The organism is Pedobacter sp. N36a, from assembly GCF_014472395.1.
Taxonomy (GTDB): Bacteria; Bacteroidota; Bacteroidia; order Sphingobacteriales; family Sphingobacteriaceae; genus Pedobacter.
Genome location: NZ_JACSZW010000004.1, coordinates 230686 through 346028, shown reverse-complemented (window position 1 = coordinate 346028; position 115343 = coordinate 230686). Strand labels below are relative to the sequence as shown.

The 115343-nt window shown below is 41.7% G+C and carries 88 protein-coding genes, 1 tRNA gene, 1 pseudogene and 1 riboswitch (1 of these 91 running past the window's edge); of the genes and pseudogenes, 53 read left to right on the top strand and 37 right to left on the bottom strand.

Annotation, left to right across the window (positions count from 1 at the left end):
* The 5 genes from rfbD to H9X96_RS10285 all read left to right on the top strand — a co-directional run.
* A protein-coding gene (rfbD, locus tag H9X96_RS10305; RefSeq protein ID WP_187666188.1) for a dTDP-4-dehydrorhamnose reductase crosses the window boundary here: on the top strand, positions 1-495 show its 3' portion. 378 nt of this gene lie to the left of the window's left edge; the window shows 495 of its 873 coding nt (coding positions 379-873); its start codon lies off the left edge, out of view; it ends in the stop codon at positions 493-495.
* The gene (rfbA, locus tag H9X96_RS10300; protein ID WP_187666187.1) at positions 495-1355 is read left to right on the top strand and encodes a glucose-1-phosphate thymidylyltransferase RfbA; all 861 of its coding nucleotides are present in this window, start codon (positions 495-497) and stop codon (positions 1353-1355) included. Before rfbD ends, rfbA begins: the two co-directional genes overlap by 1 nt.
* Before the next feature lie 38 nt (positions 1356-1393).
* Positions 1394-2302, top strand: coding sequence for a glycosyltransferase family 4 protein (locus tag H9X96_RS10295; protein ID WP_255431079.1), 909 nt, complete (start codon positions 1394-1396; stop codon positions 2300-2302).
* A gap of 74 nt (positions 2303-2376) precedes the next feature.
* On the top strand, positions 2377-4338 hold the full coding sequence (locus H9X96_RS10290) for a nucleoside-diphosphate sugar epimerase/dehydratase (protein ID WP_187666185.1): 1962 nt from the start codon (positions 2377-2379) through the stop codon (positions 4336-4338).
* Between the two features lie 9 nt (positions 4339-4347).
* Entirely contained in the window at positions 4348-5967 is a 1620-nt protein-coding gene (locus H9X96_RS10285) for a gliding motility protein RemB (RefSeq protein WP_187666184.1), read from the top strand.
* Positions 5968-6064: 97 nt separating this feature from the next.
* Here H9X96_RS10285 and H9X96_RS23085 read toward each other — a convergent pair.
* The 3 genes and pseudogenes from H9X96_RS23085 to H9X96_RS10275 all read right to left on the bottom strand — a co-directional run.
* Positions 6065-6415 (bottom strand): annotated as a pseudogene (locus tag H9X96_RS23085) (mobile mystery protein B); the annotation flags it as partial.
* Positions 6416-6427: 12 nt separating this feature from the next.
* Positions 6428-6667: a hypothetical protein gene (locus tag H9X96_RS22685; protein WP_222943876.1), complete on the bottom strand. Its 240-nt coding sequence runs from the start codon at positions 6665-6667 to the stop codon at positions 6428-6430.
* Positions 6658-7125 (bottom strand): mobile mystery protein A, encoded by a 468-nt coding sequence (locus H9X96_RS10275; protein ID WP_187666183.1) that lies wholly within the window; start codon positions 7123-7125, stop codon positions 6658-6660. The genes H9X96_RS22685 and H9X96_RS10275 overlap by 10 nt, the downstream gene beginning before the upstream one ends.
* Positions 7126-7483: 358 nt before the next feature.
* On the opposite strand from H9X96_RS10275, the gene H9X96_RS10270 reads away from it, so the two are divergent.
* The 7 genes from H9X96_RS10270 (at position 7484) to H9X96_RS10240 (ending at position 19608) form a co-directional block, all read left to right on the top strand.
* Positions 7484-10057 carry a TonB-dependent siderophore receptor gene (locus H9X96_RS10270; protein WP_187666182.1) on the top strand — a complete coding sequence of 858 codons (2574 nt, stop codon included), beginning with the start codon at positions 7484-7486 and terminating at the stop codon, positions 10055-10057.
* A gap of 7 nt (positions 10058-10064) precedes the next feature.
* Entirely contained in the window at positions 10065-11273 is a 1209-nt protein-coding gene (locus H9X96_RS10265; protein WP_222943875.1) for a DUF4876 domain-containing protein, read from the top strand.
* A 6-nt stretch (positions 11274-11279) separates the two neighbouring features.
* Positions 11280-12833 (top strand): DUF6850 family outer membrane beta-barrel protein, encoded by a 1554-nt coding sequence (locus H9X96_RS10260; RefSeq protein ID WP_187666181.1) that lies wholly within the window; start codon positions 11280-11282, stop codon positions 12831-12833.
* A gap of 9 nt (positions 12834-12842) precedes the next feature.
* Positions 12843-13964 carry a cytochrome-c peroxidase gene (locus H9X96_RS10255; protein WP_187666180.1) on the top strand — a complete coding sequence of 374 codons (1122 nt, stop codon included), beginning with the start codon at positions 12843-12845 and terminating at the stop codon, positions 13962-13964.
* A gap of 212 nt (positions 13965-14176) precedes the next feature.
* Entirely contained in the window at positions 14177-15649 is a 1473-nt protein-coding gene (locus H9X96_RS10250) for a DUF3375 domain-containing protein (protein WP_222943874.1), read from the top strand.
* Positions 15642-16214, top strand: coding sequence for a DUF4194 domain-containing protein (locus tag H9X96_RS10245; RefSeq protein ID WP_187666179.1), 573 nt, complete (start codon positions 15642-15644; stop codon positions 16212-16214). Before H9X96_RS10250 ends, H9X96_RS10245 begins: the two co-directional genes overlap by 8 nt.
* The gene (locus H9X96_RS10240; protein ID WP_187666178.1) at positions 16207-19608 is read left to right on the top strand and encodes an ATP-binding protein; all 3402 of its coding nucleotides are present in this window, start codon (positions 16207-16209) and stop codon (positions 19606-19608) included. The genes H9X96_RS10245 and H9X96_RS10240 overlap by 8 nt, the downstream gene beginning before the upstream one ends.
* 214 nt (positions 19609-19822) lie before the next feature.
* Here H9X96_RS10240 and H9X96_RS10235 read toward each other — a convergent pair.
* A tRNA-Thr gene (locus H9X96_RS10235) sits at positions 19823-19895 on the bottom strand.
* 197 nt (positions 19896-20092) lie between these two features.
* Positions 20093-20902, bottom strand: coding sequence for an endonuclease/exonuclease/phosphatase family protein (locus H9X96_RS10230; protein WP_187666177.1), 810 nt, complete (start codon positions 20900-20902; stop codon positions 20093-20095).
* A gap of 146 nt (positions 20903-21048) precedes the next feature.
* Here H9X96_RS10230 and H9X96_RS10225 point away from each other — a divergent pair, with 146 nt between their 5' ends.
* From H9X96_RS10225 to H9X96_RS10205, 5 genes are all read left to right on the top strand, one after another.
* A complete protein-coding gene (locus H9X96_RS10225) occupies positions 21049-22308 on the top strand; it encodes a DUF2264 domain-containing protein (RefSeq protein WP_187666176.1) in 1260 nt (419 codons plus the stop codon).
* A gap of 50 nt (positions 22309-22358) precedes the next feature.
* The gene (locus H9X96_RS10220) at positions 22359-24719 is read left to right on the top strand and encodes a patatin-like phospholipase family protein (protein ID WP_187666175.1); all 2361 of its coding nucleotides are present in this window, start codon (positions 22359-22361) and stop codon (positions 24717-24719) included.
* A 114-nt stretch (positions 24720-24833) separates the two neighbouring features.
* Positions 24834-26273: a glycoside hydrolase family 125 protein gene (locus tag H9X96_RS10215; protein WP_187666174.1), complete on the top strand. Its 1440-nt coding sequence runs from the start codon at positions 24834-24836 to the stop codon at positions 26271-26273.
* A 212-nt stretch (positions 26274-26485) separates the two neighbouring features.
* Positions 26486-28810, top strand: coding sequence for a family 20 glycosylhydrolase (locus H9X96_RS10210; RefSeq protein ID WP_187666173.1), 2325 nt, complete (start codon positions 26486-26488; stop codon positions 28808-28810).
* 107 nt (positions 28811-28917) lie between these two features.
* Positions 28918-32097: a PAS domain S-box protein gene (locus H9X96_RS10205; protein WP_187666172.1), complete on the top strand. Its 3180-nt coding sequence runs from the start codon at positions 28918-28920 to the stop codon at positions 32095-32097.
* Between the two features lie 78 nt (positions 32098-32175).
* Here the strand turns inward: H9X96_RS10205 and H9X96_RS10200 are convergent, their stop codons facing one another.
* Positions 32176-32880 carry a hypothetical protein gene (locus H9X96_RS10200; protein WP_187666171.1) on the bottom strand — a complete coding sequence of 235 codons (705 nt, stop codon included), beginning with the start codon at positions 32878-32880 and terminating at the stop codon, positions 32176-32178.
* A 694-nt stretch (positions 32881-33574) separates the two neighbouring features.
* Between H9X96_RS10200 and H9X96_RS10195 the strand changes: the two genes are divergently transcribed.
* Together H9X96_RS10195 and H9X96_RS10190 are read left to right on the top strand one after the other, a co-directional pair.
* Positions 33575-36760 carry a TonB-dependent receptor gene (locus H9X96_RS10195; protein WP_187666170.1) on the top strand — a complete coding sequence of 1062 codons (3186 nt, stop codon included), beginning with the start codon at positions 33575-33577 and terminating at the stop codon, positions 36758-36760.
* Positions 36761-36783: 23 nt separating this feature from the next.
* Entirely contained in the window at positions 36784-38436 is a 1653-nt protein-coding gene (locus H9X96_RS10190) for a RagB/SusD family nutrient uptake outer membrane protein (RefSeq protein WP_187666169.1), read from the top strand.
* A 96-nt stretch (positions 38437-38532) separates the two neighbouring features.
* Here H9X96_RS10190 and H9X96_RS10185 read toward each other — a convergent pair whose 3' ends face one another.
* Complete coding sequence (locus tag H9X96_RS10185; RefSeq protein ID WP_187666168.1) at positions 38533-38985, bottom strand: Lrp/AsnC family transcriptional regulator; 453 nt, start codon at positions 38983-38985, stop codon at positions 38533-38535.
* Between the two features lie 156 nt (positions 38986-39141).
* On the opposite strand from H9X96_RS10185, the gene rocD reads away from it, so the two are divergent.
* On the top strand, positions 39142-40413 hold the full coding sequence (gene rocD, locus H9X96_RS10180) for an ornithine--oxo-acid transaminase (RefSeq protein ID WP_222943873.1): 1272 nt from the start codon (positions 39142-39144) through the stop codon (positions 40411-40413).
* 90 nt (positions 40414-40503) lie between these two features.
* Here rocD and dxs read toward each other — a convergent pair whose 3' ends face one another.
* On the bottom strand, positions 40504-42432 hold the full coding sequence (gene dxs, locus H9X96_RS10175) for a 1-deoxy-D-xylulose-5-phosphate synthase (RefSeq protein ID WP_187666167.1): 1929 nt from the start codon (positions 42430-42432) through the stop codon (positions 40504-40506).
* A gap of 93 nt (positions 42433-42525) precedes the next feature.
* On the opposite strand from dxs, the gene glyA reads away from it, so the two are divergent.
* On the top strand, positions 42526-43797 hold the full coding sequence (gene glyA / locus H9X96_RS10170) for a serine hydroxymethyltransferase (RefSeq protein ID WP_187666166.1): 1272 nt from the start codon (positions 42526-42528) through the stop codon (positions 43795-43797).
* Between the two features lie 19 nt (positions 43798-43816).
* On the top strand, positions 43817-46579 hold the full coding sequence (locus tag H9X96_RS10165) for a PAS domain S-box protein (protein WP_187666165.1): 2763 nt from the start codon (positions 43817-43819) through the stop codon (positions 46577-46579).
* 304 nt (positions 46580-46883) lie between these two features.
* On the opposite strand, the gene H9X96_RS10160 is transcribed toward H9X96_RS10165, so the two are convergent.
* The 4 genes from H9X96_RS10160 to H9X96_RS10145 all read right to left on the bottom strand — a co-directional run bounded on the left by H9X96_RS10160 (position 46884) and on the right by H9X96_RS10145 (position 50426).
* Entirely contained in the window at positions 46884-47582 is a 699-nt protein-coding gene (locus tag H9X96_RS10160; protein WP_187666164.1) for a ComF family protein, read from the bottom strand.
* A gap of 46 nt (positions 47583-47628) precedes the next feature.
* On the bottom strand, positions 47629-48678 hold the full coding sequence (gene rlmN / locus H9X96_RS10155; RefSeq protein ID WP_187666163.1) for a 23S rRNA (adenine(2503)-C(2))-methyltransferase RlmN: 1050 nt from the start codon (positions 48676-48678) through the stop codon (positions 47629-47631).
* A 101-nt stretch (positions 48679-48779) separates the two neighbouring features.
* Positions 48780-49844 (bottom strand): 23S rRNA pseudouridine(2604) synthase RluF, encoded by a 1065-nt coding sequence (gene rluF / locus H9X96_RS10150; protein WP_187666162.1) that lies wholly within the window; start codon positions 49842-49844, stop codon positions 48780-48782.
* Between the two features lie 84 nt (positions 49845-49928).
* Entirely contained in the window at positions 49929-50426 is a 498-nt protein-coding gene (locus H9X96_RS10145; RefSeq protein WP_187666161.1) for a DinB family protein, read from the bottom strand.
* Between the two features lie 167 nt (positions 50427-50593).
* Here H9X96_RS10145 and H9X96_RS10140 point away from each other — a divergent pair, with 167 nt between their 5' ends.
* The 20 genes from H9X96_RS10140 (at position 50594) to H9X96_RS10045 (ending at position 76482) form a co-directional block, all read left to right on the top strand.
* Positions 50594-51772, top strand: a complete 1179-nt coding sequence (locus tag H9X96_RS10140; RefSeq protein WP_187666160.1) for an amidohydrolase family protein — start codon at positions 50594-50596, stop codon at positions 51770-51772.
* On the top strand, positions 51773-52729 hold the full coding sequence (locus tag H9X96_RS10135) for a nitronate monooxygenase family protein (RefSeq protein ID WP_187666159.1): 957 nt from the start codon (positions 51773-51775) through the stop codon (positions 52727-52729).
* A 2-nt stretch (positions 52730-52731) separates the two neighbouring features.
* Positions 52732-53004, top strand: a complete 273-nt coding sequence (locus H9X96_RS10130) for an acylphosphatase (protein WP_062546696.1) — start codon at positions 52732-52734, stop codon at positions 53002-53004.
* 3 nt (positions 53005-53007) lie between these two features.
* Entirely contained in the window at positions 53008-54492 is a 1485-nt protein-coding gene (locus H9X96_RS10125) for an oligosaccharide flippase family protein (protein ID WP_187666158.1), read from the top strand.
* A 16-nt stretch (positions 54493-54508) separates the two neighbouring features.
* Entirely contained in the window at positions 54509-54940 is a 432-nt protein-coding gene (dut, locus tag H9X96_RS10120; protein ID WP_187666157.1) for a dUTP diphosphatase, read from the top strand.
* Between the two features lie 14 nt (positions 54941-54954).
* Positions 54955-56649 (top strand): tetratricopeptide repeat protein, encoded by a 1695-nt coding sequence (locus H9X96_RS10115; RefSeq protein WP_187666156.1) that lies wholly within the window; start codon positions 54955-54957, stop codon positions 56647-56649.
* The gene (locus H9X96_RS10110) at positions 56627-57418 is read left to right on the top strand and encodes a DUF4292 domain-containing protein (protein WP_187666155.1); all 792 of its coding nucleotides are present in this window, start codon (positions 56627-56629) and stop codon (positions 57416-57418) included. Before H9X96_RS10115 ends, H9X96_RS10110 begins: the two co-directional genes overlap by 23 nt.
* A gap of 22 nt (positions 57419-57440) precedes the next feature.
* The gene (locus H9X96_RS10105; protein ID WP_187666154.1) at positions 57441-58784 is read left to right on the top strand and encodes a murein hydrolase activator EnvC; all 1344 of its coding nucleotides are present in this window, start codon (positions 57441-57443) and stop codon (positions 58782-58784) included.
* 56 nt (positions 58785-58840) lie between these two features.
* Complete coding sequence (gene tatA, locus H9X96_RS10100) at positions 58841-59251, top strand: twin-arginine translocase TatA/TatE family subunit (protein ID WP_187666153.1); 411 nt, start codon at positions 58841-58843, stop codon at positions 59249-59251.
* A gap of 11 nt (positions 59252-59262) precedes the next feature.
* Complete coding sequence (locus tag H9X96_RS10095; RefSeq protein ID WP_182958011.1) at positions 59263-59469, top strand: twin-arginine translocase TatA/TatE family subunit; 207 nt, start codon at positions 59263-59265, stop codon at positions 59467-59469.
* Between the two features lie 39 nt (positions 59470-59508).
* Positions 59509-60927, top strand: coding sequence for an Asp-tRNA(Asn)/Glu-tRNA(Gln) amidotransferase subunit GatA (gatA, locus tag H9X96_RS10090; RefSeq protein WP_187666152.1), 1419 nt, complete (start codon positions 59509-59511; stop codon positions 60925-60927).
* 23 nt (positions 60928-60950) lie between these two features.
* A complete protein-coding gene (locus H9X96_RS10085; protein ID WP_187666151.1) occupies positions 60951-62174 on the top strand; it encodes a lytic transglycosylase domain-containing protein in 1224 nt (407 codons plus the stop codon).
* Positions 62175-62258: 84 nt separating this feature from the next.
* A complete protein-coding gene (locus H9X96_RS10080) occupies positions 62259-64574 on the top strand; it encodes an NADP-dependent malic enzyme (protein ID WP_187666150.1) in 2316 nt (771 codons plus the stop codon).
* A gap of 3 nt (positions 64575-64577) precedes the next feature.
* The gene (gene ruvA / locus H9X96_RS10075; RefSeq protein ID WP_187666149.1) at positions 64578-65162 is read left to right on the top strand and encodes a Holliday junction branch migration protein RuvA; all 585 of its coding nucleotides are present in this window, start codon (positions 64578-64580) and stop codon (positions 65160-65162) included.
* A gap of 9 nt (positions 65163-65171) precedes the next feature.
* Positions 65172-72350, top strand: coding sequence for a cell surface protein SprA (sprA, locus tag H9X96_RS10070; RefSeq protein WP_187666148.1), 7179 nt, complete (start codon positions 65172-65174; stop codon positions 72348-72350).
* A 55-nt stretch (positions 72351-72405) separates the two neighbouring features.
* Entirely contained in the window at positions 72406-72786 is a 381-nt protein-coding gene (gene gcvH / locus H9X96_RS10065; protein WP_062546707.1) for a glycine cleavage system protein GcvH, read from the top strand.
* A gap of 3 nt (positions 72787-72789) precedes the next feature.
* A complete protein-coding gene (locus H9X96_RS10060) occupies positions 72790-73209 on the top strand; it encodes a VanZ family protein (protein ID WP_255431075.1) in 420 nt (139 codons plus the stop codon).
* Between the two features lie 299 nt (positions 73210-73508).
* The gene (locus H9X96_RS10055) at positions 73509-73724 is read left to right on the top strand and encodes a FeoA family protein (protein ID WP_062546709.1); all 216 of its coding nucleotides are present in this window, start codon (positions 73509-73511) and stop codon (positions 73722-73724) included.
* Positions 73725-73743: 19 nt separating this feature from the next.
* A complete protein-coding gene (feoB, locus tag H9X96_RS10050; protein ID WP_255431074.1) occupies positions 73744-75849 on the top strand; it encodes a ferrous iron transport protein B in 2106 nt (701 codons plus the stop codon).
* An 18-nt stretch (positions 75850-75867) separates the two neighbouring features.
* On the top strand, positions 75868-76482 hold the full coding sequence (locus H9X96_RS10045; RefSeq protein ID WP_370576730.1) for a sprT domain-containing protein: 615 nt from the start codon (positions 75868-75870) through the stop codon (positions 76480-76482).
* On the opposite strand, the gene H9X96_RS10040 is transcribed toward H9X96_RS10045, so the two are convergent.
* From H9X96_RS10040 to H9X96_RS10030, 3 genes are all read right to left on the bottom strand, one after another.
* Positions 76431-77240 (bottom strand): hypothetical protein, encoded by an 810-nt coding sequence (locus H9X96_RS10040; RefSeq protein ID WP_187666146.1) that lies wholly within the window; start codon positions 77238-77240, stop codon positions 76431-76433. The genes H9X96_RS10045 and H9X96_RS10040 overlap by 52 nt on opposite strands.
* 239 nt (positions 77241-77479) lie before the next feature.
* Positions 77480-79462 (bottom strand): thiamine pyrophosphate-dependent enzyme, encoded by a 1983-nt coding sequence (locus H9X96_RS10035; RefSeq protein ID WP_187666145.1) that lies wholly within the window; start codon positions 79460-79462, stop codon positions 77480-77482.
* A gap of 3 nt (positions 79463-79465) precedes the next feature.
* Positions 79466-80860: a LutB/LldF family L-lactate oxidation iron-sulfur protein gene (locus tag H9X96_RS10030; protein WP_187666144.1), complete on the bottom strand. Its 1395-nt coding sequence runs from the start codon at positions 80858-80860 to the stop codon at positions 79466-79468.
* A gap of 234 nt (positions 80861-81094) precedes the next feature.
* Between H9X96_RS10030 and H9X96_RS10025 the strand changes: the two genes are divergently transcribed.
* Positions 81095-81637: a GIN domain-containing protein gene (locus H9X96_RS10025; RefSeq protein ID WP_187666143.1), complete on the top strand. Its 543-nt coding sequence runs from the start codon at positions 81095-81097 to the stop codon at positions 81635-81637.
* Between the two features lie 305 nt (positions 81638-81942).
* Here H9X96_RS10025 and H9X96_RS10020 read toward each other — a convergent pair whose 3' ends face one another.
* From H9X96_RS10020 to pdxA, 10 genes are all read right to left on the bottom strand, one after another.
* A complete protein-coding gene (locus H9X96_RS10020) occupies positions 81943-83535 on the bottom strand; it encodes a M28 family peptidase (RefSeq protein ID WP_187666142.1) in 1593 nt (530 codons plus the stop codon).
* Positions 83536-83555: 20 nt separating this feature from the next.
* Positions 83556-83978 (bottom strand): ribose 5-phosphate isomerase B, encoded by a 423-nt coding sequence (gene rpiB / locus H9X96_RS10015; RefSeq protein WP_222943872.1) that lies wholly within the window; start codon positions 83976-83978, stop codon positions 83556-83558.
* Between the two features lie 39 nt (positions 83979-84017).
* Positions 84018-84908 (bottom strand): twin-arginine translocase subunit TatC, encoded by an 891-nt coding sequence (gene tatC, locus H9X96_RS10010; protein WP_187666140.1) that lies wholly within the window; start codon positions 84906-84908, stop codon positions 84018-84020.
* Positions 84909-85043: 135 nt separating this feature from the next.
* Positions 85044-86384 carry an acetyl-CoA carboxylase biotin carboxylase subunit gene (accC, locus tag H9X96_RS10005; RefSeq protein ID WP_187666139.1) on the bottom strand — a complete coding sequence of 447 codons (1341 nt, stop codon included), beginning with the start codon at positions 86382-86384 and terminating at the stop codon, positions 85044-85046.
* A 96-nt stretch (positions 86385-86480) separates the two neighbouring features.
* A complete protein-coding gene (accB, locus tag H9X96_RS10000) occupies positions 86481-86957 on the bottom strand; it encodes an acetyl-CoA carboxylase biotin carboxyl carrier protein (protein WP_062546719.1) in 477 nt (158 codons plus the stop codon).
* Between the two features lie 71 nt (positions 86958-87028).
* Positions 87029-88018 (bottom strand): beta-ketoacyl-ACP synthase III, encoded by a 990-nt coding sequence (locus H9X96_RS09995; RefSeq protein WP_062546720.1) that lies wholly within the window; start codon positions 88016-88018, stop codon positions 87029-87031.
* An 11-nt stretch (positions 88019-88029) separates the two neighbouring features.
* Entirely contained in the window at positions 88030-88968 is a 939-nt protein-coding gene (gene plsX / locus H9X96_RS09990; RefSeq protein ID WP_187666138.1) for a phosphate acyltransferase PlsX, read from the bottom strand.
* A gap of 102 nt (positions 88969-89070) precedes the next feature.
* Positions 89071-89262 carry a 50S ribosomal protein L32 gene (rpmF, locus tag H9X96_RS09985; RefSeq protein ID WP_073238280.1) on the bottom strand — a complete coding sequence of 64 codons (192 nt, stop codon included), beginning with the start codon at positions 89260-89262 and terminating at the stop codon, positions 89071-89073.
* 18 nt (positions 89263-89280) lie between these two features.
* Positions 89281-89820: a DUF177 domain-containing protein gene (locus tag H9X96_RS09980; RefSeq protein ID WP_187666137.1), complete on the bottom strand. Its 540-nt coding sequence runs from the start codon at positions 89818-89820 to the stop codon at positions 89281-89283.
* Between the two features lie 64 nt (positions 89821-89884).
* The gene (gene pdxA / locus H9X96_RS09975) at positions 89885-90964 is read right to left on the bottom strand and encodes a 4-hydroxythreonine-4-phosphate dehydrogenase PdxA (RefSeq protein ID WP_187666136.1); all 1080 of its coding nucleotides are present in this window, start codon (positions 90962-90964) and stop codon (positions 89885-89887) included.
* A 215-nt stretch (positions 90965-91179) separates the two neighbouring features.
* Here pdxA and rsmA point away from each other — a divergent pair, with 215 nt between their 5' ends.
* The 4 genes from rsmA to H9X96_RS09955 all read left to right on the top strand — a co-directional run bounded on the left by rsmA (position 91180) and on the right by H9X96_RS09955 (position 93974).
* A complete protein-coding gene (rsmA, locus tag H9X96_RS09970) occupies positions 91180-91962 on the top strand; it encodes a 16S rRNA (adenine(1518)-N(6)/adenine(1519)-N(6))-dimethyltransferase RsmA (protein WP_187666135.1) in 783 nt (260 codons plus the stop codon).
* 22 nt (positions 91963-91984) lie between these two features.
* The gene (locus tag H9X96_RS09965) at positions 91985-92914 is read left to right on the top strand and encodes a 2-hydroxyacid dehydrogenase (RefSeq protein ID WP_187666134.1); all 930 of its coding nucleotides are present in this window, start codon (positions 91985-91987) and stop codon (positions 92912-92914) included.
* Positions 92915-93071: 157 nt separating this feature from the next.
* Positions 93072-93545, top strand: coding sequence for a transcription elongation factor GreA (gene greA / locus H9X96_RS09960; protein ID WP_187666133.1), 474 nt, complete (start codon positions 93072-93074; stop codon positions 93543-93545).
* 21 nt (positions 93546-93566) lie between these two features.
* Complete coding sequence (locus H9X96_RS09955) at positions 93567-93974, top strand: HIT family protein (RefSeq protein ID WP_187666132.1); 408 nt, start codon at positions 93567-93569, stop codon at positions 93972-93974.
* A gap of 253 nt (positions 93975-94227) precedes the next feature.
* Here H9X96_RS09955 and H9X96_RS09950 read toward each other — a convergent pair whose 3' ends face one another.
* On the bottom strand, positions 94228-95397 hold the full coding sequence (locus H9X96_RS09950; RefSeq protein WP_187666131.1) for a histidine decarboxylase: 1170 nt from the start codon (positions 95395-95397) through the stop codon (positions 94228-94230).
* Between the two features lie 159 nt (positions 95398-95556).
* Here H9X96_RS09950 and H9X96_RS09945 point away from each other — a divergent pair, with 159 nt between their 5' ends.
* Positions 95557-96024 carry an Lrp/AsnC family transcriptional regulator gene (locus H9X96_RS09945; RefSeq protein WP_187666130.1) on the top strand — a complete coding sequence of 156 codons (468 nt, stop codon included), beginning with the start codon at positions 95557-95559 and terminating at the stop codon, positions 96022-96024.
* A gap of 4 nt (positions 96025-96028) precedes the next feature.
* Here H9X96_RS09945 and H9X96_RS09940 read toward each other — a convergent pair whose 3' ends face one another.
* The 3 genes from H9X96_RS09940 to rsgA are packed head-to-tail and all read right to left on the bottom strand — an operon-like array spanning position 96029 to position 97748.
* Complete coding sequence (locus H9X96_RS09940; RefSeq protein ID WP_062546729.1) at positions 96029-96355, bottom strand: nucleotide pyrophosphohydrolase; 327 nt, start codon at positions 96353-96355, stop codon at positions 96029-96031.
* A 1-nt stretch (position 96356) separates the two neighbouring features.
* Positions 96357-96809 carry a D-aminoacyl-tRNA deacylase gene (gene dtd / locus H9X96_RS09935; protein ID WP_187666129.1) on the bottom strand — a complete coding sequence of 151 codons (453 nt, stop codon included), beginning with the start codon at positions 96807-96809 and terminating at the stop codon, positions 96357-96359.
* Between the two features lie 18 nt (positions 96810-96827).
* Positions 96828-97748, bottom strand: a complete 921-nt coding sequence (gene rsgA, locus H9X96_RS09930; protein ID WP_062546731.1) for a ribosome small subunit-dependent GTPase A — start codon at positions 97746-97748, stop codon at positions 96828-96830.
* Positions 97749-98137: 389 nt separating this feature from the next.
* Here rsgA and thrA point away from each other — a divergent pair, with 389 nt between their 5' ends.
* From thrA to thrC, 3 genes are read left to right on the top strand one after another with little or no spacing between them, the layout of a single operon-like run.
* Entirely contained in the window at positions 98138-100585 is a 2448-nt protein-coding gene (gene thrA, locus H9X96_RS09925; RefSeq protein WP_187666128.1) for a bifunctional aspartate kinase/homoserine dehydrogenase I, read from the top strand.
* Complete coding sequence (locus H9X96_RS09920; RefSeq protein WP_187666127.1) at positions 100582-101517, top strand: homoserine kinase; 936 nt, start codon at positions 100582-100584, stop codon at positions 101515-101517. The genes thrA and H9X96_RS09920 overlap by 4 nt, the downstream gene beginning before the upstream one ends.
* A 5-nt stretch (positions 101518-101522) precedes the next feature.
* Positions 101523-102842 carry a threonine synthase gene (gene thrC, locus H9X96_RS09915; protein WP_187666126.1) on the top strand — a complete coding sequence of 440 codons (1320 nt, stop codon included), beginning with the start codon at positions 101523-101525 and terminating at the stop codon, positions 102840-102842.
* Here the strand turns inward: thrC and H9X96_RS09910 are convergent.
* The 3 genes from H9X96_RS09910 to metH form a co-directional block, all read right to left on the bottom strand.
* The gene (locus H9X96_RS09910) at positions 102820-103251 is read right to left on the bottom strand and encodes an META domain-containing protein (RefSeq protein WP_187666125.1); all 432 of its coding nucleotides are present in this window, start codon (positions 103249-103251) and stop codon (positions 102820-102822) included. The two genes, thrC and H9X96_RS09910, sit on opposite strands and share 23 nt — an antisense overlap.
* Before the next feature lie 74 nt (positions 103252-103325).
* The gene (locus tag H9X96_RS09905) at positions 103326-104282 is read right to left on the bottom strand and encodes a methylenetetrahydrofolate reductase (protein WP_187666124.1); all 957 of its coding nucleotides are present in this window, start codon (positions 104280-104282) and stop codon (positions 103326-103328) included.
* 34 nt (positions 104283-104316) lie between these two features.
* A complete protein-coding gene (gene metH, locus H9X96_RS09900; RefSeq protein WP_187666123.1) occupies positions 104317-107979 on the bottom strand; it encodes a methionine synthase in 3663 nt (1220 codons plus the stop codon).
* A 118-nt stretch (positions 107980-108097) separates the two neighbouring features.
* A riboswitch (SAM riboswitch) is annotated at positions 108098-108207 on the bottom strand.
* A 248-nt stretch (positions 108208-108455) separates the two neighbouring features.
* Between metH and H9X96_RS09895 the strand changes: the two genes are divergently transcribed.
* A complete protein-coding gene (locus H9X96_RS09895; RefSeq protein ID WP_187666122.1) occupies positions 108456-109022 on the top strand; it encodes a hypothetical protein in 567 nt (188 codons plus the stop codon).
* Between the two features lie 98 nt (positions 109023-109120).
* On the opposite strand, the gene H9X96_RS09890 is transcribed toward H9X96_RS09895, so the two are convergent.
* From H9X96_RS09890 to murQ, 3 genes are read right to left on the bottom strand one after another with little or no spacing between them, the layout of a single operon-like run.
* Positions 109121-109873 (bottom strand): Bax inhibitor-1/YccA family protein, encoded by a 753-nt coding sequence (locus tag H9X96_RS09890; protein ID WP_187666121.1) that lies wholly within the window; start codon positions 109871-109873, stop codon positions 109121-109123.
* A 55-nt stretch (positions 109874-109928) separates the two neighbouring features.
* Positions 109929-110498, bottom strand: coding sequence for a hypothetical protein (locus H9X96_RS09885; protein WP_187666120.1), 570 nt, complete (start codon positions 110496-110498; stop codon positions 109929-109931).
* A gap of 10 nt (positions 110499-110508) precedes the next feature.
* On the bottom strand, positions 110509-111315 hold the full coding sequence (gene murQ, locus H9X96_RS09880) for an N-acetylmuramic acid 6-phosphate etherase (RefSeq protein WP_187666119.1): 807 nt from the start codon (positions 111313-111315) through the stop codon (positions 110509-110511).
* Positions 111316-111500: 185 nt separating this feature from the next.
* On the opposite strand from murQ, the gene H9X96_RS09875 reads away from it, so the two are divergent.
* A complete protein-coding gene (locus tag H9X96_RS09875) occupies positions 111501-113075 on the top strand; it encodes a S41 family peptidase (protein ID WP_187666118.1) in 1575 nt (524 codons plus the stop codon).
* Positions 113076-113083: 8 nt separating this feature from the next.
* On the opposite strand, the gene der is transcribed toward H9X96_RS09875, so the two are convergent.
* Positions 113084-114385: a ribosome biogenesis GTPase Der gene (der, locus tag H9X96_RS09870; RefSeq protein ID WP_187666117.1), complete on the bottom strand. Its 1302-nt coding sequence runs from the start codon at positions 114383-114385 to the stop codon at positions 113084-113086.
* Between the two features lie 47 nt (positions 114386-114432).
* Complete coding sequence (era, locus tag H9X96_RS09865) at positions 114433-115311, bottom strand: GTPase Era (protein ID WP_062546744.1); 879 nt, start codon at positions 115309-115311, stop codon at positions 114433-114435.
* Between the last annotated feature and the right edge of the window lie 32 nt (positions 115312-115343).

Genomic DNA, 115343 nt, shown 5'->3' with positions numbered 1-115343 from the left:
ATAAACGTTTATGGCAAAACTAAACTGGATGGGGAATTGGGAATTGCCAGAATTTTAGAAGCACATTATATCATAAGAACCAGTTGGTTGTATTCAGAATTTGCAAATAACTTTGTGAAAACCATGCGTAAGCTAGGAACTGACCGTGATGAACTTGGTGTTATCGTTGATCAGGTTGGAACACCAACTTATGCAATTGATTTAGCCGGTGTTATTCTTGATATTATAGCGATTGACAATAAAAAATATGGAACTTATCATTATAGTAATGAAGGAGTAACATCCTGGTATGATTTTGCTAAGGGTATTTTTGATCTTAGTAAGATTGAGGTTAAATTAAACCCGATTCCTGGATCAGCCTATCCAACTAAAGCGATAAGGCCAGCTTTCTCAGTAATGGATAAAACAAAAATTAAAACCACATTTGGTATTACTATCCCTTACTGGAGAGATAGCCTAATTAAATGTATTGAACAATTAGATAGACAATCATAATGAAAGGTATAATTTTAGCAGGAGGAAGTGGCACTAGGTTGCATCCTTTAACGTTAGTCATGAGCAAGCAGATGATGCCGGTTTATGATAAACCAATGATCTATTACCCGCTTTCTATTTTAATGTTAGCAGGAATCAATGAGATTTTGATTATCTCTACGCCTCATGATTTACCAAATTTTGAAAAGCTATTAGGAGACGGGACTAAGCTAGGTTGTAAATTTACTTACGCTGTACAGGAGACTCCTAATGGGTTGGCTCAGGCTTTTGTAATTGGAGAAGAGTTTATAGGTCAGGATAAGGTTGCCTTAGTACTCGGTGATAATATTTTTTATGGTGATGGGATGGCTAAATTATTACAGGCTAGTTCTGATCCAGTGGGTGGTGTGGTGTTTGCTTACCAGGTGGCTGATCCGGAACGTTATGGTGTCGTGGAATTTGACGATGACAAAAATGTGCTTTCAATAGAAGAGAAACCTGAACTGCCTAAATCTGATTTTGCAGTTCCAGGATTGTATTTCTACAACAATGATGTTGTTGAAATTGCTAAAAACATAAAACCTTCACCCCGTGGTGAATATGAGATTACGGATGTAAATAAAGAGTATTTAAGAAGAGGTATGTTAAAAGTCGGCGTCCTAAGCAGGGGAACAGCATGGCTGGATACAGGCACTTTCGCTTCTTTGATGCAGGCCGGACAGTTTGTTCAGGTGATCGAAGAACGTCAGGGCTTAAAAATTGGATGTATAGAGGAAATTGCTTATCGCATGGGATTTATTACCGCCGAAGAGTTGAAGACCATTGCAACTCCATTATTGAAAAGTGGGTATGGTAGTTATTTATTGAAGCAAATCAAGTAATGCTCTATTTGATATTAATTCCGGTTTTTTTTATAGGAATGCTCTTGTATTTCAAGATTGCAGACCATTTTAACATTATTGATCATCCGAATGAGCGTAGTTCTCATTCGGAGGTTACCATTCGTGGAGGTGGAATCATTTACCTTTTCGCGGCCTTGATAGCATTAGTCCTACATGCGGAATTCTGGATGCCAATCCTGGGCTTATTCATTATAGGCATCATCAGTTTTGTAGATGATCGGATTACCTTGTCTGGCAAGGTTAGGATTGTTTTCCACCTGGTCGCAGTGACACTACTTTTTCTTTCTTTAGGGATTTTTCAATTGTTACCCTTCTGGGCTAGTATTCTGCTTTACATTCTGGTGATAGGTGTAATCAATGCCTATAACTTCATGGATGGGATTAATGGGATTACAGGCGCCTATAGCATTGTAGTGCTCAGCGGATTACAATATGTAAACTACCAAGTGATTAACTTCATCCAGCCTGATTTGATCTGGTTGCCGATTTTAGCTTCTTTGGTTTTCTTATTTTTCAATTTCAGAAAGCGGGCAAAGTGTTTTGCCGGAGATGTAGGAAGTGTAACTATTGCTTTTTGGATTATTTTCCTGGTATTGAAACTGATAATGGTGTCTGAAAACTATGCTTATGTATTATTTTTAGCAGTCTATGGAGTAGATACTGTCTTGACAATTATACACCGTTTAAAGTTAAAGCACAATATTTTCGATGCACACCGCCTGCATTTTTACCAGATTTTAGCCAATGAACAAAAATGGCCGCATTTATTGGTCTCTACGGTCTATGCAGTGTTGCAATTGGGCATTATTGTTGCTGTGCTGTATTTGCCCTGGGATTTTTTACCAGTATTTTTAGTGACTACAATACCTCTGGTCTTGATCTATTGTTTGATTAAACCCCGAATAGTTGTAGTAACAGAAATGTAATTTATACCTGAGATTAAGTATTACTTTATGGTTTATATTTTATTAAATTTGGCAAGATGTACTAATTAAGCTCTATGTTCACTAAACTTGAAATTGTATCCCGCTGGATTATCTTTACCATTGATATTTGTTTAAGCTTACTTGCTTTATTGTTTGCTGTTATTTTGCAGCATAACTTTATCATTGATAAAATTAATTTTATTGGGTTTTATAAATCTATATTATTAGTTATTGCAGTAAATACATTGGTTTTCTATAGTGTAAAAACCTTTGCTGGGATAGTTAGATATACTTCAGCGCAGGATTCTTTTAGGATTTTATTTTCAGTTATTTTAAGTTCCTTAGTTATTTTCTTTACCAATGCAGTGATTATTGTTGCGACTGGCTCTTCAGTAGTAAGTAATGTAGCCATTGTAATATATACGCTGTTTAGCTTCTTAATGCTGATTACCTATAGAATTATTGTGAAATACTTCTTTATGTACTTAAAGAATGCCAAGCTTGATAAGATTAGAGTAATTATTTATGGCGCGGGTGAAGCTGGTGTAGCAACAAAAAGAACTTTTGATCATGATGCTAAAGTAAATAAGACAATTATTGCTTTTGTAGATGATGATTTAAGAAAAGTAGGAAAAACCATTGATGGAGTAAAGATTTTAGACGCTTCTCAATTGGAGCACCTAATTATAAAACATGAAGTCGATGAAATTATCTTTGCTTCTTATACTATTCCTCCTGATAGGAAAAACCAGGTAGTGGATGTATGTTTAGAGCACAATGTAAAAATATTAAACATTCCTTCTCCTGATGTATGGGCTAAAGGACAGGTCACTACTGCTCAAATTCAAAACTTGAACATTGAGGATCTTTTAAATAGGAAGCCAATTGAAATTGATATCAACGGAATACAAAATCAGCTAAAAGACAAAAGAATCTTAATTACTGGTGCTGCAGGATCTATTGGTAGTGAAATTGTTAGACAACTATTAAAGTTTGAGACAGGGTTGATTATTCTTTGTGATCAAAGTGAAACGGCATTACACAATATCTATTTAGAATTGGAGGAGACCCATGCCAATACTAATTTCCATGCTTTTATTGGGGATGTAAAAGACGAAAAACGAATGGATTTTCTCTTTGAGACGTATAAGCCACATTATGTGTATCACGCAGCTGCCTATAAACATGTTCCTTTAATGGAAGATAACCCTGCAGAGGCGATTAAAACAAACGTGATGGGCACTAAGATGATCGCTGACAAATCAGTGAAGCATGGTGTGCAGAAGTTTGTAATGATTTCTACGGATAAAGCAGTGAATCCTACCAATGTAATGGGAGCTTCTAAAAGAATTGCCGAAATCTATGTTCAATCGTTGAATAATTCCCTCCACCATACCGATCATATCTTTAGTAACGGCCTTAGTTATATCAATGATCTACATGCCAAGCCAATCACCAAATTCATTACCACACGTTTTGGAAATGTTTTGGGATCTAATGGCTCAGTAATCCCTCGTTTTAAACAACAGATCGAAAAGGGTGGGCCGGTTACGGTAACCCATCCTGAAATTACCCGTTATTTTATGACCATTCCGGAGGCATGCCGTTTAGTATTAGAAGCAGGTTGTATGGGAAAAGGAGGAGAGATTTTTGTTTTTGATATGGGTAAATCTGTTAAGATTGTTGAACTGGCTAAAAAGATGATTCGCCTAGCTGGCTTAGTGCCAAATGAAGATATAAAAATTGCTTTTTCGGGATTACGCCCTGGTGAGAAGTTATTTGAAGAGTTATTGAATGACAATGAAAATACGATGCCTACACACCATGAAAAAATCATGATTGGTAAGGTAAGAGAATATGATTTTAATGAAGTGCAATTACAACTGGTGAAATTGGCAGGTTATGCAGTAACCGACCATACCACTAAAGTAGTGCAGCAGATGAAAGTCATTGTTCCAGAATTTAAAAGTAAAAACTCCATCTTTGAAGAGTTAGATGTGGAACGCCAGGAAGCTCCTGTAATACCTCAGAACTAGAACCCCCACATGAATTTTAAAACCAAACACATCTCCTGGATAGGAGCCCTAATTTTTGGCAGTATCAGTGCTCAAGCACAAACACCGAATGTCAATATTCCATATTCTTATCAATTTTATCAAAAGCTGAATAAATCAGTTTACGATGTAAACAATCGTTCACATTCTTCTATAAAGGGTTACTATGCGGACGATTCTTTATTGGTTCATCGTTATAATGAGTTGATGAAAATGGGCACGGATTCTTTAAATCACCGTTCCTGGCTGAGAAGAAAGATTACTGAAGAACATTTATTGAATTTTAAAGGTGAGGATTACGAGGTTTACGCCGACTTCCTGCCAGATTTCCAAATTGGAAGGGAATTCAACGAGGGTAAAACAACCTGGATCAATACTAGAGGAGTTCAATTAGGTGGTACAGTAGGAAAGCAGTTTTCTTTCTATACGAATGTTTATGAGAATCAAGGTGTGTTTGCCAACTACCTGACAGATTTTATCAACACCAATCAAGTGGTGCCAAGTCAGATGTCCGGTAAATTATCAGGGACCACCAAAGACTGGTCTTATGCAACAGCATTACTCTCTTATACCCCTAATAAGCATTTAAACCTTGCAGTAGGTTACGATAAAAACTTTATTGGCGACGGGTACCGTTCCATGTTACTTTCTGACGTAGCAGCAAACTATTCTTTTGTAAGGTTACGTGCAAGCTTAGGTAACGTACAATACCAAACGATTTTTGGTTATATGCTGGATCCGGGTGCACAAAAGCTGACGACCGATAGACGTTTGGGAGATCGTGGGAAATGGGCAGCAATGCACTATGTAGATTGGAATGCCACAAAGCGTTTTTCTATTGGATTTTTCCAGGCAGTAACCTGGGCAGATGCAGAACCCGAAGGTAAAAGAGGTTTCGACTTTAATTATATTCATCCTTTTATCTTTCTTCGCTCTGTTGAAAGTGCAAATACTACTTCGCCGGATAAAATGCGCTTAGGTATTAATACAAAATATGAAATTTTAGATAAAACAACGGTTTACGGTCAGTTCATGATCGATGAGTTTACCGCTAAAGAGTTTTTTGGTAACAAAGGCTACTGGGCAAATAAATGGGCTTTACAAATAGGTTTTAGAGGTTCTGACTTATTCAAAGTAGAAGGCTTAAATTATCTAGCTGAGTTTAACACAGCAAGGCCATATACTTATGCTCACTTTGATAGGGTATCAAATTATGCGGCAATGAATCAGCCCTTAGCGCACCCTATGGGAGCAAACTTTAAAGAGGTATTAGGATTGATGAACTATACTTACAAACGTTTCGATTTTCAAGGACAGTTGATGTATGCGAGATATGGTCTGGATCCAGAAGGACAAAACTATGGAAAGGACATTTTTAAGTCTTATGATACCAGGGTATCTCAATATGGTAACTATATCGGCCAAGGTATTAAAACTAACTTATACTTCGCTGAAGGACGCGTAGCCTACCTTTTAAATCCAAAATACAACCTACGCTTGGAAGTAGGAGGAGTTTATAGAAAAGAAAGCAATAGCTTGGGTAATAAGAACACTGGCTTAATCACATTTGGATTGAGAAGTACATTCAGGAACTTATATCAGGACATGTAAAGTTACTCCTATAAATATTTATCAAAAAGGCCAGCGACAAAAACGCTGGCCTTTTTGATTTAACAAAAATTGCAAACTTTACGCTTTAACTAAATAATTAGGATCTAGAAAATTCAATTAGCGGATCAAAATTGCCCTTATCAGCTTCACGTAATGCAGAAATATATCTTCCCCGAGTTTCACCACCTTGTACGAGACTGTTATTTCCCCATGAAAATGCTTCAAGTCCGAATATCTTATTTACAATCACATCAGCAACTAACCGTGAATGCCTCCCATTCCCATTAGCAAAGCAATGAATTAAAACAATACGATGCTTAAAGCGAATCGCTATTTCATCCGGAGTGTAGGTGCGATGTTCAATCCAGTATATGCAATCATCAATTAGTACGCGTAAATTTGTTCCAATTAAATAGGATTTTATCCCGATATTTTTTTCAGAAGTACGGAATGAACCTGCTCAACGCCATACACCTGATAGCATTTTAATATGAAGGTTACATATAAATTGCTCAGTTAGAATTTCTGATCCTGTAAATCTTTTTCGACGTTGTCTTAACCACAACATAGCTTCTTCAACATTGCGTTGCTCCGCCTCGTCCAATTCTCCTCTAGTAGTAATTAAAGAGATTAACAGCCCATCTTTTTCTTCTTCGTTTAAAGGGGTCTGACCATCTAAATACTCGATGTCTAGTCCCATAGGCTTTTTGGGACATCTTTTTTAATATCAAGTGTCATTTCTTCAATAGCTTGTTTTAGCCGTTCATTTGAATTTGCCTGATCTTCAAGCGACATAGTTATTGAGGTTCTTTTTACGATCTCAACAGCAATAATACGTGCTTTTTTTTCAATCATTTCTTCAAGAGAACTATCTTTGGGAATGAACCCATAAACTAGTTTCATATTCAAGGCTTCACCTGCAGCTTTTAAAGAATTAATACTTATAGAGCCTTCTGCTTCTCTATTCTCTAAATCCTTTACACCTTGTGCAGACATAGTCATTTTCTGACCTAATTGCTTCAAAGACATATTTAAGGACTTACGTAGAGTACTAATCCAACCAGTTGGTGGGATTTGAATTGTGGACAAAGGCATGAATAACTGTATTTTTTTATCCAATTGTCTTATAATTAGTAGCCTGCTGTTTTTAAGCTTCATAAGCATATATCTTTAATTTTACATATCAAATATAAAGCTATAACTTTAAAATTCAATTTAATTTTTAAGTATATACGCTGATATTATGCATTTTCTTTAAAGCCAAAGCTTTAAAGAAAATGCATAATATCTACAGGGATTCTAGAATCCTAATTGAAATGATTGTTATTTCGGTCAAAACATAGCTGCCATGGGGATTGCTTTGTGAATTATATTAAAAAACACCCATTCCTCCTTTCCCTCGCTTTTTTGAAATTCCCCTTTTTTTCTACGGAATAAATCCTACTTTTGCGTTTAATTAGATTTCTTCTAAATAACGAATTGGGATTAACTCGTTATTTTACAATTAATAACAGGGATGCGGGGTAGCTATAATTTTCTTTTTTCACTTTTTTGTCTGACGTCAGTAACACTCATTTCACCGGCGCAGGCCCAGCAAAAAGGCAAAAAGAACAATTCTTCTAAAAAAGATACAGTAAATAACAAAATCGATAGCCTCAAGGCAAAGCAGATCTCACTGGATGAAGTAGTGATCACGGCAAAAGAATCGAAAGGATTAAGTACCGCTTCGATAATTGACCGCAAGGCGATGCAGCACTTGCAGCCTTCCAGTTTTACCGATTTATTGGCATTGTTACCAGGAGGTAGATCGGCAGATCCCAACCTGAGATCCGCCAACCTGATTCATTTAAGACAAACAGGTACGCCAAGTACAGGTTACGACATCTCCTCCTTAGGAACCTCATTCCTGATCGACGGAGCACCCATCAGCACACGCGCAAATATGCAATATACTGCAGGGTTAACGGCACAAAGCGATCGCAATACCAATCGAGACATTACCGCTAAAGGAGTAGACATGCGTACCCTTTCTACCGATCAGATTGAAAGGGTGGAAATCATCAGGGGGATCCCTTCTGTTGAATATGGCGACATCACCAACGGTGTCGTGAAAATCATCCGTAAACAGGGTGAAAGTGGCGTAGAAGCAAGGTTCAAGTCTGATGGCTTTAGTAAACTCGCCTATGTAGGAAAAGGTTTCGCCTTCCCGGATCAGAAGATCCTGCTGAATGTAGATTTCGATTATCTGGATGCCAAAGCGGATCCCACAAACCGTTATGAAAACTTTAAGAGAGTAAATACCTCCATTCGCCTAAACAAGCTTTGGGAAAATAATACCAGAGACATCGACCTGAAAAGTAGCCTGGACTATGGAACTTCCTTCGACAACTACCGCAGTGATCCGGATCTAGACTTGTTGAGCGTAGATAAATATAAATCCACCTACAACCGTCTGGCTTTTAGCAACAACCTGAACATCAATTTCCATCAGCTAGGATTCCTGAAATCAATCGTAGTCAATTCTTCACTGAGTATGCAGCGCGATCAGATCAACCAGACAAAATGGGTGCAGACTGGGGCGGCAACAACTGTAAATCCTTATACGGACGCGGGTGTCCATGATATTGGTTTCCTTCCCCCTAATTATACGGCAAATTTGCTGGTAGATGGGAAACCTGTGGATGCTTTCCTAAAAGCGATGGCCAATATGGGCTTCAAATCAGGGAAAATCAACCATGCCATTCTGGTAGGAGCAGAAGCCAATTATAGTAAAAACCTAGGCCTCGGACAAGTATTTGATCCTTATTTACCACCTTCAGCAGGGATGTCGACCAGGCCAAGATCATATAGGGATATTCCAGCGACGAAAGACTTGTCGGTTTTTGCAGAAGACAGAATAAATGTAATGCTGGGCGCGCACAAGCTGGAGATGGTGGCAGGGGCAAGAGCAATGACGATGGCGGGTTTGTCGGCAGTAGATCCTCGTGCCAACGCACATTGGACTTTGCCAGGAATCAATATTGGTACGCAGCAGTTACAGATTGAATTGGGCGCAGGAATTGGCTGGCAGAGTAAGTTCCCGGTGATCGCCCAGCTGTATCCAGATTATACCTATTACGATCTGGAGCAGCTCAATTACTACCACAACAACCCGGAATATAGAAAAGCCAATGTGATGACCTATAAGTTTCTGGCAGAAAATCGGAATCTGCAGCCTGCAAGAAATAGAAAGTGGGAGCTGAAAGCCGATTTTTCCATGAACCGCAATAGGCTGAGCATTACTTATTTTAAAGAATCCATGACCAATGCTTTTAGAAATGGCTCAGAATTGAAAATTATGGACTTTAAGAAATATGATGCTTCAGGCCTGGATCCAGATAAAATTACTGCCGCACCGGATATTAAAGATCTTCCTTATCAGGATTGGAGAAGGATGCAGCTGGTAAGTGTGGTACTCAATAACAGTGCGCTTTATAAGGAAGGAATAGAATACCGCTTCGCTAGTAACAGAGTAAAGAAAATCAATACCCGGATTACCATATACGGTGCCTGGTTCAAGACGGTTTATGAGAATCATCAGCCAGTATATAGAATTGAGGACCGGGTGATTGACAATAAACAGTTTATGTATGCTGGTTTATATGCGGATGACGGGGGCTATATCAGGTCGCAATTGAATACCAATGCGATTATTGATACTTACCTGCCAAAGGTGGGATTGGAGTTTTCTACCGCAATTGAAAGCAGTTGGTTTTCGTCGAAACAGAATACCCGCAGCACTGGAACGCCAATATCGTATGTAGGCCTGGACGGAATTTCACACCCTTATACAGAAGCTGATAAAAGTGATAAGTATCTGCAATGGCTGAATACCGACATTTCGGAGAGCCAATTCGCAAAAACTACGATCCCAATAGATGTGAACGTCAACTTTAAAGTGGTGAAAAACTTTAAAGATAAAATCCGTGTAGGCATGTTCGTGAACAGGATATTTAACTATGCACCGGATTATACGGTGAATGGTTATACGATTAAAAGGTCTGGTTTAAATAGCCCTTATTTTGGAATGGAATTGAATTTTAATTTATAATAAAGAGATGATGAAGATGACTTTGCGTAATTTATGGATCCCCCTTTGTGCACTATTGATGCTCAATGCTTGTAAGAAAGACAGCGTTCTTGACTCGAAGCAAATCGCTTTAAACTTGGTGCTTGAAAACCCATCAGGCCTTACTGATGCGAAGCTTTCGGAAGTAAAAGTTACTTTCAAAGAGATCAACACGGGTAAAGAAACCCTAAGTACGAATGTAGATCAGCAGAAAATGAACATCACTTTGGGCGAAGGTTCTTATGATGTAAGCCTGGCTGGTCAGATCACTTATACCGAGCAAGGAAAATCGAAGACGAAAAAGGTAGCTGGTTTGAAACAAGGAATGGTGCTCACTGGTGCACAGCATTCGGAAAGTTTAGCCCTGTTTATTGTGGAAGAAGGAGAAGGATTTGTAATTCAGGAGATATTTTTCACCGGAACACAAACACCTGAAAACAAACTTTACCTGGGTGATAAATACTTTGTCATCTATAACAATTCCGCACAAACGCTATATGCAGATGGATTGGTGATTGGACAGTCGGACTTTTTAACGACGCAAAAGAGAGATTATACACCGAATGTGATGTCGGAAGCGGTAGCAGTAGGTTCGGTGATTAAGGTGCCAGGTTCCGGAACGCAATATCCCGTATTGCCAGGAAAATCTATAGTGATTGCTGATGATGCCATCAACCATAAAGAATATAACCCGGTTTCTATTGACCTGAGAAAGGCCGATTTCGAGATTTTTAACGAGGATGCCGATGATATCGACAATCCACAGGTAAAAAATATGGAGAATGTTTACGGTAGAATGGTCCTTCACAACAGAGGGTTCACCAGCTATGTGCTGGCGAAATTCCCGAATGGTACGGATGACTTTTTGACCCATCAAAAATACGACTATAGCTATAACCTGCAGGTTGGCGGAGTAGTTTATCCAATGGATCAGGAAGAATATAAAATTCCAAACAGCTGGATCATTGATGCCGTAAACTTAAGCGTGCAGTCGGATTTTCAATGGATTGTAACGGACCCTTCTTTGGATATGGGCTGGACTTTCTGCGGTAAACTGAGTGCTGATAAAACCAGATTCGGTAAAAGTGTAAGACGTAAGGTGCTTTCTACAACTACTGAAGGTAGGGTGATTTTGAAAGATACCAATAACTCTAGTTTAGACTTTGAGGCGGAAGCTAAACCTTACTTAATGCAATAAAAGAAAATGTTAAAGCAATTAAAGGTTTTTATAGTGATCATGGTCGCTGGCATCGGTTTTTCCCATGCCAGTGATACGGCTAAGCTGGACAGCTTGGGTCTGGACAGCCTTATGCTGCGGCAAAAACTGAAGGAATACCATGCGCCATTGACCCGTTTTACCGATGGCTTTTATACGAATCCTGCCATGAAATACTATTCGCGGAATTCTTCTTTAACGGAGCTGAGCCTGGGGTATACAGCGGATAAACAGGGAAGGTATGAAATGCAGCAAGGAAAGGGCGGACAACGTTTTGGTTTCGATACAGAGGCGCTATTGAAACATAAAGATAAAGATGTGCTATGGGGATCGGCAGCCTATTCCAACGGAAAAAGGAAAAACGTGCTTTGGAATGAAAGTTCTGATTATGCCATTATAGCGCCTTATGTGATGGCGGATACGGTGGGTGGTGACCTTTCCTATGAGCAGTATTCTTTTAGTGGTGGATATGGGATTCAGCTCGGTAAAACGATGCTGGGTATTTCTGGAAAATATAGGGCTTTGCTGGAATATCGAGACATCGACCCAAGACCGAAAAATGTGGTGTCAGACCTGGAATTTGAACTGGGTGCTGCTCGTGCCCTAAATCAAAAATACCATTTGGCAATTGGCCTTTCTGCCAGAAAGTATACGCAGGAAAACATCATCAAGTTTTATAATCAGCTGGGTTCCCCAGTGGTTTATCACATGACAGGACTGGGAACAGATAATAAGCTGTTTGCCGGCAACAGAACGGAAAGCTATTATAATGGTGGAGGTTATGGCTTCCAGCTGCAATTGGCCCCGAAAGATAAGATTGGTTTGTTTTCTACTTTGGAATACCGCGACTTCTCTTTTGATAAAACCATACGAATCGTTTTGGAAGCCCTGCCGATGGCAGAGCTGAAATCGAAGCTTTGGAAAGGGGAACTGGCTTATTTACTGGGAGACCAGGAGCGTCAGTATGGCCTGAAAATAGCCGCCAGAAATGAGCAAAGAAGCGGAATAGAGTCGAAATTTGACAACCGCGGACAAGGGAGTTATGTAAAGATTGCTTCCAGTAAAAATTACCTGAACGAGCAGTCTGAATTTCGCTTAACAGGAATTTACAATGTGCAAAAGCAAAAAACAATGTCCTGGCAAGTATTGGCCGATATCGGTTATACCGCAGAGAGAACGGAATATGCAGATCCGGCAAGAAGCATGGATTTTAGAGCGATTAGTGGTGGGATAAACCTTGGGCTAACCAGTGTACTGGGGAAATCATTGCTGCAGGCTGCGGTGGCTGGAAAGATTTCTAAAAATACCGATGCAACGCGCTCATGGTCAGATTTAAATGCCTCCAGCGCGGTTTATCGCATGCTGGAAAGTAATTATGCCTACCATGTTTCTGACTATCAACAGTTAAATTTGTCCGCCAGATGGGATTATCCCCTTAAAAATGGAATGGGCATCTCCCTGAAATCGGTGTACAGCTATACCGCTTTCGACACAAAATATACCGGTAACCAATTCCTGCTGACTGGAGGAATTACTTTTTAATAATTTATAATGAATAGAATATTTATCATCCTTTCTTTTCTGTTGATCTTCGTGGTCGGATCCGCTTTTTACGCAGAAGATGAACAGACTTCATTAAGAGCACAATACAGTAAACCGGTCAGTGAATGGCCAAAGCCGACAATTGATAGTGGTGTAAACTGGACGGAAATGAGTTCCTTGCCAGCTATCGACAGCAATTATTTTAAGGTAATGGCTGAACCAAAGGTGATGCTGGGACAACTCTTGTTTTTTGATCCATTACTTTCTGGTTCCAATCAGGTTTCCTGCAGCAGCTGTCACGACCCGGAAATCGCCTGGGGCGATAAACGTGCCGTAGCACTCGGAAATGATCATTTGCAGGGCAATAGAAATACGCCTACACTGCTCAATGTAGCGGAACGCAAAACTTTGTTCTGGGATGGCAGGGCGGCAACATTGGAGTCTCAGGTAGATGGCCCGATTACGGCGCACCATGAGATGAACATGAAGCCTGAGGCTTTACCTAAAAAATTAGGGAAGATCAAAGGCTATAGAGAATTGTTCCTGAAGGCTTATGGAAAAGAAAAGATCACTTATCCACAAATTGTGGAGTCGATAGGTGAATTTGAAAGAACGATCAGAAGCAGAAGAAGTAAGTTTGACCGTTTTCTGGATGGAGAAACCAAAGTTTTAGACGATCAGGAGCTTCATGGACTGCACCTTTTCCGTACTAAAGCGAGGTGTATGAACTGTCACAATGGAAAATACCTGACGGACGAAGAGTTTCATAATATCGGCTTGACTTACTATAAGCGCAAATACCAGGATTTAGGAAGGCACCTGATCACCGGTAAAAAGGAAGATGTAGGGAAATTCAGAACCCCTTCCTTAAGAGATGTGATGCATACCGGCCCATGGATGCACAATGGCATGTTCGACAGCATGACTGGGGTGGTTAATATTTACAATAGCGGCATGCACATGGTCGATCCAACAGCAGCACAGGCCAAAGCAGATCCTTTATATCCGAAAACTGATCCACTGTTAAAACCATTGAAATTAACCAATGCAGAGGTGAAGGCTGTAGTGGCTTTTATGAACGCAATTACCGCAACACAGTACCACATGAGAAGACCGGAATTGCCAAGATAATTTCTTTATTTCAGGCTTTTTCCTCAAAATATCAGCGGAGGTCCTCCTGGATTTCTCGCAATCTGTCTGATAGACAGTTCTTTCTATTGTCCTGATTCGGAGCTTTTAGGAGCTCTGGAATGCCAGGAATTCAATAGCTTAATTCTTTAAAATATCAGCGCAAAATGGGCCTTTAGGTCAGATTTTGCGTACTTTTGCGGTCTTTTTAACTTATGCCGATGATAGACAGTGCCAGGATTCTTGAAGTACTCAATCGCTCAGCAAGTGTGAATTTGCTGAAGCTGAGGAACAGGGATATTGTGATAGAATTTCTAATCAATACTTTTATAAATGAGAAAGCTACCGTTTCCTCCGATCATGTTCATTCTTTATTGGCTGACTTCCTGGATCTTAAGCAGGTAGACAATGATGAGGAGTATGAAATTGAAAGCTTTGACTCGTACGAGGTAAAGGCCAGAAAATATGTGAGGAAGTGGACGGACAGTGGTTTTTTAACGAATTACCAGGACGACCAGGGAGAGATATTCTACGAGATTTCTGCACATTCCAGTAAAACCATCGACTGGTTAATGAGTCTGCAGAAAAAGGAGTTTGTAGGTACAGAATCCAGATTCAAGGATATTTTCAATCAGTTGAAAGAATTGGTGGAGTTCACCAATGGTGATCGCGACAATCGTTTGGCCATTTTAGAAGAAAAAAGACTGGAAATTGAACACCAGATCGAACAGCTGAAATCAGGTAAAAAGGTGAAGATCTACCAGGATTATGAAGTGATTCCACGTTATAATCAATTGACACAAGGGGCAAAAGAACTTTTGTCGGACTTTAAAGAGGTGGAAGATAACTTTAAAGAGATCACCAGACAGATTTATCAGAAACATGCAGAAGGGAGCTTAACAAAAGACCATATCCTGGAATTTACGTTCGATGCCCTGGATCAGATTAAAGACAGTCAGCAGGGTAAGAGTTTTTACGCCTTCTGGTCTTTCCTGCTGGATCCGGTGTTACAGGAAGAATGGACCACGCTGAGCAATACGCTATTCGAAAGATTAGACGAAAGAGAGATTGTAGTCGGCGATTTTTTCCTGAAAGGAATGAAGAAATACTTGCACGCTTCCGGTCAGAAGGTGTATAAGGCAAATGATAAGATGGCGGAGAAATTAGGCCGTATCATCAGAGAATCTGAAGGTTCTAAAATCCAGGTTACACATCACGTGATCCAGGAGATTAAAACAATGCTGATCGAAGTAGGAAAGCAGGAAAACCGTCCGGATATCGGATTGGTCCTGGAATCAAACCTGGAAATCTATCCTTTTTTTGAACAGCGCCTGATGCTGGAACAACCGGAAGAACTGCTTTATAACACAAGGCCTAAGTTAGCAGACAAAGACATTTTAAGTTCAAGGCAGCTGGGTAAGTTATTCGGTCAGACGAAGATCGATAAAGAACTGCTGCGGAAAAAAATCAGAACGGTATTGTCAGGGAGAGCCCGCGTTTCCCTATTTGAAATCATTGAAGCCGATGGTGGTATCGCAGATGGCCTTCCAGAGCTGTTTGGATATTTATCCGTGGCCAAAGAGTTCAAACATACCATCAACCCAGAAAACACACAGCGTATTTTATTTGACGCCCAAGGGCAGAAGTCAATCAACGTACCTGAAGTAATCCTATTAAAGAATGAGTAATTTTGAAGATAAAACAAAGCCTTATTCCAAGGCCATCATCCGGCTGCTGAAAGGCCCGGTGTACTCCCAATCCAGTGTTTGGGAAGATATTATTCATTACCAGCGAGAGATTCAACACTATTTAAATGTGATTGGTTTGGAGCTGATCTTGAAAAAAGAAGAAGGCCTGGCTTTCTTTAAACAGTTTGAAAATAATGAAGGCCACACGATGGGATTGATCTCCCGCCGCCAGATTGGCTTTGAAACTTCTATCGTGCTGGTGATTTTACGCCAGATGCTCGAAGATTTCGATAACAATCCTACACTGATCGATGGCAATGAGAAATTCATCAGCCATAAAGAGATCCGTGAAGAGATTGAATTGTTCCTGCCAGAAAAATATAACCGTGTGAAATTCCTAAAAGAACTGGACAGCTATATCCGCAAAACCGTGGAGCTGGGATATTTGAAAGAACAGCAGGAAGCCGATGCAGAGCCGATTTACAAAATTCAACGCATCATCAAGGAAAAAGTAACACTGGATGTTTTAAAAGATTTTAAACTGAAACTGGAGGAATATGTATAGTTTATTTAGCACAAGTTCCGACAAAGCAGGATACCGTCTGCAATACATGGAAGTGTACAATTGGGGAACATTTGATGGGGAGATCTTCAAGATTTCGCCTAAAGGAAACAATTCCCTGCTGACAGGCGCAAATGCCTCTGGTAAAAGTACGTTTATTGATGCCTTGCTCACTTTGCTGGTTCCAGTGAAAGGAGATCGTTTTTATAACCAGAGTTCTGGAGTAGAGAAAAAAGGAGATAGAACGGAAGAGACTTATGTATATGGTCATTATGGTAATATTCAGAACGAAGGGGAGCTAAAAGCAACCACTCAAAAACTGAGAGACCATACCGCTTACTCCGTATTATTAGCCTCATTTGAAAATACAGAGGGACAGGTGATCACCTTGTTCCAGGTGCGTTGGTTTAGCAATGGGGAGCTGAAAAGAAGCTTCGGAATTGCCCATGTACCCCTGGAAATTGAAAAAGACTTTGGCCAGTTTGATGGTAAAGGGATCTGGAAGAGACGCCTGGAGAAAATATACAATTACGCGGTTTCTAAAAAGCGCGTAGAGTTTCTGGATGGCCCAACGAAGTATGCGGAAAGATTAGCACACTTGTTTGGGATGCGCTCGGTCAATGCTTTAAGCCTGTTCAACCAGGTGGTAGGTGTGAAAGTACTCGAAGACCTGGACGAATTTATCCGCATGAACATGCTGGAGTATCAGGACGCAGAAGCAGAATTTATTCAGCTGAAGGAGAGTTTCATTACCCTGATGGATGCGAAAACAAACATCGAAAAGGCGAAAGAACAGATTGCACAGCTGAGTCCAATCGATGACCTGGCTACCCAGCTTGCCGAAATTGAAACCAAGCTGGAAGTACTGCAGAAAGACAAGGATACTGCGGTATTCTGGTTCGCCGGAAAAGGAGTGGAGCTGATCACAGCCAAGCTGGACAAAAATAAGGAGGTGCTGCAGCAATTAAAAGCAGACCTGATCCAGCTGAAGGAAAAAGATGAGGCGGCAAGGAAGCAGGAAAGAGCGCTTTCGATGTCCATTGAAAATGAAGAGGTTTGGAAACAGATTGAAAAGATTGAAGAGGAGATCAAACAGGCGGAGAAACTAAGGAACCACCGTCAGCATAAACTAGAAAGCTACAACCGTTTGGTGGCCGCGCTGGACCTTCCTCAAAATCCAGATGCCCATGTATTTGCTGATTCCAGAGCCCTAACACAAGAAAAGCGCTCGGAAGGAGATGCACAGCGGGAACTGGAAGAAGAAAAGAAAAGACAAATTAAGAATGAGATCGACCGGCTGCAGGAAGAAGTAGATAACTTGCTGGCAGTAGTGGGATCTCTTCAAAAAAATAAAAATAACATCTCCGGAAGAGAAGCCGACATCAGGGAAGATATCCTGGCTCATGTAGGCGCTACGAAAGATGAACTGCCATTTATTGGGGAGCTGATCCGTGTAAGGGAAGAAGACCTGGAATGGGAGCCGGCGATAGAGAAAGTGCTTCATAATTTCGCATTGAGGCTGATTGTTCCTGAAAAGTATTACAATGAGGTGAATGCCTATGTGAACCGCACGAACCTGAAAGGGCGGATTACTTATCAGCGCTACAAAGGATTTACTTCGATGGGCAGCCTGAAAAGAAGGTCTTATGAGGGCGATTTATTGGTCAACAAGCTGGAATTTAAAAATGGTTCTGTGTATGCGGAATGGCTAGAGGATGCGATTGCCAGTCAGTACAATTACAGCTGCGCCGAAAGTCTGGAAGAATTTAACCGCTATGAAGAGAAGGCGCTGACGAAAGAAGGGCTGATCAACGCGGTAAAAGGAAAGCATGAAAAAGATGATCGTCCGCATATTGCCAGAAGAGAGAACTTTGTACTCGGATGGGACAATAAGGATAAAATCAACCTCTTGAAACAGGAATTGTCGGCTTTCCAGGAAAAGCAAAAAGAAAATCAGCAGCAGCTGGAATTCATCAACCAATCCATCAAAAAGATCGATGAGCTGAAAGAGAAATTCTACCAGCTGCATTCTGATTATGCAGTGTTTGAAGACTTGAATTGGGCGGTTTATGCCACAGAAATTGAAGAGAAAAAGGCGGTAAAAGAAAGTCTGGAGAAAACTAATGATAAGGTTAGGGAGCTGCAGAAACAACTGGAAATCGTAAAAGGGCAGTTAGATGCCATTGATAAGGAAAAAGAGCGCAGCGTGAAGCTGAAGCACGATACGGAATGGATGAAACAGAGCCTGGAGAAGGAACTGACGGCAAATAAGGAAACTTTGGCCTTGTTTGAAGGACACCATCCGGAAGTAGCCGAATTTGAAGCGACTCATGAACATTTATTGAACATTCAGCATGTCAACTTTAAGGCGGCACAGGATACTTTCAGGGAGCAGAATATGAACCTTGGAAATGACCTTCGCTCTGAAAAGCATAAAAAAGAAAATGCGGCGAGAATTAAGATCAATAACTTCAAGCAGCCCAATGAACAGCTGACCCAGAAGTTTAAAGATTGGCGTTCTGATGTGAATGGCCTGCCGGATTCGACGAACCTGGAGTTCATCGCGGAGTATCAAAAACGACTGCAGCAGTTGAAAGAAGATAACCTGCCGAAATATGAGCAGAAGTTCGAAGCTTATCTGCAGGAAACGATCATCAATAAGATTGGTGATTTCAGGATGTTCTTTGAAAACTGGGCGGATTCCATCAAGGAAAACGTAAAAGTATTGAACGAAGCGCTATTTGAGATCGATTTCAAAAGCACACCGAAGACCTATATTCAGCTGGTAGCCCCAGATCGGATTTATGAAGACGTGAAAACTTTTAGAACGTTGTTGAATAATGCGATTCCTAACGGACAAGAAGGGGAAGATCTGATGGAAGGCAAGAAACTGCATTTCGACAGACATATTGAGCCGCTAATTGAGAAGTTAGAAAAAGAAGAATGGCGCAAAAAGGTGATGGACGTCCGTTCCTGGTACAGCTATAAAGCAGAAGAGTTTTATAAGGAAACCGGGCAGAAGTATAAAACGTATGAGAACATGGGCCAGCTTTCCGGTGGAGAAAAAGCACAGCTGACTTATACGATTCTAGGTTCTGCGATTGCTTATCAGTTTGGGTTGACAAAAGAAGGATTGCAAAACAATTCATTCCGTTTTATTGCCATTGATGAGGCTTTTAAAGCTCAGGATGAAGATAAAGCACGTTACCTGATCACTTTATGCAGACAGCTTCATTTGCAGTTACTGGTCGTAACGCCTAGTGATAACATCCATATCGTGGAAAACGACATCTCTTTTGTTCACTTTGTGGAGCGTAAAGATGAAAGACATTCCTGGTTGTATGACATGCCAATTGAACAGTTTAAAGCAGAAAGAGCACACTTTGTAAAAGAGTAAGTGTATTTCCATCAGCTATAGATTTATAAGAATACGGAAAGGGTTAATTCAGCAATAAGCATTGTTGGATTAACCCTTTTGCTTTTTATAAGCTGAGTAAAAACGCTTTATCGGTGAAAAATACAAGATCAATGACGAGAAAAAACTATAAACGGTGATTAGATCTTAGTAATTAGCCTTTGAAGTTAGTAATGATTTTTGGGGGAAAATAAAGAGCCTCCTATCGGGATCGAACCAATGACCTACTGATTACAAGTCAGTTGCTCTACCAGCTGAGCTAAGGAGGCTTTTATGATGGATCAAGAGTAAATAAATGCCCTTGATTTCCTGGTGAGGCCACAAAAGTAGGGTTTTCTTTCATTTTGCCAAATTATTTTGGCTGGTTTTTATTTAACGCGCTAAAAATCAGGAATTTTAATTTCCGCCTTTTCTGAGGGATTTCGATTCAGGAGTTTAAAAATCAAAAAAGGCGGAAGAATTTGAATTAGGGAAGTTGGTAAGTGGCCATCACAGGAAGGTGATCCGAAGCGTCGATATTTGGAAATACCTGATGCGAAACGACCTTTATTTTAGTTCCTTTTTTCAACAGGATAAAGTCGATTTCTTCTTTGGGATCATCCTGAGGGATCGTTGGTGCACAATTTTCCGTACAGCTGCGGGTAAAATATTGTTCCAATAGCTTCATTGCCGGTGTGCTGGAGGTCAGGTTTAAATCTCCCGCCAGGATCACATCAGCTTTCTTTCTACCGATGAGGTTATTGATCTCCTTGATCTGTAACATTCGATGTTCATTATTCAAATCCAGGTGGGTACAGGCAAAATGTAGGCCTTCACCATTTGGGAGTGTGACATGGATGACTGCCAGACTGCGGGCTTCGGCTTCTATACCGGCTTTAGCAGGTAAAGGATAACGGGTTGAACTGTTGATGGGGTATTTGGAAAGGATGCCCACTCCGTATTCACCACCTTCAAAATCTATCCCTTTGGAGAAGAAATAATACATTCCGGTCAGTTCTGCCAGTGTTTTCAATTGATCCACTTGTCCGGTTCTTTTGGTGACTTTATCTAGTTCCTGTAAGGCCACGAGGTCTGGAGTATGCTGTTTAATGACCGCGGCAATAGCTGGAAGGTCAATGACTCCAGGACGTTCCGGTGGATTTCCATGATGAATGTTATAGCTCATCACTTTGATAGTTTTTGGTTTGGATTGTGCCATGCCAGCTATGCTCAGTAGGTTGCAGAGCAGGAGGATGGCGCCAAAAGCGGAGAGAAAATGAAAAGTTCTTTTTTGCATAGGATTCAGCGTTTGATTTGTGTTTAAATATTCGGTTTTATAGCAGGATGGCCGCTGGCATTAAATATCAAACGTTTGCGCAGTACCTCCTTAAAATTAACAGAGAATGTCTGTTATATTCGGACTAAGATATTTAATTAAATGATATGGAAAGAAGGAAATTTTTAGCTGCAGTATCACTCGTAGGAGCGGCTGGAACAATACAACCAGGCAAGCTTTTAGCCCTAGAAAAACAAGTGTTTACTGCAGGAAATAAACCTAAAAATGACCGGGAATACTGGTGGAAATTGTTGTATAAAATAGCCAATCCGGTAACGGAAAATCTGGCCAATGGCACGTTAAAGCAAAACATGCTGGTGGAGAAATCTCCTAAATTTGACAACAGATCTATCCATGTCACTTACCTGGAAGCAGTAGGCAGAACTTTTGCCGGTATTGCCCCTTGGCTATCTTTGCCGGATGATGCGACGGAGGAGAGCACTTATAGAAAAAAGATGAGAAATGAGGTGCTGCAAGGATTAACGCGTTGTTTTGATCCTTCCAGTCCGGATTTGCTGAACTTTACAACCGATCACCAGCCGATTGTAGATGCGGCGTATCTTGCGCAAACCTTCATCAGGGCACCAAAAGCACTTTGGGAACCATTGGATGCGACAACTAAAGCACGCATCATTGCTTCGTTTAAATCTTTAAGGAACCGCAAGCCTTTCAATAGCAACTGGCTGTTGTTTGGTTCAATCACCGAAGCCTTTCTATTATCCATAGGAGAGGAGCCTGATAGCGAGAGACTAAATAAAGGGCCTAAGCAACTAAATGAATGGTATAAAGGCGATGGTTGCTATGGTGATGGGCCAAACTTCGCTTTTGATTACTACAATTCTTTTGTGATTCATCCCATGATGGTGGACACCATGAAAATCATGATGGATAAAGGATTGGTTACGCAAAAGGAATATGAATTGGCTTTGTCGAGGATGGTCAGGTATGCCGTTGGACAGGAGCGGATGATTTCCCCTGAAGGTACATTTCCACCCATTGGCCGATCGATCACCTACCGTACCGGTGCTTTTCAAGCCTTGGCCCAGGTGGCCTTAGTGGGAAAACTACCTGAAACGATAAAGCCGGCGCAGGTACGTGCGGCCCTTACCCTGGTTAAAAAGAATATGTATGAGGCAGCTGGAACGTTCGATAAAAATGGCTGGTTATTGTTGGGCTTCGTAGGTCATGACCCTGATATCGCTGATTATTATACTTCTACCGGTAGTTTATACATGGCCACGCTTTCTTTCCTGCCCCTGGGTTTATCCGCGGAAAACGAGTTCTGGTCGGCACCAGCAGCAGATTGGACCGCTAAAAAGGCCTGGAGCAGTCAGAAATTCCCCAAAGATTATCATGTAGATTACTAAGAATTTCATTTATAAAATTCTGATATTTAGAATTCCCTAATGAAAAGCTTATGTTCAAGAGTGTTATCTGCTGCTTATCGTTGTTATTTTACTTGTGCTGCGCCAATAGCAGCCAGGTATCTGCTCAAATGAAAGGTAAAGATGGCGGTCGACCGAAAATAGGTTTAGCTTTAAGTGGTGGTGGCGCAAAAGGAATGGCGCATATCGGCTTATTGAAATTGATCGACTCTTTAGGCATAAAGGTCGATTACATTTCAGGAACCAGTGCCGGAGGTATTTTCGGCGGTTTATATGCCATCGGTTACCACCCGGATACCCTGAAAAAGATCGCTTTGAGGATCAATTGGCGCCGGGTATTGAGTAATAAAGTGCCTTTGCGACAAATCAATATTGAGGAAAAAGACGAGTACGACAATTATATGATCGAGTTTCCGGTGTTGGGTGGCAGGCCTAGATTGCCAGGAGCCTTGATCGAAGGACAGTATATGTCAGAAATCCTGAATACTTTAACGTACGCTGCTAAACACATCAATGATTTTAATAAACTGCCCATTCCAATCACCATTACCTCCTCAGACATTGTAAACGGTGGACTGGTTTTGCAGCATAAAGGATCTTTGCCCTTAGCAATTCGTGCTACATTGGCCATTCCGGCAGCTTTTGCACCCGTTTACATCGATGGACATTTATTGGTAGACGGTGGTTTGGACCGTAATTTTCCGGTGCAGGAAGTCAAGGATATGGGAGCTGATCTTGTGATTGGGGGGTATACGGGTTTCCGCCTGTTCAGCGAGAAAGAAATTGAGAACCCAATGAAACTCATCTATCAGACGCATGCTTTCCGCTCTGTGGAAGATTCGAAAAAACAGGAAGCATTGGCGGATGTGGTCGTCGATTTTACCCAGGTACTTAGTGATTATTCTGCTGCTGATTTTTATAGAAATAGGCGGATCATCGAAATTGGAGAGCAGGAAGCCCGAAAATACCTGCCTCAGCTGATCAAAATCGCGGAAGACCAGAAAAAGTACAAACTGGATACGATATCCAGAAAGGTGAAAGATCCTGAGTTGCCTGTGACTAAAATCGCCTTTCAGAATGACAAAGGTCAACCTATAGACATACCGGTTATGGAGCAGTTTGCCAATTCCAGGCTTGGATTGAAGACTGGCCGCCCTATAAAGGTAAAAGCCTTAAATGATGGCGTGGAAGATCTTTTCGGAACTCAGTTTTTTGATAAAGTTTATTATACTTTTGAAAACAATGCAGATACCGGATTGACACTCAATATGAGGCTGAAACAGGGTAAACCCGGTGTCTTTAAAGCGGCAGTTCATTATGATACGGAACAGAGTGCCGGTCTGATCATCAATTATACCTATCGGAATATTTTCCTGAGAAAGTCGAGGTTATTGGCAACTGTGGATCTCTCTGAACGCTTTAAAGGACGTTTTGACTATTATAAATTCATCAACAGCAGCAATAGATTATGGATGAAAGCCTCCTTCAACTATCAGGCATTACAGAACAATTCCATCCTTTACCGCTTGATTTCCGATGAAAACTATTTCAATAACACGCTGAACTCAGAGCTTGCATTGGGCTACAGCGCTGGCCGATCGACTTCCATTGCTTTGAGCCTGAGTAATGAAAATGAAACGATCAAAAGAGGGCCAAATCTTTTCAAAAGACTATTTGGAGAAGGAAATGATATTCGAACCCTGTATCGACATAGCAATGAGGCGGTTGCGCTGTTATTTAAACAGAATACTTTAGATAACCTTTATTATCCAAAAAGTGGGAATATGCTCACTATTCAGGCAAAGTACCTGATCAATAACCGCATCAGCACAAAGATGCCGGATTCAGCAGATCTGAAAGGCCAGTTAATTTATGAGATTCTGAATCCACCTCCTGGAGGCTTGCCAGGGAATGTTTTTCGATTTTTCATGAATGAAAACTATGTGGCACGACTGGGCAGGCGAATTTCCCTGAATGCCACAGCGACCTGGGGTTTTAATTATTCAGATAAATATGGCTTTGATGGGACCTATATGTATGAAAACGCTAATTTTTCTCTGGGTGGAATTGATCCGCGTCAGGATATCGGACAAGGGGATTTTATCGGACTGAAACGCGGAGAATTCGGCATTGCGAATGTGACGAGTTATGGCCTTGGCCTGCAGTACAACCTCAGAGGTAACCTTTATTTGACACCACAAGTCAACCTGGCTTGGGAAAATCAAGGTTTGAATCCATTTAAAGTAGCCTTTAACAACGATTACCTTTTCGGATATGGGGCAAAACTGGGCTATATGTCTTTCATTGGCCCTATTAATTTTGCGGTTGCTAAAACGAATGGCTTTGATCACAATCCCTGGAGAATGTACCTCTCTATCGGCTTTAAATTTTAATTTGCTAAAACTATTTATATCTTCGTTTACGGGCTTTTATTAAGGATTCTGATTTAGAATCTTTATGCTATATTGCCTTTTTAAAATAGCATCATTACACCAAATATTTTCGAAATGAGAAGAAGATCATTTATTCAAAAAGCAGGCCTCCTTGGGGCAGGATTAGTGGCCAGCGACCTGGTATCCTTTGCAGCACCTGCTTTCTCTGGGCCATCATCTACGTTTCCAACGGTAAGGACTCCATTAGCTTCGCGTCATTTCAGCAGTAAAGCTGTAGAAAGTGCGATTACGGAATTTTCTGCCAAAGTGAAAAACAAAGAAATGGCCTGGTTATTCAATAACTGTTTCCCGAATACTTTAGATACTACTGTAACTTATACGGAAAATGCAGGAAAACCTGATACTTATGTGATTACTGGAGACATCGATGCCATGTGGCTTCGCGACAGTACTGCGCAGGTTTGGCCATACTTGCCTTTCCTTAAAAAAGATAAACCTTTGAAAAACCTGGTGAATGGCGTGATCAACCATCAGGTGAAATGTATCTTGAAAGATCCTTATGCGAACGCATTTTATAACGACCCAAATAAAGTTGGCGAGTGGAAAAATGATGTGACGGATATGAAACCAGGCTTACATGAGCGTAAATGGGAGATCGATTCCCTGTGTTACCCAATTCGTTTAGCCTACCGTTATTGGAAAGAAACCAATGACACCACTCCATTTGATGCGGATTGGCAATCTTCCGTAAAACTGACTTTAAAAACCTTTAAAGAGCAGCAGCGTAAAGAAAACGATGGTCCTTACACTTTTCAACGTCACACTTCCTGGGCTACAGATGGCGTTCCTATGATGGGATATGGCTATCCTGTGAAGCCGGTAGGACTGATTTGTTCTACTTTCCGTCCGAGTGATGATGCGACGGTTTATTCTTTCCTGGTACCTTCTAACTTTTTCGCAGTAGTGAGTTTAAAACAAGCTGCGGAGATCTTTAGAGCGATTAAAGCAGACGAACAAACAGCGAAAGACCTGGATGCACTGGCGATTGAAGTACAAGATGCCTTACAGAAATATGCGGTATTTAACCATGAAAAATATGGTAAAGTATATGCGTTTGAAGTGAATGGCATGGGCAGTTATAACATGATGGACGATGCGAATATCCCAAGTTTACTGGCATTGCCATACCTGGGTGCAGTTGCTGCGGATGATCCTATCTACCAGAATACCCGTAAAATGATCCATTCGTTGGATGATAACCCATTCTTCTTTAAAGGAACGGCTGCTGAAGGAATCGGTGGTCCGCACATCGGTAAAGACATGATCTGGCCAATGAGTATCATTGCCAGAGGACTGACCAGTTCTGACGATAAAGAGATTAAACTTTGTCTGGATATGCTGCAGAAATGCCATGGCGATACCGGATTTATGCATGAATCTTTCCATAAAAATGATCCTAAGAAGTTTACCAGAGCATGGTTTGCCTGGACAAATACTATTTTCGGAGAGTTCCTTTGGAAAACATATCAAGAAAGACCGCATTTATTGGCTTAAAACCCAGATTTTAAATACAGATCGCCTCCCGATATCAAATTCAGGAGGCGATTTTTGTTTTAAACCTCGAGCTTTTAACGGTTTCTTTAACCTGCTTATACGATGAGGGAAGGTATTCATGCATTTTAAAGCGTTTTAGCTTTGCCAAAATTGCTGAACGTTTTGCAACTATCATTAAACAATGCCGCTCCTTAATTCCTTTTCTTAAGGGAATGAAACCTGTGTTAAAAACTACCTTTTTCCTTTCTCTTTTCTGCTTCAGTTTCAATGGATACGCCCAACTGGAACTACAAAAACCAAGTATCATTCCACAGCCGGTCAGCCTGCGTTTGGGGAATGATCATTTCCTGATCAATAATGAAACCGTGCTGGAGCTGGCAGGAAATCAAAAAGAGTTGAAACCTGCTGCTGATTTTTTCATCAGCTATATCAAAGGAATTTCTGACTATACGTTAGCCATTAAAAAAGCGAAAACTAATGTCATCACCTTAAAAAAGGTCAATAATCCATTGCTTGGAGAGGAGGGCTATACCCTGCTGGTCAATAGCAATGGAATTCAGATCGCTGCAAATGGACGGGCGGGAATCGTTTATGGGATGCAAAGCATCTTTCAGACCCTGCCACAAATACAAACCAATGCAGCACTGCAGATTCCAGGAATGGAAATCACCGATTATCCACGATTTAAATGGCGCGGAATGCACCTGGATGTGTCCCGTCATTTTTTCTCTCCAGATATGGTCAAGGAATACATCGATTTGATGGCTTCCTATAAAATCAATACTTTCCACTGGCACCTAGTAGACGATCAGGGCTGGCGGATTGAGATCAAGAAATACCCGAAATTAACCGATGTTGGGGCCTGGCGTGTAGACCAGAATAAGCGTGTTTGGAGCAGCAGGCCCTTGGCGAAACCGGGTGAACCGGCCACTTATGGCGGTTATTATACCCAGAAACAGATCAAAGACATTATCGAATACGCGGCCATCAGAAATGTAACTATTGTGCCGGAAATAGAGATGCCTGGGCATGTGGCCTCTGCAATTGCGGCTTATCCACAGTTAAGCTGTAGTCAGCACCCGCAATTGCCTTTAACCGGGGGTGATTATGGGCCTGTTGCCGCCAACTATTGCGCAGGGAACGAAGAAGTATATGCCTTTTTAGAAGATGTGCTGACCGAAGTTCTGGCACTATTCCCTTCAAAATACATCCATATCGGCGGGGATGAAGTGAACAAAACAGCCTGGAAGAACTGCCCTAAATGTCAGTCAAGAATAAAAACTTCAGGACTAAAAGATGAGCATGAATTACAGAGCTATTTCATCACCAGAATGGAGAAATTCCTGATCGGTAAACAGCGCCGCATGATTGGCTGGGATGAAATCCTGGAAGGGGGATTGGCACCGGAAGCTACGGTCATGAGCTGGAGAGGGGAAGCAGGAGGCATTGAAGCGGCAAAAATGAAACATCAGGTGATCATGACGCCAAGTAATCCTGTTTATTTCGATCAGTATCAGGCAGGGCCGGAGGGAGAACCGATGGCGATAGGCGGTTTTAATTCGCTGAAGGAAGTATACGACTATGAGCCTGTCCCGGAAGAAATGACTGCCAAAGATGCTAAATACTTATTGGGCGCACAAGCCAATGTATGGACAGAATATATTGTGACCAAGTCACACCTGGAATATATGGTATTGCCAAGGATGCTGGCATTAGGAGAGGTATTGTGGTCGCCGGCAGTCAGGAAAAACTGGGTCGATTTTTCTGATCGCCTGAAATATCATTTCAATGGATTTGATCAGAAAGGGTACCATTATTCACCAGGGAACTATACCGTAGCCATTAAACCGCTCATTAGCCAGGGTAAATTATCTGCAGAACTGTTGGTAGAGGCCACAAAAGGCGATATCTTCTATACGCTGAACGGAGATCAGCCAAGCACTGCAAGTTTGAAATACACCGGGCCAATCAGTATTGACAGTACTGCTACGCTAAAAGCAATGTATGCTTTGGATGGCGCATTAATGGGTTTGGTACCTGCAAAACAATCTTTCGTCTTCGATCTGGCGACAGCAAAAAAGGTGAATTACGTTCACCCTCAGGCTAAGATATATAGTGCGGATGGGCCAAATTCGCTGACGGACGGCATTCGCGGAACCACTAGCTTACAAAAATACTGGCATGGCTTCGATGGCAAAGATTTAATCGCCACCATCGACCTTGGTCAGCAAGCTACTATTGGAACTGCTGCGTTGGGCTGTTTACAGAATTACGATGAATGGGTGATCTTGCCACAATGGGTTAAATTTGAAGCTTCTACAGATGGCGTAAATTTCAAAGAATTGAAGACTGTGAATCATACCATTCCCATAGACCAGAAATATACCTTACTCCATGATTTCAAGGCGGTTTTTAAGCCAGTAACTACCCGTTATGTACGCGTAACCGCCAAAGTTTTGGATGCACTTCCCAAAGGACATAGTGGTGCCGGACTCCCTGCATGGATATTTGCTGATGAAATTATACTGACTAAATAGCCATATTTTTGAGTGTTTTTCCCGTAGGCATCTTTAGGTGTAAATGTTATATTTGTTTTAGGGCATTAGCGCTGCCCTAAATTTTCTTTTATAGATTGATCATCCCCATGAAAATACCCAGTCTACCATTTGATGAAAAGGAACGATTGCTGGCGCTAAAACGCTACCAGATCCTGGATTCTCCTGCAGAAGCCGAATTTGACAGAATTACAGAGCTGGCCTCTTTGATTTGTGATGCTCCAGTTTCGCTCATTGCATTATTGGATGATCAGCGACAATGGTTTAAGTCTAAAAAGGGAATTACTGTAGAAGAAACGACAAAGGAAATCGCTTTTTGTCAATACACCATTCTTTCCGAAGCCATCTTTGAAGTAGAAGATGCAACGAAAGATGATCGATTTAAAAACAGCATACTGGTTACCGGAGCGCCAAATATCAGGTTTTATGCCGGGCATCCACTCGTAGATCCGAAAGGTTATGTAATTGGCTCCCTATGCGTATTGGGGCCGGAGCCAAAAGTGCTGAGTCCTGCACAAAGAAAGGCCTTGACGCTGCTGTCGAAACAAGCGATGGAGCTGATTATAAATCGTAGGGAAAAAGCAGAACATCAGTATTTTGACCAGCTATATGAATTGTCAAATGACCTGATTTGCATAGCGGGGCTGGATGGTTTCTTCAAAAAGATCAATCCTGCTTTCGAAAAAATGCTGGGCTGGAAACCTGCACAGTTAATGTCTCATAGTTTCTTAAGTCTTGTTCATCCAGATGACCTGATTAATAGTTTTGGACAAATGGAAAAGCTGACCGCCGGATTAAATATCACGAATTTTGTCTGCCGCTTTTTAACGGCCTGCGGCGATTATAAAGTGCTGCAATGGACTGCAACACCAGAGCCAGGCACCGACCATGTATTTGCGATTGCCAGAGACATCAGTGTTGAAAATGAACGCGATGAGAAGATCCGCTTAAGTGAAAATAATATGCGTTCCTTCTTTGAAAATTCTCAGGGTTTGATGTGTACGCACGATATGAAGGGTGTTTTAATTTCTGTCAATATCGCCGGGGCCTCACTGCTGGGCTATAAAGCAGCGATGCTTTACGGGCAGACTTTATTCGAGCTTACCCTTCCAAAACATCGGATTCACATCAAGGAATACCTCCAGGAGATGTCAGAGAAGGGGAAATCCTCGGGATTAATGACCATCCTTCATAAAGACGGTTCTCCGAGGGTATTGTTCTATAACAATGTATTAGAACATGACCTTTTCGGACAAAAATATGTGATTGTAAACGCGATTGATGTCACGGAAAAACACATTTTGGAAAGAGAGCTGGAAAGAACCACAAAAATGCTGGAGCAAACCAATGAAGTGGCGCAGATTGGAGGCTGGGATTTGGATATGATTCACCAGAAATTAAGCTGGACAGCCATTACGAGGCAAATTCATGAGGTGTCAGCAAATTATCAACCCAATTTGAAGAAGGCGCTGCTCTTCTATAAAGCCGGTGAAAATCGACATAAGTTGGATGAGGCGGTACAAGCTGCCACCAAAACTGGGGAAGCATGGGATTTGGAGCTGCTTGTTCAGACTAAAAAAGGAAGGGAAATCTGGGTTCGTGTATTGGGGCATGCAGAGTTTGAAGGAGGAATCTGTAAACGCCTTTATGGAACTTTCCAGAATATCGATGAAAAAAAACGTGCGGAGATTGCCTTATCTGAGGAAAAGGCAAGGCTCTCTGCTTTTGTGACCCATGCACCTGCTGCGGTAGCGATGCTGGATAGCCGACTTTGTTATATAGCGGCGAGTAACCGATGGCTGGAGGAGTACCAATTGCAGGGAACTGACCTGTATGGGCAATCTCATTATAAAGTATTGCCGGGGATGAGTAAGCATTGGAAAGACATTTACCAACGGTGTCTGAAAGGGGAAGTGATCAAGAAAGAAGTAGACATCTGGCGGCCAGAAGGCTGGGATCATGATCAATATCTCCGCTGGGAGCTTCGGCCATGGTATCAGTTCGATGGAAAAATTGGCGGTATTATGATCTTTAGTCAGGATATTACCGAAAGTAGCAGACAAAGATTAGAGCTCAATAAAGCGAAAGAACAAGCAGAACATGCCAGTCTGGCGAAGTCAGAGTTTTTAGCAAATATGAGTCATGAAATCCGCACCCCGCTCAATGGGGTCATTGGATTTACTGACCTGGTCTTAAAAACGGAACTCAGCGCAAGTCAGGAACAATACCTGAATATTGTCTACGAATCGGCCAATGCCTTATTGGGCATCATCAATGATATTCTGGACTTCTCAAAGATCGAATCGGGAAAGCTGGAATTGGAAATTGAGAAGTGCGACCTGTATGAGCTAGGAAATCAGGCTTTAGATATCAATTCTTTTCAAGCACAACGTAAAGCTTTGGAAATTAAATTGAATATTGCGGAAACACTGCCAAGGTTTATATGGACCGACTCCGTTCGGCTGCGGCAAGTATTGATTAACCTCCTCAGCAATGCGGTTAAATTTACGGAGACGGGGGAGATCGAACTTATGATGCTTCCGCTTTCCCCGATAGTAAACGATAGGATGGACATCCGTTTCCAGGTAAAGGATACTGGAATTGGCATCAAGTCGGATAAACAAGGAAAAGTATTTGAGGCCTTCTCGCAGGAAGATGGTTCTACGACCAAAAGGTATGGAGGAACCGGCCTGGGGCTGAGTATTTCGAATCAGCTTTTAGGTCTGATGAACAGTAAGCTGGAGTTGATCAGCAGCCCAGGATTGGGCAGTACTTTCTTCTTTGATATCCAGCTTCAGGTAGAAAATGCAGGCACAGAAGATTGGAATGCTGCTGATGCCCTGACGAAGAAATCACTGCAGAAAGACCATTTAAAGTCAGGTATGGTCAGGAGTCTGCAACCAATCAAGGTATTGATTGCAGAAGACAATCTGATCAATATGCTGCTGGCCAAGACCATTGTGAAAAGGATTGCGCCAATGGCTCAGATTCAGGAAGCTGCTAACGGACTGGAGTGTTTAGCACATTGCAAAGCAGAGCTGCCCGATTTGATTTTGATGGATGTACAGATGCCGGAAATGAATGGTTACGAAGCCACACGGTATATCAGAAATGAATTAGAACTGGTCCATGTGCCCATTATTGCGTTAACGGCAGGAAATGTAAAGGGAGAAAAGGAAAAGTGTATCCTTTCCGGAATGAATGATTTTCTCTCCAAGCCGGTTCTGGAAGAAGAAATTGCCCAGGTATTCAAGAGGTGGCTGAAATAAGGAAGGCGGTTTAAGCAAGATGAATACACCTTGCTTAAACCGCCTCCGGTATAAAAACTGATCAAATCAGCGTTTTATTTAGAATGCAAAACCAACACGAAGACCAGTGATTACACTTGGGCTGATGGTGTTAGTGCTTCCTGCTGAATCAAATTTAGTAGTAGTGGTGGTATTTCCAACTCTAGTTGTAGTTTCTGATTTACCTTGTTTTTCGTAAGCAAAACCTAGACCTGCTTCAACACCTAAGAATAAGCGTTTTGCGATGTAGTAATCTGCACCGATCACACCACGAAGACCTATAGAAGTATAGCTAGGCGCTTTAGCATCCATGAAATTATCGTTAGCATATTCACCAGTTGCTGGGTTACCTTTAATAATAGCATTTTCAGTTTTCACTTTTGAAGTACCTGTACCGAAAAGAAGGTCTGCACCTACGTAAGGAGATAAACGTGCAGTACCTGCAAAGTGTTTCTCCACACCTAAGTTGATCAATACTTTAGTAGCAGATTCAGTGATGTTACCTTTGCTGCCATTTGGACCGAAAACGTTTGTTTTGTCATTTGTAGACTCTACGTTGAAACCTAAACGGAAAGCGATATCTTCTTTTTGGAAATAACGGAAACGTAACATTCCAGCGCCATCGTTCAATTTGAAGTTAGTTCTGTTTACACCACCAGTTAAACCAAACTCAGTAGTAACGTCACCTGCAACAGGTTTAAGATCTTGTGCTTGTGCTGCAGCTCCAAAAAGTGCAAGGCCTGCGATAAGTAATCCTTTTTTCATAATGTGTCTTTGTTGTTAAATAGATGTTAAATAACTAAAAAATTATGGGGGCAAAAGTAGGCTTAATAGAATAATTTATGTCAACTTAGTGTCATTAGAGCGTTCTAGGCAGATAACTGTCTGAAAATCTGCTTGCTATTTTTATACGAAAACTCATTTTTGAGGCTTTGAATATCTGACGAATTAATTTAATACGTCAGTATTTGAAGGAAGAATAACTTTCAGAGACATAGGAATCTATTTCCTGTAAATTAGGTGTTTAAACGCTGTTTTCTAATTTTTAGCTTGCACAATAATCTGCTTGTTATTGACGTTTTTGGAATATTTTTTTAAGAAACTAAAAAAGAAAGGTAACGTTTTTAAAGCACTCTAGGTTCCTTTTTTAAGGGACACACAACCGTTTGCGCGGAAGGATCCCGCTGGCTTCAATGGATTATCGTATAGGTTAAACATAAATCCGTCGTTTTTTAGGGCGCTTGTATTCTTAGTCTGCGCTAAGTGCTGGTGGCTAAATAGTTAGCGATACAAGCTGGAAACGCAGTTTTTGTGATTTCGGGAATGGGGACTGTTAATTTCTTAAAACGGGTGTATGCTACACAACCGTTTGCGTAGACCACAGCCCTTTAAAGTACTTTAAATCGTGATTACTATACGTAACATTGATTTAATTTTTCTTTAACAACCAAATTCTATAATGAACAAAAACCAAATTTTTAAAACCACAGGGATTTGGGTTTTAATGGCAGTGATGCTCCTGTGCGTGCAGGATGTATTAGCTGTGGTTAATCCCCAGTCTCAGAAAAGCAACCTCCGGACTAACCTTGCCGATATTGTTGTGAAAGGAACCGTGAAAGACAGTCAAGGCCCATTACCAGGCGTAACGGTAAGTCTAAAATCAGCACCTGGTCGTGGAACCAGTACCGATGCAAACGGAAATTATTCAATCAGCGTACCCGAAGATGGGGTGTTGGTTTTCAAAATGCTAAGTTATGCAACACAAGAAATTTTAGTAAATAAGCAAACGTCCATCAATGTTACTTTGACTACGGAGACCAATAATCTGGACGAAGTGGTGGTGGTAGCTTATGGTACACAGAAAAAAACCAGTTTAACAGGCGCTGTGGCCACCATCAGCCCAAAAACATTAGCCAACAGACCGGTAACTTCGGTTCAAAATGCCTTACAGGGGGTAACTCCTGGATTAACGATTTTACAACGTCCTGGCGATGTCAGTCGTCGTGAGAACGGTACCTCAAATGGTACTGGTACGATTAGTATTCGTGGTAGAAGCAGCTTGGCAGGATCTACTAATCCTTTATATATTATTGATGGGATTCCTGCGACTGAACAGGAGTTTGCCTCTTTGAACCCGAATGACATTTCTAATATGTCTGTATTGAAAGATGCAGCTTCTGCTGCTCTTTACGGTTCAAGAGCGGCGAATGGCGTGATTTTGGTCATGACAAAGAGAGGTTCAGGAGAAAAAACAACGGTGAACCTGAATGCAAATTATGGATGGCAGACTGCTGCTTATCTTCCGAAATTCGTGAATTCTGAAACCTATGCTACGTTGTACAATGAGGCTTTGGTAAATGGCGGTGGAAAACCACAATTTACAGCCAACCAAATTGAATCGTATAAAAATGGTTCTCAGCCAGATCTTTATCCGAATACGGACTGGTTTGACCTGGCACTTAAAAAATCTGCTCCTCAACGAGACATTAGTCTGAATGTGAATTCTCCTGGAAAGGTAACAAGCACCTATTTAGGGCTTACCTATTTAGATCAGGAATCACTGATTCCGGGTAAGAAGCAAGACCGTATGGTAGGTAAATTGAATACAGACAGTAAGATCGTTCCTGGTTTGCTGACTGTTGGAACCAATGTTTCTTTGATCAATCAAAACTATTCGCGTCAGGGCGGTGATTTGTCTTTTACAGAGCTGAGCCGTGCTTTACCGATTACAGTAGCACGTCAGTCTGATGGCCAGTGGGGATCAATTAGCAATGGTATCGCCTCTCCAAACATTGCCAAAAACAACCAATTGCGTAAAGTGGCAGAAGGCGGCAGGTCATGGGATAAAGACAATTACCTGCAAACTGCGGTAAATGCAACTCTAACGCCATTGGAAGGGCTTTCGATTAATGGATTGGCTTCCTTAAAGTATTTCAATTCTAATTCATCGAGCTTTGAGAATACCATGGTACCGGTGAATGATTTCTTAACGGGTAAGCCAATGGCAACTACCGCGCAGCCGATCAATGAAATGAAGGAATACTGGCGCAAGCGTCAGGAAGTATTGCTTCAGGGTACCGTAGATTACCAACGTACCTTTGGAGATCATTTTGGTAAAATTACTGCTGGTGCGAGTCAGGAAAGTAACGTCACCAGAAATGCTTTTATAGGTAGAAAAAACTTCCCTAACAATGACATGACTACGGTAGGTAGTGGCTCAACTAATCCGGAAGACATTAGTTCTGACGACAAAGGGCAGGCAAACCGCAGTTTACAAGAGGAGTGGGCTTTGCGTTCAGTTTTTGGTCGTTTCAACTATGTTTACAAAGACAAATACCTTTTCGAAGCAAACATCAGATTGGATTATTCTTCAAGATTCGCGGAAAAAAAACGTGAGGCTGTTTTCCCTTCCTTCTCTGCAGGCTGGAATGTGAACAAAGAAGATTTCATGAAAGATATCAGCTGGATCAGTAACCTGAAACTTCGTGGCTCTTATGGTTCATTAGGAAATCAGGAAGTAGCGGGTATTGGAAACTATTACAATAAACTGCAAACGGGTTATGCTTATAGTTTTGAAGGCAATCCGCAAACGGGTGTTTACCAAAATAAACTACCTGACCCGAATACGTCATGGGAGCGGGTGTACATGACCGATTTTGGAATCGATGCCACTTTCTTCGGTGGTAAACTGGATCTGGTAACAGATTACTACATTAAAGATACCAAAGAACTGTTGATGAGAATTCCTCAACTGGCTACGATTGGTGTAGTGCTTGGTGGAACAAATACAGGATTGCCATTGTCGAACGGTGCTTCTACCAGAAATAAAGGTTTTGAGATTGGCCTGACTTACAACGATAAGATTGGTGAGGATTTCAGATTCAGTATTGGCGGTAACTTCTCTGTGATTAAAAATACAATTACTACGTTAGGAGATGGAGAAGAATATATAGAAGGCAGGTATATCCAAAGGATAGGTAATTCCATCGGTTCATTCTATGGTTATGAAGCGGAAGGTTTATTTGTGGATCAGGCAGATATTGACAGTCATCCTTTCCAGACTGCGAATACCAAACCTGGCGACATCAAGTATAAAGATGTGAATGGCGATGGTCTATGGACTCCAGCAGATCGTACTGTGATCGGTAATGATGTACCATGGTTAAACTATGGTTTTAACCTAAGTGCAAACTACAAAAGCATCGACTTTAATGTCATGACTTACGGTGTAGGTAATGTACAAACCTATTTCTCTGAAGAAGCGGCTTATCCTTTCTTCAATGGTGCTGGTGTAAAAACGGCTTGGGAAAATAGATGGACAGCGGAAAATCCTGATGCGAATGCAGATTTCCCTCGCATCTTAAATTCTGGTGACGGTAAGCATAACTACAATGAGATTTCTTCATTCTGGCTGTTTAATGCTTCTTATTTCAGAATCAGAGCCATCACATTGGGCTATACTTTCCCTCAGTTAGCGGTTAAAAAATTAGGCATGAGTAACCTAAGGGTTTATGCAAGTGCAAACAATCCATTCACTTTTATGGCGGATAAACGCCTGAAGGATTTTGATCCTGAAGCGGCTTCACAGAGAGCTGCGTATCCTGGTCTTAAAACCTGGTCAGTTGGTTTAAGTGCAGCGTTTTAATGGACCTATTAATATTAAGAAAAATGAAGAACAGATCATCAATATATTTACTTACGGGCTTGTTGACCTTGACGTCAATTACCGCCTGTCAAAAAGATTTCCTGGAAAGACCTCCATTGAACGAATTGTCGGAAGCTACCTTTTGGAAGAGCGAGAATGATGTTTATCAGGCAGTAATGGGTGTTTATGCAAAAATGCCTGGTGACGGAATTATTTACGATGACGGTGCGACAGACAATGCCCATGTGCAAAATGCCTGGGAAAGCACTGCAAGTAGTGTTTCTGCCGGAACCATGTCTTCTACCGAAGATGCAGGATGGAATTATGAAGACATCCGCCGTCAGAATTATTTCCTTGAAAATGCAGATAAGGTAACGGTCATCTCTGCGGAATTGCTGGAAAGATATAAAGCAGAAGTTCGTTTCATGCGCGCTTATTCCTATTTCAGACTAATGAACACTTTTGGTAATGTGCCGCTAGTGACCAAAGTTCTGGCCTTAGGAGAGGCAAATCTTCCAAGAACACCAAGGAAAGAGGTGTTGGATTTCATCCTTTCTGAGTTGGAGGCCGTATCAAAAGTGCTTCCTCAGCAATATGGAGGTGGTAAACCAAATGAAAAAGGCAGGATCACTAAGGGCGCTGCTTTAGCATTGAAAGCCCGTGCTTACCTATATGACGGACAATACCAGCAGGCCGCTGATGCAGCTGCAGCAGTGATGGGTCTGGGATATGATCTGTTTACGACTACAGAGGCTGAAAAGAATGACGGTCTGGATGATTACAGTAAATGGGTAGATTTTGCTGATGAGAAAGACAAGGCTAATTTCCTGACAGGATTGCGTAATTATGAACGTCTATTCTACCAGAAGAGCGAAGGTAACATCGAAGTGATTTTAGACCGTCAGCAGATTCCACAAATTGATGCCAATGGCTTAAATACCTATCTGCCTCCTGCAACACTGGGTGGCTGGAGTTCTGTAACACCTACACAGTCGATGGTAGATGCCTATGGTAATTATAAAACAGGAGCAGCAATTGTTCCGGTAGCCCCTGCTCAGCGTGCAGAATGGTATACGAATGATAAAGCTGCATTTGCTCAGGAATATAAAAACCGTGACCCACGCTTTTATGCAAGTATCTTATTTGATGGTGCAGAATGGAATGGAATAGAGGCTAATTTCACATTTAACTGGGTTGCCGGAAATAACTTCTCTAGAACAGGTTACAACTTCCGTAAAATGGTAGATCCTTCTGTTTATGAGGCGCAGATTGACAACCATGCAAACGTGATCTTAATCCGCTATGCGGAGATTTTATTAACTTATGCAGAGGCTAAGAATGAGCTTTCTGGTCCTGATAACAGCATTTATGAAGCTTTAGATAAGATCAGAGCGCGTGCAGGAATGCCTTTGGTAGATCGCGCTAAATTTGCTACGAAAGAAACATTAAGAACTTTTATCAGAGCAGAGCGTAGAGTAGAGCTTGCTTTAGAAGGTCAGCGTTATATGGACATCAGGAGGTGGAAAATTGCACCGGAGGTGATGAAAAGTATTACTGATGTTAAAAATAGTCAGATTCAACAACGGGTTTGGTCTGATAAATTATACCTGATGCCGGTTCCTCAAGCCGAAATCGACAAGTCAAAAGGGGTATTGGTACAAACCCCTGGATACTAATCCAAACTGTTGTTCCGAAAAATAAATCAGCTGAAGGCCGTTTCCTCGAAAGAGGTAAACGGCCTTCTAAATTAAAAGCAAAACTATTGTATTTGCTTATAGCATGATATTTCTTTTAAATGCGCAGCCCAGTTCAATAATAGAATCTGTTTTAGCAATTCCAGGGATGTTGTCAATTTTCTCATAGAGTACCCTTCTCATGTGCTCATGGTTTTTGGCCATAATCTTAATGTACAAGGTGTACACGCCAGTGATATAATAGCATTCTGTGACTTCCGGTATTTTCTTTAACTCCTCAATAATCCGGTCTGAATCGTGGTCTTTCTCCAGTGCAATGCCTGTAAATGCGCCCCAATCATAGCCCATTTTTTTTTCATCCAATACCGGCTTAATTCCAGTGAGGATGCCCTGCTCGGTTAGCCGGGAGATGCGTTGATGTACCATCGTATTCGATACGCCTAAGGCAGTGGCGATAGCCGAATAGGCCATACGGCCATCCTTTTCCAATTGTTGTAAGATCTGAATATCGAATTCATCAATAGCCTCCATGAATGTGTGTTTTTAGATTTCGTTTTATGCTTCGAATATCGAATTTTTAATTCAAATAGACTTTTTTTAGGCGGATAATAAGTCAAATTATCCTTTTTTTAGTGTTAAATAATAAATATCATTACCTTAGTTGCCTACCCAATAATATAGTAAATAATGAGTATTACAGCAAATTTAAGTAAAGCCGAAGCGCTAATCGAAAAAGAAAACAAGTACGGTGCCCATAACTACCATCCTTTGCCAGTGGTACTGGAAAGAGGAGAAGGAGTTTTCCTTTGGGACGTAGCAGGTAAGAAATATTACGATTTCCTTTCGGCTTATTCGGCTGTAAATCAAGGTCATTGTCATCCAAGGATTATTGATGCTTTAAAAGGTCAGGCAGAAAAATTAACGCTGACGTCCCGTGCATTCTACAACGATAAACTGGGTGATTTTGAAGAGTTTCTTACTCAGCTATTCGGTTATGATAAAGCTTTAATCATGAATTCTGGTGTGGAAGCGGTAGAAAGTGCCATGAAACTGTGCAGAAAATGGGCTTATCAGGTGAAAGGCATTCCTGCTGATCAGGCAACGATCGTTTTCGCCAATGGAAACTTCCATGGCCGAACAATTTCTGTGATTTCTGCCTCTGATGATGAAAGTGCAAGAAACAATTTCGGTCCATTTGTAGGCGGAATTGCCCGAGTTCCTTACAACGATGCGGATGCTTTTGAAGCACTCTTGAAACAAAATAAAAATATCGCAGGATTTATTGTGGAGCCCATTCAGGGTGAAGCAGGGGTAGTGGTACCTGATGCGGATTACTTACCACGCATCAAAGCACTGTGTAAAGCCTATAACGTGCTGTTTATTGTGGATGAAATTCAGACTGGTATTGCCCGTACGGGTAGTATGCTGGCCTCTTATGAGGTGAGTCCAATAGATAAAAGCAGTCAGCCAGATATGATCATCTTAGGTAAAGCCATTTCAGGTGGGGTATTGCCAGTTTCAGCCGTTTTAGCAAACGATGAAGTAATGCTGACCATTAAACCGGGTGAACATGGTTCTACTTATGGAGGAAACCCATTGGCTTGTGCAGTAGCACGCGAAGCCATGCAGGTGGTGATAGACGAAAAACTGGCTGAAAATGCCGATAAATTAGGGGAATTATTGAGAAATGGCCTGGAAGATATCGCCAAAAGGATAGGGATCATTGAACTCGTTAGAGGGAAAGGATTGCTGAATGCGATCGTGATCTATTGTCCGGAAGATTCTAATATGGCATGGGACATCTGTGTTAAATTCCAGGAGCATGGGTTGCTGGCAAAACCGACTCAGGGTAATAAGATCCGTTTGGCACCTCCACTGGTGATCACCGAAGCGCAGATCAAAGAATGCCTGGTCATCATTGAAAAATCATTAATGGAATTTGCTCATAAAGCCAATTAAGCGATACGGAAAAAGGCCTGCTCATGTTAAAATGAGCAGGCCTTTTTGTATATTCTTTGATCCCAAAAGAGGACCTAAACTGTTATTCTTCTAAGAGGCGATCGTTGCCGTTGTTCTCCTCACAGCGTTTTTTTTTACCACAGTAATGATGCCTGCTTTATCATAACCACAAAGCGCCCATAATTCCTGCTGCTCACCATGGTCAATAAACTCATCAGGGATACCCAAGCGGGTTACATTGGCATTGTACTGGTGATCTGCCATAAACTCTAACACTGCGCTTCCAAGGCCTCCTTGCAGACAACCATCTTCTACGGTGATGACGTTTTTATAGCGTTTAAACACATCATGCAATAAAGCCTCATCTAAAGGTTTCACAAAGCGCATGTCATAATGTGCCGGATGAATGCCTTCACTGTTCAGCTCCTTGCAAGCATCCACAGCAAAATTACCCACATGACCAATGGTCAGTATGGCCACATCTTCGCCATCACATATTTTGCGGCCTTTACCAATTTCTAATGCTTTGAAAGGACGTTTCCAATCTGTCAGCACCCCATTTCCTCTCGGATAGCGGATAGAAAACGGACCTTGATTTTCCAATTGCGCGGTATACATCAGATTTCTGAGTTCTTCCTCATTCATTGGAGCTGCAACGGTCATATTTGGGATACAGCGCATATAAGCTAGGTCATAGGCGCCATGGTGTGTAGCCCCATCAGAACCTGCAAATCCTGCGCGGTCTAAACAGAACACCACATTCAGGTTTTGAATGGCCACATCGTGGATCACCTGATCATAAGCCCTTTGCATAAAGCTGGAATAGATGTTACAGAAAGGAACCAGTCCTTGTGTAGCCAGTCCGGCAGAGAAAGTAACGGCATGCTGTTCTGCAATACCGACGTCAAATGCACGGTTAGGCATCGCTTTCATCATGATGTTCATCGAAGAACCTGATGGCATCGCAGGAGTAATCCCCACAATCTTTTTATTCTCTTCCGCAAGTTCTACCAGGGTATGTCCGAAAACATCCTGATATTTTGGCGGCTGAGGTTTATCTGTTGCTGCTTTCTTGATTTCACCGGTAATCTTATCAAAAAGACCTGGTGCATGCCATTTGGTCTGATCTTTCTCCGCAAGGGCGAAACCTTTTCCTTTTACCGTCACACAATGTAACAGTTTAGGGCCTGGAATGTCCTTTAAATCGCGGATCACTTGTGCCAAACGCACCACATCATGGCCATCTACGGGACCAAAATACCTGAAGTTTAACGATTCAAATAGATTGCTTTGGTTCAATAAAGTGCCTTTAATGCTTTTTTCAATTTTCTTCACAAACTTATGGGCATTTGGCCCCAGTTCAGAAAGCTTAATTAAAACATTAGAAATGTCATCTCGGAAGCGATTGTATGATTTAGAAGTCGTAATGCTGGTTAAATATTCCTTTAAAGCGCCAACATTGGGATCGATAGACATACAATTGTCGTTCAGGATCACCAATAGGTTAGAATCTTCTATACCCGCATGGTTTAAGCCTTCAAAGGCCAGACCTGCGGTCATCGCGCCATCGCCGATTACAGCGACATGCTGACGGTCAGTTTCTCCCTTATAATGAGAGGCAACTGCCATACCCAATGCTGCGGAAATAGAAGTAGAAGAGTGGCCAACGCCAAAGGTATCATACTCACTTTCAGTGATTTTCGGGAATCCACTGATACCATCAAGGATGCGGTTCGTATGAAATACCGACTTCCTTCCTGTCAGGATTTTGTGTCCGTAAGCCTGGTGGCCAACGTCCCAAACCAGCCTGTCGTAAGGAGTGTTTAAAACGTAATGTAAGGCTACAGTGAGTTCCACTACACCCAGACTTGCGCCAAAATGCCCTCCGTTTACACTCACTACATCAATGATGTACTGGCGTAGTTCCTGACAAATTTGTTCGAGATCTTCTTCTTTATACTGCTTTAAATCAGCAGGATAATTTATGTTTGGTAATAATGGACGGGTGATATCTTCCATGCAGTGTTTTATAGAATAGAACTACAAAGTAAGGTATTTTGTTACCAAACTAAGAAGGAAAATCATTAATTTTACAAATTAATACTTCAATAAATGACTAGAGATACTTTAATTTTTGATTTGATTGACAGGGAATTGGACCGTCAGGAAAATGGCTTGGAGCTGATTGCTTCTGAAAACTTTGTGAGCAAGCAAGTAATGGAGGCCGCAGGATCATGTTTAACTAATAAATATGCTGAAGGCCTTCCAGGAAAAAGATACTATGGCGGCTGCCAGGTAGTGGATGAGGTAGAAACCATCGCTATTGAGCGTGCAAAGCAACTTTTTGGAGCAGAATGGGTGAACGTACAGCCGCACTCAGGCGCACAGGCAAATGCAGCAGTAATGCTTGCAGTGATCCAGCCAGGAGATAAAATATTAGGATTTGACCTTTCTCATGGCGGGCACTTAACACATGGTTCTCCGGTTAACTTTTCAGGGAAATTGTATCAGCCATTGTTTTATGGAGTAAAGAAAGAAGATGGTTTAATCGACTATGCTAAACTGGAAGAAATCGCGCTTGCGGAACGTCCTAAGTTGATCATCTGCGGTGCTTCTGCTTATTCAAGAGAGTGGGATTATGCTTTTATCCGTAGTGTAGCTGATAAAATCGGTGCATTGGTATTGGCTGATATCTCTCACCCAGCAGGGATGATTGCCCGCGGTTTATTGGCCAATCCACTACCCCATTGCCATATTGTTACCACAACTACCCACAAAACCCTTCGTGGTCCTCGTGGTGGTATGATCATGATGGGCAAAGATTTCGAAAACCCTTTCGGAATCAAAACACCTAAAGGTGAAACCAGAATGATGTCTTCTGTATTAGATATGGCAGTATTCCCAGGAACACAGGGCGGACCATTGGAGCACATCATTGCGGCGAAAGCAATTGCTTTCGGTGAAGCATTGAGTGATGAGTATCTGACTTATATCACACAAGTGAAAGCCAATGCTCAGGCGATGGCTAAAGCTTTCGTATCCAGAGGTTACGGAATTATTTCTGGTGGTACAGACAATCATTTAATGCTGATTGACCTGCGCAACAAAAATATAACTGGTAAAGCAGCGGAGAATGCGCTTGAAAAAGCGGATATTACCGTGAATAAAAATATGGTTCCTTTTGACGATAAGTCGCCTTTTGTCACTTCAGGTATCCGTGTAGGCACAGCAGCCATCACCACCAGAGGTTTTAAAGAAAAAGATATGGAAACCATTGTTGATCTGATTGATCAGGTGATTACGAATTCGGAGGATGAGCATAATTTAATCGCGGTAAAAGAAAAAGTAATTCAGCTGGTAAGTCAATTTCCCTTGTACAAATAAACAGGAAGAACTTGCTTAAATGCTAAAGAATAACCATACTTCATCAACTTATGAAATGAAGCGCTTACGGGCGTTGCGGGACTGTGATATATTAGATACTCCTCCAGAACAGGAGTTCGATAACATTACGAAGCTGGCCAGCTTGATCTGCAATACTCCTATTGCCATCATTGCATTGGTTGATGAAGATCGGTTATGGTTTAAATCTGTGATTGGGCTGGACTGTAAACAGCTGCCCAGAAGTTTTTCATTTGCTGAGCAGGCCATTCAATCTGATCATATTTTTGAAGTCAGTGATGCAACGCAGGATCTGCGCTTTAGTTTGCATCCTTCTGTAATCGACGACCATCACCTGAGGTATTATGCTGCTGCACCTTTAATTGATGAAGATGGCTACTGTTTAGGCACGATCTGCGTATTTGATCAGCTGCCTAAAGAAATGACTGCCGCACAAAAAGAGGGGCTTCAGATCCTTGCCAAAGAAGTCATTACCCATATTTCCCTTCGGAAAAAAGCAAAAGAACTGAGCCTTAAAGCCCAGCGCTTTGAAGAACTCCTCAATATCTCTACTGTATCTCCTGAAATTCACTGTATCCTCGACGATAAAGGCGAACTGCTGTTTGTAAACAATGCCGTGACCACGGTGCTGGAATATGAAGTGGAGGAAGCAATTGGCTTAACTGCCTGGACATTCTGTTACCGTGACGATATTGATCGCGTATTCGAAGCTCTGGAATCAGGACTTGCCGATGGCTCAAAACAGTTCAATATTGATTTCAGGATTGTTACCAAAAGCGGTTTAATCCGTTGGCTGAGCTGGAATATGGTTTGTAAAAACAAACGCTGGTACGCTTACGGAAGAGACATTACGGAGAACAAAAGAGTAGAAAATGAATTGATGAAGCTTTCCTTCGTGGCGAGTAAAGTGAACAATGCAGTGGTGATCAATGATTCAGATAACCATGTGACCTGGGTAAATGCAGCTTTTGAGAAAATTACCGGCTTTACGCTGGAAGATATGAAAGGAAAGCGCCTCGGTGATTTAATTCAGGGCCCGGGAACGGATCTGGAACTCATTCAACAGGTAAGGGAGCTGACCAATAGACACCAGTCTTTTACGGTCGACCTGCTGGCTTACCGTAAAGATAAACAGCCTATATGGCTATCCATCTATAATACCGTAGTCTTCAATGACGAAGGTAAGGTGGAAATAGAAGTGGAGATTATCCTCGACATTACAGAAAAAAAGAAAGCGGAAGAAGAACTACAATTACTCTCCCTGGTGGCCAGTAAAACGGATACCGGTGTGAATATTTCCGATGGCGAAGGCTTTACCACCTGGATCAATCACTCCATGGAAAAGCTGACCGGCTATACCTTAAATGAATTACAAGGACGTCGTTTAGGAGACATCCTTTCCAAAGATGAAGCACAGCGAGAACTCATCGTGGCTTCCAGAAAGAAAGCCAACAACAGGGAATCTTATTCGATAGAAGTACAGGCAAAAACGAAATCCGGAGAGCCCATCTGGCTTTCTGTTTCTAATACGCCAATCGTAAATGAGAAAGGAAAAGTAGAACGCCAGATTGACCTGATCACTGATATCTCCCAGCGGAAACAGGTAGAAAAGGAAATGGTAGAGGCTAAAGAGCAAGCCCTGCAGCTGAGTGCCGCAAAAGAAATGTTCCTGTCGGTGATGAGCCATGAAATCAGAACGCCATTAAATGCGGTGATTGGAATGGCACACCTGTTGCTGGACAATGACCCTAAAGAATCACAGTTACCCGATTTAAACCTGCTGCGTTTTTCAGCAGAGAATCTGCTGAATATCATCAATGATATCCTGGACCTCACTAAAATGGAAACCGGAAATGTGCAGCTGGAAACCATTCCTTTTAGCATAAAAACGCTGGCTTCTGATGTGATCAAATCTTTACAGATGAATGTGATCGCCAGAAATAATAAGCTGGAGCTCAGTTGTGATGAAAATATTCCGCAATATGTTAAAGGCGATAAAACACGTTTGTATCAGGTACTGATGAACCTCCTGGGGAATGCCATTAAATTTACTCAGGACGGAAAAATTCTATTGGAAATCAAAATGCTTTCCGAAGAAAGAGACCGGGTATTGCTTCATTTTGAAGTGAGAGATACGGGTATTGGCATCGCGCAGGAAAAACTGGCCTATATCTTTCAGCCTTTTATTCAGGCAAGAACTGATATTTCCAGAAAATATGGAGGTACCGGATTGGGCCTAACCATCACCAAAAAAATGCTGGAACTTTATGGTTCAGACATACAGGTAGAAAGTGAAGAAGGGAAGGGGACGGTTTTCCATTTCAACATCTCTTTTGAAAAAGCCAATGATTATGTGCCTCAGGTAAAAGTATTCACCGAGCCGAATATGTTTATGGACAAACGGATTCTTGTGGTAGACGACAATGAGATCAATGCCTTAATCGCCAAACGTATTTTTGGTAAATGGGGACTCAATCTTGATTTTGCCATTACGGGAGAAGAAGCCCTGGATAAAGTCCGCGATAATGTATACGACCTGATCTTTATGGACATAAAAATGCCGGGTATTGATGGTTTCGAAACGACTACGCTCATTAGAGCTATGGATGGTGCTTATTTTAAGCAGGTGCCTATACTTGCCTTAACTGCATCGACCTTACACGATGAGCACAATAAATTTTCGGAGTCTGGAATGAACGGTCATATCTTAAAGCCCTTCAAGCCGGAAGATATGAGGAATGTTCTTTCAGAATACCTGAGCTAAACCGCGCATTCTTCAAAACACAGTATTAGATTTCAAGAAAAATTTAAGGAGTAAAAGCGGATTTATTAGAAATGATAAAGGGCCGATATTTCACGAGTGTGAAGCTATCGACCCTTAAATTAACGCTCTCAAGGTCAAAGTAACGGAATATATTTGAGTATTCAAAATAATTATAGAATTATTTATAAATAAAAGTAAAAGGCCGACAGTCCTATTCGGAAATGTCGGCCTTTACCATCTAAATTAACGCTCTCAATTATAATAACGATTGGTAAAGGAGAATGTTCTAGGGCGAATCTGTTTTTTATGTCACAAACGCTAAGGCGGCGATACTGATCTTTTCAGGTCTGGCTTGTAGCAAGGCTATGGCGCAGGCTTCCAATGTGGCGCCGGTAGTGAGTACATCATCAATCAGCAATAAATGTTGATTTGTTAATTCTTCCGGATGCTGAAGTTCAAAGGCGGCCGACATATTTTCAAAGCGCAGGAACCTCCCTTTGTTGGTCTGGCTGTCTGTAGCCGTTTTACGTAAGAGGTGCTTTGTGCTGATTGGAGTTTTGAGGACCTGAGAAATGCCTTGCGCAATGCTGTAACTTTGGTTGTATCCGCGTTTTTTTAATCTTTTCTTGTGAAGTGGGACAGGAATCAGAAAGTCAATGTCTTGGTAAAAGGGGGAGCTGAGCAGCCGTTCTCCAAGGAGGATTCCCATGCGGATCCCCAGTTCTGGTTGATTGCTATATTTTAAATGGTGGATGAGCTGCTGTACAGTTCCTCCTTTTTTGAAAAACAGCATTGCCATTGCCGCATGACAAGGGATACGTCCCCAAAACTGCCTGGCCACCAGATTTTCAAGGTTCAGGTGCTGATCGGTATAAGGTAAGCCATGCAGACAGGTGCTGCAAATTTGAACTTCGCCCGAAACTAAAGGCAGGGTACAGCCCATACATGTTGCTGGAAAGAGCAAGTGTAATAAGTCTAAAAAACTGTTTTTTAGAAAGGGCATGGGCTAATCTATGAGCATTAGCCATTGCCTGGTTGAAATCCGGTGTTTAGTTTTGCTCCTTTACGGCCAGCTGACCACAAGCGGCATCAATATCCTTACCTCTGCTTCTTCTGATATTGGTGTTTACCCCCTGACTTTTCAGGTAAGCAGAGAAAGCATCGATCTTGTCGCCTTCCGCATTTAGGAATGCCGCAAACTGAATCGGGTTATATTCGATTAAGTTTACTTTACAAGGAACGTGTTTACAGAATTTAGCCAGCTCCATCGCATCCTCAATCTCATCATTGAAATTATTGAAGACAATGTATTCGTAAGTAATCGGGTTCTTCGTTTTAGAGAAATAGTATTTTAAAGCTTCTTCCAGTGCTTTCAATGAATTCTGCTCATTGATCGGCATGATTTCATTTCTTTTCTTGTCATTGGCCGCATGAAGTGAGATGGCCAGGTTAAATTTAACCCCGTCATCACCTAATTTCTTGATCATCTTGGCAATACCGGCAGTAGACACCGTAATGCGCTTGTACGACATATTAAGTCCGTCTGGAGCAGTAATGCGGTCTATAGATTTCAATACATTGGCATAGTTCAGCAATGGTTCGCCCATCCCCATATAAACGATATTCGTTAAAGGGGCATTGTAGTTTTTCTTAGCCTGCTGATCAATCAGAACCACCTGATCATAGATTTCATCTGCATTCAGGTTACGTTTACGATCCATATATCCTGTAGCACAGAATTTACAGGTTAAACTGCAGCCTACCTGTGAACTCACACAGGCGGTCATACGTTCTTCCATAGGAATCAGTACGCCTTCTACAATATTACCATCGTACAGTCGGAATGAACTTTTGATGGTGTGGTCATTACTAAATTGTGAGTTATTTACTTCAACTACATTGATCGCATAGTTTTCGTCCAGTTTCTTTCTTAGGTCTTTAGAAAGGTTACTCATTTCCTCAAAGGAACGTGCAGATTTCTCCCATAGCCATTGGTAAACCTGTTTGGCGCGGTAAGAAGGTTCCTGCATGTTTATAAAGTGTTGTTGCAGCTGAGGAAGGTCCAGTGAACGTATGTCTGTTTTTTTTGTAGTAAGCATTTGATGCAAAGTTACCTAAAAAAAGAATAAGCGAGCAAAAATTGATTTTGCCCGCTTAAAAAGTATGGATTTACTGCCGGATTATGACAGTCAAATTATGTTTAACGCTTTGGTCCTCTGCTTTTTCCAGGTGCGCCAGAGTTTCCTCTTGAAGGTCGGACTGGTCGTTTGCTTGGTCCGTTTGTTTTGTTCCAATCAGTTGTACTTGAAGCGCCGCGATAAGGAGTACCAGATTTTTTATCTGCTCTTGGTTTACCGGAAGCTGCTCTTGGTCTGCCTTCAGATTCAGACCTTGGATCTGTTGATCTAGCTCCAGCCGATCTCGGACCGCCTGATCTTGGACCACCTGGTCTGCCGGAAGAATTTTTTCTCGGAGCAACTAACGCTTCGAAATCTGGGTTTACTGGTTTCTTGCTTGCTTTTTTAGCGGCTGATGCGGCTTCTAAAGAACTTGATTTCGCCACGAGATTAAAGATCTCTGTTTGCTCTGCTGGCGTAAGTTCTCTCCATTCGCCAACAGGAATACCTTTAAGCGTCACATTCATGATTCTGGTACGCTCTAGTTTCGTCACCTCAAATCCGAAATGCTCACACATTCTTCTGATCTGACGGTTCAATCCCTGAACAAGCACAATCTTGAAAGTAAATGTACTTTCTTTAGTCACTTTACACTTTTTGGTCATCATGCCCAATACAGGAACACCTTTGCCCATTCCAGCGATAAACTGTTCAGTAACCGGTTTATTAACGGTCACCACATATTCTTTCTCATGGTTGTTTCCAGCACGAAGAATTTTGTTGACAATGTCTCCGTTATTGGTTAGGAAAATTAGTCCTTGTGAATCTTTGTCCAAACGACCAATCGGGAAAACGCGCTCGCTGTGGTTTACATGATCCACCATATTGCTTTTTACACCAGCTTCAGTAGTACTGGTAATACCTACCGGTTTATTATATGCGATTAAGATAGAATTTTCAACTTCTTTTGGTTCAATGGTCTGGCCATTAACCGTAACGATATCCCCGAAAAACACTTGGTCGCCTACCTTGGCTTTCCGGCCATTGATAAATACATTTCCTTGTTCTATGTATCTGTCTGCGGCTCTTCTGGAGCACAGACCGCTCTCACTAATGTATTTATTTAATCGGGTGGTAGAATCAGACATGGGTATGGGTATAAATTGTTTCAGTTTACAAAGAAATCAAAATATACCCACATAAACTATCAAAATATTGTAAAGCTGTGGCTTTTAAAAATTAGTGTCGTCCGCACTAGGGCCGTAACTGCCCGGAATTGGGATGTCTAATAACCTTAGAAAGACCCCTAGCTGTGCCCTATGGTGGATAATTTGTGATAAGGTGTGTCTGATCAGGCTTCCCTTCGTGAATGTAGAATAAATTTGCTCCCCATTTCGCAAAACCCAGGGTTCCGACAAGATTTCTGCTTTTGCTGCTGTTAAGTGTGAGGCTCCGTCTTCCAGAGAGGCTTCAAAAAATGCCATTAGCTCGGTATTGGTTTTCAATTCTTTTGGCGTGTAGGGCTCAGTACCAAAGTCCAGTTCGTCTGTCGTTACGGCATAGGTAATCCAGGTCGGCAATTCCGCAATATGACTGGCAAGTGCTTTAACGGTCATGCTTTTTGGGTGTGGCTGCCAGTCGAATTTTTCGGTAGGTACCATCGCCAGCATTTTACGTGTAGTTTGAGCTTCCTGCTCGAATTCTTCCAGAAACATTTTAATGATATCCATGTCGTTTTGTTTTAAAGGTTTTAATTATAGCACAAAGAAAAGAAGGGAGGGTGACAGCCCTATGTCAGTAGGTAAATCGGGATCATAAATATAATTACGCGGCAGTGATTAGGCAGGGGTTAGGAAGGAAGCTGTAATTCTCAGGAAGAAACCTTTTCTTTGTACCTATGATTTTCCACATCTCTGCGTCTTATATATATCCGGTAAATGCGGAACCTTTGAAAGAAGGGGTCATTTCACTGGATGCAAATGGTTTAATTCTGGAGATCCTGACGGCTGCGGAAGCGGAATCGAAAGGAATTCAAGACATTAAGTTCTATGAAGGTATTTTAGTTCCCGGATTGGTCAATACCCATTGCCATCTGGAGCTTTCCCACCTTAAAGGGAAAATAGCGAAACATACCGGACTTCCGGGATTTGTAGAACAGGTGATCCGACAAAGACAGGCGAGCGATGAGGAGGTAATTGATGCCATGGAAATCGCAGATAGGGAAATGTATGCTCAGGGAATTGTTGCCGTAGCCGATATTTCCAACAAGCTGATCTCCAAAGGAGTCAAAGAAATCAGTGGGATCTACTACCACACTTTTATTGAAGCAATGGGCTTTAACCCGGAAAAAGCAGGCGATATTATGGAAGCGGCAAAGGGCATGAAAAAAGCTTATCAGCCTTTAGAAGCGTCGATCGTTCCCCATGCTCCTTATTCGGTATCCGACAATTTATTTGCGGCGATCCGTAAAGAAGCCGAAGAAAATCAAGACCTGATCAGCATTCATAATCAGGAGACCCTCGAAGAAAATGAATTCTTTGAACATAAATCGGGCAGTTTTTTGAAGCTGTATGAATTCCTGGGATTAAATATTGACTTTTTCAAAGCGACAGGAAAAACTTCGCTGCAGTCTTATTTGCCAAAGCTTTCTCCTGCTTTAAAAACACTATTGGTACACAATACCATGAGCAGTGGGGCTGACCTCGACTTTGCAAAGGCGAATCACCCTGCTTTGTATTGGTGCTTGTGCCCGAATGCCAACCTATATATAGAAGATAAATTGCCGGAACTGCCGTTATTTTTGGAGGCCGGACTAAAGATGACCCTGGGTACAGACAGTCTGGCTAGTAACGATCAGCTGAGTATCGTAGAAGAAATGAAAACTTTACAGCAGCATTTCCAAATTCCTTTATCAACTTTGCTGAGCTGGGCCACTATAAATGGTGCTGAATTTTTAGGAGTTGAGGATCGTTTTGGTAGTTTAGCCCCAGGAAAAATTCCAGGGATTAACCTGCTTGAGTTTGTGGATAAAGATGGGGAAATGTGGATTACCGGTAAGATTAAAAGATTAGCATAGATGAATAACAGGATGACCACCTTATTTCAAATTAAATATCCGATTATTCAGGCCGGAATGGTCTGGTGCAGTGGATGGCGACTGGCTTCGGCCGTTTCCAATGCCGGTGGACTGGGTGTCATCGGCGCTGGTTCCATGTACCCGGAAGTACTGAAAGAACACATTCAGAAATGTAAACAGGCAACTGCGCATCCTTTTGCAGTGAATGTACCTTTGCTTTATCCCAATGTGGGAGAGATCATGCAGATCATTGTGGAGGAAGGAGTGAAGATTGTGTTTACCTCGGCAGGAAATCCAGCCAGCTGGACGGGCTTCCTGAAAGAAAAAGGCATCATTGTGGTCCATGTGATTGCCAATACAAAGTTTGCTTTGAAAGCGGAAGCTTGCGGTGTTGATGCCATCGTAGCAGAAGGTTTTGAAGCTGGTGGACACAATGGAAGAGAAGAAACCACCACGCTGTGTTTAATCCCAATGGTTGTTAAAGCGGTAACCATCCCGGTAATCGCAGCCGGTGGAGTTGGGAGTGGCGCTGCGATGCTTGCTGCATTTGCCTTAGGTGCAGAAGCCGTACAGATTGGATCAGCTTTTGCCATTGCAGATGAATCTTCTGCCCACCCGAATTTTAAATCGGAAATCCTTGCGGCCAGGGAAGGAGATACAAAACTTCGCATGAAAAAACTGGTTCCTGTGCGCCTGCTCAAAAATTCTTTTGCCGAAGCAGTGGCTCAGGCAGAAGCGGAAGGTGCAGATGCAGAAAAGCTGCAGCAACTTTTAGGTCGCGCAAGGGCGAAATTGGGTATGTTTGAGGGGAATATGGAAGAAGGAGAGCTGGAAATCGGACAGGTATCTGCCATGTTAAAGGAAATTAAACCTGCGGCAGAGATACTGCAAAGCATCTGGCAGGAGTTTTTAACAGAAAAAGAAAGAATCAATAGATTGGATTTTAGATTAATATAAGAATGAAACACATCAACATAAGAGTTACCGGAAAGGTGCAGGGGGTATCCTTTAGAGAGACCACAAAGGCAATCGCAGATCAAATGGGTGTCCGCGGAATAGTTAAGAATGAGAAGGATGGTACCTTATACCTGGAAGCAGAAGGTGATGATGCCTCTTTGGAAGTTTTTGAAGAATGGTGTAATGAAGGACCTGACAGGGCAAAAATTGAAACGGTAGAAGTAACTCCTGGAGAACTGAAGGGCTACCGTAATTTCGAAATCATCAAGAAATAACGCGTGTCTGTCATCAAGAAATTCCTCGGTCAGACTGCCATCTACGGTTTAAGTACTGTATTTTCCAGGCTGTTTAACTTTATCCTGACCCCGATTTATACCAGCAAATTCGCTGCGGGGACGTATGGTATTTTCACGACCATGTATGCTTACGCCTCGATGATCAATGCAGTATTGGCATTTGGGATGGAAAGCACCTATTTCAGGTACCTCAATAAACACGAGGATAGGAAACAGGAGGTATACAACAACTCCTTCCTGGTGATTGCTTTTATTTCCACCCTGTTTTTAATTACAGGTTTGGTCTTATCAAACCCGATCGCGGCCTATTTAACAGATGATCCTAAACAACTCACAGATTATAAATATTATGTGCAGTTCTTTATTGGCATCCTATATATTGATGCGATTTGTGTGATTCCATTTGCCAAATTGAGAGCAGATGAAAAAGCATTTAAGTATAGTCTGATCAAGTTCCTGAATATTGGCTGCTTTGTAGGCTTCAACTTATTGTTCATTTATGTCATCCCATTGATCATTAAAAATCAATGGCCAATGGCCGAATGGCTTTCGTCCTGGTACCGTGGTGTATGGGTAGGTTATGTATTTGTAGCCAATTTAATTGCCAGCGTAGTTACTTTTCTGATGCTGCTGCCGGAATTTTCAAAGCTTCAATTGAAGTTTGATAAAGCGCTTTTCGGGAAAATGTTTTCTTATTCATGGCCGGTATTGATCGCCAATCTTTCCTTTATTGTGAATGAAAACCTGGATAAGATTGTATTGAGCAGGTTATTGCCGGATGCTATTGCGGATTATGAAGTCGGCATTTACGGCGCGATTTGTAAACTGGCCATGTTCATCAGTATTTTCGTAACCGCCTTCCGTTTAGGGGCAGAACCTTTCTTTTTCAGTCATGCTAAAAAGGAAAATGCAAGGCAGACTTACGCCATCATCCTGCATTATTTTGTGATCGCATTGGTGGTGCTATTTGTGGGCTTAATCGCCAATATTGAAATTTTGAAACGATTTATCAGCAAACCAGAGTATTGGGTAGGCTTACCGGCAGTGCCTTATTTGCTATTCGGTTATGTCTGTTTGGGCGTATATTCCAACCTTTCTATCTGGTATCGCTTGTCGGATCAAACTCGTTTCGGCTTATATATTTCTCTGGTTGGCGCATTGATTACCATTGTGTTTAACTTCGTGTTGATTCCAAAATTCAGCTATATGGGCTCTGCATGGGTTTCCATGCTCGCTTATTTTGTAATGATGGTGATCTCCTATATATTAGGCCAGAAATATTATCCGATACCTTACAATTTGAAAAGAATTCTTTCTTATTTAATTATTTCAGTGGTACTGGTGTTGTTGTCTTTCTGGGTATTCAATAGAAATATTTACATTGGAAATCTGTTACTGCTTGCTTTCATAGGCGTAATTACCTATTTGGAAAAAGACCAGCTGAAAGCAATACTGTTTAAAAAATAAAAATAAATATATTACCATGAAAATCAACATCATTAATCACTCAGGACACGCTTTACCTCAATATGAAACTGCTCATGCGGCAGGAATGGACATGCGTGCGTTTGTAGAAACTGAAGTCACGATTAAACCTTTACAGCGTGTTTTGATTCCAACAGGACTGCACATTGAGTTGCCTGTAGGTTTTGAAGCACAAATTCGTCCACGCAGTGGATTGGCTTATAAACATGGCATTAGTATTGTGAATTCGCCGGGAACAATCGATGCGGATTACCGCGGAGAGATTAAAGTGCTGTTGGTAAACCTATCTGATACTGATTTTGTAGTGAATAATGGCGATCGCATCGCACAGATGGTGATTGCAAAACATGAAACCATTTCCTGGGAAGCGGTAGAAGAATTGTCGGATACCGCACGTGGTGCTGGTGGTTACGGCCACACTGGTAAATAAAAAATATAACAACGATGAAGCGAAGGTCTCTTTTACTATCATTACTACTTGCAGGCGCTACTGCTGCGGCACAGCAACCTGTAAATCCAAAATTGGATAGTACTGAAGTGAAGACCCTTTTCTTCGCCGGACTGCGGGAGAAGCTGAATGAAAATTACAGCAAAGCGGGGGAGAGCTTTCAGAAAATCCTGACGCTGGATCCAAATAATGCCGCAGTCTATTATGAAATTGCGAGTCTGAACTACCGCCAGAATAAATTGGCGGAAGCAGAAGCTGCCATCAAGAAATCAGTGGCATTGGAGGCCAATAACCTTTGGTATTGGAAGATGATGGCTGAGCTATATAAGCGCAAAGGGGATATGGATGGACTGATCACTGTTTTTAACGAGCTGATTCGTCTTTCGCCCGATAATGATGCTTTCTATTTTGATAAGGGGAATGCTTATCTATTGCTGGGTAAAACCACAGAAGCCTTCAGAACTTATGATGAGTTAGAAAAGAAATTTGGTGTTTCCAAGGCATTGATCCAGGCCAGACAGCGGATTGACCTGGGCAATAAGAAAACCGCGACCAAGGCAGAAATGGAAAACATGCTTTCGGCAGGAGCTGATGACGTACCCGGAATGCTGGACCTGAGCCAGACAATGGTGGAGAAAGGGCAAATGGAAAATGCAGTCCTCCTGCTTAAAAAAGCAAAAAGCATCAGTCCGGAAAATTATGAAATCGATCTGGCATTAGCCGATTATTACCAAAATATAAAAAGCAGTAAAGAAGCTGGATTAGCGCTAAGAGCAGCTTTCGCCAATCCGGAAATGCCAACCCAAAGAAAAGGCAAAATTATCCTGATGATTGCGGGTACTGCAAAAAACACGACGCAGCTGGAAGAGGCGATTGCCTTAACAAAGTTAGCCTTGGAAAGCTCCGCCAATGATCCCAATATGATGGCACTTTATGGCGATTTGCTATATCAAAAAGAAGATTTATCCGGTGCATTGCAGCAATATCAGCAGGTGCTGAAAGTAAGCGATCAGCTGTATCCAGTCTGGGAGCGTGTACTGACCATTCAAAATAACTTAGGGAAATATAAAGACGCTGCAAAAAGCGGAGAAGAGGCCCTGGCTATTTTTCCGAATCAGGGAATCCTGTATTATTACCTGGCCTTCGCCCTGCATCGCGATCAGCAGAATGGGGAAGCGATGACCAACATTAAGTCCGCTTTGCAGATGGATGGCGATAATCCAGCGCTTCAAGCCCTTATTTTTGCGCTGCAAGGGGAGATCTTCCTCGATGAACAAAAGTTTTCAGAAGCCAATACGGCTTTCGATAAGGCGGTGAAGCTGGCCCCCAAAAATTACCTGCTGTTAAATAATTATGCGTTTTATCTGGCCTTGAGTAATCAGGATCTGGCGAAAGCAGAAGAACTAGTGGCAAAAGCAGCAGCGGCGATGCCTGGGAATACTTCCGTCGCGGATACTTATGCATTGGTGCTGTTGAAACGTGGGAAATATGAAGCCGCGAAACCTTGGGCAGAAATTGCCATTCAGCAAGATGGTGCTGGTAATGGGCTGTATCTGGAGCATTATGGCGACATCCTGTTTTTAACAGGAGCACGCGAGGCGGCATTGGTACAATGGCAGAAAGCAAAAGCTGCAGGAAATGATTCTGCCCACTTAAACCGAAAAATTAATGAGAAGAAATATATTAAATAACTTGGTCTTTTTGGCGATGATTTCGCTGACTGTAGCTTGTAAAACGAAGAAAAAGATCGTGGTTGTGGCCCCCCCGGTAACAGGGGTTGCTCCGGTAAATTCGGAAAAACTAGAAACGTTAAACCTGCTGCAAAGCAAGGATATTTCTTATACTACTTTATCTCTGAAGGGAAAGGCAAAATTGGAGATGAATGGGAACTCCAATAATGTAAGTATTAACATCCGTATCCGTAAGGATGAAGGGATCTGGGTATCTATTACCGGTGCATTCGGGATCGAAGGAGCCAGGGCGTTGATCACTCCAGATAGCATCAAGGTGCTGAATAAACTACAGAGCGTCTATCTGGCGAAGCCTTTCAGCTATGTGCATCGATATACAAACCCACAAGTCACCTATAAATTATTACAGTCGATCTTATCAGGCAATACCATTCCTGAATTCATGACCGAGGATGCGAATTTGACCGATAAAAATGGCGTTTGGGACATCAATGGAGCAGCTGCAGATCTTGCTTATCGCGCCTTGTTCAATACTTTGTTTAAGGTTTCAGAATATGAGTTAAACGATCTGAAATCTGCGAGAGCGATGAAGGTCGTTTACGGGGATTATCAAAATATGAATGGTACGCTCTTTCCTACCGCCCTTCAGATCAATTCTATGGCAGGAAAGCAAAAAATCGCGCTGAATATTGATTTTTCAAAGGTTGAAAGCAATCTTCTGGTGGAGTTTCCGTTTAATGTTCCAGGGAAGTATGAAGTAATAGACTGATTTTTTTTATACTTTTGACGCAATGAAGCTAAATAAACTATTATTCCTCTTCTTATTTTTATTATCCGCCAACTTCGCCGTTGCGCAGAACAGTTCAGAGCTTAAAAGAAAAAAAGAAGCCATACAACGGGAAATAGAACTGCTTCAGAGAAATCTGACGAAGACGGCTAAAAACAAGAAATTGACACAAAGCCAGATCAATGCCTTAAACACGAAAATTAGTTTAATGCAGGAGAAGATTTCGGTCATCAATTCTGAGATTAAGCACCTGGACAATCAGATTCACGAAAACACCAATACAGTCATCAATTTAAAAGGACAGCTGTCGCAGCTTAAAAAAGAGTATGCGGGGATGATTCGTTTTGCACAGCGCAACCAAAATGCGTACGACAAGATGATGTTTGTGTTTGCGGCCAGTGATTTTAATCAGGCCTATAAAAGAATTAAGTACCTGCAGCAATTTGGTCAGTACCGGAAAAAACAAGCCGGATATATCCAGGGGACGCAAAAAGACCTGAACTATAAAATTGTTGTACTCGATAAAAACTTAAAGCAAAAAAGCAGTTTGCTGCATGAGCAGGAAACTGAAAAGGATAAACTGGGCAAGAACAAAAATGAGCAGGCTCAGGTATTGAACAAAATCAGCAAGCAGGAAAAGCAATATAAGCAAGACATTGTAGCCCGTAAAAAACAACAGGCACAGATCGATAGAAACATCCGTGCGGCCATTGCCCGCGAGATTGCGATCGCCAAGAAGAAAGCGGAAGAAGAAGCAAGGGCTGCGGAACGGGCTAGATTAGCGGCCATTGCGGCTGCAGAGCGTGCAAGAGCGGCGGCGGTAGCCAAAGCAAAAGCGGAAAATAAACCGGTTCCTGTTGCCGCCGCTGCTCCGGTAGCGAAGGCAAAAGCTGCCACGGCAAACAGCAGCAACAATTACCTGACGGCAACGCCGGAAGCAGCAAGACTATCTGCGGCTTTTGAAAGTAACAGGGGATCTTTACCCTGGCCGGTAGCTGCCGGAACCACTACGGAGAGTTTTGGTAAACATAAAGAGGGACAAGCCAGCTACGATAATGCTGGTATTACCATCCAAACCGCTGAAGGTGCTGCGGTAAGGGCTGTATTTAACGGAAAAGTTACTAAGGTCGGAAATGCACTCGGCAGGTATTATGTACTGATCAAACACGGACAGTTCTTCACGGTATATCAGAACCTTAAATCGGTTAGTGTAGGCCAGGGAGACGATGTGAGCACGAAACAAAGCATTGGCAGCGTGGCTTCTTCGGGAGATATCCCTGAGCTTCAATTCCAGATCTATAGAGGAACGGTTGCACAGAATCCTGCAGGATGGCTGTCTGCAAAATAGAGGATTGCGCGAGAAATGTTTATATTTGTATATTGATTTAATAAATAGAGCTTAAAATGTATTCAGGAACACTATTGGAATTCTTAAACATGGGCAGCGGTGAGATTATGCTGATCCTGGTTGTGGTTCTTTTGTTATTTGGAGGTAAAAAACTTCCGGAATTGGCAAGAGGCTTGGGAAAAGGAATCCGCGATTTTAAAGATGCCTCAGATGGGGTGAAGAGAGAAATCCATCGCAACATAAATTCCGTAGGTATTGTGGACGACATTAATGACGTGATTAACGACAACAGCCGTCACCATCCAAAAGAAACAAGCCTGGAAGCGCAAATGTATCCTGGCAGCACTACTGCTGCTGTAGAAACTACTCCTGCTGCTTCAGAAGGGATTGACTTAGAAAAAAAGGAAGCAGTAGCAGCAGTCAGCACTGAAAATCCTAAAATAGAAACAGATAAAACACAACTTTAACTAATCATATCATGTTAAACACACCAATATTAGCCGCATTAGGAGGCATGGAAATCGCCGTTATCCTTGTAATTGTTTTATTACTTTTCGGTGGTAAAAAAATTCCAGAACTTATGCGTGGCTTAGGTAAAGGCATTAAAGAATTTAAAGACGGAAAAGACGGGATGGATGATGCTGCTGACAAAGTAGAACAAAACCGCACGAACAAACCACTATAGGTTTTAATCCGATTTTTAAATTTAACCTATTCTTGAAATTTGAAGAAGTATAACTCCTTATCAGAGATACAAACCCTTATTGCTCAAAAAAAACTTAGTTTAATTGAGCTGCTGGATCACTATTTTAAGCAAATAGAAACTCATGAACACCTCAATGCTTTTAATGAGGTGTTTTTTTATTCTGCGGCCGCTCAGGCTAAAGTAGTACAAGAGAAAATAGACCAGGGTACTGCGGGTAAATTGGCAGGAATGGTGATTGGTATTAAAGACAATATTTGTTATAAAGACCACATCGTGACCGCCTCTTCCAAAATGCTGGATGGTTTTGTCTCTCCTTATTCTGCTACCGTAGTAGCGCGACTATTGGCCGAAGATGCCATCATCATCGGAAGACTCAACTGTGATGAGTTTGCCATGGGTGGTTCCAATGAAACTTCTTATTATGGCGTAGTGAAAAACGCGGCAGATACGGCACGTGTTGCCGGAGGCTCTTCAGGAGGCTCGGCAGTAGCGGTACAAGCAGACCTTTGCTTATCAGCATTGGGAACGGATACCGGTGGCTCTGTCAGACAGCCCGCTGCTTTCTGCGGATGTATCGGAATGAAGCCTACTTATGGCCGCATTTCCAGATATGGCGTCATCGCTTATGCTTCTTCCTTTGATCAGGTAGGTACCATTACTTCCTCTATTTCTGACGCTGCCCTATTGCTGGAAATTCTAGCAGGCGCAGATGATAATGACAGCACCGTTTCTAAACAGGAAGTGCCTAATTATACTGCCGGATTATCAGCAGGAGGACCAAAAAAGATTGCGGTATTGAAAGAAACACTGGAAAGTGAAGTCTTAGATCCTGCAATTAAAGCATCCATACTGAGCGCAATCGAGCGTTTTAAAAGTCAAGGACATACGGTATCCTATGTATCTTTTGATTTGCTGGATTACCTGGTTCCTGCTTATTATGTGTTAACCACTGCCGAAGCTTCTTCTAATTTATCCAGATATGATGGGGTTCATTATGGGCACCGCAATATGGACGCGGTGACTTTGAACGACTTGTACAAGACTTCCAGAGCGGAAGGTTTTGGTGAAGAAGTGAAAAAACGCATTCTGATTGGTACATTTGTTTTGAGCGCAGGTTACTATGATGCCTACTATCAAAAAGCACAGCAGGTGAGAAGACTGATCCGCGAGAAAATGGAAGAAATGCTGGTCGACTTTGATGTGGTATTGAGCCCTGTGGCGCCAACGCCTGCGTTCAAAATCGGCGAAAATATGGACGATCCATTGGTGATGTACATGGCAGATATTTTTACTGTACTGGCATCGCTGACAGGAATTCCAGCAATTGCGATTCCTTTGGGCAATAATAATGAAGGATTACCGTTAAGCTTACAGCTTATGGCAAAGCACTTTAAGGAACAGGAACTGTTGTCTCTGTCCCATACATTTTTAACCTAGAACCATGTCACCAAACATTGCCTATGAAAATAAATGTACTTTTTGCATCCTGTATTGTAGCATTAACCAGCTTTTCAGCAGCAGCTCAGCAACCGCAAGGTTCTCTAAATATTATGGATACCCTTGCCTTACCGGTTTTACCAGAAACACCAACTTTTCGCAACCATAACTACGTGTTTAAGGCCCGTCTGGACTCTATCCAGAAAATGGTGCCCCTCAGCTATAATGAACATGTACAAAAGTACATTGACGTGTATAGCGGCAGGAAAGAGATGATGGGGAAAATGATCGGCCTGTCCGAATATTACTTCCCCGTTTTTGAAAAAGCACTGAAATTTTATAATATCCCCGAAGAGATAAAATACCTGCCTGTTATAGAATCTGCGATGAATGCCCATGCGGTATCCAGGGTAGGTGCCACAGGTTTATGGCAGTTCATGTTTGCTACGGCAAAAGATTATGGATTGAACATGGACAATTTTGTGGATGAAAGAAAAGATCCCATTCAGGCCAGTTACGCAGCAGCAGCTTATTTTAAAGATGCTTACCAGGAGCTGGGCGACTGGCTATTGGCCATTGCCGCCTACAACTGCGGAATGGGTAATGTGAAAAGGGCCATCATCAAAGCAGATTCCCACGATTTCTGGGAAATCAGACCTTACCTTCCTTTAGAAACACGTAATTATGTTCCGGCGTTCATCGCCGCTCTTTACGTGATGAAGTGTTCCGGACAGCATCAGATTAAAGCGCAGGCTTCTCCATTCGTAAAAAATACCGATACCATTCATGTGAATCGCTTTGTGTCCTTACCGCAGTTGGCTACGGCACTCAGTATAGAAGAGGATGCACTTTGCAGCTTAAATCCCAGTTATAAGAAGAAGATTGTAAATGGTACGGAATTGGAGCCCAAGCGTATTGTGATTCCTAAGGTCAACATGGGGCAATTTGCGGAAATCTATGAAGTATTGAACAATGCGGAGCTGGATGTGAATCAGAATGTATACCTTGCTTCCAATGATGACCGCCGTTTAAAAAAGAAAATCACGGCAAAACCCACTGCTGCGGTCAGTTACCATAAAGTGACTCCAGGGCAAACCCTCAACGCTATTGCCAATAAATATAATGTAGAAGTCCAGGATTTAAAAGTTTGGAATGGGCTTAAAAGCTCCTCCATTGTACCTGGACAAAAATTAAAAATCCATAATCCGGAACCTACCAAGCGAAAAAAATCCGCTATTCAAGGATAAAGCCTGCCACTCAATACTGATTCCTTTTTTATTTCAGGGCTAATTAAAAGATTGTAACTTTGGCCCTTTATAAATGACTGATTTATGAGTAAAATTAACAGGAAGCAAGATGCTTTGGATTACCACTCGCAAGGGCGACCGGGAAAAATACAAGTTATACCCACGAAACCAACGAACTCTCAAAGAGATCTGGCGCTGGCGTATTCTCCAGGGGTAGCTGAACCTTGTTTAAAAATTGCAGAAAACACTGAAGATGTATATAAATATACCGCTAAAGGAAACCTGGTAGCTGTAATTAGTAATGGTACAGCAGTATTAGGTCTTGGCGATATTGGTCCAGAAGCGGGTAAACCGGTGATGGAAGGTAAAGGTCTTCTTTTTAAGATCTTCGCTGATATTGACGTTTTTGATCTGGAACTGGATACTAAAAACGTTGATGATTTTGTTAAAATCGTAAAAGCACTGGAACCAACTTTTGGTGGGGTGAATTTAGAAGATATTAAAGCACCAGAATGCTTTGAAATTGAGCGTCGCTTGAAAGAGGAGATGAATATCCCTGTGATGCACGACGATCAGCATGGTACCGCCATTATCTCTGCAGCAGCATTAATCAATGCCTGCGAATTGCAGAAAAAGAAAATGGATAAGATCAAGATTGTGGTAAATGGAGCCGGTGCTGCTGCGATTTCCTGTACCCGTCTTTATGTTTCTTTAGGTGCTAAAAAAGAAAACATCGTTATGTGCGACCGTACTGGCGTCATTAGAGCAGACAGAGAAAAATTGGACGACATCAAAGCTGAATTTGCGACTACTAGAGACCTACGTACTTTGGAAGAAGCAATGAAAGATTCTGATGTATTCATCGGTCTTTCTTCTGCTGATTGTGTAACGGTGGAGATGTTGAAATCTATGGCTAAGAATCCTATTGTTTTTGCAATGGCGAATCCTAACCCAGAGATTGCTTACGAACTGGCCATCAGTTCCCGTAAAGATTTAATTATGGCTACAGGACGTTCTGATTATCCGAATCAGGTGAATAACGTACTGGGCTTCCCATATATTTTTAGAGGTGCATTAGATGTTAGGGCAACCAGCATCAATGAGGAAATGAAAATTGCCGCGGTGAAAGCAATTGCTGAACTGGCTAAAAAATCTGTTCCTGAGGCTGTAAACATGGCCTACAATGAGAAAAATATCAAATTTGGTAAAGACTATATCATTCCTAAGCCAGTAGATTTGCGACTGATGACCAATGTTTCTTCGGCAGTAGCCAAAGCAGCAATTGATTCAGGCGTAGCCCGTAAAATCATCACCGATTGGGATGCTTATACGGAAGAATTGAAAACCAGGTTGGGAATGGATGATGCCATCATGCGCGCCATCACCAATAAAGCGAAATCTGATCCGAAACGTGTGGTATTCACCGAAGCGGATAACTATAAAATCCTGAAAGCGGCACAGATCGTTAAGGACGAAAATATTGCCATTCCAATCTTGTTGGGTAAAAGAACGGTTATCGAGCAGATCATCGAAGAAAATGCACTGGAATTAGAAGGTGTAGAGATCATTGATCCAATGTTAGAGCCGGAACGCATGGCAAAATATGCGGATAATCTTTACCAAAAGAGACAAAGAAGAGGGGTAACCTTGTTTGAAGCCAACAAATTCTTACGTGATAGAAATTACTTCGGTGCCTCTATGGTAGAATTCGGTGAAGCAGATGCCATGATCTCTGGTCTGACCAAAAACTATGTGTCTACCATCAAGCCTGCACTACAGGTCATTGGCACCGAGCCAGGTGTAAACCGTGTGGCTGGCATGTACATGATGATGACGAAAAAAGGTCCGGTATTCTTTGGCGATACTACTGTAAATGTAGATCCTACAGTAGAAGAATTAGTGGACATTACTTTGTTACTAGACTCTGCGGTTCGTAAATTCAACATTCAGCCACGTATTGCCCTACTTTCTTACTCCAATTTTGGGTCAAATGAGGGGGTCGTTCCTGAAAAAGTGCGAAAAGCAGTGAAAATTCTTCACGAAAAGCACCCTGAAATTATCGTAGACGGTGAAATGCAAGGAAATTTTGCAATTAACAATGAGTTATTGAAAGATAACTTTCCTTTTAGTAGCTTAGTAGATGCCCCTGCAAATACACTGGTATTCCCTAATTTGGAGTCTGGAAATATCGCCTATAAGCTGTTACAGGAACTAGGTGGAGCAGAAGCAGTAGGTCCTATTCTATTGGGATTGAACAAACCTGTTCACATTGTACAGTTGGGTAGTTCAGTTCGTGAAATTGTGAACATGGTCACTTTAGCTGTTTTAGATGTACAGTCTAAAGAACAAGAAGCCCTGGCTAAAAAGGGTGGTTTATTAAAAAGAATAATTAAGAAATAAGATATGTTTGAATATATTGATGGTAAGCTCACCTTTAAATGCCCCGCTTATATTGTTGTGGAGGCCGGAGGAATTGGTTACCATATCAATATTTCACTAAATACTTATAGCAGTCTGGCAGATGCGGAAAGATGTAAAGTTTACCTCTGGACGCATATAAAGGAAGATGCACATACCTTATATGGATTTGCAGAGGAGGGAGAGCGCAGGCTCTTCCTTCATCTGATTTCCGTTTCTGGAATCGGTCCCAATACCGGTAGAATGATGCTCTCTTCCATTACCCCGATAGAAATTCAAGCTGCTATTGTAAATGGTGATTTACCTTTAATTCAGCGGATCAAAGGGATAGGCACGAAAACGGCTCAGCGCCTCGTGCTGGAATTACAGGATAAATTGAAAAAAGAAGGTACAGGATCATTAATTGCTGCACCGCTTAATAATACTGCTAGAGAAGAAGCTTTATCCGCTTTGATGATGCTTGGTTTTGCAAAACAACCCGCAGAAAAATCAATCGATAATGCAGTGAAAAATGGAGGTTCAGATTTAACAGTAGAACAAATGATAAAAATAGCTTTGAAGAACTTATAGAATTTTACTTTGAAAACCCTATTAACGCTCCTCTTTACCTTATTTCTCTGCTTTGGCGGACAAATAGCTTTTTCGCAGACTCTAAGGCCTCAGGTAAGAAATTCGGATACAACAAAGAATTCCTTCAGTTTGAAGGAAAAGCAACGATTAGGTCTTAGAAACCTCAATAATTCCTTCAAACCACTTCCCGACAATGTGAAACGGGAAGTTGAGTATGATGCGAAAAATAAAAGATACATCATTCGCCAGCTGATTGGCAACCAGCTTTTCTCCGCGCCGCAATACCTGACCATTGAAGAATATCAGCGTTTGGTGAATTCTGAAATGAAGCGCGACAACTGGCGTATGTATTCCAATGAAGAAATTAATGAAGTCAGAAAGAATGGGCTAATTCCTAGCCTGAAAGTCAATAGCAAAGCTTTTGAGAAGATTTTTGGCGGAACAACCATAGATATACAGCCTCGTGGTGAAGCTGAACTGACCTTCCTGGGAAGGATCAATAAAAATGAAAACCCGCTGTTCAATGAGCGTCAGCGCGTACAGGGGAATTTTGATTTTAACCAGCGCATTCAGATGGATGTAATTGGTAATATTGGTACCCGGATGAAGGTCAATATGAACTACAATACCGAAGCACAGTTTGATTTTGAAAATCAGGTGAAGCTGGATTATGTCGGCGGAAAGGATGATATCATCCAAAAAATCGAAGCAGGTAATGTGAGCCTGCCTCTAAGTACTTCATTGATCAACGGTACACAGGCGCTTTTTGGGATAAAAACACAGCTGCAATTCGGGAAACTGAATGTGAGCACGGTTTTCTCTCAGCAGAAATCACAATCGCGGGAAATCCGCATCAATAATGGTGCACAGCAGAATGAATTTAGACTCAGTGCCGATAATTATGAAGCCAATAAACACTATTTCTTAGCGCAGTACTTTAGACAGAATTATAATAAAACCTTAGCTACGCCTCCAACGCTTACTTCAGGGGTGTTGATTACCAGAGTAGAAGTTTGGATTACCAATAAAACAGGAAATACACAAGGCTCCAGAGATGTGATGGCCTTGATGGATTTAGGAGAAAATGCACCCTACAATCAAACTCTTGTTGGCGGTGGATCAGCCCTGCCTTCTGGATTTGACAGTCCGCAGTTTCCAAGACAGTCCAATAATTTATTGTCGGAATTGCCGCCAGATGCCAGGTTAACAAACGCTAATGCGATCATCCCTTTCTTTGCAGGGAGCGGAGGTACAGATAATTATGCCAAGCTAACGTATGCCAGAAAACTGGCGGATAGAGAGTTTACTTTTCATCCGCAGCTGGGCTATATTTCCCTGAATAATGCCCTGAATACCGATGAGGTATTGACGGTAGCTTACCGATATACTTACCGTGGGGTAGAATATCAGGTAGGGGAGTTCTCTACTGACATTTCATTTGACCCGGGAAGTCCAGAGGTCTTGTTTACAAAGATGCTGAAAAATGAAACTTTGAAAACTAAATTGCCGATCTGGAACCTGATGATGAAAAATATCTATTCTATCGGTGGATACCAGATCAGCCCAATGAACTTCAGATTAGATATTTTTCGCATTGATGACAAATTGGGTGTAGAAAAACCGTACATCGAAGAAGGAGAAAAACTGGATGCCAACCGCAGGCCGCTGAAGAACAAACAATGGATTCAGGTGACAGGTTTAGACCGTTTGAATCAGCAGAAAGAACGGAGTCCGGATGGGGTGTTTGATTTTGAATCAGAAAACAAACCTTTTGGAACAAATGACAACATCGCGTTCAATACGCCGATCAATAGTAATAATAACCCGGGAAATACCAATTCCTCGAATACTAATCTGACCAATTTCTCTACCAATACCATCAGTGGTTACATTACCATTGACCCCTTGAATGGAAGAATTATCTTCCCTTTGATCGAGCCTTTTGGTAGGGATCTTGCCGATCAGTTTGAAGCTTCAGAGCTACCATTGATCCAAAAGTACACCTATCCTGCTTTATATGACTCCACAAAAGTCGTGGCGCAGCAGCTGTTCAGTAACCAGAACCGCTATTTCATTAAAGGTGCTTACCAAAGTCAGGTGGCTTCAGAATTTAGCTTAAACTCCATCAATGTTCCGGAAGGGTCGGTAAAGGTGTTTGCAGGTACGATTCCTTTGCAGGAAGGTGTAGATTTTACAGTCGATTATCAGGGTGGAAGGGTGAGAATCCTGAATACAGCCATATTGATTTCTGGGCAGCCGATCAGAATTTCTACAGAAAATAATGAGTTATTTGGTTTACAGCAGCGTTCGTTGTTCGGAACCAGATTTGATTATAAAGTAAACAATAAACTGAATCTTGGGGCGACCTTGATGAACCTGACGGAGAAACCACTGACGCCAAAGGTGAATGTGGGAGAAGAGCCGATTTCCAATACCATTTGGGGTGTGGATCTGAATTATAGCACACCATCCAGATTCTTAACGAAATTAGTGGATAAACTGCCTTTCATCTCTACAAAAGTACCTTCCAGTCTGACGTTTTCAGGAGAGTATGCACAATTGATTCCGGGACACCCGAAAGCCTTGAATTTCGGCGGACAAAAAGGTGGTGTGAGTTATCTGGATGATTTTGAAGCCTCACGTTCCGTGATTGATTTGAAAAGTTCTATGGCCTGGCAGTTGTCGGGAACACCACAGCTTTTCTCTGAATCCAGTAGGATTGACGATTTGAGCTACGGTTTCAACAGGGCTTTAATCGCTTTCTACAACATAGATCCGATATTCTACAATAGAAATGATGCCAGCCTACCGGCAGGTTTGAGAAATAACAAAAATGAATTGTCTAACCATTATGTTCGTCAGATTATCGAGCAGGAAGTGTTTCCTTTTAAAGAAACGGGTACAGGACAGCCATTCGCCCTGCCAACTCTAGATGTGGCTTTTTATCCTACAGTTCGTGGGCCTTACAATTATACGCCTACCGGATTTAACCAGGCTGGTATGTTGAATAACCCACGTTCCCGCTGGGGAGGTTTATTCAGAAGAATTGAAACCAACGACTTTGAAGCTTTGAACATTGAGTTCATTGAGCTTTGGGTAATGGATCCGAATATTTATAAACCGAACAGTTTGGGTGGTGACTTGTATTTCAATTTGGGTAATATCTCGGAAGACATTTTGAAAGACGGAAGAAAGTCTTTGGAGAATGGACTTCCTGCTGATGGTGATCCTTCTAAATATGATGAAACCAATTGGGGAAGGGTACCTAAATTGCAGCCGGTAGTTCAGGCTTTCGACAATGATCCTAATGCCAGAAAAGCACAGGATGTGGGTTTAGACGGATTGGCGAATAAAGACGAGCAGATAAAATTCTCTACTTTGATCAACCAGATTAAAGGACAGTTGAATCCTGATGCAGCCAATACTTTAGAAAATGACCCTTCTTCGGATGATTATAGTTATTTCAGAGGTCCGGATTTAGACCGTGAAAATGCAGGGATTTTAAAACGTTACCAGCGCTATAACGGAACAGAAGGAAACTCTAAAACTGCTGAGCAATCGCGTGCAGAACTGGGTGTTGAAAACTCGGCGTCGACTTCTTTACCAGATGGGGAAGACATCAACAGAGATAACAACATGACGCAATCTGATGAGTACTTCCAATACAAAGTTTCTATGCGTCCGGGCGACCTGATGGTGGGACAAAACTTTGTAACGGATAAAGTGATTTCTCAGGTGAAACTGGCAAACGGAAGTACACAACCTGTAACCTGGTACCAGATCCGTATTCCTTTGGCACAATATCAGGACCGTATTGGTGGAATCCAGGATTTTAAATCTATCCGTTTCATCAGAATGTTTCTTACCAATTTTGCCGATACTACGGTATTGAGATTTGGGAAAATCCAATTGGTGAGGGGTGAATGGAGACAATACAATCCAAATGATGATCCTTCACAAACGATCGTAGATCCTGCTTTAGGAACGATTGCTTCAGATAAGTCGACGATAGAAGTCGCTACCGTAAATATTGAGGAGAATGGTAAACGTACCCCGATTCCTTATGTAATTCCTCCAGGCATCGAAAGAGAGCGTGATTTCAGCAATTACCGTGGTGATACCCGTCAGAATGAGCAGTCGTTATCCGTAACGATCAAAAATCTGAAAGATGGTTATGGCAGGGCCGCCTTTAAAACAGGATTCAACGATTTCAGGTCTTATAAACACCTGGAAATGTACATCCATGCGGAGGCTTTAGGAACGAGTATATTGAAGGATAACGACCTGAGTGCTTTCCTGAGAATCGGTACCGATAATCAGGACAACTACTACGAATATTCACAGCCTTTAAAAGTGACGCTTCCAGGTACCAGTGATCCAAATGCGATCTGGCCGGAGCAAAATAAAATGGACATTACCCTTGAGTTCTTCCAGAAAGCGAAACTAGAAAGAAACAACGCGAAAACCAGTACCGGTGCACCATGGCCGATCAATATTCCTTATATCTATACGGTGGATGGCAAAACCATTACCATCAAAGGACAGCCGGATATGAGTAAGGTAAGGGTATATATGCTGGGGGTTAAAAACCCTTACCGTGCAAATGGTAATGACGATGGAATGCAGAAGAATGCCGTCATCTGGTTTAATGAGCTTCGTTTAACGGAATTCGATGAGCGCGGTGGATGGGCGGCTACTGCTAGGATGAATGCGAAACTGGCGGATTTTGCGGATGTAAATGTATCCGGAAGTAAATCGACCATCGGTTTCGGTTCCTTAGAAACCAGAGTGAGCGAGAGAAACAGAGCGGATAACGTATTTTTTGACATCTCTTCGAGCATGGAACTGGGCAAGTTTTTCCCTAAGAAAACAGGGATCAAGGTGCCGATGTTTGTGAGTTATTCCAGCCAGGTAGCTACTCCTCAATACAACCCTAGTATGCCTGACATTGAGTTGAAAAATGCACTGGATGCGGCTTCAAAACCACAGCGGGATTCTATCCTGAATTATGCACAGGATTATACCACCAGAAGCAGTATCAACTTCACCAACGTGAGAAAAGAAAGAACAGATCCGGAAGCAAAACCTCAGGTTTGGGATATTGAAAACTTCAACGTCAGCTATGCATATACCAAGTATTCGCACCGTGACTTCATCATAGAAAGTAATTTCCAAAAGACCTACAGAGCTTCCCTGGCTTATAACTATGCTGGATTGGCGAAAACGTATGAGCCTTTTAGAAAGATCATCAAGAACAACACACTGGCCATACTGAAGGATTTCAACTTTAGCCTGATGCCTTCTGCGATTAACTTCAGAATAAATGTAGATCGTTTCTATTCTGAAAACAGTTTGAGAAACAATGATCCTATGAATTCTATTCCTGTGAACACCACGTTTAATAAAAACTTCCTGGTGTCCAGGATGTATGGCATTTCATGGAACCTGAGTAAATCTTTAACCATGGACATTGATGCGACCAATTACTCCATCATTGATGAGCCTTTCGGCAGAATCCAGGGATTGAAAAGAGATACTTTATGGCAGAATATGCTGAGGTTGGGTCGTAATACCAATTACAGTCACAACCTGAACTTTACCTATAATTTACCAATCAGTAAGATTCCTGGATTGGATTGGGTGAATGTGGCCACACGTTATGGTACCAATTTTAACTGGCAGACAGAACCGCTTTCTACGTTGAGAGATCCAAATATCAACCTTGGAAATACGATTCAAAACTCCAGAACAATTCAGGTGAATCCTAACTTAAACCTGGCTTCACTATACAATAAATTTGGATTTGTACGCAAAGGAAACGGAGCAGGTGGACAAAATGTTTGGGTAGGTTTATTAACAAGTGTGAAAAATGTAGTGGGTGCTTATACGCAGAGCAAGGGGATTTTCCTACCTGGTTATTTGCCTAAAACGAACTACTTCGGAATTGACCAAGCTACCGGTGCACCGGGCTTAGGCTTCGTATTAGGTAGTCAGCGGGACATCAGAACTGAAGCTTTATTGAAAAGCTGGATCACTACAGACACCCTGCAGTCGCAGCTGTACATCAACACGATGCGGGAAGATTTAAGCTTTACCAGTTTGGTTGAGCCGATCAAAGACTTGTCGATTACACTAACGGCCAATAGAAATCAAACAAAGAATTACTCGACCAATTTCAGATATGACGGAGAATTAAAAGGTTTTGAAAACTTTAGCCCCTTTACAACGGGTGACTATAGCATTTCCTATATCAGTTTAGGTACTGCTTTCTCGGAGAAATCCGGCAGTACGATGTCTAAGCTATTCGTCAACTTCATGAACAATAGGGTGATCATTTCCCAGCGTTTAGGTTTAACAAACACGAACTCCACAGGGGTTAGAAATGGATTGTATGCAGATGGTTATGGCGCAGAATCTCAGGATGTACTGACGGCTGCTTTCCTGTCTGCTTATTCCGGGAAAGATCCAAAAACATCCAGCCTCAGCTCGATGCCTAAGATTCCATTGCCAAACTGGCGTTTGAATTACCGTGGTCTGATCGGGATTCCTTTCCTCGCAGATCGTTTCAGCTCGATTGATTTGAGACACTCTTATCGCTCTATTTACAGCATCAGCAGTTTTAATTCACTATTGAAATACCAGGAAAATAATGGCGGTGTCATCAGTAGAGATTTAAATGATAACTTCCTTCCGGAGTTCCAATATGCACAGGTAACCATTGCAGAACAGTTCTCCCCATTGATCGGAATCGATACACGTTTGAAAAACAACCTGACTGCTAATTTTGAGATTGGAAGATCCAGGATGCTGGGATTAAATATGGCAAACAGCCAGCTGGCCCAATTAACGGAAAGCAACATGGTGTTCGGATTGGGTTATCGTACTACGAAGTTCAGGTTCCCTTTTGGCTTGTTCAAAGGACTTAAAATGGACAACAATACGGACTTTAAACTGGATGTCGCAGTGAGGGATAATAAAACGGTGATTTATCGTGCAAACATTCTGGAGGCAGAAGTTTCTTCCGGGGCGAAAAACGTTACCTTAAGACCAAGTGTGGATTATATCCTGAACCAGCGCTTTAACGTGCGCCTGTTCTACGACTCTAACATCACTAAACCATATACTTCACAGACGTTCAATACCTCATTTAGTAATTTCGGATTTAGTTTGAGAGTTACTCTGAATTAGGCATTGTGATAAATACTTATATTAATTACCTTTGAACCAACAAAAAATTATACACATGAATTTTCCATCAGAATTAAAGTACACTAAAGACCACGAATGGGTTAAAATTGAAGGTAACGAAGCCTATATCGGTATTACTGATTTTGCACAACGTGAATTAGGTGATATTGTATACATCGATATTAATACCGTGGGTGATGAAGTAAGTAAAGACGATGTTTTCGGTACAGTGGAAGCTGTTAAGACTGTTTCTGATTTGTTTATGCCAGTAACTGCTACAGTAACTGAAACTAATCCTGAATTGAATGACAACCCGGAATTGGTAAATTCTGACCCTTATGGAAAAGGATGGATGGTTAAAGTAACACTTTCTGACGCTGCTGAAGTTGCAGGTTTATTAGACGCAGATGCTTATAAAGCTCTTGTAGGAGCTTAATTAATGAATACTAAAGCATTAAAATATCAGATCTGGGCCATTCTATGGACCGTTGTGATTTTAGTCCTTTGTAATATGAAAATGCCTGACACTTCTGGGTCAGGCATTTTTTTTGAAGGATTTGATAAGTTGGTACACCTGGGATTTTTCTTTGTACTGACGATTCTTCTATTCTATGGCAGGATCAATTACCAGCACAGCTACAGCTTCCGTTCCCTAACGATTTTTAAAGTGATCCTGATTACCGCAGGTATCGGAGCAGGAATTGAATTTCTGCAATGGAAGGTGTTTACTTACAGATCTGCAGAATGGTGGGATTTTGGCTGTGATATGATCGGTGTGTTTATGGGCGTATTCAGTTTTGTTCTTTTGCATAAATCGGATTATCATAAATCTCTTCATCATGAAAAAAATAAAATTTAGTCTATTGCTGTTATTTGTTGCTGCAGCGGTCAGTAGCTGCAGTATTTTTAAGCCAGGATGCAAATGCCCTCCGGTGAGTTACAACAGCTATCCAAACGAAATAACACTTGCGGGTATCTAAATAGTTACCCTACTGTGACCTTAGGATTATTTAATTGCGCGTAATATCCTGTTAAACCTGATTACAAGCAGGTTGATTCCCGTTCCGGTATTTGGAATTATTATAAATTAAGGCTAAATTGCGCCAGGTTCAGGAAAGGAAATCATGCCCGATCCGAACATAAATAATCTATAGAAAGATGAAGCTATCACAATTGAATCCAGGAGAAAGAGGTACTATAGTTGAGTTCACAGATCTTGAAATGTCTGTAAAACTAATGGAGATGGGCTGCTTGCCAGGGGAGGTTGTTGAGGTAGAAAGATTTGCTCCACTTGGTGATCCAATCGCTATCCGTGTGGCCGGCTATCAACTTTGTTTGCGTAAGAACGAAGCATCTGTTATCATAATTCAGTAATACTATATTGGCTAAGGATTTGAAAATAGCGCTGGTTGGGAATCCCAATACAGGCAAGTCTACTCTTTTTAACCTGCTGACAGGTTTAAATCAAAAGATCGGTAATTTTCCGGGTATCACCGTCGACAAGAAAGTGGGGCATTGTAAGTTTGCAGATGGCAAGGTTGCAGCAATCATTGACCTTCCAGGAACGTATAGCTTATATCCGAAGAGTAAGGATGAAAGTATCGTGTTCCAGGTATTGGCGGATAAAACCAATTCGAGTTATCCGGATGTAGTGGTTTTAGTGGCTGATGCGACTAATCTAAGAAGAAACTTATTGCTGTATTCTCAGGTTGCGGATCTAGAGGTACCGATGGTATTGGCGCTGAACATGACTGATATGGCCCAGAAGGAAGGAATTGACGTCAATGTCAATTTGCTTGCGGAAAGATTGGGTATACAGGTGGTGGCCATCTCGGCGAGAAGCAAAACTGGTTTAAAAGAATTAAAACAAGCGATAGAAAACACCACCAAAATTGCCACTCAGGCAAAAGGTGCAGATATATTAGCCTTAGCTCCGGAAGCAATTTCCGAGGCGAAAGCTAAATTAAAAACAGACAACGACTATTATGCGTTGCAGGTTTTACATCAGCATCAGCATTTAGACCTGTTCTCTGAAGAAGATCATGCGGGATTTGCAAAGATTAAAAGAGCTCATGCCTTTGAAACCTCAGAACTGCAGACTGCAGAAACCATTGCCCGTTACCGTCATTTAGGAACGGTACTTTCTGGTGTAATTCAGGATACCGGTGCGGCTAAGAAGTTTGCATTCAATGATAAAATAGATGCAGTACTGACCAACAAATTCTGGGGATTTCTGATTTTTATTGGGATTCTGTTCTTCATCTTTAACTCTATTTTCTCCTGGTCTGCATATCCGATGGAGATGATTGAGGCTGGGTTTATGAAGCTGACAGAACTCGGTCATGAGTATTTGCCGGATGGCATATTAACAAACCTATTACTTGATGGGGTCCTGGCAGGTCTGGGAGGCGTGATCGTCTTTATCCCGCAAATCGCGATTCTCTTTGCTTTCATCTCCATATTGGAGGATACCGGATACATGTCAAGGGTGACTTTTATGATGGATAAAATCATGAGGAAATTCGGACTCAGCGGTAAATCTGTTGTACCCATGATTGGTAGTCTGGCTTGTGCGGTACCTTCCATCATGAGTGCCAGAAATATCGAAAGCTGGAAAGATAGGATCATCACCATTATGGTGGCTCCTTTGGTGAGCTGCTCGGCAAGATTACCAGTGTATACCTTATTAATTGGCCTTGTTGTTCCGGAAAAGATGGTCTGGGGCTTCATTAACCTGCAAGGTTTAACCTTAATGGGGATGTACCTGATCAGTATCATAGCGGCAATATTGGTTGCTTTTGTGATGAAATTTATCATCAAAGCGAAAGAGAAATCTTACTTCATCATGGAGTTGCCGGTATATAGAATGCCACGCTGGAGTAACGTATTGTACACAATGTATGAGAAGTCTAAAACTTTCGTCTTCGAAGCGGGTAAGGTGATTATCGCGATCTCCATCATCTTATGGGTGATGGCCTCTTACGGTCCTTCGGATCGCTTTGCTGAAATTGACAAGAAATATGACGCCATAGAGGCTCAAAAAGATAGTGTACAGATTTCTACGCTGGAGAGAGATAAGTCGGCGGAGAAGCTGGAAAACTCTTATGCAGGTATATTAGGTCATGCGATAGAACCAGCGATCAAGCCATTAGGTTTCGATTGGAAGATTGGGATTGCTTTGATCACTTCATTTGCAGCGAGAGAAGCTTTTGTAGGTACCATGGCTACTATTTATAGTGTGGATGGTGGTGATGAAGCTGTAGGTACGATTCGTGATAAAATGAGAGCAGCTGTAAATCCGGATACGGGATTACCAGTCTTTACTTTTGCAACGGCATTTTCACTGATGCTGTTTTATGCCTTTGCCATGCAATGTATGAGTACGGTGGCAGTAGTATTCAGAGAGACGAAGTCCTGGAAATGGCCTGTAATTCAGCTGACCTATATGACCGCAATGGCCTATATCGCCAGTTTGATCGCCTATCAGCTTTTGAAGTAATTTACTTATCTTGGGGAGGTGAAAAAGGAGGAGATCTTAGCGCAGTACATGCCCCAGGCAGCTGCACCGATCATTGCGAAGTGGATAGATTATTTTCAATGTGAGTTTAAAATATCTAAAAACCGGGTGACGAAATTGGGTGATTACCGTCATCCCTATCAAGGGTTGGGGCATAAGATATCCGTGAATAACGACTTGAATCCCTATGCCTTTCTGGTGACTACCGTTCATGAATTTGCACATTTGCTCACTTGGAACGACCATAAGAATAAGGTAAAGCCGCATGGCGGAGAATGGAAGCACAATTTTAAGCGCATGATGACGCCCTTTATTGAGCAGAAAATCTTCCCTCAGGATGTAGAAATGGCGATTGTCAGCTACCTGCACAACCCTTCTGCAGCTAGCTGCACAGATTTAAAACTCTCGCGTGCGCTTAAAAAACATGATGTATTAAAGGATGCTTCCCGATTGGAAGAACTGCCTTTAGACGCAGTGTTTACCATCAAAGATGGCAGACAATTTAAAAAAGGGGAGAAGCTTAGGAAAAGATACCGCTGCCTTTGTCTGGACAACGGAAATGTCTATTTGTTTAATCCCTTAGCGGAAGTGATGCTGGCGCCAACAGGTACATAAACTGCTTCTTTATTGGCAATTTCCCATTTAAAATTCAACTTTTCATTCTTGAATATTGTAGGTTGACGTTGCAAGCTGTCAATTAGTGCATCAGGCGTTCTTACCATCACATTTGCAGTATAACCATTCTGGCCGCTGCCTTTCAGCTGTATAATACTTTCCTCAGGAATGTCTATAAATTGCTCAAAATACATCGAAAACTCTCCCTTTTGACCAATGGCATCTTCTAGTTTTTTGAGCTGTTGTGCCTCATCTTCTGCAGTTTGAACTGTACTTGTCGCGGATTTAACAGATAAAAATGGTTGTTTTTTCAAGGTTGCAGTGTTAGCCGCAGTACGCTGTTCCTTTTTAAAAGAAATGTTGTTCCTGAAAAAATTACGGGTTTCTGTTAGCCCATTATTGGCTTTAATGCTTTCCTGAACAAGGATCAAAGTGTCGTTTTTAAGAAAATATCTTTTGCTGCGGTTGCTGATCAGCTTATTGTCTTCGTTTTCCTCATATAATACCGGTTTCCCGTTCGCGCTGTACTTTTCTACATACATTGATTGTTCTCCCTGTTGAAAGATAAGGCTGCTTTGTCTCTCTAGACTGCTGAGGTTCGACTGAATAGAATCGGCATAACGAAGAATGGACGCATCGGTCATTGCTGCTGGAGAACTCTGATTGATCAGGTCTGCCTGGGGGTGTTTGGGCTGTTGATTACAACCGGATATGGCTAAGGTCAGAGGGAAGATAAATGATAGATAAGCGTGCTTCATAGTATTCCTTAAATAGTTCAGGAATTAAAATGCGATTATCGTGCCATAAGAAGCTTTGTGTCGTCGAAATATTTCTCAGATAAGTCATTAATTGATCTTTACTAGAAAATTAGCGCTTATTCTAGTAAAAAGATGTATACTGCTAACCTGGCATCTTTAGTTGTAAAACAGTTGGCGCTTTGAGTTTTTAAAAATAGGAGAGCTGTATACTTAGGAACCTTTATAAGAGGAATGACCGCTTAGTAAGCCAGCAGCTTATCAATCATATCGGGTAACCTGCTTTTCGCAAGGAAATCTTCTTCCAATACCCTATTCATTGGAATAGCCGTATCTGCACTGGCGCAACGCATTACTGGTGCATCCAGATTGCTAAAACAATGTTCGCCGATCCATGCCGCCAATTCTCCTCCGAATCCACTGCTTAAGGTATCTTCATGTAGGATCAATACCCTGCCGGTTTGCTTTACTGCTGCGGTTACTGCGTTTTTATCCCAGGGCTGCAAACTGCGTAAATCAACGAGTGTGATGCTTAAGTCTGGATGTTCTGCGATATAGGAGAGCGCCCAGTGTACACCAAGACCGTAGGTGATGATGCTCAATTGTGTCCCTTCCTGTAATACATTGGCTTTGCCGATTTCCAGGTTATACTCCCCTTGCGGAACTATTCCGGTTAAACTCCTGTACAGGTATTTATGTTCAAAAAATAACACTGGATTCGGATCATCAATGGCCGCCAGCAATAGTCCTTTGGCATCAGCAGGGAAGGCCGGATAGACGATTTTTAGTCCAGGTGTTTTTGTAAACCAGGCTTCATTACTTTGGGAGTGAAAAGGACCAGCTCCGGTTCCGGCGCCTGTAGGCATCCTGACTACCACATCTGCTTTTTCTCCCCATCTGTAATGGGTTTTAGCCAGGTTGTTTACAATTTGATTGAAACCGCAGGTCACGAAGTCGGCGAACTGCATTTCCACTACTGCTTTATAACCATTGATAGAAAGACCCAGTGCGGTGCCTACAATTGCGGATTCGCAGATGGGGGTATTTCGCACCCTTGCCTTTCCGAAAAGACCAACAAAGCCCTCTGTAATTTTAAAAGCACCCCCATATTCGGCAATATCCTGACCCATCAATACCAGGTTATCGTGTTTAGACATTCCAATTTTCAGGGCGTCGGTAATTGCGTCCAGGTAACGCATTTCTAATAAAGGAGTATCTTTTGCGGGGATGATAGATTCAAAAGGATAAGGAGCATACATATCTTCGAGTTCAGCCTCAGCATTTGCTGCTGGTTCTTCCTCCTGAAATGCCGCCTCTATTTCATACTCAATACCAGCTTTAAAATCTGCTTTAATTTCGGTGATCAGCGAGGTAGTCAGCACGTTTTCTGCTAATAGATAGCGTTCAAAGCTTGCTACCGGGTCTTTTTCCGCCCAGGCATCCATTAGTTCCTGTGGAACGTATTTTGTGCCTGAGGCTTCTTCATGACCCCTCATTCTGAAAGTTAAACACTCTACCAACACAGGTTTTGGGTCTTTACGGATTCTTGAGGCGATTTCAGCCAGTGTATCATAGACTTCCAACACGTTATTGCCATCGATTTGAAAACCTTCAATACCATAACCTGCTGCCCGATCTACCAGATTTTTACATTTATATTGTTCGCTGGTAGGAGTAGAAAGGCCGTATCCATTGTTTTCTATGAGAAAGATTACTGGAAGATTCCATACGGCGGCTACGTTGATGGCTTCGTGGAAATCACCTTCACTGGTGGCACCTTCCCCGGTAAATACAAGGGTCGATTTTTCCTGACCGTTGATCAGATCTGCGAGAGCAATGCCATCTGCAACGGCCATTTGAGGCCCCAGATGGGAAATCATGCCGATAATTCTATAGTCCTGAGTACCGAAATGGAAGGAGCGATCCCGACCTTTGGTAAAGCCGTTTAGTTTTCCCTGCCATTGTGCCATCAGTTTCTTCAAAGGGATATTACGTGCGGTAAATACCCCCAGGTTTCTGTGCATAGGGAGGATATACTCGGATTCCTCCATGGCCAGTGTACTGCCAATGGCAATGGCCTCCTGACCGATGCCGGAAAACCACTTGCCAATTCTGCCTTGACGTAATAGGATAAGCATTTTTTCCTCTACCATTCTTGGGTAGAGCAATTGCGTATATAAATTTAGTAATACCGCATCGTTCTTATCTTTTCTGTCGAACTGCATATTTTAAGGGTTTTTGTTTGCTTTCTTTTTTTCCTCATAAAGCTTTGCAAAAGATTTCGGTGCAACTTCCGGCATACTCCGGTATTTGCCCCAGGTCTTCTTGAAGAAAAACTTGAGGAAGAAGTTTTTCATTTTTCCACCCAGCATGTCCATTCTTGACCTTTTTTGCATGGTAGTAGTAAAGGCATTCCAACCGATTTCCTCTACTTTAGTATTTTGGTTGTCGGCTACTGCATCTCTTCTATTCAGCAATAACATCTTATGAACATCAATCTTTACTGGGCAAACCTCGGTACATTTGCCGCATAAACTGGAAGCATTGCTCAGGTGTTTGAACTCCTTCATGCCCTGTAAATGAGGGGTGATGATAGAGCCGATCGGGCCACTGTAAGTGGTATTATAAGTGTGTCCGCCAATATTTTTATACACCGGACAAGCGTTTAAACAAGCACCGCAACGGATGCAATATAAGGCCTGACGCTGTTCTTTTTGTGCCAGTAAATTGGTCCTGCCATTGTCGAGCAATACCACATACATCTCTTCCGGACCATCTGTTTCGTGCGCCTGTCTGGGGCCGCTCAATATCGTATTGTAAACGGTTAGGTTTTGTCCGGTTCCATGACTAGAAAGCAATGGCCAGAATAAATCCAGGTCGGCCATAGAAGGCACCACCTTTTCTATTCCTACAATAGCAATATGGATTTTAGGAAAAGTAGTACATAACCGCGCATTTCCCTCATTTTCTGTCAGGGCGATGCTGCCGGTATCGGCAATTAAGAAGTTTCCTCCGGAGATGCCGATGTCTGCTCTCAGGTATTTTTCCCTCAGCAATTCTCTGGCTTTTTGAGTCAGCTGCTGTGGTGTGGCATCTAGTGGTGTTCCAAATTTATCATGGAACAGCTTTGCAATTTCCTCTTTGCTGAGGTGCATTGCAGGGGTAACAATATGGTATGGAGCCTGGCCTAGCAGCTGAACAATATATTCGCCAAGGTCGCTCTCTAAGGATTCAATGTTGTTTTTCTCCAAGAAATCATTGAGGTGGATTTCTTCGGTGGTCATCGATTTAGACTTGATAACCGTTTTACCGCCACTTTTCCGGATGATGTTTAAGATCTCTCTCTGTGCCTCTTCTACATCATTTGCCCAGATTACTTTCCCGCCTCTACGTTGAAAATTGGTTTCAAATTCAGGAAGAAACTTATCCAGGTTCTCCATCACCCTCCATTTAATCACATGCGCTTTCTTCTTCGAGTTTTCTAAATTCTCGAACCTCGACACACCCCGCTCTACCGCAACATTATACTTGCCAATATTATGATTAATTGTCTTGCGATGCCCTAAATCAAAGGCTTTTTCATCGGCCTTAACCAAAAATTCATCAGATATCTTCATCGTCATCAAATATAAAAATAATTAGGCTTGAAATGGATTCCTGCCCTGAAATTACAATATAAGGAAAGGAAGAGGAGTATCGACGAAATATTTTCGTCGATTGGTCGAGAAGTTCGGGCGTTTCGTCGAGAGGTACACTGCTATGGTCTAAAGCACCGAAAATCGCTGAAACGTTTCTGATTTGGCGACGTCTTATCTACAAAACAACCTTAAAAAATTAAAACTTAAAAATTAAAAGATATGAAAACTGCCATCAAAACTCTAATCGCAACTTCTTTAACAGCTATCGTTTTAACTTCTTCAGCGTTCACAACGTTTGCAAAAGAGAAAGCACCACTCAGCACTGTTGCCGCTGCTGTAAAATTTAATAAAATAGTGGTGACTGGAAACGCAAATGTGGTATTAGTACAAGGAAATAGAGAAGACATCAATAGTTATGATGCCAACTCAGAAGAAGGTACAAGTGTAGTACAAAAAGGATACACTTTATACATCAACTCTACTGACAACAGCACGATCTATGTAAATGTAAAAGACCTGCAAAGAATTGATGCAGCAAACACTGCCACCGTTAGAACTCGTGGTAATTTTGACCTTGCTGTTCTTCAGATCTTCTTAAAAGATGACGCTAAAGCAAATGTAAATGCGAAAGTAGGCAGTCTTTATACTGACATCAGCGGTTATTCTGACCTGAAATTGAGTGGTTCTTCAAAAGAACATGCGCTGGTTAAAAATGATATTTCTAAATTGAACCTAAATGATTTTGTGATTGCTAAACTTTAATTAGCCATCACTCAATTTGACAGGTCAAATAAAGGATCAGGATCAACAGTACAAAATTCAAAGCTACTGATCAGTAGAAATGCTAAGATCTCCAAATAAACAAGCCCAGCTGGATGAAGTATCCAGTTTTAAACCCCGGTAGCCCGGGTAATGATATAGCCCAATACATAGTAAGCAAATGAGAACCGCTCTAAACCAAGGCGGTTTTTTTGTGCAAAAAAAATGCCCCTTAAACTTATGTTTAGGGGGCATCATTTGAATTCAGAACTGAGCTTTTAAAGCTCGATACTTATATATACCATTGTTTAGTTTTTTCTGGTGCCGTCTTCGTTCTTATCAACTTTTGGACGGTTAGCACGATTTGCCAGCTCCCAAGCCGTAAAGTAAACCAATCTTGCTCTTTTAGCTAACATTGGGAAATCAATCTTGCTGATTTCATCACCTGGCTGGTGGTAATCCTCATGGACTCCGTTGAAATAGAAAATTACAGGTATACCATGTTTCGCAAAGTTATAATGATCTGAGCGGTAATAGTAGCGATTTGGATCGGTTCTATTGTTGTAACGCTCGTCCAATTGAATATTTACATAATCTTTGTTCGCTTTTTTACCGATTTGATCTAACTCCGTACTCAACATATCAGAACCGATGATGTAGACAAAGTTATTGTCCTTTTCATGGTCTTTGTCACCTCTGCCGATCATATCGATATTCAGGTTCGTGATGGTGTTTTCTAAAGGAAAGATAGGATGTTCAGAGTACCATTCCGAACCTAAAAGTCCTTTTTCTTCACCGGTAACCGTCATAAACAAAATGCTTCTCTTCGGACCTTTACCCGCTTTTTTTGCATTGGCAAAAGCTTCTGCCAGCATCAATACACCAGTAGTTCCGGAACCATCATCATCAGCACCATTGTTGATTTTATCGTCGCCTTTCACTTCTGGAGTGACGCCGATATGGTCATAATGACCAGTCACCACCAATACCTCTTTTTTCAGTTTCGGATCAGAACCTTCCAGGAAGCCCAATACATTTTCCGCTCTTACTTTCGTCTCCACTCTCTTTGCAGAAGCAGAAATAGACACATTAATCTCTTGTGTAGCAGGTTTACCTGAATCTGCAATCTTCTTTTTTAGATCAGTGATGTTCGTTTTTGCAGCAGCAAGAATTTGATTAGCTACACCAGATCCGATATAGATCACCGGTGTTTCCTGAGGGGCATTCAATTTTTCAATCTCTTCCTTAGTTTTCATCACCATTCTAGGTGCAGTCAGGTAGCTTTTCAGGTTTTCCGGCATCACCTCCACAGTAGGGTCGATCACCAATACCGCAGCTGCATTTTTCTCCGTCAGGTATTTTACTTTGGCTGTCAGTACAGACCTGCTGTTTGCAGAACCTGCAGTCCCGTTTGGTTCTCCTGATTTGAAGATCATGACCACTTTTCCGGCAGCATCAGCACCTTCAAAATCATTGTAACCTTCTTTTGTCAGGCCATAACCAGCAAAAAGAACAGTAGGAGTGTTGAAGCCAAAGCCTGCTCCAGAAACTATTTGTGGAACGATATAAAAATCTTTTAAAGCTTCTGCAGGCTGACCATTCACCGTTAGGATCTGAGATAGTGAAATGTTCACCATGTCGATCGGCTGGAAATAATCTCCGTTTACCGGAGCTTTTAAGCCCAGGTTTTTGAAGAAATTCTTAATGTAATCAGCGGCCATCCAGCCACCTTTTGTACCGGTCTCTCTGCCTTCATAAGCATCAGATGCCAGTACAGAAAGGTGTTTATAAGCATTGTCTTTGCTGATCGTTTTACTAAACTTCACCGCATCTTTATTTTGAGCAGTGGCAGAGCAAGCCATCGTCAGGACGAAACTGGCGTACAATAAATGTTTTTTCATCTGGTTCTTTTTCTTAGTGCTTAACAAGAAATTTTGTTCACTCTGTTCTCATGTCTGCCACCTTCAAATGCAGTATTTAAAAAGGTGGTGGTCATTTCTTTTGCCAATTCTTCAGAAACAAATCGTGCTGGAATACACAATACATTGGCATTGTTATGTATCCTTGCCAGCGATGCAATTTCATTCAGCCAGCAAATGGCTGCACGGATATGCTGGTGTTTATTGGCAGTAATGGCGACACCATTTGCGCTGCCGCATACCAGAATTCCAAAAGTATATTCCTGACTTTCCACGGCCAATGCTACAGGGTGAGCAAAATCCGGGTAGTCAACAGATTGTGTAGAATGGGTCCCGAAATCTTTGACCTCATAGTCGCTAAGAAAAGACTTTAGCATTTCTTTGTATTCAAAACCGGCGTGGTCGGCGCCGATTGCAATTTTCATTTTTGGGGCTGTTGACATCTTCAAAAATATATAGTTTGGTTAGTTTTTTCTAATGGTAGACACACCGTAAAGTTCTTTGTTTTTCTTACGCTCGATGTTCGCAGAGATGAGGATACTCAATTCATATAGCAGGAACAATGGCGCTGCCACAATTAGCATCGTATATGGATCTGCGGTAGGTGTAACTACAGCTGCAATAATCAGGATTAAAACGGTAGAGTACCTTCTGCTGGAACGCATGAATGCAGGCGTCATTACTCCTAATTTCGACAGGATGTAAATGATCACCGGCAATTGGAAGATCACACCAGAACCAATGGTCAGGGTCATCACTGAAGATAAGTAAGAGTCAATTGTAAAAGTGTTTTCAATCTCCGGACTCACAGTAAAGTTGGTCAGGAAGTTGATAGATAGTGGACAGATCAGGTAATAACCAAACATAATCCCCAGGAAGAAAAGAAAAGACGCGAAGGCTACAAATCCACTGGCAGACTTTCTTTCATTGTCATGCAAAGCGGGTTTAACGAATAGCCAGATTTCAAATAGCAGGTAGGGGATGCCTAGAATAATCCCGACCATCACGCAGGAATTCAGCTGCAGGGTAAATTGTCCTGCCATTTCCGTGTTGATGATCTTCGCATCGATTTTTGTAATACAAAAATCTGAACCTATAGAGGGGAAACGCTCTACCAGTTTACACATCATTCTGTAAGTCCAGAAGTTAGGGTTTTTAGGCCCCATGATGATGGTATTAAAAATGAAGTCAGTAAAGTAAAAAGCTCCGGCTGTTAACACTAAAACGACTGCTAATGCGCGTAATAGGTGTTTGCGGAGGACGTCGATATGGTCAAAGAATGACATTTCTGCCTCTAAAGTTTTTCCTTTTTCTTTTATAGCACCAATAAGGTCCCTTTTCTTAGTATCACTCATGTACGTTATTTGTAAAACAAAAATACCATTCTATTTTGTTTAGAATGGTATTTACGTTTTAAATCTACTAAATAGTTTTTGTTAGCGGGAATTTGCTTTGTAACAAGTATAAATCCCGCCATTACTATGACTTATTTATTCCGAAAACTCGAAAGTTTCCATGAACTTAGTGGTAAAATTACCAGCTCTGAAGTTCGGGTCTTTCATTAGTTTTAAGTGGAATGGGATCGTCGTTTTAATACCTTCAATGACAAATTCACTTAGGGCACGCTCCATGGTACTGATGGCTTCTTCGCGGGTTTGAGCCACACAAATCAGTTTAGCAATCATTGAATCGTAGTTGGAAGGAATTTGGTAACCAGCATATACATGCGTATCTACCCTCACCCCATGACCACCTGGAGAGTGGAAGTTGGTGATTTTTCCAGGACAAGGTCTGAAGTTATTGAATGGATCTTCAGCATTGATCCTGCACTCGATCGCGTGCATATTTGGTAGATAATTTTTTCCTGAAATCGGTACACCAGACGCTACTTTAATCTGTTCTTTGATCAGATCGTAATTGATCACTTCTTCCGTTACCGGGTGTTCTACCTGGATACGGGTATTCATCTCCATGAAGTAGAAATTACGGTGTTTGTCAACCAGGAATTCAATGGTTCCTGCACCTTCATATTGTACCGCAATGGCACCTTTTATAGCTGCTTCACCCATTTTCTCACGAAGTTCTGGCGTCATGAATGGTGATGGGGCTTCTTCAACCAGCTTTTGATGGCGACGTTGAATTGAACAATCACGTTCCGACAAGTGACAGGCCTTACCATATTGATCTCCGATGATCTGGATTTCAATGTGACGAGGATCTTCGATATATTTCTCTAAGTAAAGACCATCATTTCCAAAGGCTGCACCTGACTCTTGTCTGGCGCTATCCCATGCATTTTCAAAATCTTCATCTTTCCAAACTACACGCATTCCACGGCCACCACCACCGGCAGTTGCTTTAAGAATAACCGGGTAGCCCATTTCATTGGCCATCGCAATACCATCTTTGAAATTTTCAAGCAATCCCTGCGATCCTGGAATAGTAGGAACACCAGCTTTTTTCATCGTTTCTTTTGCCGAAGCTTTATCACCCATTGAGTTGATCTGCTCCGGTGTAGCACCGATAAATTTAATTCCATAATCACGGCAAACTGAAGAAAACTTCGCGTTCTCAGAAAGGAAACCGTAACCTGGGTGAATGGCATCTGCATTTGTTAATTCTGCAGCTGAAATGATATTCGGGATGCTCAGGTAAGAATCCTTACTTGGTGGCGGCCCTATACAAACAGCTTCATCGGCAAAACGTACATGTAAACTTTCTCTGTCTGCAGTAGAGTAAACAGCTACGGTTTTGATGCCCATTTCTTTACAGGTGCGGATGATACGCAAAGCGATCTCGCCCCTGTTGGCAATTAGTATCTTTTTAAACATATATTTTTTCTTTTCCCCCCCGAATTAGTTCAGGGCATATTAAGCAATGAGCTGTTGATCCTTCAATTCAGAAAATTGAGTTTTCAACAAAACGAATTACATAGGTTCAACTAAAAATAACGGTTGGTCATATTCTACTGGAGAAGCATTCTCTACTAAAACCTTCACGATTCTACCAGAAACTTCACTTTCGATTTCATTGAACAATTTCATAGCTTCGATAATACAGATCACTTTACCTACTGGGAATTCATCACCTACATTTACGAAAGATGGTTTATCCGGGCTAGATGAACGGTAGAAAGTTCCGATCATTGGTGATTTAATCGTGATGTATTTTGAATCATCTTCTACAGCAACAGGTGCTTTTGTTTCTGTTGGGGTAGTTGGTTGAGGTGCTGCCGCTGCCGGAGCTACTGCTGGAGCAATCTGTGCTGGTACCGTTGCCTGAACATAGGTAGGAGCCTGATTGGTTTTAATTGTTATTTTGAAATCTTCCTGCTCAATAGCGACTTCATTTACGCCCGAACGAGAAACAAATTTAATAAGTTCCTGAATTTGTTTGATATCCATTTTTTGGTGTTTTTTAGAGAAAACAGTATGTCTTAACAATTATCTAAGTTAAGATTAATTATTTTATAAAATTAATAAGCCCACTTTAAGTACACAGAACCCCAGGTGAAACCACCTCCAAATGCTGCTAGGATGATGTTATCGCCTTTTTTCAATTGGCTTTCCCATTCCCATAAACATAGTGGAATTGTTCCATTAGTAGTATTTCCGTAACGTTGAATGTTGATCATTACCTTTTCTGTGCCCAAGCCCATTCTTGATGCCGTGGCATCGATGATTCTTTTATTGGCTTGATGTGGAACCAACCAGGTCACATCATCAGAAGTCAGGTTATTGCGTTCCATGATTTCGGCCGCAACATCTGCCATATTAGTGACTGCAAATTTGAATACTGCCTGGCCTTCCTGATGCACAACGTGCTCATTATTGTCCACAGTTTCATGGCTTGCCGGTCTGGCAGAGCCGCCAGCTTTTTGGTGTAAGAATTGACGACCAGCACCATCACTTTTCAGTATGGAGTCCTGGATACCCATTCCTTCCTCATTTGGCTCTAAAAGAACTGCACCGCAGCCATCACCGAAGATGATGCAGGTGGTACGGTCCTGGTAATTGATGATAGAAGACATTTTGTCGCCGCCAACCACCAATACTTTTTTATGTTTACCGGATTCGATGAACTGAGCCCCAGTAGACAAACCGAAGATGAATCCTGAACAAGCTGCCTGCAGATCATATCCCCAGGCATTCTTTGCGCCGATTTTATCAGCAAGGATGTTGGCCGAAGCAGGGAAAGGCATGTCAGGAGTGGTCGTGCAAAAGATGATCAATTCGATCTCTTCCGCAGTAATCCCACGTTTTTTAAGCAAACCATTCACCGCATGAACTGCCATGTCTGAAGTGCCTAAACCTTCACCTTTCAATATTCTCCGCTCTTTGATACCAGTCCTGGATAAAATCCATTCATCCGTAGTTTCTACAATGGATTCTAGCTCTTTATTAGTTAGTACGTAATCCGGTACGTAACCATTAACAGCCGTAATCGCAGCGTGAATTTTATTCATTTTCAATGTTCTTATTTAAATGCAGCTTGAATTTTACCTACCAAGCCAGTAGTAATCATGTCTCTTGACTGAAGAATCATGTTCTTAACAGCTGTCGGACTTGAAATGCCATGACCTATGACCACAGGGGCATTGACACCTAGAACCGGGCTTCCGCCATAGTTTTCGTAGTTAAAGCGGTCAAAGAAATCATCCTTTAAACCTCTTTTTAGAGTCAATACATAAAATGACTCTGCCAGTTTCAGCATCACATTTCCTGTAAATCCATCGCATACAATTACGTCAGCCTTATCGTTGAATAAGTCCCTTCCTTCTACATTACCCACAAACTTGAATAGATTGGTATCTCTCATTAAAGGGAAAGTCGCCAAACTAAGCATATTGCCTTTTTCGTCTTCTTCACCAATATTCAATAACGCAACCTTAGGCTGTTCAGTACCAAACATGCACTCGGCATACAAACTACCTAAAGCACCAAATTGAAGCAAGGTATCAGGCTTACAGTCGGCATTTGCGCCAACATCAAGCATTAAACCTAAGCCTCCACTGAGTTTTGGAAGAATTGTAAGGATACATGGCCTGATGATTCCCGGAATAGTTTTAACACTAAACACGGCACCAACAAGCATTGCACCAGAGTTACCGGCGCTGGCAAAAGCATCGATTTTACCTTCTTTAAGTAAGGAAAAGCCGACAGCAATGCTGGAATTAGGCTTTTGAACAATAGCCTTAGTGGGATGTTCGCCCATACCAATCACTTCTTCGGTATGAACATATTCAAAGTGATCCGGATTGAATCCGTTTTCAGTGAGAAGGGGCTTAATCTGCTGTGTATCTCCGATCAACACTATGTGCTCCCCGGGAGATAACAATTGATGGGCAGCTATTGCTCCTAAAACGTTTGCTTTAGGAGCATAGTCTCCGCCCATTATATCGAGACCTATTTTCATAGTAAAAAATCAGTTTGTGTTTAGAAGGCAAAATTGCCTTAGTTTTCCGTCGCTAAAGGTAAACTTTCAGCGACTTAAAACACAAACTATTTTTCAAGAAAATTAACCTATTGAAGTGTTTTCAATAACCAATTTACCGTTGTAGTATAGGTTACCATCAACGTTGTATGCATGGTGAGGTACGTGAATTGCACCAGTGGTTTGACAAGTAGCCAAAGAAGGAGCTACCGCTTTATAGTGAGTTCTTCTTTTATCTCTTCTACTCTTAGAAATCTTGCGTTTTGGATGTGCCATTGCTGATTTGTTTAATTATTATTTTAATTTTTTTAATGCTGCCCAACGCGGGTCATCATCGTTATTTTCTTCTTGTTGTTGTTCTTGTGTATCAATTGAAAAACTTTCCAGTCTCGCAATCATTTCCTGGTCGCATTTCTGGCCACTGCCATCCTGCTCACAGGCTTTAATATAGGGTACTGATACATTGATGAGTTCATAAATTGATGGAGCTACATCGAGCTCACTCTCTTTTCTATTCAGGACAATGATTTCTAAATCATCACTTTCCAGCTCATCTTCAGCAAATTTCACAATCTGCCTTTCTTGTATACTTATTGGTGCATTAAATTCCGACAAACATTTGTCGCAATCCAATACGATCGTTCCTTTGATGTCGAACTGCAAAAGTAACATTGTTTCCTGTTTATCCAGTTCAATGCCAACTTTTAAGTTTCCTTTTTTTACTAAAGAGTATTCAAAGGCATCAAAAAAGCTGTTATCAACCTCAAATTCAAACTGATGCTTGCCGATTTTAAGGCCGGTAAATGGGATTGAAAATTGTTTTAATGGTTTCAATTGTAACAAAATTTTAGCCCGCAAATGTAGGGATTATTTTATAGAATTAAAATGTTTTTTCATTCTAATTTGCGTCGTCTTTTATATCCGATGCAGTTTCTATAATTTTTCCACCACTTCTCAGCTGGTTTTTCAATAATTCTTCCTGCTCTCTTCTGTTTCTCAGGATGTGAGTTGCTGCAAATAAGGCTTCTATAAATGAACTCGGATCTGCCAGGTTCTTTCCTGCAATGTCGTATCCTGTGCCATGATCGGGTGAGGTACGCACGATTTTCAGGCCTGCAGAATAGTTCACCCCAGTGCCAAAAGCGATGGTTTTAAAAGGGATCAAACCCTGGTCATGATACATCGCTAACACGGCATCAAATTGCTTGTAACTCCCTTTTCCAAAAAAGCCATCTGCCGGGTATGGACCAAAACAAATCACCCCTTTATCAAATGCCTGCTGGATCGCCGGCATGATTATGTCTGCCTCTTCAGTACCCAATAAACCGTTGTCGCCAGCATGAGGATTTAATCCCAGCACCGCAATTTTCGGTTTTTCAATCCAGAAATCTTTCTTTAAAGTCTCATTCATCATGGTCAGTTTCTTCACAATCTTTTCAATTGTGATACTTTTTGGAACTGCTGTGATGGGAATGTGACCGGTCACCACACCTACCTTAATGTCTTCACTCACCAAAAGCATCAATACGTCGCTACTTCCACTGCGTTCCATCAAATATTCGGTATGTCCCGGGAATTTAAAGGTATCTGATTGTATATTATGTTTGTTGATCGGGGCGGTTACCAAGGCATCAATTTCCCCTTTGATCAGGTCTTCTGTCGCTTTCTCTAAAGAAAGTAAGGCATATTTACCACCAATTTCATTGGCTACACCCAGGTCGATTTTCACATCTTCCTCCCAGCAATTGATCATATTCGCCTTCTTAGGATTAGCCAATGCAGCCTCTGTAATCACATTGAAGTTGAAATCACTCAGCCCTAAAGCTTTGCGATGGTAGGAAGCAACCTTGGTATGTCCATAAACGATAGGGGTACAGTAATCCAGGATCGCGCTCTCGGCTAAAGTCTTCAGGATGACCTCCAGACCTATGCCGTTCAGATCTCCTATGCTGATTCCAATTTTAATCTTATTGCTCATACTTCAAAAAAATTTAGCGCAAATTACAGAATTCATTTTAAAATGGTCGGTTTTTCTGGCGCTTGTATTTTCGCCTTTATCGAAATGGAAGCACATCTCTAAAACGATGGGAAAATGATATCCTTATTTTTGAGGCTTTAAAGGCTGTTTTAGTGTTTTGTTGCTCTGATACTCGCAAAACTTTGCTTATTTTGCGGCTTTTAGAAGGAGAATATATGAGTTTGGTAAGGGCAAAAAAACATTTAGGACAGCATTTTTTGACAGATAAAAAGATTGCCGCAAAAATCGTAAACGGTCTGGTACATACCGATCAGTACAAACAAGTACTGGAAGTAGGACCAGGAATGGGGATCCTTTCGGACCTGCTGCTGGAAAGAGCAGATCTGGAAACTTTCATGATCGACATCGATGTGGAATCTTACCATTTCCTGAAACAGAAATATCCGCAGTTAGGAGATCGCTTAATCAATGGCGACTTTTTAGCCTTGGATCTTTCCTCGATCTTCAAAGAAAAATATGCCATCATCGGTAACTTCCCATACAATATCTCTTCTCAGATTCTTTTCAAAATATTGGAAAATAGGGGCCAGGTGGTTGAAATGGTAGGGATGTTCCAGAAAGAAGTTGCAGAACGCTGTGCTTCTAAAGAAGGCACGAAAGACTATGGAATTTTAAGCGTCCTGATTCAGGCGTATTATCATATAGAATACCTATTTACCGTAAAACCAGGAACATTTAACCCACCACCGAAAGTAAATTCAGGGGTGATCAGGTTGAGTCGCAATGAGGTGGAAACACTTCCATGCGATGAAAAGCTATTCTGGCGTACCGTAAAAGCAGGTTTCAACCAGCGTAGAAAAACTTTGAGAAATGCACTTTCAGGTGTAGTGCCAAAAGAGAAAATGGACGATCATATATTCTTCGACAAGCGTGCTGAACAATTGAGTGTTGTTCAGTTTATTGAACTGACACAGCATTTAACACAGCTTTCACAGTAAATAATAATTGATCAATAGCAATATGAGTAAAGGAAGAATTTTAATTGTGGATGAGTTACATCCTGTTTTTAAGGAACGTGCCATCGCTATGGGTTATGAGGTAGATGACCTGCCATTGTACACCCGTGAGCAAACACTAGCCGCAATTTCCAACTATCAGGGGATCGCTGTGAGAACAAAATTCAGAATTGATCAGGAGCTGATGGCCGCTGCACCTTCGCTGAAATTTATCGCCCGGGCAGGTGCCGGTTTAGACAATATTGATGTGGATTACGCGAGGAGTCGAAACATTCAGTTGCTAAACGCCCCAGAAGGCAATATGGACGCGGTAGGAGAGCATGCAGTAGGGATGTTGTTGTCGCTGATGAACAATTTCCGTAACGCGGATCATGAGGTGCGTAATGGCACCTGGGACAGAGAAGGAAACCGCGGTTATGAACTAAAAGGTAAAACAGTAGGCATCATTGGTTACGGATTTATGGGCAAAAGCTTTGCGAAAAAGCTGTCAGGATTTGAAGTCAACGTGATTGCTTATGATAAATATAAAACGGGTTTCAGTGATGCTTACGCCAAAGAAGTGAGTATGGAGGAGATCGTAAAACATAGCGATGCACTGAGTTTACACATCCCATTAACTTCGGAAACCCGTCAGATGGTGAATGAGGAGTACTTCTTCCATTTCCGTAAGCCTATTTTCTTTATCAATACGGCCAGAGGTGAAATTGTCCAAACCCAAGCTGTATTACAGGCTATTCAGATGGGTAAAATCTTAGCTGCTGGTTTAGACGTACTGGAAGTGGAGAAATTTCCGGCATTGCAGCAAAGCCCTTGGTTTAATGACCTAAAATCCTCCGGGAAATTGATCCTGACGCCGCATGTAGGGGGCTGGACCTTTGAATCTTACCGTAAAATTTCAGAAGTTTTGTCCGATAAGCTGATTGCTGTCATTTAAACATACATTTTTGATAAACTGCCCAAAATCAAATTAAATAATTTGTTTTTGTGGTAATACCCCATTATCTTCGTTTTTATTGAAGCAAGACTATGTAGGCATAACAGCCCATATAGTCTTGTTTGTTTTTATAGTACTACATAAAATAAATTGAGCTATGACAGAGGTTACCTATTATACCCAAGATGGTTTAGACAGACTAAAGGAAGAATTACATCATATGAAAACTACCGGAAGGCAACAAATCTCTAAGGCAATTGCCGAAGCTAGAGACAAGGGCGACCTTTCCGAGAACGCGGAGTATGATGCAGCGAAGGAAGCACAGGGTTTGCATGAAGCTAAAATAGCAAAATTGGCCACTACGCTTTCTACCGCCAGATTAATTGATGAATCAAAGTTGGATACTTCTAAAGTATTGGCCTTATCTATAGTAAAGATCAAAAATGTAAAGAATGGTTCTACCATGTCTTACCAATTGGTTGCAGAAAGTGAAGCAGATCTTAAAACTGGAAAAATTTCCGTTAAATCGCCGATTGCCAAAGGTTTATTAGGTAAATCAGTAGGTGATACGATTGAAATTCAGGTTCCTGCAGGAATGATCGAATTTGAAATATTAGAGATAACCCGATAACCTTTTTAAATTACCCATTCGATGGCAAGTATATTTTCAAAAATAGTAGATGGTGAGATCCCTGCACATATCGTAGCGGAGACTACCGAATTTCTGGCTTTCTTAGATGTTAATCCACTAACTATGGGCCATGTCCTGGTGATTCCTAAAAAGGAAATTGACTACATCTTTGATATGGAAGAAGAAAGCTATGTTGGACTAACCATGTTTGCCAAAATTGTGGCTACCGGGTTAAAGGAGGCATTCCCATGCAAAAAAGTAGGCGTAGCCGTCATCGGCCTGGAAGTACCGCATGTACACATCCATCTGATCCCTATGAATGCAGTGAATGATATGAATTTTAGTAAGGAAAAATTGAAACCTTCGCAGGAAGAACTGGCAGAAGCCGCATTAAGAATCAAAGTAGCGTTGAATGAAACGACCGCTTAATAGATAAAAAGAAAGGGTATTGACCCGAAATAAAAAAGGGGCGTCTGTATAGGTGCCCCTTTTTTATTAAATCAGAATTAACCAATGGTTAAAGGTGTTTGCGTTCGTGCACACAGCTATTGAAACCCTGTTGTTTTGTTGCTTTCGTTTTGCTTTTCTGTTGCCTGAGCAATACCTAAAAAAGAGAAAAGCAAAACAATAGCAAAGAGGCTGCTGAAATGAAGGGTGCCCAAGAATTTTGGGCACCCGATTGCTATAGGGGGGTAAATGTAGGGGCAGGTTGTTGAAAGCTATAGTTGATGCCTTCGGGGTTGCTGATCAGGTCAGCTAGCAGGTTATCAATTTGGGCATGGACCACATTGGGCATGCAGATGATGTGCGAAAGGCCGTTTTCTGAGGCCAGCTGCCACTTCTGACAAATCCATTTGGATGGGGCAGGAAAAACTACCGTAATCGCATTTGGATTGCTCCAGGCCTCTATTCCCAGGTCTTTCAATTTAGCTTCGGCATAAGCAGCAACACTCAGACTGTGAATGGCTCTGTCTTTCAGGCCTTTTAAGCCTAGTTTTTTTAACGTATACCATAGGAATAGTGGCGTATGTCCATTTCTAGAGCCAGTAATCGTGGTATCTACGCTTCCAATGTAATCAATGGAGCGTGCAATCCTGTCGCGATTGGTTTTTTTGACAATCACTAAGCCGCAGGGCATTGGTGAACCCAAAAATTTATGTCCGCTGATGGCGATACTGTCCGCACCATCTGCAAAATCAAAAGCTGGACGAGGCTCAATAAATGCACTGTAGCTTCCGGATAAAGCACCGTCCGCATGGATATAATGGTTTTTTATCGCCAGATTTCTCAGTATACCTTTGATCTTTTTCACATCATCCCTCGCTTCGGTCATCGTGGTGCCAATATTGGCAAAAATCACAACCGGCAGGTGCCTGTTCATCAAAAGGCTATTGTGTAAATCCTCATAATCCATTTCGCCATTCTCCTGAGAACGAATTGCAATATTTGGCATGTTGAGCAGTAACAAGTTCTTTTGTACACTATAATGTGTGGCATCAGAATAATAGACCATTGCTTTAGGATACAGTTCTCTGGCCAGATAAAGACCGTATAAATTGCCTTCAGAGCCTCCATTGGTTACATATCCCCACCAATTTTCGGTAGGGGCACGAAATAAATTCGCGAAAAATTCGATCACTTCCCGTTCCATTTCCCTGGTATCCACTGCATACGTAGATTCCGTAAAAGGATCTCCGAGGTTATTGATCGGATATTGCAGGAAAGGCAGCAGATCGGTGTAGTCAAAATCTTTAGAAACCGGGTAGCCCAGGAACAAACGCGTCCTGTTCTGCACTTTTTCATAGAGTTCTGATAATCTTTTATTATCCTCGATTGAAAGGTTAAAGTCCATAGTTCTAATAGGTGGTTCAGACTGCAAATTTAGATATCTCCATTTGATTGGTCTTTAAAATGATTAATTTTAGAAAATAAACACTTAATTTTGACGTTATGTAGTTTTATTCAACTTAATGAGCCGAAATTACTGTAGAAATTAGAAAAACTAAACTAGATGGAGCAGTTCGATAAAATGGATCAGCGCATATTAAATGCGCTACAGCAGAATGCAAGGCTAAATACAAAAGAGATTGCGCATAAAGTAGGGCTGACCGTGACGCCAACTTATGAGCGTTTGAAAAAGATTGAAAAGTCTGGAGTAATCAAAAATTATGTGACCTTACTGGATCGGGAAAAGATTGGAAAAACGCTGGCCGCGTTTTGTAACGTGACCTTGCAGGTGCATTCGCTGCCCTTGCTGAAAAAGTTCGAAGCTGCTATGACAAAGCTGGACGAAGTGATGGAATGTTACCATGTCGCCGGTACTTACGATTACCTCTTGAAAGTTGTAGTGAAAGATATGAGTAAATATCAGGATTTTTTAACGAATAAGCTGGCCGCAATTGATAACATTGCCAACGTAAACAGTTTGTTTGTGATGACGGAAATCAAGCACAATACTGCGTATACCATTGATCAATAAAGGACTATTTCAGCTTTTCGTTGTTCTGATGACGGTCGGTGTCGCGGATGGTTTTTTTAACCAGGTTTTTCTCTAAAGCGCTGGTCAGGTCGATGCCGGTTTGATTGGCCAGGCAGATCAGGACAAACAATACGTCGGCCATCTCATCGCCAAGGTCTACCGCTTCATCACTTTTTTTGAAAGACTGTTCGCCATATTTTCTGGACATGATTCTAGCCACTTCACCCACTTCTTCCATCAGGATCGCGGTATTGGTGAGTTCATTGAAATAACGGATCCCTGTTTTATTGATCCACTGGTCTACGGTTTCCTGGGCTTCGGCTATCGTCATGTTATTCTTTATTTTTAGTATCTATCATAATGGTGACAGGACCATCATTGGTTAAACTGATCTTCATATCTGCACCAAAAATCCCTGTTTGAATCTCTTTTTGTAGAAGCGAAGAGAGTTTGGCAATCATTTTTTCGTATAAAGGGGTAGCTTTGTCAGGTCTGGCTGCTCTGGTAAAACCAGGCCTATTGCCTTTTTTTGTGGAAGCAAAGAGGGTAAACTGACTGATCAGGAGAATGTTTCCATCGACATCAGCAAGGGATTTATTCATTTGGTCATTTTCATCGCCAAAGATCCTCATATTGACAATCTTCTGGCTAAGCCAATCCAGGTCTTCAGTAGTATCCGTATCTTCAATACCTAATAACACCAAAAAACCAGTATCAATGCTACCAGTTGTTGCTCCTTCTACTACACAGCCGGCTTCCGTAACTCTTTGTATAATTGCTCTCATCGTTGTTTAAAACCGGGATTAAGCGCGGGTTTCGTTGCCATGGTAAATACTCAGGTAACTTTCGTACCTGCTGATTTCAATTTCTCCATCTTCTACCGCTTTGATGACGGCACAGCCTGGCTCATTGACATGGCGACAATTATTGAACTTACATTTGTTCATTAAGGCACGCATTTCTCTGAAATAATGCCCTAGTTCTTCTGGCCTGATGTCAAAAATACCCAATTCCCTGATGCCTGGAGTATCAATCAGGTAGCCACCGAAAGGTAAAACATGCATTTCTGCAAAAGTGGTGGTATGTTGCCCTTTATCACTTGCTTCAGAGATTTCTCCGGTTTTGATGTGTCTATCTGGAAGCAGGGCATTGATCAGACTTGATTTTCCTACTCCGGAATGTCCAGAAAATAGGGTGGTTTTGTCTTTTAATAAGCTTTCTATTTGTGGGATATTGGTACCTTCCAATGCGGATACCGTATAACATGGATATCCGATATTTTCATAAATATGCTTGTATTCTTCTAAGACCGCCAGTCCGTCTTCATTAAACAAATCCAGTTTATTGAAAATTAATACTGCAGGAATGCGATAGGCCTCGGCGGTAGCCAGAAAACGATCAATAAAGCCTAAAGAAGTTCTTGGTGAAACCAGGGTAACGACCAAAAATGCCTGGTCCATATTGGCGGCAATAATCTGTGCCTGCTTGGAAAGGTTGATGGATTTACGGATGATATAATTATTACGTTCGTGTAATTTATGAATCACCCCATTTTCCGAATTTGGCTCCAGCTCAAAGTCTACCTGATCGCCAACGGCAATAGGGTTGGTAGTTTGAATGCCCTTGATGCGGAACTTCCCTTTAATACGGCAGTCGTATCTATTGCCGTCTTCCGCTTGTACCTGATACCAGCTTCCTGTTGATTTTATGACTAATCCTTGCATATTGTGGCGTAAAGGTAAGAAAATGTTTGCCGGGAATCAGCGTCTGCAATTGCTTAGCTTGCGCTTTCCGAAAAATGCGTTTAAATTTTAACATCTTAAGGCTGAGATAAACACCTTCCTGCTTTTTACCTTTTACTCGCAATATTATTAAAATTCAAGCAAATATTTAGGTAATCATTTGTTAATTAGAAAAATATAACTTTACTTTACGCCGCAGCACACTAAGTGTATAATGTACAATGTTTAATAATTCAACCATTATTTCCATTATTATTACCACCGGGATATCTCGGAGGGAGGATAGCTAATGGGTATAAAATACTAAAAATAAAAACCACAAAAAGCGCCTTCCTCTAATCGGGGAAGGCGCTTTTTTTTAACCTAAAACTATGAACATATTAAAATTTGGAGGTACATCTGTTGGTTCCGTAGAAAGCATCACTGCTTTACTGGGAATTTTGAAGGAGCCGCAAAGCGCTGAAAATCCGATTGTCGTCTTATCTGCCATGAGCGGGGTAACCAATGCCCTGGTCGAAATGGCAGAAAACGCGGGAAAAGGGAAGATTTATGGGGAGGAATTGAGTGCTATTGAAAAGAAACATTTTGAAGTGATCCGTGCCTTATTGCCAGCAAGTGCACAGAATCCGGTACTCACCAAGCTAAAAATCTATTTTAATGAGCTGGAAGATATTTTGCAGTCGGTCTATAACCTGAGAGAACTTAGCCTGCAAACGAAAGACCTAATATTGAGTTACGGAGAGCGTTGCTCGGCAGTAATGGTAAGCCATATCGCCAAACAAACTTTTCCGAATGCCTTATATGTTGATGGTTCTGAACTCATGAAAACAGACCAGAACTACGGACAAGCGAAGGTGAATACCTACCTCACAGAAAGTTTAATCAAGGATTTTTATGAGTCAAATGCCGATAAATTATTATTCGTAACTGGTTTCATTGCCAGTAATGATGAAGGAAGAATCACCACTTTAGGAAGAGGAGGAAGTGACTATACCGCCGCCATCTGGGGTTCTGCCTTGAATGCAGCCGAAATCCAGGTCTGGACAGATGTGGACGGAATGATGACTGCTGATCCAAGAATGGTGAAAAAAGCTTTTTCTCTTGCGGAATTGAGCTATACTGAAGCCATGGAGCTTTCTTATTTTGGCGCCAAAGTGATTTATCCGCCAACGATGATCCCTGCGTTTTTAAAGCGCATTCCTATTGTGATCAAAAATACATTCAATGTAGATTTTCCCGGTACTTATATCAAACATGGCGCGGGAACTTCAAAATTGCCGATCAAAGGAATTTCTTCTATTGATGAGATCAGCGTATTGAACCTTTCCGGTAGTGGAATGGTTGGAAAAGCAGGGTTTAGCGGTCGTTTGTTCTCTTTACTTTCTCGCGAACAGATCAATGTGATCCTCATTACACAGTCTTCGTCGGAGCATAGCATTACTTTTGCGGTGAAGCCGGGCGATGCGCTAAAGGCATTGTCGCTCATCAATAAAGAGTTTGAATTGGAATTACAGGCAAGAAAATTGGAATATCCGGAAGTAGAAAACGGGCTTGCAGCATTGGCTATTGTTGGCGAAAACATGAAACGTACTCCTGGAATGTCAGGAAAGCTGTTCCATGCTTTAGGCAGAAATGGGGTTAATGTGAGAGCAATTGCACAGGGTTCGTCGGAATACAACATCTCTGTGATCATCTCTAAACCGGATTTGTCGAAAGCTGTAAATGCGGTGCATGATGCTTTTTATGCGAATCTGAAAAGAACACTCCCTATTTTTTGCCTGGGAACAGGGAATATTGGTAAGACTTTATTCACACAGCTGGAAGCACAAATGAATTTCCTTGCTACGAACAATGACCTTCAGGTGAAAGTAATGGGCGTTTGTAATTCCCGTAAAATGTACCTGAATATAGATGGAATAGCCTTAAGCAATTGGGAAGAAGTGCTGGAAAGCGAGGGTGAACCTGCAGATCTACCGCTTTTCATCAAAAAGATGAAAGCGATGAACCTGCCAAATTGTGTGTTCGTAGACAATACCGCTAGTCATAATCCAATTCAGTTTTACAAGGATGTGCTGCAATCCAGCATTTCTGTGGTGACCTGTAATAAGATTGGTAATTCTGCGGATTATGAGCAATATGCCGCTTTTAAACAGGCTGCGAGGACTTATGGCGTAGATTTTCATTACGAAACCAATGTGGGTGCTGGCCTGCCAATCATCCGTACTTTAAAAGATCTGATGATGAGCGGCGACCGGATTCACCGCATCGAAGCCATTTTATCGGGTACCATCTCTTATATTTTTAACAATTATACCGGTGATAAATTGTTTCATGAAGTGGTGAAAGAAGCACAGGATAAAGGCTATACTGAACCGGATCCTAGAGACGATTTGAACGGTAAAGACTTTATGCGTAAAATGTTGATTCTGGCACGTGATGCCGGTTATCCACTGGAAGAATCAGAGATTACGATTGAGAGTATGTTGCCTCCGGCTTGTCTGGCAGCCGCAACAGTGGCTGATTTTTATCAGGAACTGGAAAACAATACCGAGTATTTTGAAAAGTTAAAAAAACAAGCAGCAGCGGATAAAAAAGTGCTGCGTTATATTGGAAAACTGGAAGAAGGAAAAGTGGAAATCACCTTGCAAATGGTGGATGACAGCCATCCTTTTTACATGTTATCTGGTAGTGACAATATCATTTCATTTACCACCGACCGTTACAAAGACCGTCCATTGGTAGTTAAAGGCCCTGGCGCAGGTGCCGAAGTGACTGCGGCAGGTGTTTTCGCTGATATTATAAACGTTGGTAAACGATGAGAGAATCTATAAAAGTTTTTGCCCCGGCTACAGTAGCCAATGTGGTTTGTGGTTATGATGTATTGGGTTTTGCCGTGAATGAACCCGGCGATGAAGTGATCATGAAATTGACAGGTGGTTCAGGAATTACCATTACCAAAATCACGGGTGACGATGGGCGTTTGCCACTTGATCCGAAGAAAAATACGGTGAGCGCCAGTGTGCAGCATTACCTAAATCATATTGGGAAACCAGATACCGGGATAGAAATTGAATTGCATAAGAAAATGCCGATTGGCAGTGGATTGGGTTCCAGCTCTGCCAGTACGGTAGCAGGATTGTTCGCGGTAAATAACTTATTCGATAGTTTATTGACCAATAAAGAATTGGTGCCTTTTGCCATGAAAGGTGAGGAACTGGCTTGCGGGTATGGTCATGCGGATAATGTAGCCCCAGCCTTATTGGGTGGTTTTGTACTGATCAGAAGTTACGAACCTTTAGACATCATTAGCCTACCGCATCCTGAAGATTTGTATGCGGCCATTGTGTATCCGGAAGTGGATGTGCCTACTAAAGATGCTCGACAAATGATTCGTTCCAAAGTATTATTGAAAGATGCGGTAACGCAGTGGGGGAATGTCGCAGGTTTGGTGAGCGGTTTGTTTTTAAAAGACCATGACCTGATTGGACGCAGTATGACGGATATTCTGGTAGAACCTACCCGCTCTATTCTAATTCCTGATTTCTATAAGATGAGGTCTCTGGCTTTGAAAGCCGGCGCGATCGGATTCGGAATTTCCGGTTCAGGCCCTTCTGTTTTCGCTTTAACAAAAGATGAAACCACTGCAAGTGCAATCACCCAAAAACTACAGCAGCATTTAAAAGGAATCGGCATCAACAGCCTTTCTTTTGTATCCTCCGTAAATCAAAAAGGTCCTGTTATTCTAGATTAATCCACATGAAATTATATAGCACAAATAACCACGAACTAAATGTTGACTTTCCAACGGCTGTTTTTAACAGTATGCCTTTGGATAAAGGCTTGTATATGCCGGTAAATGTTCCTTTATTAGATCAACAGTTTATTGAAAATATCCATAAATATAGTATGCCGGAGATCGCTTTTAAAGTGGCTTCGACCTTATTGGATGGGGCAATTCCTTTGGATGATCTAAAGAAAATCGTGGACGAAACCATCAGTTTTGATGCTCCGGTGGTAGAATTGGAAGCAGACACCTATGTTTTAGAACTGTTTCACGGGCCTTCATTGGCCTTTAAGGATTTTGGTGCGCGTTTCATGAGTAGAATCATGGCCTATTTCTTAAAGGATGGGGAGCAATTGTTGGATGTGTTAGTGGCTACTTCCGGAGATACCGGGGGAGCAGTAGCACTGGGCTTCCTTGGCGTGGCCAATACAAGGGTCACCATCCTATATCCTAAGGGAAAAGTAAGTGAGATTCAGGAATTACAGCTTTGCACCAATGGCCATAACATCCATGCGATAGAAGTAGATGGCACCTTTGATGATTGTCAGCATTTAGTAAAACAGGCATTCGCCGATGCGGAATTGAATGAGAGATTACGCTTAACCTCTGCAAATTCGATCAATATCGCCAGGTTGATTCCACAGACTTTTTATTATTTTAATGCCTGGGCGAGATTGCGCAGAGCAGGTAAAAAGGAAGTGGTTTTCGCTGTGCCCAGCGGAAATTTCGGAAATATTGCAGCAGGATTGCTAGCTTATAAAATGGGCTTGCCGGTGAAACAATTTATCGCTGCCACGAATGTAAATGATACTATTCCGCGCTTCCTAAAAACCGGAGTTTATGAGACGAGGCCATCCATACAGACTTATGCGAATGCAATGGATGTAGGTGCACCAAGCAATTGGGTGCGGATTATGGATCTTTTCAAACAAGATGTGGAAGCCTTGAAGCAGCTTTTGAAAAGCAACACTTATACCGATGAGCAAACTTTGGCTGGGATTCAATCCATTTATGATCAATATGGCTATATCGCCTGTCCACATACCGCGATTGCTGCACTGGCTTTGGCAGACTATAAAAAAGAAAACCCAGAGGAAAATGCTGCAGGTATATTTTTATCGACAGCTCATGCCTGTAAATTTCCAGATGTATTTTCAGCAGAACTTGCTGCAAAGATCATGATTCCAGCTTCCGTACAGGAACTGGATTTAAAGACCAAACATGCAGAAAAAATGGATAAGGATTATAGTTCATTTAGGTACTACCTGACTACTTTTTATGAAAACGCATAATTGCAATGTCGCCCATCATGAAATTCAGGGTACTGTCATTCACTGAATAACTGCTGGTTTTTTTTAACATTTCCATAAAGATGGCCTCTCCTTCACCGGGACAGGCCATTTTTGTCATGGCCATCGGATGAGTGAAATTGATGGTAGTGTCATCCGCCACTAAAGCACCGGAAAAAGAATTACAGCTGGTATTGCCGCTTACCTTCTTATTGGTAATGTCAAAGGTCAGGGTTGGTTTCTTTGCTGGATACAATCCGTTGAAAGCGATTCTAGGGCCAGAAATGAAATTCAACTCCCAACTTCCTCCTAACTCTGACAGGCCACCGTTTCCTATTGTTCCAGGTTTTAACGTGGTACATGCAGCGAAAGTACTGGTCATGACCATTGCCAATAAGATGATTCTTTTCATAGCCTTACGTATTTAATGATAGCCGAAAGGTACAAAGAGTATTCCAAAAAATACCTATCGGCGATCTTGAAGGGCTAAAACACTGCGTTGGCGATCTTTTTAGTCGGCTCTGGGTTCCCCATCGTGTAGAAGTGAAGTACTGGTGCGCCCATTTCTTTCAGCTCTTTACATTGATGGATCATCCATTCGATTCCTACTTCTTTTACGTCTTTTTCGGACTTGCAGGATTGGATCGCTTCGCTCAATTCAATAGGAATGTCCAGATGGAAAATCTTTGGTAAACTGATCAGCTGTTTGCTGCTGGTAATTGGTTTAAGTCCAGGGATAATAGGGACATTAATCCCGTTTTCACGACATTTATCTACCAGTGCTTTGTATTTTTTGTTGTCAAAAAACATTTGGGTAACGATGAAATCAGCACCCAGATCTACCTTATGTTTTAAGTATTTGAAGTCGGTATCCAGGTTTGGCGACTCATAATGCTTCTCTGGGTATCCGGCTACTCCGATACAGAAATCCGTCTTCTCAGAGTTCTCCATGTCATCGTGCAGATAACGGCCATTGTTCATGTCTACCACATGTTGTAACAATTCTGAAGCATAAGCATGGCCATCAGGTGTTGGGATGAAAGCATTGTCGCTTTTTCGGGCATCACCGCGTAATGCCAGGACATTATCAATGCCGAGGAACTGAAGATCAATCAATGCATTCTCTGTTTCATCCTTGGTAAAACCACCACAGATCAAATGAGGAACTGCATCTACTTTGTATTTGTTCATAATCGCCGCACAGGTCGCCACTGTACTCGGACGTTTCCGGTAAGCGACTTTTTCCAGCAGGCCATTTGCATGTTGTTTGTAGATGTAATCTTCTCTCAAATAGGTCACATCAATAAAAGGAGGGTTGAATTCCATTAAAGGATCGATGGCGTCAAAGATTCCTTTGATGCTTTGTCCTTTTATAGGTGGCAGGAGCTCAAATGAGAAAAGGGTTTTTCCTTTTGCGTTGCTGATATGGTCTACGATCTTCATTAAATATTGCTTGTTAGGTCTCGTTATCTGTTATTTAGTAAGCCAGGTTAGGGCTTAGCCATCTTTCCACTTCTTCCAGTGGCATGTCTTTTCTGGTCGCATATTCTTCGACTTGATCTTTGGTGATTTTACCTAATCCGAAATATCTGGATTGCGGGTGTGCGAAATAGAAACCACTTACCGCTGCGGTAGGGTACATGGCATAGCTTTCAGTCAGGCGAAGGCCGATTCTGTTTTCGGCATCCAGCAATTCGAAAAGTGTTCCTTTTTCACTGTGCTCCGGGCAGGCAGGATAGCCTGGTGCTGGACGAATTCCTGCGTATTCTTCTTTAATCAGGTCTTCATTGCTCAGTTTTTCATCTTTTGCATAGCCCCAGTAATCTTTACGTACCAGCTCGTGCATTCTTTCAGCGAAGGCTTCCGCAAGCCTGTCGGCCAATGCTTTTGCCATGATGCTATTGTAATCGTCGTAGTTGGCTTCAAATTCAGCGACCAGTTCATCGCAGCCGATACCTGTAGTTACGGCAAATCCTCCGAAGTAATCGGCAACACCTGATTCTTTTGGTGCTAGAAAGTCGGATAATGCATAATAAGGTTCTCCGGCCATTTTTTCCGCCTGCTGGCGAAGAGTGTGGATGGTCACTTCTTTACCACCCTCCACCTCTAGTATGATGTCATCGCCAACGGTATTTGCAGGCCAGAATCCAATCACACCTTTGGCGGTCAATAATTTCTCGTCTACAATTCGTTTCAATAAGGTCTGCGCATCAGCGAATAGTTTTTTTGCTTCATCACCAACAGATTTGTCATTGAAGATTTTTGGGTAACTGCCGCGCAATTCCCAGGTGTGGAAGAATGGTGTCCAGTCGATATAAGGAACCAGATCCTCCAATGGATAATCTTCAAATACCTTTGTTCCGGTAAATGCAGGAGAAGGAGCTACTAGATCCAGGTCGATTTGAAACTGGTCTTTTCTAGCGTCTTCTATAGTTTTATAGCGTTTATCGGAGCGTTTGTTTAAATGCGCTTCTCTTGCTTTATCATACTCTTGTTTAATGCCCTCAATATAAGCACCTCTTGTTTCCGGGTTCATTAAAGTACTGCACACGGTTACACTTCTGGAAGCATCCAAAACGTGTATAGCAGGGCCTGAATAGTTTGGCGCTACTTTTACCGCGGCATGGATTCTGGAAGTCGTTGCACCACCGATAATCAATGGAATGGTAAATCCTTCACGTTCCATTTCTTTGGCGAAATGCACCATTTCATCTAGAGAAGGGGTAATTAAACCACTCAGACCGATGATGTCAGCATTGATTTCTTTTGCTTTTTGGATGATAGTTTGTGCGGGTACCATCACACCCATATCTACGATTTCGAAGTTATTACATGCCAATACTACGCCTACAATGTTTTTACCGATGTCGTGGACGTCGCCTTTTACGGTGGCCATTAAGATTCTTCCTGCAGAAGAGCTGGTATTTCCATCTGGGTTGTCCAGTTTTTCCTGTTCAATGAATGGAAGGAGGTAAGCAACCGCCTTTTTCATTACCCTGGCAGACTTTACCACCTGTGGCAGGAACATTTTTCCGGCACCAAAAAGGTCTCCAACGATATTCATTCCATCCATTAAAGGACCTTCGATCACGTGGATTGGCTTTGGATATTTTTGTCTGGCTTCCTCTACGTCGGCATCCAGGTATTCAATAATTCCTTTGACAAGGGAATGAGAAAGACGTTCTTCCACACTTGTTTTTCTCCATTCTTCATCTCTAACGATCTCTTTACCTTTAGATTTGATGGTTTCGGCAAATTCTACCAGGCGTTCTGTGGCATCTTCTCTGCGGTTCAGCAGCACATCTTCCACACGTTCTAATAATTCTGGTGGAATTTCCTGGTAAACTTCCAGCATCCCTGCGTTTACAATCCCCATGTCCAGGCCTGCTTTAATGGCGTGGTACAGGAAGGCAGAGTGCATCGCTTCCCTCACGGTGTTGTTTCCGCGGAAAGAGAAGGAAATGTTAGATACTCCGCCGCTTACTTTAGCATGAGGCAGGTTTTCTTTGATCCAGCGTGTCGCATTGATAAAATCTACGGCATAGTTGTTATGTTCTTCCAGACCGGTTGCGACGGTGAGGATATTCGGGTCAAATATGATGTCTTGCGCAGGGAAACCTACTTCGTCTACTAAAATATCGTAAGAGCGTTTACAGATTTCTTTTCTACGTTCAAAATTATCGGCTTGTCCTTGTTCGTCAAATGCCATCACGACTACAGCTGCGCCGTAATTCATGATCTTTTTAGCACTCTCAATGAATTTTTCCGGTCCTTCTTTCAGAGAGATAGAGTTCACGATTCCTTTTCCTTGCAAACATTTCAGTCCAGCTTCAATTACTGACCATTTTGAAGAATCGACCATGATAGGCAGCTTGGAAATGTCCGGCTCTGAAGCAATCAGGTTCAGGAATTTTACCATTGCTGCTTCACCGTCCAACATTCCTTCGTCCATGTTGACGTCGATGATCTGTGCACCACCTTCTACCTGCTGACGGGCAACAGTTAGTGCAGCTTCATAATCACCTCCTAAAATCAGCTTGGAGAATTTCGGAGATCCAGTAATGTTGGTACGTTCCCCGATATTTACGAAAATGCTTTCCGGGGTAACGGTAACGGCTTCTAGTCCGCTTAAGCGCAAATATGGAGGGACGGTAGGAATTTTTCTTGGTGTTACTTTTTTCGCTTTTGCAGCGATACATGCGATGTGTTCCGGTGTAGTGCCACAGCAGCCACCTACAATATTTACGAAGCCATGCTGGATGAAATCTTCCACAAGGTGGGCGGTTTCGTGTGGCATTTCGTCGTAAGCACCGAATTCGTTAGGTAATCCTGCGTTTGGATAGGCAGAAACGTAACAAGTGGCTTTTGCAGAAAGCTCTTCAATGTGCGGCCTCATGTCTTTGGCGCCTAAAGCACAATTGAACCCGATGCTAATGGGGTCGGCATGGATCACAGAGTTTAGGAATGCTTCTACCGTTTGTCCGGATAAAGTTCTTCCTGAAGCATCGGTAATGGTTCCAGAGATCATGATCTCTATCTTTTTGCCGATTTCTTTCTCGTATTTTTTGATGGAAAATATAGCCGCTTTCGCATTCAGGGTATCGAAAATGGTCTCGATTAACAAGACATCAGAACCACCGTCTACCAATCCACGTACTTGCTGATCATAAGCCGATACCAATTCATCAAAGGTCAGGGCCCTGTATCCAGGGTCGTTCACATCTGGTGAAAGGGAAAGTGTTCTATTGGTTGGGCCTACAGCACCTGCAACGAAGGATCTGCGATCCGGGTTAGCAGCCATAAATTCGTCTACTGCCTCACGTGCTACTTTGGCACCAGCGAAACTCATTTCATAGTCCAGCTCTTCCATCTGGTAATCTGCCAGGGAAATGCGCTGTGTACTAAAAGTATTGGTTTCAATAATATCTGCACCGGCTTTTAAGTATTCGGTGTGTATTGCTTTGATAATATCAGGACGGGTCAGGTTTAACAAGTCGTTATTTCCTTTCACATCACAAGGGTGATCTTTAAATCTTTCGCCTCTAAAATCTTCTTCTGTCAGGATGTAACGCTGGATCATGGTACCCATGGCTCCGTCAATAATTAATATGCGTTTCTCTAACTCTGCTCTAATGTTCATTTTTTTATATCTCCGGGTAAGGCCTGGGTAAAAGATCACCGCTGAGGAATATCCTGTCGATTACTGTTTTACACGCAGTTAAAAAGCTTATTGAAAAGTCCGGTATCAGGTCGACTTTAACTTATCTTTCGGGTACCAATGGTCCGGTTCCGGTAGAATGTAGCACCTTGTAAGCACAGGTTGCTAAGACATCGCAGGGTCTAATCCCTCCGTCTTTCTCTATAAGCTCTGCAAAAGTGCAACAAAGAAAAATCATTTCCAAAAAAACAGCGGTTAAAGCATATAATATTGCAATAGTCTGGGGTATTGTAGGTCAGTTCGGAATAATATTCTGAATGTCTACAGCTTTCTATTTCAAATGGGTTGAATTTCTCCAGAGGGTTTATCCCGGTAATGTAATACATGCTTATTGTTAAATTAATTAATTCTATGTATTTTGGAAGTCATAACCACTAAACAAACTAAAATAAAAAACTATGAAAAAATGCTCTTTTTTATTCTCAGTCTTATGTGTTGTAGGAATGTCGGCCTTTGGCCAAACTATTGTTAATGTAGATGAACCTGAGTACATTGGCGAAGCGGTGAGTATTTCTGCCGAAAATGTCGCTACGCCATTGGAAAAGCAAAGTGTAAAGATCCAAACTAAAGCAGGAGCTTCAGTTTACCTGGTTGGAATTGGTAAAGTGAAATCTAAAATGGTCATTGAAGGAGGTTCTTCTCCTGTATTAATGAAGGCAGGTGATCCTTTAACTTTTGTCGTTAAAAGTTTTGATAACAAATCAGATCCTTTGTCTATTATCAGTGTGGTGAAATTCGAAGCCAGTAAGAAAAACCGCAAGTCGGAACTAGTTTCTGCAGGTACTTTCTCTGGAGCTTCTACCAACAATCAGAACTATATTAAGTATCAATCGAAAAAATATAAGGACAGTTCTTATGTACTGAGATTAGATCCAATGGATGTAGGCGAGTACGGTATTATTGTTTCTAACCCCAATGCACTGGCAAACAGTAACGCTATTGTAGCTTGTTTCTCTGTTCAATAGTATTTGTTAATGAACCACAAAAAAGGCTGTCAGATATCTGGCAGCCCTTTTTTGTAATATATTGATCTGGTATTTGAAACCTATAGGTTTTTTATCCTTTATTTTCTGCTTCCGAATATTCTCAATAAGAAAAGGAAGATATTGATAAAGTCAAGGTACAATGATAAAGCACCCATAATGGCTAGTTTTTTACCATCAGCTTGTACGATAGGATCACCACTTTCTTCCAGACCTGCACCGATACGTTTCAGTTTTTGAACATCATAAGCGGTTAAAGCGGTAAAGATGGCTACACCGAAGAAGCTCATTACATAACTGAATGTTGGGCTGCCAAGGAATAAGTTAATGATGCTGGCGATAAATAAGCCGGCTACACCCACCATTAGAATAGGTCCGAATTTAGTTAAATCCACCTCTGTGGTATAACCTAAGAAAGCCATAATTCCGAAGATACCTGCTGCGGCACCAAAACATGCGGCAATAGATCCTGCGGTATATACTAATAGTATAAAGCTTAAACTGATCCCTAATAAGATAGAGAAAAGGGTGAATACACCGATTAAGGCACCATAAGAAAGGCGGCTAAAGCCGGCTCCCATTAGTAAAACCAAGCCTAGTGGTGCAAACATGGCGATATATCCTAAAACTGTTCTTTGTCCGGTTTCGAAGTTGATCAGCTGTCTTAAAGCTGTTTCAGAATTCGAGATGAATAAAGCGGCTATAGTTGATAAACTCAGAGCAATAAACATCCATAAGAATACATTTGCGAAGAATTTCTTAGCAACGACTCCTCTTTCCTGCTCCACAAATACTGTTTTGTGTGCCCATTCGTAATTATTGTTGTTGTCCATTTTTCTTTAAATTTTAATAGTTAAAGGTACTGATTAGTTTACATTCTTACAAAACCTATGCCCCAAGCCTTTTTGTCAGCGTTTCCTCCACTTTCTTGAAAATTTGCAGTGGTTTTAGGGTTCTCCATGCCAAATCGTCAAGCTGACCACCAAAGTTGATGTAGTAATCCAGGTTGGCAGACTTGAATTCTTCGATGACGTGTTCCTGGAAATTGACACCGCAGATCCAGCCATCTTCTACATCCTGGAACCACTCTTCGTAATAGCTGTCTTCTGAGGAATGGAAGTTCAATATGTTTTCTCCGATGAGGATAAACTTGTTGATGCCTTCATCAATGATCAGCTCAAGAATTTCTCTTTTGAGCAGCATGATATCGTTGTCTATGGCATCATTCCATTCTCCGATAAACTCAATAATTGCATAATTCTGGTCGTAATCTGCGTACAATACTTTTATGTAGAGCGTGTTGGAGCCGAAATCATCCCATTGCGGGTGGATTAAAAAATTGTACAGCTGCTTATCAAAATAGAATTCTGAGTATTCGGTGTCATAAAACGGAGAACGCTCATCTTCTGCAGCGATGTAATCGTCGCGCCAGAGGTAGAAAGGTTCGATTTCGTGCATATAATTTCTGTTATTTGCTACCAGCTTCTACAGCTTTACGTACGCTGCCGTAGCGTAAAAGCAAGTCTTCGGCTTTCGCGTAGTCAATGTTTAATTCTTTCATTACCATTTGTGTGCCACGATCCACCAGTTTATGGTTGGTCAGCTGCATGTCCACCATTTTGTTGCCTTTTACACGTCCGAGTTTAATCATGACGGTGGTGCTGAGCATATTTAAGGCTAGTTTTTGTGCAGTTCCAGATTTCATGCGGGTAGAGCCGGTCAGGAATTCTGGTCCTACAACGATTTCTACCGGGAAATCACTTTCTGCGGCAATAGGACCGCCGGCATTGCAGACGATACATCCGGTAAGGACGCCATGTTGTCGTGCGGTGTTTAGCCCTCCTACTACATATGGCGTAGTTCCGGAAGCGGCAAGGCCAATTAAACTGTCTTTTTCATTGATCTCGTATTTCTGCAAGTCGATCCAAGCCTGTTCGGCATCGTCTTCTGCATTTTCAACAGCTCTTCTGATCGCAGTATCGCCGCCGGCAATGATTCCAACTACCCAGTCGAAAGGTACACCAAATGTTGGCGGGCACTCTGAGGCATCTACTACGCCCAAGCGACCGCTAGTTCCTGCACCTATGTAAAATAAGCGGCCACCAGTTTTCATACGTTCCGTAACGGCAACTGCCAGTTTTTCCAGCTGCGGGATTGCTTTTTCCACTGCCAGTGGAACGGTTTGATCTTCTTTGTTGATCCCCTGAAGAATTTCAAGGACAGACATCTGATCGATGTGATGATAGGTGGATTCCTGCTCGGTAACTCTGATCATATTTTTTTTTGTTAAAACTCGGGATTTTCTTTTTAAACGCGAAATATCCGCCTATCATATAGAATCTTCGGGAACAAACCTGCAACATTCTTGTTAATTCCTGTAAAGAGTAAACAATTGTTAATGATTAGGACTTAATTTACTAAATGATAGGGTTATTTTATAACTTTACGCAGCAATAAACCATGAAAAAGACCACCCGAAATCACCTTTTAATCGCGCTTACCTATTCTCTTACTTTGATAGGGGGGATGTTTGTGGGCTATAAGTTTTTAAAAGATCAAGGGTATACGATGCAGAAGCCAATGGCTTACGCAGCGGATAGCAGCAGGAAGGTCGATGAAATCATTCACATCATCAATAAGAACTACGTGGATGAGGTGAATGCAGACAGTTTACACCATTTGCCAATTGATAGTTTACTCCATCAACTGGATCCACACAGTGTTTATTTGCCTCCGGCTAAAGCCAATGAATTTGCGGAAAATTTAGGGGGTAATTTTGAAGGCATTGGGATTGAGTATTATATTTTGAATGATACACTATTGATTACTAATGTAGTCAAAGATGGCCCGGCATTTCTTGCTGGACTTCGCCAGGGGGACAAGATCCTTAAAATTGATACCATATTTGTGAGTGGTCGTGATCTGCCAAGAGAACAAATGATTGGTAAGATCAAAGGGAAAAAGGGAACTGCTGTTAAATTGAGTATTTTACATCCTGGGAGTCCGCAGCCGGTGATGCTCAGCGTAAACCGGGCGAGGGTAAAAGTGAGTAGTATTGACGCGGCTTATATGCTCAATTCGGAAACTGGGTATGTGCGCATCAGCAAGTTTGGTGCAGATACGGATTCCGACTTTGTAGAATCTGTACGTAACCTGAAAGCAAAAGGAATGAAAAAGCTGGTTTTGGACCTCCGCGATAATGGGGGAGGCTACTTGACTGCCGCAACGGGATTGGCGAATCAAATCCTCTCCGAAAACAAACTGATTGTCTATACACAAGGAAAACACGAACCCCGTACCGATTACTTTACGACTGGTGGAGGGGAGTTTGAGCAGGGAAAGCTAGCGATATTGATCAATGAAAATTCGGCTTCTGCCTCGGAAATTCTTGCCGGTGCGGTTCAGGATCTGGATCGTGGGATCATCATAGGACGCCGTTCCTTTGGTAAAGGATTGGTCCAGGAGCAGTTCCCATTTGTGGATGGATCGGCTTTGAATCTAACTATTGCGAGATATTATACCCCATCTGGCAGGAGTATTCAGAAATCTTATAAGAAAGGGTACAATGCCTATCAGAATGAAATTGAAGACCGTTTCAATGATGGGGAGCTGACATCAGAAAATCTAAAGGATAGTTTGAAGAAAAGTAAAGACTTTTTAGGTGGCGGCATCCAGCCGGATATTTATGTGAAAATGGATACTAGTGGCTACAACAGGTTTTATGCGAAGCTGATTGCGAAGAAAGTACTGTTTGATTTTGTATATGACATATTGGGAAATCGTTATACTGCGCCCTTTTTAGAACAAAACCTTGCAACCTTTACCATTAATGATGCAGATTACAAGGATTTGATTAAATATATTCAAAGTAAGAATATTGCCATAGAGCCTAAATTACTACAGGCGGCAAAACCTTTAATCCTGAATGATGTCAAAGTATTGCTTTGTAAATACCACCTGGGAGATGCCGGTTATTACAAAGCGCTCAATATGAGTGATGCAATGGTCAAACAGGCATTATCCAGTTTGCAGTAATTTATAGATTATTTTTGTCTGAAATAAATCTGGATTGGTGAACCCGAAAAATCGAAGTTTTCACGCAGTTTGTTTTCAATGAAACGTTTATAAGGTTCTTTGATGTACTGAGGTAAGTTACAGAAGAAAGCAAACATTGGTGAAGTACCATTAATTTGCGTGATGTATTTGATCTTGATGTACTTCCCTTTCAATGCTGGCGGCGGATATTTTTCAATAATTGGCAGCATGACATCATTTAACTTAGAGGTTGGAACTTTCTTTCCCCTGTTTTTGTGTACTTCCAGAGCAGTTTCAATTGCCTGGTGAATACGTTGTTTGTTGATGACTGAGGTGAACACGATGGGTACGTCAGTGAATGGCTGTAGTTTAGTACGAATCTGATCTTCAAAAATCTTAGTGGTTTTGCTGTCTTTTTCTACTAAATCCCATTTGTTAACCAGGATCACGATACCTTTTTTGTTTTTCTCCGCCAGGTGGAAAATGTTAACATCCTGTGATTCTAACCCTTCCATGGCGTCGATCATTAAGATCACGACATCTGCTTCTTCTAAAGCTTTGATGGTACGCATTACAGAATAAAACTCAATGTTCTCTTTTACTTTAGTCTTTTTACGAAGACCTGCAGTATCGATGAACATGAATTCATGTCCAAATTGATTGTAGTGGATATGTATAGAATCTCTTGTTGTTCCAGCGATTGGCGTTACAATATTTCTTTCTTTACCAATCAATGCATTGATTAGTGATGATTTTCCAACGTTAGGTCTGCCAACAATAGTAAGTTTAGGCAATGTGTTTTCTTCTTCTACTATATCTTCGAAGTGTTTGATCACATCATCTAATAAATCACCTGTTCCAGAACCAGTCATAGAAGAGATCGGGTAGATCTCACCTAAACCAAATCCGTAAAATACGGAAGCATCATTTTGTAATTGAGTATTGTCTACTTTATTTACAACAATGAATACAGGTTTATTGCTGCGTCTAAGTAACTGTGCAATTTCGTCATCCAGGTCGGTAATGCCGGTTACGACATCCACCATAAACAACAATACAGTTGCTTCTTCGATAGCAATTACCACTTGTTCGCGGATAGCTGCTTCAAATAAATCTTCGGAATTGGCTACATAGCCTCCGGTATCAATAACAGTAAACTGCTTATCAGTCCATTCTGCCGATCCGTAATGACGATCACGGGTTACACCGCTAAAATCATCAACAATGGCTTTACGACTCTCTGTTAAGCGGTTAAATAGGGTAGATTTGCCTACGTTTGGTCTTCCGACGATTGCGATAATGTTGCTCATGTGTATGTATGAATTGTATTAATTATTAAGGGGTTGCAAAGGTAAGCTTAATTTTCGTACCCGAAACTTTTTAAATAGTTCTTTTTACTGCGCCAGTCTGGAACCACCTTCACAAAGGTCTCTAAAAAGACTTTTTGATCCAGGAATTTCTCAATATCCTTACGGGCCTCAGTACCAACCTTTTTCAGCATTGCGCCACCTTTACCAATCAGGATATTTTTCTGCGAATCACGTTCTACAATGATCTCTGCACTGATCCTGGTAATTTTCTCTTCTTCTTTGAAGGAAGTAATCACTACTTCTGTGCTATAAGGAATCTCTTTCTGGTAGTTGTTGAAGATCTTCTCTCTGATGATTTCCGAAACGAAGAACCTTTGTGTACGGTCTGTCAAATCTTCTTTATCATAGAAAGGCGCATGTTCCGGTAATTGATCCAATACCGTTTCCATGATGCCATCTAAGTTATAAAGGTGTAAAGCGGAGATGGCATATATATGCTTAGGATTTAACTTCTCCTGCCAGTAGGTCATTTTCGCTTCTACTTCTTCTTGTGTTGCGTTGTCTATCTTATTGATCAGGACAATCATTGGGATCGTGGTGTCAATGATTTTATCTAATACATCATTCTCATCATGTGTTTCGTTAATGTCGGTAACGAACAGAATAAGATCTGCATCAGTCAGTGCGCCTTTTACAGAACTCATCATAGAATCTTGTAAACCATAACGCGGTTTTATGATCCCCGGAGTATCGGAAAATACGATTTGATAATTTTCTTCATTGACAATTCCCAGAATACGGTGACGGGTAGTCTGAGCTTTCGGGGTAATGATAGAAAGCTTTTCACCCACCAGGGCATTCATTAACGTTGATTTACCCGCATTGGGCTTACCAATTATACTTACAAAACCTGCTTTATGTGACATGAAAATATTTTTTGAAATAAATTTGCACCGCA

What these genes read in the sequence shown, in the direction of transcription:
- rfbA (WP_187666187.1), top strand. Translation starts at nt 495, where the DNA reads ATGAAAGGTATAATTTTAGCAGGAGGAAGTGGCACTAGGTTGCATCCT.
- H9X96_RS10295 (WP_255431079.1), top strand. Translation starts at nt 1,394, where the DNA reads ATGCTCTTGTATTTCAAGATTGCAGACCATTTTAACATTATTGATCAT.
- H9X96_RS10290 (WP_187666185.1), top strand. Translation starts at nt 2,377, where the DNA reads ATGTTCACTAAACTTGAAATTGTATCCCGCTGGATTATCTTTACCATT.
- H9X96_RS10285 (WP_187666184.1), top strand. Translation starts at nt 4,348, where the DNA reads ATGAATTTTAAAACCAAACACATCTCCTGGATAGGAGCCCTAATTTTT.
- H9X96_RS22685 (WP_222943876.1), bottom strand. Translation starts at nt 6,667, where the DNA reads ATGGGACTAGACATCGAGTATTTAGATGGTCAGACCCCTTTAAACGAA.
- H9X96_RS10275 (WP_187666183.1), bottom strand. Translation starts at nt 7,125, where the DNA reads ATGAAGCTTAAAAACAGCAGGCTACTAATTATAAGACAATTGGATAAA.
- H9X96_RS10270 (WP_187666182.1), top strand. Translation starts at nt 7,484, where the DNA reads ATGCGGGGTAGCTATAATTTTCTTTTTTCACTTTTTTGTCTGACGTCA.
- H9X96_RS10265 (WP_222943875.1), top strand. Translation starts at nt 10,065, where the DNA reads ATGATGAAGATGACTTTGCGTAATTTATGGATCCCCCTTTGTGCACTA.
- H9X96_RS10260 (WP_187666181.1), top strand. Translation starts at nt 11,280, where the DNA reads ATGTTAAAGCAATTAAAGGTTTTTATAGTGATCATGGTCGCTGGCATC.
- H9X96_RS10255 (WP_187666180.1), top strand. Translation starts at nt 12,843, where the DNA reads ATGAATAGAATATTTATCATCCTTTCTTTTCTGTTGATCTTCGTGGTC.
- H9X96_RS10250 (WP_222943874.1), top strand. Translation starts at nt 14,177, where the DNA reads ATGCCGATGATAGACAGTGCCAGGATTCTTGAAGTACTCAATCGCTCA.
- H9X96_RS10245 (WP_187666179.1), top strand. Translation starts at nt 15,642, where the DNA reads ATGAGTAATTTTGAAGATAAAACAAAGCCTTATTCCAAGGCCATCATC.
- H9X96_RS10240 (WP_187666178.1), top strand. Translation starts at nt 16,207, where the DNA reads ATGTATAGTTTATTTAGCACAAGTTCCGACAAAGCAGGATACCGTCTG.
- H9X96_RS10230 (WP_187666177.1), bottom strand. Translation starts at nt 20,902, where the DNA reads ATGCAAAAAAGAACTTTTCATTTTCTCTCCGCTTTTGGCGCCATCCTC.
- H9X96_RS10225 (WP_187666176.1), top strand. Translation starts at nt 21,049, where the DNA reads ATGGAAAGAAGGAAATTTTTAGCTGCAGTATCACTCGTAGGAGCGGCT.
- H9X96_RS10220 (WP_187666175.1), top strand. Translation starts at nt 22,359, where the DNA reads ATGTTCAAGAGTGTTATCTGCTGCTTATCGTTGTTATTTTACTTGTGC.
- H9X96_RS10215 (WP_187666174.1), top strand. Translation starts at nt 24,834, where the DNA reads ATGAGAAGAAGATCATTTATTCAAAAAGCAGGCCTCCTTGGGGCAGGA.
- H9X96_RS10210 (WP_187666173.1), top strand. Translation starts at nt 26,486, where the DNA reads ATGAAACCTGTGTTAAAAACTACCTTTTTCCTTTCTCTTTTCTGCTTC.
- H9X96_RS10205 (WP_187666172.1), top strand. Translation starts at nt 28,918, where the DNA reads ATGAAAATACCCAGTCTACCATTTGATGAAAAGGAACGATTGCTGGCG.
- H9X96_RS10200 (WP_187666171.1), bottom strand. Translation starts at nt 32,880, where the DNA reads ATGAAAAAAGGATTACTTATCGCAGGCCTTGCACTTTTTGGAGCTGCA.
- H9X96_RS10195 (WP_187666170.1), top strand. Translation starts at nt 33,575, where the DNA reads ATGAACAAAAACCAAATTTTTAAAACCACAGGGATTTGGGTTTTAATG.
- H9X96_RS10190 (WP_187666169.1), top strand. Translation starts at nt 36,784, where the DNA reads ATGAAGAACAGATCATCAATATATTTACTTACGGGCTTGTTGACCTTG.
- H9X96_RS10185 (WP_187666168.1), bottom strand. Translation starts at nt 38,985, where the DNA reads ATGGAGGCTATTGATGAATTCGATATTCAGATCTTACAACAATTGGAA.
- rocD (WP_222943873.1), top strand. Translation starts at nt 39,142, where the DNA reads ATGAGTATTACAGCAAATTTAAGTAAAGCCGAAGCGCTAATCGAAAAA.
- dxs (WP_187666167.1), bottom strand. Translation starts at nt 42,432, where the DNA reads ATGGAAGATATCACCCGTCCATTATTACCAAACATAAATTATCCTGCT.
- glyA (WP_187666166.1), top strand. Translation starts at nt 42,526, where the DNA reads ATGACTAGAGATACTTTAATTTTTGATTTGATTGACAGGGAATTGGAC.
- H9X96_RS10165 (WP_187666165.1), top strand. Translation starts at nt 43,817, where the DNA reads ATGCTAAAGAATAACCATACTTCATCAACTTATGAAATGAAGCGCTTA.
- H9X96_RS10160 (WP_187666164.1), bottom strand. Translation starts at nt 47,582, where the DNA reads ATGCCCTTTCTAAAAAACAGTTTTTTAGACTTATTACACTTGCTCTTT.
- rlmN (WP_187666163.1), bottom strand. Translation starts at nt 48,678, where the DNA reads ATGCTTACTACAAAAAAAACAGACATACGTTCACTGGACCTTCCTCAG.
- rluF (WP_187666162.1), bottom strand. Translation starts at nt 49,844, where the DNA reads ATGTCTGATTCTACCACCCGATTAAATAAATACATTAGTGAGAGCGGT.
- H9X96_RS10145 (WP_187666161.1), bottom strand. Translation starts at nt 50,426, where the DNA reads ATGGATATCATTAAAATGTTTCTGGAAGAATTCGAGCAGGAAGCTCAA.
- H9X96_RS10140 (WP_187666160.1), top strand. Translation starts at nt 50,594, where the DNA reads ATGATTTTCCACATCTCTGCGTCTTATATATATCCGGTAAATGCGGAA.
- H9X96_RS10135 (WP_187666159.1), top strand. Translation starts at nt 51,773, where the DNA reads ATGAATAACAGGATGACCACCTTATTTCAAATTAAATATCCGATTATT.
- H9X96_RS10130 (WP_062546696.1), top strand. Translation starts at nt 52,732, where the DNA reads ATGAAACACATCAACATAAGAGTTACCGGAAAGGTGCAGGGGGTATCC.
- dut (WP_187666157.1), top strand. Translation starts at nt 54,509, where the DNA reads ATGAAAATCAACATCATTAATCACTCAGGACACGCTTTACCTCAATAT.
- H9X96_RS10115 (WP_187666156.1), top strand. Translation starts at nt 54,955, where the DNA reads ATGAAGCGAAGGTCTCTTTTACTATCATTACTACTTGCAGGCGCTACT.
- H9X96_RS10110 (WP_187666155.1), top strand. Translation starts at nt 56,627, where the DNA reads ATGAGAAGAAATATATTAAATAACTTGGTCTTTTTGGCGATGATTTCG.
- H9X96_RS10105 (WP_187666154.1), top strand. Translation starts at nt 57,441, where the DNA reads ATGAAGCTAAATAAACTATTATTCCTCTTCTTATTTTTATTATCCGCC.
- tatA (WP_187666153.1), top strand. Translation starts at nt 58,841, where the DNA reads ATGTATTCAGGAACACTATTGGAATTCTTAAACATGGGCAGCGGTGAG.
- H9X96_RS10095 (WP_182958011.1), top strand. Translation starts at nt 59,263, where the DNA reads ATGTTAAACACACCAATATTAGCCGCATTAGGAGGCATGGAAATCGCC.
- H9X96_RS10085 (WP_187666151.1), top strand. Translation starts at nt 60,951, where the DNA reads ATGAAAATAAATGTACTTTTTGCATCCTGTATTGTAGCATTAACCAGC.
- H9X96_RS10080 (WP_187666150.1), top strand. Translation starts at nt 62,259, where the DNA reads ATGAGTAAAATTAACAGGAAGCAAGATGCTTTGGATTACCACTCGCAA.
- ruvA (WP_187666149.1), top strand. Translation starts at nt 64,578, where the DNA reads ATGTTTGAATATATTGATGGTAAGCTCACCTTTAAATGCCCCGCTTAT.
- gcvH (WP_062546707.1), top strand. Translation starts at nt 72,406, where the DNA reads ATGAATTTTCCATCAGAATTAAAGTACACTAAAGACCACGAATGGGTT.
- H9X96_RS10060 (WP_255431075.1), top strand. Translation starts at nt 72,790, where the DNA reads ATGAATACTAAAGCATTAAAATATCAGATCTGGGCCATTCTATGGACC.
- H9X96_RS10055 (WP_062546709.1), top strand. Translation starts at nt 73,509, where the DNA reads ATGAAGCTATCACAATTGAATCCAGGAGAAAGAGGTACTATAGTTGAG.
- H9X96_RS10040 (WP_187666146.1), bottom strand. Translation starts at nt 77,240, where the DNA reads ATGAAGCACGCTTATCTATCATTTATCTTCCCTCTGACCTTAGCCATA.
- H9X96_RS10035 (WP_187666145.1), bottom strand. Translation starts at nt 79,462, where the DNA reads ATGCAGTTCGACAGAAAAGATAAGAACGATGCGGTATTACTAAATTTA.
- H9X96_RS10030 (WP_187666144.1), bottom strand. Translation starts at nt 80,860, where the DNA reads ATGACGATGAAGATATCTGATGAATTTTTGGTTAAGGCCGATGAAAAA.
- H9X96_RS10025 (WP_187666143.1), top strand. Translation starts at nt 81,095, where the DNA reads ATGAAAACTGCCATCAAAACTCTAATCGCAACTTCTTTAACAGCTATC.
- H9X96_RS10020 (WP_187666142.1), bottom strand. Translation starts at nt 83,535, where the DNA reads ATGAAAAAACATTTATTGTACGCCAGTTTCGTCCTGACGATGGCTTGC.
- rpiB (WP_222943872.1), bottom strand. Translation starts at nt 83,978, where the DNA reads ATGAAAATTGCAATCGGCGCCGACCACGCCGGTTTTGAATACAAAGAA.
- tatC (WP_187666140.1), bottom strand. Translation starts at nt 84,908, where the DNA reads ATGAGTGATACTAAGAAAAGGGACCTTATTGGTGCTATAAAAGAAAAA.
- accC (WP_187666139.1), bottom strand. Translation starts at nt 86,384, where the DNA reads ATGTTTAAAAAGATACTAATTGCCAACAGGGGCGAGATCGCTTTGCGT.
- accB (WP_062546719.1), bottom strand. Translation starts at nt 86,957, where the DNA reads ATGGATATCAAACAAATTCAGGAACTTATTAAATTTGTTTCTCGTTCG.
- H9X96_RS09995 (WP_062546720.1), bottom strand. Translation starts at nt 88,018, where the DNA reads ATGAATAAAATTCACGCTGCGATTACGGCTGTTAATGGTTACGTACCG.
- plsX (WP_187666138.1), bottom strand. Translation starts at nt 88,968, where the DNA reads ATGAAAATAGGTCTCGATATAATGGGCGGAGACTATGCTCCTAAAGCA.
- rpmF (WP_073238280.1), bottom strand. Translation starts at nt 89,262, where the DNA reads ATGGCACATCCAAAACGCAAGATTTCTAAGAGTAGAAGAGATAAAAGA.
- pdxA (WP_187666136.1), bottom strand. Translation starts at nt 90,964, where the DNA reads ATGAGCAATAAGATTAAAATTGGAATCAGCATAGGAGATCTGAACGGC.
- rsmA (WP_187666135.1), top strand. Translation starts at nt 91,180, where the DNA reads ATGAGTTTGGTAAGGGCAAAAAAACATTTAGGACAGCATTTTTTGACA.
- H9X96_RS09965 (WP_187666134.1), top strand. Translation starts at nt 91,985, where the DNA reads ATGAGTAAAGGAAGAATTTTAATTGTGGATGAGTTACATCCTGTTTTT.
- greA (WP_187666133.1), top strand. Translation starts at nt 93,072, where the DNA reads ATGACAGAGGTTACCTATTATACCCAAGATGGTTTAGACAGACTAAAG.
- H9X96_RS09955 (WP_187666132.1), top strand. Translation starts at nt 93,567, where the DNA reads ATGGCAAGTATATTTTCAAAAATAGTAGATGGTGAGATCCCTGCACAT.
- H9X96_RS09950 (WP_187666131.1), bottom strand. Translation starts at nt 95,397, where the DNA reads ATGGACTTTAACCTTTCAATCGAGGATAATAAAAGATTATCAGAACTC.
- H9X96_RS09945 (WP_187666130.1), top strand. Translation starts at nt 95,557, where the DNA reads ATGGAGCAGTTCGATAAAATGGATCAGCGCATATTAAATGCGCTACAG.
- H9X96_RS09940 (WP_062546729.1), bottom strand. Translation starts at nt 96,355, where the DNA reads ATGACGATAGCCGAAGCCCAGGAAACCGTAGACCAGTGGATCAATAAA.
- dtd (WP_187666129.1), bottom strand. Translation starts at nt 96,809, where the DNA reads ATGAGAGCAATTATACAAAGAGTTACGGAAGCCGGCTGTGTAGTAGAA.
- rsgA (WP_062546731.1), bottom strand. Translation starts at nt 97,748, where the DNA reads ATGCAAGGATTAGTCATAAAATCAACAGGAAGCTGGTATCAGGTACAA.
- thrA (WP_187666128.1), top strand. Translation starts at nt 98,138, where the DNA reads ATGAACATATTAAAATTTGGAGGTACATCTGTTGGTTCCGTAGAAAGC.
- H9X96_RS09920 (WP_187666127.1), top strand. Translation starts at nt 100,582, where the DNA reads ATGAGAGAATCTATAAAAGTTTTTGCCCCGGCTACAGTAGCCAATGTG.
- thrC (WP_187666126.1), top strand. Translation starts at nt 101,523, where the DNA reads ATGAAATTATATAGCACAAATAACCACGAACTAAATGTTGACTTTCCA.
- H9X96_RS09910 (WP_187666125.1), bottom strand. Translation starts at nt 103,251, where the DNA reads ATGAAAAGAATCATCTTATTGGCAATGGTCATGACCAGTACTTTCGCT.
- H9X96_RS09905 (WP_187666124.1), bottom strand. Translation starts at nt 104,282, where the DNA reads ATGAAGATCGTAGACCATATCAGCAACGCAAAAGGAAAAACCCTTTTC.
- metH (WP_187666123.1), bottom strand. Translation starts at nt 107,979, where the DNA reads ATGAACATTAGAGCAGAGTTAGAGAAACGCATATTAATTATTGACGGA.
- H9X96_RS09895 (WP_187666122.1), top strand. Translation starts at nt 108,456, where the DNA reads ATGAAAAAATGCTCTTTTTTATTCTCAGTCTTATGTGTTGTAGGAATG.
- H9X96_RS09890 (WP_187666121.1), bottom strand. Translation starts at nt 109,873, where the DNA reads ATGGACAACAACAATAATTACGAATGGGCACACAAAACAGTATTTGTG.
- H9X96_RS09885 (WP_187666120.1), bottom strand. Translation starts at nt 110,498, where the DNA reads ATGCACGAAATCGAACCTTTCTACCTCTGGCGCGACGATTACATCGCT.
- murQ (WP_187666119.1), bottom strand. Translation starts at nt 111,315, where the DNA reads ATGATCAGAGTTACCGAGCAGGAATCCACCTATCATCACATCGATCAG.
- H9X96_RS09875 (WP_187666118.1), top strand. Translation starts at nt 111,501, where the DNA reads ATGAAAAAGACCACCCGAAATCACCTTTTAATCGCGCTTACCTATTCT.
- der (WP_187666117.1), bottom strand. Translation starts at nt 114,385, where the DNA reads ATGAGCAACATTATCGCAATCGTCGGAAGACCAAACGTAGGCAAATCT.
- era (WP_062546744.1), bottom strand. Translation starts at nt 115,311, where the DNA reads ATGTCACATAAAGCAGGTTTTGTAAGTATAATTGGTAAGCCCAATGCG.